General features: G+C 72.9%; 99 protein-coding genes (1 of these 99 cut by a window edge). 42 read left to right on the top strand and 57 right to left on the bottom strand.

From position 1 onward, the window contains the following. Positions 1 to 431 carry the 5' portion of a TetR/AcrR family transcriptional regulator gene (locus AB0F77_RS29995; protein ID WP_361954812.1) on the bottom strand. It extends 142 nt beyond the left edge of the window, so only the first 431 of its 573 coding nucleotides appear in the window; the start codon lies at positions 429 to 431; the stop codon falls past the left edge of the window. A 143-nt stretch (positions 432 to 574) separates the two neighbouring features. Between AB0F77_RS29995 and AB0F77_RS29990 the strand changes: the two genes are divergently transcribed. The 4 genes from AB0F77_RS29990 (at position 575) to AB0F77_RS29975 (ending at position 4,916) form a co-directional block, all read left to right on the top strand. After that, entirely contained in the window at positions 575 to 1,432 is an 858-nt protein-coding gene (locus AB0F77_RS29990; RefSeq protein ID WP_361954811.1) for a MoxR family ATPase, read from the top strand. Further along, on the top strand, positions 1,429 to 2,787 hold the full coding sequence (locus tag AB0F77_RS29985; RefSeq protein WP_361954810.1) for a VWA domain-containing protein: 1,359 nt from the start codon (positions 1,429 to 1,431) through the stop codon (positions 2,785 to 2,787). The genes AB0F77_RS29990 and AB0F77_RS29985 overlap by 4 nt, the downstream gene beginning before the upstream one ends. A 61-nt stretch (positions 2,788 to 2,848) precedes the next feature. Continuing rightward, entirely contained in the window at positions 2,849 to 3,823 is a 975-nt protein-coding gene (locus tag AB0F77_RS29980) for a pyridoxal-phosphate dependent enzyme (RefSeq protein ID WP_361954809.1), read from the top strand. Between the two features lie 121 nt (positions 3,824 to 3,944). Next, on the top strand, positions 3,945 to 4,916 hold the full coding sequence (locus tag AB0F77_RS29975) for an NAD(P)-dependent alcohol dehydrogenase (protein ID WP_361954808.1): 972 nt from the start codon (positions 3,945 to 3,947) through the stop codon (positions 4,914 to 4,916). 69 nt (positions 4,917 to 4,985) lie between these two features. Here the strand turns inward: AB0F77_RS29975 and AB0F77_RS29970 are convergent, their stop codons facing one another. Next, entirely contained in the window at positions 4,986 to 5,351 is a 366-nt protein-coding gene (locus AB0F77_RS29970) for a cupin domain-containing protein (protein ID WP_361954807.1), read from the bottom strand. Between the two features lie 179 nt (positions 5,352 to 5,530). After that, a complete protein-coding gene (locus tag AB0F77_RS29965; protein WP_361954806.1) occupies positions 5,531 to 7,837 on the bottom strand; it encodes an MFS transporter in 2,307 nt (768 codons plus the stop codon). A 208-nt stretch (positions 7,838 to 8,045) separates the two neighbouring features. Here AB0F77_RS29965 and AB0F77_RS29960 point away from each other — a divergent pair, with 208 nt between their 5' ends. Both AB0F77_RS29960 and AB0F77_RS29955 read left to right on the top strand, forming a co-directional pair. Next, on the top strand, positions 8,046 to 9,011 hold the full coding sequence (locus AB0F77_RS29960) for a pirin family protein (protein WP_361954805.1): 966 nt from the start codon (positions 8,046 to 8,048) through the stop codon (positions 9,009 to 9,011). A 100-nt stretch (positions 9,012 to 9,111) separates the two neighbouring features. Then, positions 9,112 to 9,459, top strand: a complete 348-nt coding sequence (locus tag AB0F77_RS29955; protein ID WP_361954804.1) for a tetratricopeptide repeat protein — start codon at positions 9,112 to 9,114, stop codon at positions 9,457 to 9,459. Between the two features lie 72 nt (positions 9,460 to 9,531). Here AB0F77_RS29955 and AB0F77_RS29950 read toward each other — a convergent pair whose 3' ends face one another. Next, positions 9,532 to 10,461, bottom strand: a complete 930-nt coding sequence (locus AB0F77_RS29950) for a M56 family metallopeptidase (protein ID WP_361954803.1) — start codon at positions 10,459 to 10,461, stop codon at positions 9,532 to 9,534. Positions 10,462 to 10,467: 6 nt separating this feature from the next. Next, positions 10,468 to 10,908, bottom strand: coding sequence for a BlaI/MecI/CopY family transcriptional regulator (locus AB0F77_RS29945; RefSeq protein WP_361954802.1), 441 nt, complete (start codon positions 10,906 to 10,908; stop codon positions 10,468 to 10,470). A 133-nt stretch (positions 10,909 to 11,041) separates the two neighbouring features. Here AB0F77_RS29945 and AB0F77_RS29940 point away from each other — a divergent pair, with 133 nt between their 5' ends. After that, positions 11,042 to 11,686: a peptide deformylase gene (locus tag AB0F77_RS29940; protein ID WP_361954801.1), complete on the top strand. Its 645-nt coding sequence runs from the start codon at positions 11,042 to 11,044 to the stop codon at positions 11,684 to 11,686. Between the two features lie 79 nt (positions 11,687 to 11,765). On the opposite strand, the gene AB0F77_RS29935 is transcribed toward AB0F77_RS29940, so the two are convergent. Beyond that, positions 11,766 to 13,199, bottom strand: coding sequence for an NAD(P)/FAD-dependent oxidoreductase (locus tag AB0F77_RS29935; protein ID WP_361954800.1), 1,434 nt, complete (start codon positions 13,197 to 13,199; stop codon positions 11,766 to 11,768). A 120-nt stretch (positions 13,200 to 13,319) separates the two neighbouring features. On the opposite strand from AB0F77_RS29935, the gene trxA reads away from it, so the two are divergent. Next, positions 13,320 to 13,709 (top strand): thioredoxin, encoded by a 390-nt coding sequence (gene trxA, locus AB0F77_RS29930; RefSeq protein WP_361954799.1) that lies wholly within the window; start codon positions 13,320 to 13,322, stop codon positions 13,707 to 13,709. Between the two features lie 155 nt (positions 13,710 to 13,864). Here trxA and AB0F77_RS29925 read toward each other — a convergent pair whose 3' ends face one another. Beyond that, positions 13,865 to 14,911 carry a LacI family DNA-binding transcriptional regulator gene (locus AB0F77_RS29925; RefSeq protein WP_361954798.1) on the bottom strand — a complete coding sequence of 349 codons (1,047 nt, stop codon included), beginning with the start codon at positions 14,909 to 14,911 and terminating at the stop codon, positions 13,865 to 13,867. 151 nt (positions 14,912 to 15,062) lie between these two features. After that, the gene (locus AB0F77_RS29920) at positions 15,063 to 15,725 is read right to left on the bottom strand and encodes a helix-turn-helix domain-containing protein (RefSeq protein ID WP_361954797.1); all 663 of its coding nucleotides are present in this window, start codon (positions 15,723 to 15,725) and stop codon (positions 15,063 to 15,065) included. A gap of 118 nt (positions 15,726 to 15,843) precedes the next feature. Between AB0F77_RS29920 and AB0F77_RS29915 the strand changes: the two genes are divergently transcribed. Continuing rightward, positions 15,844 to 16,401, top strand: coding sequence for an NAD(P)H-dependent oxidoreductase (locus AB0F77_RS29915; protein WP_361954796.1), 558 nt, complete (start codon positions 15,844 to 15,846; stop codon positions 16,399 to 16,401). Positions 16,402 to 16,512: 111 nt separating this feature from the next. Here AB0F77_RS29915 and AB0F77_RS29910 read toward each other — a convergent pair whose 3' ends face one another. Next, positions 16,513 to 17,394: an LLM class F420-dependent oxidoreductase gene (locus tag AB0F77_RS29910; RefSeq protein WP_361954795.1), complete on the bottom strand. Its 882-nt coding sequence runs from the start codon at positions 17,392 to 17,394 to the stop codon at positions 16,513 to 16,515. A gap of 321 nt (positions 17,395 to 17,715) precedes the next feature. Between AB0F77_RS29910 and AB0F77_RS29905 the strand changes: the two genes are divergently transcribed. Continuing rightward, on the top strand, positions 17,716 to 18,690 hold the full coding sequence (locus tag AB0F77_RS29905) for an alpha/beta hydrolase (RefSeq protein WP_361954794.1): 975 nt from the start codon (positions 17,716 to 17,718) through the stop codon (positions 18,688 to 18,690). Positions 18,691 to 18,765: 75 nt separating this feature from the next. On the opposite strand, the gene AB0F77_RS29900 is transcribed toward AB0F77_RS29905, so the two are convergent. Then, a complete protein-coding gene (locus tag AB0F77_RS29900) occupies positions 18,766 to 20,898 on the bottom strand; it encodes a TerD family protein (RefSeq protein WP_361954793.1) in 2,133 nt (710 codons plus the stop codon). An 811-nt stretch (positions 20,899 to 21,709) separates the two neighbouring features. Here AB0F77_RS29900 and AB0F77_RS29895 point away from each other — a divergent pair. After that, positions 21,710 to 22,690 carry a helix-turn-helix domain-containing protein gene (locus AB0F77_RS29895; protein ID WP_361954817.1) on the top strand — a complete coding sequence of 327 codons (981 nt, stop codon included), beginning with the start codon at positions 21,710 to 21,712 and terminating at the stop codon, positions 22,688 to 22,690. Between the two features lie 273 nt (positions 22,691 to 22,963). Here AB0F77_RS29895 and AB0F77_RS29890 read toward each other — a convergent pair whose 3' ends face one another. From AB0F77_RS29890 to AB0F77_RS29870, 5 genes are read right to left on the bottom strand one after another with little or no spacing between them, the layout of a single operon-like run. Then, positions 22,964 to 23,881 (bottom strand): ROK family protein, encoded by a 918-nt coding sequence (locus AB0F77_RS29890; protein WP_361954792.1) that lies wholly within the window; start codon positions 23,879 to 23,881, stop codon positions 22,964 to 22,966. Continuing rightward, entirely contained in the window at positions 23,878 to 25,821 is a 1,944-nt protein-coding gene (locus tag AB0F77_RS29885; RefSeq protein WP_361954791.1) for an ABC transporter ATP-binding protein, read from the bottom strand. The genes AB0F77_RS29890 and AB0F77_RS29885 overlap by 4 nt, the downstream gene beginning before the upstream one ends. Further along, complete coding sequence (locus AB0F77_RS29880; protein WP_361954790.1) at positions 25,818 to 26,696, bottom strand: ABC transporter permease; 879 nt, start codon at positions 26,694 to 26,696, stop codon at positions 25,818 to 25,820. Before AB0F77_RS29880 ends, AB0F77_RS29885 begins: the two co-directional genes overlap by 4 nt. Beyond that, positions 26,693 to 27,652 carry an ABC transporter permease gene (locus AB0F77_RS29875; protein WP_361954789.1) on the bottom strand — a complete coding sequence of 320 codons (960 nt, stop codon included), beginning with the start codon at positions 27,650 to 27,652 and terminating at the stop codon, positions 26,693 to 26,695. The genes AB0F77_RS29880 and AB0F77_RS29875 overlap by 4 nt, the downstream gene beginning before the upstream one ends. 3 nt (positions 27,653 to 27,655) lie before the next feature. Next, complete coding sequence (locus tag AB0F77_RS29870; protein WP_361954788.1) at positions 27,656 to 29,398, bottom strand: peptide ABC transporter substrate-binding protein; 1,743 nt, start codon at positions 29,396 to 29,398, stop codon at positions 27,656 to 27,658. Positions 29,399 to 29,581: 183 nt separating this feature from the next. On the opposite strand from AB0F77_RS29870, the gene AB0F77_RS29865 reads away from it, so the two are divergent. From AB0F77_RS29865 to AB0F77_RS29845, 5 genes are all read left to right on the top strand, one after another. Then, positions 29,582 to 30,775 (top strand): ROK family transcriptional regulator, encoded by a 1,194-nt coding sequence (locus AB0F77_RS29865; protein ID WP_361954787.1) that lies wholly within the window; start codon positions 29,582 to 29,584, stop codon positions 30,773 to 30,775. A gap of 47 nt (positions 30,776 to 30,822) precedes the next feature. Then, positions 30,823 to 32,325 (top strand): M81 family metallopeptidase, encoded by a 1,503-nt coding sequence (locus tag AB0F77_RS29860; RefSeq protein ID WP_361954786.1) that lies wholly within the window; start codon positions 30,823 to 30,825, stop codon positions 32,323 to 32,325. 36 nt (positions 32,326 to 32,361) lie between these two features. Beyond that, a complete protein-coding gene (locus tag AB0F77_RS29855) occupies positions 32,362 to 32,580 on the top strand; it encodes a hypothetical protein (protein WP_361954785.1) in 219 nt (72 codons plus the stop codon). Positions 32,581 to 32,713: 133 nt separating this feature from the next. Beyond that, positions 32,714 to 34,204 (top strand): SPFH domain-containing protein, encoded by a 1,491-nt coding sequence (locus AB0F77_RS29850; protein ID WP_361954784.1) that lies wholly within the window; start codon positions 32,714 to 32,716, stop codon positions 34,202 to 34,204. A gap of 208 nt (positions 34,205 to 34,412) precedes the next feature. Further along, positions 34,413 to 34,868: a type II toxin-antitoxin system PemK/MazF family toxin gene (locus AB0F77_RS29845; protein WP_361954783.1), complete on the top strand. Its 456-nt coding sequence runs from the start codon at positions 34,413 to 34,415 to the stop codon at positions 34,866 to 34,868. Here the strand turns inward: AB0F77_RS29845 and AB0F77_RS29840 are convergent. Further along, positions 34,853 to 35,716 (bottom strand): TIGR02452 family protein, encoded by an 864-nt coding sequence (locus tag AB0F77_RS29840; RefSeq protein WP_361954782.1) that lies wholly within the window; start codon positions 35,714 to 35,716, stop codon positions 34,853 to 34,855. The genes AB0F77_RS29845 and AB0F77_RS29840 overlap by 16 nt on opposite strands. 275 nt (positions 35,717 to 35,991) lie before the next feature. On the opposite strand from AB0F77_RS29840, the gene egtA reads away from it, so the two are divergent. From egtA to AB0F77_RS29815, 5 genes are read left to right on the top strand one after another with little or no spacing between them, the layout of a single operon-like run. Then, on the top strand, positions 35,992 to 37,329 hold the full coding sequence (gene egtA, locus AB0F77_RS29835) for an ergothioneine biosynthesis glutamate--cysteine ligase EgtA (RefSeq protein WP_361954781.1): 1,338 nt from the start codon (positions 35,992 to 35,994) through the stop codon (positions 37,327 to 37,329). Beyond that, positions 37,326 to 38,642, top strand: a complete 1,317-nt coding sequence (gene egtB / locus AB0F77_RS29830; protein WP_361954780.1) for an ergothioneine biosynthesis protein EgtB — start codon at positions 37,326 to 37,328, stop codon at positions 38,640 to 38,642. Before egtA ends, egtB begins: the two co-directional genes overlap by 4 nt. Further along, complete coding sequence (egtC, locus tag AB0F77_RS29825) at positions 38,642 to 39,418, top strand: ergothioneine biosynthesis protein EgtC (RefSeq protein ID WP_361954779.1); 777 nt, start codon at positions 38,642 to 38,644, stop codon at positions 39,416 to 39,418. Before egtB ends, egtC begins: the two co-directional genes overlap by 1 nt. Further along, positions 39,415 to 40,377, top strand: coding sequence for an L-histidine N(alpha)-methyltransferase (egtD, locus tag AB0F77_RS29820; RefSeq protein WP_361954816.1), 963 nt, complete (start codon positions 39,415 to 39,417; stop codon positions 40,375 to 40,377). Before egtC ends, egtD begins: the two co-directional genes overlap by 4 nt. Positions 40,378 to 40,425: 48 nt before the next feature. Continuing rightward, the gene (locus tag AB0F77_RS29815) at positions 40,426 to 40,641 is read left to right on the top strand and encodes a dodecin (protein ID WP_361954778.1); all 216 of its coding nucleotides are present in this window, start codon (positions 40,426 to 40,428) and stop codon (positions 40,639 to 40,641) included. Between the two features lie 60 nt (positions 40,642 to 40,701). On the opposite strand, the gene AB0F77_RS29810 is transcribed toward AB0F77_RS29815, so the two are convergent. Beyond that, positions 40,702 to 41,760 (bottom strand): glycoside hydrolase family 25 protein, encoded by a 1,059-nt coding sequence (locus AB0F77_RS29810; protein WP_361954777.1) that lies wholly within the window; start codon positions 41,758 to 41,760, stop codon positions 40,702 to 40,704. A 180-nt stretch (positions 41,761 to 41,940) separates the two neighbouring features. On the opposite strand from AB0F77_RS29810, the gene AB0F77_RS29805 reads away from it, so the two are divergent. Next, positions 41,941 to 42,978 (top strand): LLM class flavin-dependent oxidoreductase, encoded by a 1,038-nt coding sequence (locus AB0F77_RS29805; RefSeq protein ID WP_361954776.1) that lies wholly within the window; start codon positions 41,941 to 41,943, stop codon positions 42,976 to 42,978. Here the strand turns inward: AB0F77_RS29805 and AB0F77_RS29800 are convergent. Next, a complete protein-coding gene (locus AB0F77_RS29800; RefSeq protein ID WP_361954775.1) occupies positions 42,941 to 45,415 on the bottom strand; it encodes an ATP-dependent Clp protease ATP-binding subunit in 2,475 nt (824 codons plus the stop codon). The genes AB0F77_RS29805 and AB0F77_RS29800 overlap by 38 nt on opposite strands. Before the next feature lie 184 nt (positions 45,416 to 45,599). On the opposite strand from AB0F77_RS29800, the gene AB0F77_RS29795 reads away from it, so the two are divergent. Then, a complete protein-coding gene (locus tag AB0F77_RS29795; RefSeq protein WP_361954774.1) occupies positions 45,600 to 45,791 on the top strand; it encodes an antitoxin in 192 nt (63 codons plus the stop codon). A 219-nt stretch (positions 45,792 to 46,010) separates the two neighbouring features. Here the strand turns inward: AB0F77_RS29795 and AB0F77_RS29790 are convergent, their stop codons facing one another. The 5 genes from AB0F77_RS29790 to AB0F77_RS29770 all read right to left on the bottom strand — a co-directional run bounded on the left by AB0F77_RS29790 (position 46,011) and on the right by AB0F77_RS29770 (position 51,269). Then, complete coding sequence (locus AB0F77_RS29790) at positions 46,011 to 46,880, bottom strand: lysophospholipid acyltransferase family protein (RefSeq protein ID WP_361954773.1); 870 nt, start codon at positions 46,878 to 46,880, stop codon at positions 46,011 to 46,013. After that, positions 46,880 to 47,653 carry a GNAT family N-acyltransferase gene (locus AB0F77_RS29785; protein ID WP_361954772.1) on the bottom strand — a complete coding sequence of 258 codons (774 nt, stop codon included), beginning with the start codon at positions 47,651 to 47,653 and terminating at the stop codon, positions 46,880 to 46,882. Before AB0F77_RS29785 ends, AB0F77_RS29790 begins: the two co-directional genes overlap by 1 nt. 246 nt (positions 47,654 to 47,899) lie before the next feature. Continuing rightward, a complete protein-coding gene (locus AB0F77_RS29780) occupies positions 47,900 to 48,649 on the bottom strand; it encodes a succinate dehydrogenase/fumarate reductase iron-sulfur subunit (RefSeq protein ID WP_361954771.1) in 750 nt (249 codons plus the stop codon). Next, positions 48,646 to 50,595, bottom strand: a complete 1,950-nt coding sequence (locus AB0F77_RS29775; protein ID WP_361954770.1) for a fumarate reductase/succinate dehydrogenase flavoprotein subunit — start codon at positions 50,593 to 50,595, stop codon at positions 48,646 to 48,648. The genes AB0F77_RS29780 and AB0F77_RS29775 overlap by 4 nt, the downstream gene beginning before the upstream one ends. A gap of 2 nt (positions 50,596 to 50,597) precedes the next feature. Beyond that, positions 50,598 to 51,269, bottom strand: a complete 672-nt coding sequence (locus AB0F77_RS29770; RefSeq protein WP_361954815.1) for a succinate dehydrogenase — start codon at positions 51,267 to 51,269, stop codon at positions 50,598 to 50,600. A gap of 120 nt (positions 51,270 to 51,389) precedes the next feature. On the opposite strand from AB0F77_RS29770, the gene AB0F77_RS29765 reads away from it, so the two are divergent. Continuing rightward, positions 51,390 to 52,274, top strand: a complete 885-nt coding sequence (locus tag AB0F77_RS29765; RefSeq protein WP_361954769.1) for a LysR substrate-binding domain-containing protein — start codon at positions 51,390 to 51,392, stop codon at positions 52,272 to 52,274. 192 nt (positions 52,275 to 52,466) lie between these two features. Here the strand turns inward: AB0F77_RS29765 and AB0F77_RS29760 are convergent, their stop codons facing one another. The 4 genes from AB0F77_RS29760 to AB0F77_RS29745 form a co-directional block, all read right to left on the bottom strand. Continuing rightward, complete coding sequence (locus AB0F77_RS29760; protein WP_361954768.1) at positions 52,467 to 54,611, bottom strand: EAL domain-containing protein; 2,145 nt, start codon at positions 54,609 to 54,611, stop codon at positions 52,467 to 52,469. Then, on the bottom strand, positions 54,608 to 55,420 hold the full coding sequence (locus AB0F77_RS29755) for an SAM-dependent methyltransferase (RefSeq protein WP_361954767.1): 813 nt from the start codon (positions 55,418 to 55,420) through the stop codon (positions 54,608 to 54,610). Before AB0F77_RS29755 ends, AB0F77_RS29760 begins: the two co-directional genes overlap by 4 nt. A 284-nt stretch (positions 55,421 to 55,704) precedes the next feature. Continuing rightward, the gene (locus AB0F77_RS29750) at positions 55,705 to 56,637 is read right to left on the bottom strand and encodes an SCO0930 family lipoprotein (protein ID WP_361954814.1); all 933 of its coding nucleotides are present in this window, start codon (positions 56,635 to 56,637) and stop codon (positions 55,705 to 55,707) included. A gap of 222 nt (positions 56,638 to 56,859) precedes the next feature. Continuing rightward, complete coding sequence (locus AB0F77_RS29745) at positions 56,860 to 57,141, bottom strand: hypothetical protein (RefSeq protein WP_361954766.1); 282 nt, start codon at positions 57,139 to 57,141, stop codon at positions 56,860 to 56,862. Between the two features lie 265 nt (positions 57,142 to 57,406). Between AB0F77_RS29745 and AB0F77_RS29740 the strand changes: the two genes are divergently transcribed. The 3 genes from AB0F77_RS29740 to AB0F77_RS29730 all read left to right on the top strand — a co-directional run bounded on the left by AB0F77_RS29740 (position 57,407) and on the right by AB0F77_RS29730 (position 59,122). Beyond that, positions 57,407 to 57,535 (top strand): hypothetical protein, encoded by a 129-nt coding sequence (locus AB0F77_RS29740; protein ID WP_361954765.1) that lies wholly within the window; start codon positions 57,407 to 57,409, stop codon positions 57,533 to 57,535. A 99-nt stretch (positions 57,536 to 57,634) separates the two neighbouring features. Continuing rightward, a complete protein-coding gene (locus tag AB0F77_RS29735; protein WP_361954764.1) occupies positions 57,635 to 58,399 on the top strand; it encodes a hypothetical protein in 765 nt (254 codons plus the stop codon). A gap of 174 nt (positions 58,400 to 58,573) precedes the next feature. Next, a complete protein-coding gene (locus AB0F77_RS29730) occupies positions 58,574 to 59,122 on the top strand; it encodes a hypothetical protein (RefSeq protein ID WP_361954763.1) in 549 nt (182 codons plus the stop codon). Between the two features lie 109 nt (positions 59,123 to 59,231). On the opposite strand, the gene AB0F77_RS29725 is transcribed toward AB0F77_RS29730, so the two are convergent. Then, the gene (locus AB0F77_RS29725) at positions 59,232 to 60,029 is read right to left on the bottom strand and encodes a hypothetical protein (protein ID WP_361954762.1); all 798 of its coding nucleotides are present in this window, start codon (positions 60,027 to 60,029) and stop codon (positions 59,232 to 59,234) included. A gap of 333 nt (positions 60,030 to 60,362) precedes the next feature. Here AB0F77_RS29725 and AB0F77_RS29720 point away from each other — a divergent pair, with 333 nt between their 5' ends. Continuing rightward, on the top strand, positions 60,363 to 61,034 hold the full coding sequence (locus AB0F77_RS29720) for a class F sortase (RefSeq protein WP_361954761.1): 672 nt from the start codon (positions 60,363 to 60,365) through the stop codon (positions 61,032 to 61,034). A gap of 30 nt (positions 61,035 to 61,064) precedes the next feature. Here the strand turns inward: AB0F77_RS29720 and AB0F77_RS29715 are convergent, their stop codons facing one another. Continuing rightward, a complete protein-coding gene (locus AB0F77_RS29715) occupies positions 61,065 to 61,904 on the bottom strand; it encodes a polysaccharide deacetylase family protein (protein ID WP_361954760.1) in 840 nt (279 codons plus the stop codon). Positions 61,905 to 62,058: 154 nt separating this feature from the next. On the opposite strand from AB0F77_RS29715, the gene AB0F77_RS29710 reads away from it, so the two are divergent. Beyond that, entirely contained in the window at positions 62,059 to 62,529 is a 471-nt protein-coding gene (locus tag AB0F77_RS29710) for a universal stress protein (protein ID WP_361954759.1), read from the top strand. A gap of 103 nt (positions 62,530 to 62,632) precedes the next feature. Next, positions 62,633 to 64,045, top strand: coding sequence for an amino acid permease (locus AB0F77_RS29705; protein ID WP_361954758.1), 1,413 nt, complete (start codon positions 62,633 to 62,635; stop codon positions 64,043 to 64,045). A gap of 58 nt (positions 64,046 to 64,103) precedes the next feature. On the opposite strand, the gene AB0F77_RS29700 is transcribed toward AB0F77_RS29705, so the two are convergent. Beyond that, on the bottom strand, positions 64,104 to 65,249 hold the full coding sequence (locus AB0F77_RS29700) for a CapA family protein (RefSeq protein WP_361954757.1): 1,146 nt from the start codon (positions 65,247 to 65,249) through the stop codon (positions 64,104 to 64,106). A 228-nt stretch (positions 65,250 to 65,477) separates the two neighbouring features. Between AB0F77_RS29700 and AB0F77_RS29695 the strand changes: the two genes are divergently transcribed. The 3 genes from AB0F77_RS29695 (at position 65,478) to AB0F77_RS29685 (ending at position 67,488) form a co-directional block, all read left to right on the top strand. Further along, a complete protein-coding gene (locus tag AB0F77_RS29695) occupies positions 65,478 to 66,026 on the top strand; it encodes a sigma-70 family RNA polymerase sigma factor (RefSeq protein ID WP_361954756.1) in 549 nt (182 codons plus the stop codon). Positions 66,027 to 66,162: 136 nt separating this feature from the next. Next, the gene (locus AB0F77_RS29690; RefSeq protein ID WP_361954755.1) at positions 66,163 to 66,675 is read left to right on the top strand and encodes a hypothetical protein; all 513 of its coding nucleotides are present in this window, start codon (positions 66,163 to 66,165) and stop codon (positions 66,673 to 66,675) included. A gap of 153 nt (positions 66,676 to 66,828) precedes the next feature. Further along, the gene (locus tag AB0F77_RS29685; RefSeq protein WP_361954754.1) at positions 66,829 to 67,488 is read left to right on the top strand and encodes a zf-HC2 domain-containing protein; all 660 of its coding nucleotides are present in this window, start codon (positions 66,829 to 66,831) and stop codon (positions 67,486 to 67,488) included. 21 nt (positions 67,489 to 67,509) lie between these two features. On the opposite strand, the gene AB0F77_RS29680 is transcribed toward AB0F77_RS29685, so the two are convergent. Both AB0F77_RS29680 and AB0F77_RS29675 read right to left on the bottom strand, forming a co-directional pair. Further along, complete coding sequence (locus tag AB0F77_RS29680; protein ID WP_361954753.1) at positions 67,510 to 68,373, bottom strand: DNA-formamidopyrimidine glycosylase family protein; 864 nt, start codon at positions 68,371 to 68,373, stop codon at positions 67,510 to 67,512. An 83-nt stretch (positions 68,374 to 68,456) separates the two neighbouring features. Beyond that, positions 68,457 to 70,544: a SpoIIE family protein phosphatase gene (locus AB0F77_RS29675; RefSeq protein ID WP_361954752.1), complete on the bottom strand. Its 2,088-nt coding sequence runs from the start codon at positions 70,542 to 70,544 to the stop codon at positions 68,457 to 68,459. An 89-nt stretch (positions 70,545 to 70,633) separates the two neighbouring features. On the opposite strand from AB0F77_RS29675, the gene AB0F77_RS29670 reads away from it, so the two are divergent. Next, the gene (locus AB0F77_RS29670; protein WP_361954751.1) at positions 70,634 to 72,043 is read left to right on the top strand and encodes a lipase maturation factor family protein; all 1,410 of its coding nucleotides are present in this window, start codon (positions 70,634 to 70,636) and stop codon (positions 72,041 to 72,043) included. A gap of 10 nt (positions 72,044 to 72,053) precedes the next feature. On the opposite strand, the gene AB0F77_RS29665 is transcribed toward AB0F77_RS29670, so the two are convergent. Genes AB0F77_RS29665 through AB0F77_RS29635 form a run of 7 tightly spaced genes read right to left on the bottom strand, consistent with a single transcriptional unit; the run spans position 72,054 to position 79,634 of the window. After that, positions 72,054 to 72,896: an amidohydrolase family protein gene (locus AB0F77_RS29665; RefSeq protein WP_361954750.1), complete on the bottom strand. Its 843-nt coding sequence runs from the start codon at positions 72,894 to 72,896 to the stop codon at positions 72,054 to 72,056. Between the two features lie 46 nt (positions 72,897 to 72,942). After that, entirely contained in the window at positions 72,943 to 73,911 is a 969-nt protein-coding gene (locus AB0F77_RS29660) for an aldo/keto reductase (protein WP_361954749.1), read from the bottom strand. Further along, positions 73,908 to 74,663 (bottom strand): SDR family oxidoreductase, encoded by a 756-nt coding sequence (locus AB0F77_RS29655; RefSeq protein WP_361954748.1) that lies wholly within the window; start codon positions 74,661 to 74,663, stop codon positions 73,908 to 73,910. Before AB0F77_RS29655 ends, AB0F77_RS29660 begins: the two co-directional genes overlap by 4 nt. Beyond that, on the bottom strand, positions 74,660 to 76,000 hold the full coding sequence (locus AB0F77_RS29650; RefSeq protein ID WP_361954747.1) for an L-fuconate dehydratase: 1,341 nt from the start codon (positions 75,998 to 76,000) through the stop codon (positions 74,660 to 74,662). The genes AB0F77_RS29655 and AB0F77_RS29650 overlap by 4 nt, the downstream gene beginning before the upstream one ends. 43 nt (positions 76,001 to 76,043) lie before the next feature. Next, on the bottom strand, positions 76,044 to 77,069 hold the full coding sequence (locus AB0F77_RS29645; protein ID WP_361954746.1) for an ABC transporter permease: 1,026 nt from the start codon (positions 77,067 to 77,069) through the stop codon (positions 76,044 to 76,046). Further along, positions 77,062 to 78,552, bottom strand: coding sequence for a sugar ABC transporter ATP-binding protein (locus tag AB0F77_RS29640; RefSeq protein ID WP_361954745.1), 1,491 nt, complete (start codon positions 78,550 to 78,552; stop codon positions 77,062 to 77,064). The genes AB0F77_RS29645 and AB0F77_RS29640 overlap by 8 nt, the downstream gene beginning before the upstream one ends. After that, entirely contained in the window at positions 78,549 to 79,634 is a 1,086-nt protein-coding gene (locus AB0F77_RS29635; RefSeq protein WP_361954744.1) for a sugar ABC transporter substrate-binding protein, read from the bottom strand. Before AB0F77_RS29635 ends, AB0F77_RS29640 begins: the two co-directional genes overlap by 4 nt. Positions 79,635 to 79,798: 164 nt before the next feature. Here AB0F77_RS29635 and AB0F77_RS29630 point away from each other — a divergent pair, with 164 nt between their 5' ends. Beyond that, complete coding sequence (locus AB0F77_RS29630; RefSeq protein ID WP_361954743.1) at positions 79,799 to 80,521, top strand: FadR/GntR family transcriptional regulator; 723 nt, start codon at positions 79,799 to 79,801, stop codon at positions 80,519 to 80,521. A gap of 60 nt (positions 80,522 to 80,581) precedes the next feature. On the opposite strand, the gene AB0F77_RS29625 is transcribed toward AB0F77_RS29630, so the two are convergent. Genes AB0F77_RS29625 through AB0F77_RS29600 form a run of 6 tightly spaced genes read right to left on the bottom strand, consistent with a single transcriptional unit; the run spans position 80,582 to position 90,081 of the window. Then, complete coding sequence (locus tag AB0F77_RS29625; protein ID WP_361954742.1) at positions 80,582 to 83,599, bottom strand: glycoside hydrolase family 38 C-terminal domain-containing protein; 3,018 nt, start codon at positions 83,597 to 83,599, stop codon at positions 80,582 to 80,584. Between the two features lie 30 nt (positions 83,600 to 83,629). Next, the gene (locus AB0F77_RS29620; RefSeq protein ID WP_361954741.1) at positions 83,630 to 85,693 is read right to left on the bottom strand and encodes an endo-beta-N-acetylglucosaminidase; all 2,064 of its coding nucleotides are present in this window, start codon (positions 85,691 to 85,693) and stop codon (positions 83,630 to 83,632) included. Then, on the bottom strand, positions 85,690 to 86,946 hold the full coding sequence (locus AB0F77_RS29615; protein ID WP_361954740.1) for a glycosyl hydrolase: 1,257 nt from the start codon (positions 86,944 to 86,946) through the stop codon (positions 85,690 to 85,692). The genes AB0F77_RS29620 and AB0F77_RS29615 overlap by 4 nt, the downstream gene beginning before the upstream one ends. Positions 86,947 to 86,981: 35 nt before the next feature. Continuing rightward, the gene (locus AB0F77_RS29610) at positions 86,982 to 87,890 is read right to left on the bottom strand and encodes a carbohydrate ABC transporter permease (RefSeq protein WP_361954739.1); all 909 of its coding nucleotides are present in this window, start codon (positions 87,888 to 87,890) and stop codon (positions 86,982 to 86,984) included. Further along, positions 87,887 to 88,783 (bottom strand): sugar ABC transporter permease, encoded by an 897-nt coding sequence (locus AB0F77_RS29605; RefSeq protein WP_361954738.1) that lies wholly within the window; start codon positions 88,781 to 88,783, stop codon positions 87,887 to 87,889. The genes AB0F77_RS29610 and AB0F77_RS29605 overlap by 4 nt, the downstream gene beginning before the upstream one ends. A 5-nt stretch (positions 88,784 to 88,788) precedes the next feature. Beyond that, complete coding sequence (locus tag AB0F77_RS29600; protein ID WP_361954737.1) at positions 88,789 to 90,081, bottom strand: extracellular solute-binding protein; 1,293 nt, start codon at positions 90,079 to 90,081, stop codon at positions 88,789 to 88,791. 262 nt (positions 90,082 to 90,343) lie between these two features. Between AB0F77_RS29600 and AB0F77_RS29595 the strand changes: the two genes are divergently transcribed. Further along, complete coding sequence (locus AB0F77_RS29595; protein WP_361954813.1) at positions 90,344 to 91,354, top strand: LacI family DNA-binding transcriptional regulator; 1,011 nt, start codon at positions 90,344 to 90,346, stop codon at positions 91,352 to 91,354. 53 nt (positions 91,355 to 91,407) lie between these two features. Here AB0F77_RS29595 and AB0F77_RS29590 read toward each other — a convergent pair whose 3' ends face one another. After that, positions 91,408 to 91,581 (bottom strand): hypothetical protein, encoded by a 174-nt coding sequence (locus AB0F77_RS29590; RefSeq protein WP_361954736.1) that lies wholly within the window; start codon positions 91,579 to 91,581, stop codon positions 91,408 to 91,410. A gap of 460 nt (positions 91,582 to 92,041) precedes the next feature. Here AB0F77_RS29590 and AB0F77_RS29585 point away from each other — a divergent pair, with 460 nt between their 5' ends. Further along, the gene (locus tag AB0F77_RS29585) at positions 92,042 to 92,437 is read left to right on the top strand and encodes a hypothetical protein (RefSeq protein ID WP_361954735.1); all 396 of its coding nucleotides are present in this window, start codon (positions 92,042 to 92,044) and stop codon (positions 92,435 to 92,437) included. A 21-nt stretch (positions 92,438 to 92,458) separates the two neighbouring features. On the opposite strand, the gene AB0F77_RS29580 is transcribed toward AB0F77_RS29585, so the two are convergent. The 6 genes from AB0F77_RS29580 to AB0F77_RS29555 all read right to left on the bottom strand — a co-directional run bounded on the left by AB0F77_RS29580 (position 92,459) and on the right by AB0F77_RS29555 (position 101,389). Beyond that, complete coding sequence (locus AB0F77_RS29580) at positions 92,459 to 93,931, bottom strand: SDR family NAD(P)-dependent oxidoreductase (RefSeq protein WP_361954734.1); 1,473 nt, start codon at positions 93,929 to 93,931, stop codon at positions 92,459 to 92,461. Positions 93,932 to 94,115: 184 nt separating this feature from the next. Next, complete coding sequence (locus tag AB0F77_RS29575) at positions 94,116 to 95,459, bottom strand: wax ester/triacylglycerol synthase family O-acyltransferase (protein ID WP_361954733.1); 1,344 nt, start codon at positions 95,457 to 95,459, stop codon at positions 94,116 to 94,118. Positions 95,460 to 95,604: 145 nt separating this feature from the next. Further along, positions 95,605 to 97,926: a GH92 family glycosyl hydrolase gene (locus tag AB0F77_RS29570; RefSeq protein WP_361954732.1), complete on the bottom strand. Its 2,322-nt coding sequence runs from the start codon at positions 97,924 to 97,926 to the stop codon at positions 95,605 to 95,607. Positions 97,927 to 98,033: 107 nt separating this feature from the next. Then, entirely contained in the window at positions 98,034 to 99,254 is a 1,221-nt protein-coding gene (gene glgC / locus AB0F77_RS29565; RefSeq protein ID WP_361954731.1) for a glucose-1-phosphate adenylyltransferase, read from the bottom strand. Positions 99,255 to 99,302: 48 nt separating this feature from the next. After that, a complete protein-coding gene (gene glgA / locus AB0F77_RS29560) occupies positions 99,303 to 100,454 on the bottom strand; it encodes a glycogen synthase (protein ID WP_361954730.1) in 1,152 nt (383 codons plus the stop codon). Positions 100,455 to 100,492: 38 nt separating this feature from the next. After that, entirely contained in the window at positions 100,493 to 101,389 is an 897-nt protein-coding gene (locus AB0F77_RS29555) for a (2Fe-2S)-binding protein (RefSeq protein ID WP_361954729.1), read from the bottom strand. A gap of 228 nt (positions 101,390 to 101,617) precedes the next feature. Here AB0F77_RS29555 and AB0F77_RS29550 point away from each other — a divergent pair, with 228 nt between their 5' ends. Next, positions 101,618 to 102,781 (top strand): DMT family transporter, encoded by a 1,164-nt coding sequence (locus tag AB0F77_RS29550; RefSeq protein WP_361954728.1) that lies wholly within the window; start codon positions 101,618 to 101,620, stop codon positions 102,779 to 102,781. On the opposite strand, the gene AB0F77_RS29545 is transcribed toward AB0F77_RS29550, so the two are convergent. After that, positions 102,771 to 104,066, bottom strand: a complete 1,296-nt coding sequence (locus tag AB0F77_RS29545) for a transglycosylase family protein (protein ID WP_361954727.1) — start codon at positions 104,064 to 104,066, stop codon at positions 102,771 to 102,773. The two genes, AB0F77_RS29550 and AB0F77_RS29545, sit on opposite strands and share 11 nt — an antisense overlap. Positions 104,067 to 104,355: 289 nt before the next feature. Between AB0F77_RS29545 and gndA the strand changes: the two genes are divergently transcribed. Then, a complete protein-coding gene (gene gndA / locus AB0F77_RS29540) occupies positions 104,356 to 105,795 on the top strand; it encodes an NADP-dependent phosphogluconate dehydrogenase (RefSeq protein WP_361954726.1) in 1,440 nt (479 codons plus the stop codon). Between the two features lie 496 nt (positions 105,796 to 106,291). Here gndA and AB0F77_RS29535 read toward each other — a convergent pair whose 3' ends face one another. From AB0F77_RS29535 to panD, 3 genes are read right to left on the bottom strand one after another with little or no spacing between them, the layout of a single operon-like run. Next, positions 106,292 to 106,963: an aspartate/glutamate racemase family protein gene (locus AB0F77_RS29535; protein WP_361954725.1), complete on the bottom strand. Its 672-nt coding sequence runs from the start codon at positions 106,961 to 106,963 to the stop codon at positions 106,292 to 106,294. 8 nt (positions 106,964 to 106,971) lie between these two features. Further along, complete coding sequence (locus AB0F77_RS29530; RefSeq protein WP_361954724.1) at positions 106,972 to 107,316, bottom strand: GNAT family N-acetyltransferase; 345 nt, start codon at positions 107,314 to 107,316, stop codon at positions 106,972 to 106,974. 33 nt (positions 107,317 to 107,349) lie between these two features. Beyond that, positions 107,350 to 107,769: an aspartate 1-decarboxylase gene (panD, locus tag AB0F77_RS29525; protein ID WP_361954723.1), complete on the bottom strand. Its 420-nt coding sequence runs from the start codon at positions 107,767 to 107,769 to the stop codon at positions 107,350 to 107,352. An 821-nt stretch (positions 107,770 to 108,590) separates the two neighbouring features. Here panD and AB0F77_RS29520 point away from each other — a divergent pair. The 3 genes from AB0F77_RS29520 (at position 108,591) to AB0F77_RS29510 (ending at position 111,531) form a co-directional block, all read left to right on the top strand. Further along, positions 108,591 to 108,827 carry a GntR family transcriptional regulator gene (locus AB0F77_RS29520; RefSeq protein ID WP_361954722.1) on the top strand — a complete coding sequence of 79 codons (237 nt, stop codon included), beginning with the start codon at positions 108,591 to 108,593 and terminating at the stop codon, positions 108,825 to 108,827. A gap of 314 nt (positions 108,828 to 109,141) precedes the next feature. Beyond that, on the top strand, positions 109,142 to 109,507 hold the full coding sequence (locus tag AB0F77_RS29515; RefSeq protein ID WP_361954721.1) for a hypothetical protein: 366 nt from the start codon (positions 109,142 to 109,144) through the stop codon (positions 109,505 to 109,507). After that, a complete protein-coding gene (locus tag AB0F77_RS29510) occupies positions 109,504 to 111,531 on the top strand; it encodes a family 16 glycosylhydrolase (RefSeq protein ID WP_361954720.1) in 2,028 nt (675 codons plus the stop codon). The genes AB0F77_RS29515 and AB0F77_RS29510 overlap by 4 nt, the downstream gene beginning before the upstream one ends. 82 nt (positions 111,532 to 111,613) lie before the next feature. Here the strand turns inward: AB0F77_RS29510 and AB0F77_RS29505 are convergent, their stop codons facing one another. Further along, a complete protein-coding gene (locus tag AB0F77_RS29505) occupies positions 111,614 to 112,969 on the bottom strand; it encodes a tetratricopeptide repeat protein (RefSeq protein ID WP_361954719.1) in 1,356 nt (451 codons plus the stop codon). Positions 112,970 to 113,170: the final 201 nt, after the last annotated feature.

The following is a 113,170-nucleotide window of genomic DNA, read 5'->3' as shown; positions in this document are numbered from 1 at the left end:
CGGACACCGCCCCGCTCGGCCTCGGCACGGAACATCGTCCCCATCCGTGCCTTCAGCTCGCGGGCGACCACGCCGGCCGGATGGCCGGGGTCCTTGATCTCGACCAGCACCGAGAGGTACGGGCAGCCGTGGTACCGCGGCTCCACGGACAGCTTCTCCAGCCGCTCGAAGACGTACATGATCCGCTCGCGCGGCGTCAGCGACTCCGGGTCGGCCGGCTCGAACTCCGCGGTGATCGACGGCGCCTGCCGGAGCAGGCTCTCGGCCAGCACCTCGTCCTTGCTCTCGAACTGCTGGTACATCGAGCGCTTGGACACCCCCGCCGCCCTGCACAGCGCCTCGACGCCGACGAAGACGCCTTCGCGGTAGAACAGCTGGGCGGCCGCGTCGAGCAGCCGGTCCCTGGGGGACGCCTTGTCAGTGGTGGCCATACCCCCGAGGGTACCGCGGCCCGATCGGGAGGAAACCGACCGTTGTGCACGGCCGCGGGCCGGTGGAACGAGGGTGACAGCAGCGCTGACCAAGCGCTTAGATAGACCTCTGGACGCCGTTCCCGACCCAGCCGGAGGTCCCGTTGTTCACGTCCGTCGACGACGTCTCCGCGCGCCTCGCCGCGACCGGCTACCTCGCCTCGCGCGCGGTCGCCACCACCGTCTTCCTCGCCGCGCGCCTCGGCAAGCCGCTGCTGGTGGAGGGCCCCGCGGGCGTCGGCAAGACCGAACTGGCCAAGGCCGTCGCCGAGGTCACCGGCGCCCGGCTGATCCGGCTCCAGTGCTACGAGGGCGTCGACGAGTCCCGCGCCCTGTACGAGTGGAACCACGCCAAGCAGCTGCTGCGCATCAGCGCGGGCCGCGACGAGAGCTGGGACGAGACGCGCACCGACGTCTTCGGCGAGGAGTTCCTGCTGCCCCGCCCGCTGCTGACCGCCATCCGGGGCGACGACCCCAAGGTGCTGCTGATCGACGAGACCGACAAGGCCGACGTCGAGATGGAGGGCCTGCTCCTGGAGGTGCTCAGCGACTTCCAGGTGACGGTGCCCGAGCTGGGCACGATCACCGCCACCCGCCGGCCCTTCGTCGTGCTCACCTCCAACGCCGGCCGCGAGCTCTCCGAGGCGCTGCGCCGCCGCTGCCTGTTCCTGCACATCGGCTTCCCCGACGAGGAGCTGGAGCGGCGGATCGTCCGGCTCAAGGTGCCCGGACTGCCCGAGGCGCTGGCCGAGTCGGTGGTCCGGGTGATCGGCGCGCTGCGCGCGATGGACCTGCGCAAGGTGCCCTCCGTCGCGGAGACGGTCGACTGGGCGCACACCCTGCTGGAGCTCGGCGCCGACACCCTGGACGAGACGGTCGTGCGCGACAGCCTGGGCGTGATCCTCAAGCACCAGGACGACGTCCAGAAGGCGGCGGCCAAGCTCGACCTGGACGCCCTGTGAGTTCCCCGCCGGGTGTCGACGGGCGGCTGACCGGCCTGGTCGGCGCCCTGCGCGCGCACGGTGTGCGGATCGGCACCGGCGAGAGCGTCGACGCGGCCCGCGCGATGGAGGCGCTCGGCCTCGCGGACCGGGAGCTGCTGCGCGAGGGGCTGGCCGCGACACTGCTGCGCGCCGCCGCGCAGCGGGCCGTGTTCGACCCGGTCTTCGACCTGTACTTCCCGCGCGGTGTCGGCGGACCCGGCGGCCGGACGGCCGGACGGGAGGAACTGCGCGACCGGCTCGCGGCGGCGCTGGCCGACGACGACGGCCCCGCGCTGGCGGCGCTGGCGGCCGAGGCCGTCGACGGCCTCGGCGGGTACGGGAGTTCACCGGGGTCGCAGGGCTGGTCGTCGTACCAGGCCCTGGACCGGCTGCGCCCGCAGACGCTGCTGGCCCGGGTGCGTACGACGGTCCGCGAGCGGGACGGCGCCACCGGGTTCGCGGACCGGCTGCTCGACGACGAGATCCGGCGGCGCATCGAGGCGTTCCGCGCGCTGGTGGCGGCCGACGCGCGGCGACGGGTCGCCGAGCGGCGCGGGCGCGACGAGATCGCGCGGCGGGCGGTCGCCCCGACGCCCGACCGGGTGGACTTCCTCTCCGCGAGCCGGACGCAGCTGGCCGAGCTGCGCCGGACGGTCCAGCCGCTCGCCCGCAAGCTGGCGACCCGGCTCGCCGCGCGCCGCAGACGGGCCGCACGCGGCACGATCGACCTGCGCCGCACCCTGCGCGGCTCGCTGTCCACGGGCGGGGTGCCGATGCGGCCGGTGCTGCGCAGACGCCGTCCGGTGCGGCCCGAGCTGGTGCTGCTGTGCGACGTGTCGGGGTCGGTGTCCGGCTTCTCGGACTTCACGATGCTGCTGGTGCAGGCGCTGCACGACCAGTTCGGCAAGGTGCGGGTGTTCGCCTTCGTCAACCGGATCGACGAGGTGACCGGCCTGATCGGCCACGGCCGTGCCGACCCGGAGGGGCTGAGCGCCCGCATCCGCTCCGGGGCCACGCTGACGGGCTGGCACGGCAGCAGCGACTACGGCGTGGCACTGGGCGAGTTCGCGGAGCGGTACGGCGCGGCGGTCGGCCCGCGCACGACGGTGTTCGTGCTCGGGGACGCCCGGACCAACCAGAGCGACCCCAATCTTTCGGCGGTGCGCGAACTCGCCCGCCGCTCCCGCCGGCTGTACTGGCTCAACCCCGAGCAGCGGTCGCTGTGGGGCACGGGCGACTCGGTGGCGCCCGCCTACGCGGAGCTGGTCGAGATGCACGAGTGCCGGACGGCCCGGCAGCTGGGCGCACTGGTGGGACGACTGCTGCCGGTGTGACCCGCGGGGCGTCCCCGTGGTCGACTGGCCGTCCATCCGCGCGCACAGGAGGACGTACGACATGAGCGAGCCGACCGTGGACCTCGGCACCTTCCCGACCCCCGTGGAACCGGCGCCCCGGCTGGCCGCGGCGCTCGGGCTCGGGCCGGACGACCTGTGGGTCAAGCGCGACGACCTGACGGGGCTCGCCGGCGGCGGCAACAAGATCCGCAAGCTGGAGTGGACGGTCGGCGCGGCGCTGGCCGAGGGCGCGGACACGCTGGTCACCACGGGAGCGCCGCAGAGCAACCACGCCCGGCTGACGGCCGCCGCGGCGGCCCGCGCCGGGCTGGCCGCCGTCCTGGTGCTGCGCGGCACCCCGGGCTCGTCGCGCTCCGGGAACCTCGCCCTGGACGGACTGCTCGGGGCGCGGCTCGTCTGGGCGGGCGACGTGGACCGGGCGGGTCTCGACGCGGCGGCGGCCGGGGTGTGCGCGGCGTTGCGCGCGGACGGCGCGTGTCCCGCGCTCATCCCCTTCGGCGGGTCCAGCACGCTCGGGGCACGCGGGTACGTGCGGTGCGGCGAGGAGCTGCGCGCGCAGGTGCCGGGGCTGCGGACGGCGGTCGTCGCGCTGGGTTCCGGCGGGACGATGGCGGGGCTCGTCGCGTCGCTCGGCCCGGCCGCGGTGCTGGGTGTGGACGTGGGCGCGCTGGCCGAACCGGCGGCGGCCGCGGCCGGGTTCGCGGCGCCGCTGACGGACGGGGCGCTCGACGCGGGCCGGCTGCGGGTGCGCCACGACCAGGTCGGCGCGGGGTACGCGGCGCTCACCGGCCCGGTCCGCGAGGCGCTGCGCCTTGCCGCGCGCACCGAGGGCCTGATCCTCGACCCCACCTACACGGGCCGGGCGCTGGCCGGGCTGGCCGCGGCCGTCCGGGACGGCGACGTACGGCCGGGCGAGCGGACCGTGTTCGTGCACACGGGCGGTCTGCCGGGCCTGTTCGGACACCCGGAGGCCGTGGCGTACGCCGAGGAGGGCACCGGCGTCTACGGCGCCTGACGGCGTCCGACCGGTCGGCACCGGGCCGCCGCTCCTCCCCCGGGACTACGTCCTCTCCCCGATGCCGCTCCGCCGTGCCGCGCCCTACCCTGCGAGTACGCCACGGGGGGGGGAGGGCCCGATGAAGGCAGTCGTCCAGGACCGGTACGGCGGGCCGGAGACGCTGAGGGTCGACGAGGTGGAGCGGCCCGCGGAGGCCGACGGGCGGGTGCTCGTGCGGGTGCGGGCGGCCGGGGTCAACGCCTACGACTGGCATCTGATGCGCGGCGACCCCTATGTGGCCCGGCTGGCCCTCGGCCCGCGCCGGCCGCGGCAGCGGATCAGGGGCCGGGACTTCGCGGGAGAGGTGGTGGCCGTCGGCGCGGGCGGTTCGGACCTGCGGCCGGGCGACGAGGTGTTCGGCGAGGTCGACGGCACGTTCGCGCAGTACGTCTCGGTGCCGGAGGGCTGGGTGGAGCGCAAGCCGGCCAATCTGTCCTTCGTACAGGCGGCGACCCTGCCACTGGCCGGGAACACGGCCCTGCGCGCGCTGCGGGACACGGCGGGTGTGCGGCCGGGGCAGCGGGTGCTGGTCAACGGGGCCTCGGGCGGGGTGGGCACGTTCGCCGTGCAGATCGCCAAGGTGCTGGGCGCCGAGGTGACGGCCGTGTGCGGCGCGCGCAACGCGGGCATGGTCCGCTCGCTGGGCGCGGACCACGTCGTCGACTACACCCGGGAGGACTTCACCCGGTCGGGGCGCCGCCACGACGTGGTGCTCGACCTGGTGGGCGAGCGCGGGATCGGCGCGCTGCGGCGGGCGGTGACCCCGGACGGGACGCTGGTCCTGGCGGGCGGGGGCCGCCCCGGCCGGGTCCTCGGGGCGGCCGGACTGACGCTCAGGGGGACGCTCGTCGCCCCGTTCGTACGACAGCGGGTGCGTCCCCTGATGGGTCCGGCACCGAGCCGGGAGGTGCTGGCGCGGGTGCGGGAGCTGGCCGAGTCGGGGCGCCTGGTACCGGTGATCGACCGGACGTTCGCCCTGGCGGAGGCGGCGGAGGCCATCCGCCACCTGGAGGTCGAACACGCCCGCGGCAAGGTGGTCGTCACGATGTGAACCGGGCCCGGCGGGCGAGTGCCCCACGGCGACGCGCACGCCGCGGGGCACTCCTCGGACCGGCTCTCGCTACGTGTCCTGCGCCTTCGCGTAGTCCTGCGCCATCGCGCCCGCGAAGTCGTAGAGCACGACCTGTTCGTCGCCCACGACCCAGGCGTCGTGCCCGGGCGGGCACACGAAGACGTCGCCGGGGCCCACCTCGCCCTCGCCGCCGTCGTCCATGCTCAGGTGCAGCCGTCCCTGGACCACGAAGCCGTTGTGGTGGATCATGCAGGTCTCGGTGCCCGCGATCGGTGCCACGGACTCGGTCCAGCGCCAGCCGGGTTCGAAGGTGGCCACGGCGAAGTCGAGCCCGGTCATGTGCACGGCTTCGAGGTGGCCGCGGGGGAAGTCGCGCCGCTCGTCCGGCTTGTCGACCGTCTTCACTTCCAGCATCACGGAGTCCTCCCTTCCGGCCGCTCACCACGGCCGGGGACCGGCTCCCGCCACCCGGTGACCACCGCCGGCCCCGACGCTCCGACGACAACCGACCCCACCAATCCATCGTCCGCCCGCCACTCCGGTACCGCCATTCGGGTGAACGGTCGCGGTCGGTGGCGGGCGAAGGGCCCGGACTACGCCTCGGGGTGGGCGAGTTGGATGTCGTGGTCGTCCGTGCCGCCGCCGGTGACGGTCAGCGCGGTGGCCTGCGGAGGGTAGCCGGCGGCGATCACCGTGTACGGGCCGGAGTCCAGGTCGGTGAAGGCGTACGCCCCGTCCGCGCCGGTGGTCGTCGTGGCGACGACGTTGCCCGCGGCGTCCACCAGGGTCACCCGCGCGTCCGCGAGCGGCTCGCCGGACCCCCGTACGGTGCCGCGCACCTGGGCCCCCGGCCGCAGTTCGACCTCCACGCGGGTGGTCCCGGCCGCGCCCATCTCCACGGGCAGCGCGACGGGGCGGTGCTTGGGCGAGTTGACGGCGAGGGTCACGGGGCCCGGCACCAGGTCGTCGATCCGGAACTCCCCGAGCGTGTCGGTGCGCCCGCCGGCGAGCACGTCCCCGCGCACGTCCGCCACGACGACCACGGCCCCGGCGACCGGCGCCCCGCTGTCGGCGGAGCGCACCGTGCCGACGAGCCCGCTGCCGCCGCCGAGCAGCAGGTCGTACGTCACCGGCGCGGCCCCGACCAGGAGCGTGGTCGCCTGCGGCCGGCAGCCGTCGGCGGAGGCGATGAGGACGTACGTCCCCTCCCCCGGCGCCTCGACGGTGTACGACCCGTCGGGCCGGGCGAGCGAACGGCCCGACGGCCGCCCCTCCACGGTGATCAGGGTCACCGCGGCCCCCGGCGCGGGCGCCCCGTCGGCACCGCGCACCAGACCGCTGACGGGGACACCACCACGGGCCGCGCCCCCGGCCACGGCCTCCGGCACCGACGGGGCCGGGGCCTGCTCGACGCCGACGGCCCGCTCCGCCGCGCCGGCCGGAACCGGCTCCCGCGCGGCCGACTCCGGCTCCCCGGCCTCGGCCGGCCGCCGTCGCGGAATGAACGCGGCGACCAGCAGCGCCAGCACGGCCGCTCCCGAACCCACCCCCAGAACCACCTTGAAGCCGTTCTCCGAGGGCAGCGCGACCCCCGCGAACGGGGTCGTCAGCTGGGCCAGGATCACCCCGGCGACCGCGCTCGCGGTGGACGTGCCGATGGACCGCATCAGGGTGTTGAGGCTGTTCGCCGCGGCCGTCTCGTGCGCGTCGACCGCGCCCATGATGAGCGCGGGCATCGCACCGTAGGCGAACCCGATGCCCGCGCCGATCACGCAGGACACCACGACGAGCTGCCACACGGCGTGCATGAACGGGATGCCGAGCCCGTAGCCGACGGCCACGATCACCGCGCCGCACATCAGGGTCACCTTCGGCCCCCGGGTCCGGGAGACGAAGGCGGAGACGGGCGCCGTCGCCATCATCACCAGTCCGGTGGGCGCCATGACCAGACCGGCGTTCAGCAGCGACTGCCCCAGACCGTAGCCGGTCGCCCTGGGCAACTGGAGGAGCTGCGGAAGCACCAGGGACATCGCGAACATCGAGAACCCGAAGGCGACCGAGGCGAGGTTGGTGACCAGGACCTGGCGGCGGGCGGTCGTGCGCAGGTCCACCAGCGGCTGCCGGGTGCGCAGTTCGTAGCGGCCCCAGGCCACGAGGACGACGACGGCCGCCCCGAACAGGCCGAGCGTGGTGCCGCTGTCCCAGCCCCAGTCGGCGCCCTTGGAGATCCCGAGCAGCAGACAGACCAGCCCGGCCGCCATGCCGAGCGCGCCCACCAGGTCGAAGCGCCCGCCGGCGCGCACCTTCGACTCCGGCACGCACCCGCGGACGAGCACGGCGGCGACCGCGCCCAGCCCGGCCGAGGTCCAGAACAGCATGTGCCAGTCGAAGTGGTCGGCGATAAGCGCGGCGGCGGGCAGGCCGAGGGCACCGCCGACGCCGAGGGAGGCGCTCATCAGGGCGGTGGCGGAGCCGAGCCGCTCGGCGGGCAGTTCGTCGCGCATGATGCTGATGCCGAGCGGGATCACCCCGGCGGCGAGCCCCTGGAGCGCCCGGCCGGTGATCATCGGGACGAGCGTGTCGCTGAGGGCCGCCGTGACCGAGCCCGCGACCAGCATGACGAGGCTGGTCAGCAGCATCAGCCGCTTGCCGTACATGTCGCCGAGCCGTCCCATGACGGGTGTGGCGACGGCCGCCGCGAGGAGCGTGGCGGTGACGGCCCACGCCGCGTCCGAGGCCGACGCGTCCAGCAGCCGGGGCAGTTCGGGCACGATCGGGATGATCAGGGTCTGCATCAGCGAGACCACGATCCCGCCGAAGGCCAGCACCGCGACGACGAGGTGGGCGCGCGGTGCGACCGACTCCCCGGGTTGCGCGGTCCGGGGGTGTGCGTGGGACATGGTCCAGCCTCCGTGGGGGGGCGCTCGGATCGGCGATCCCCCGAATGTAAGTCAGTTGATTGACTTAAGCAAGGAGCGTCGGATTCCATGGCCACGGGGTGAAGGACACGCACATGCGCGACCCCATCCGCCCACGGGGCGGGGGCAGTTGGGGTGCCCCTCCGGTGTTCTGGGCGGGTCGGCGCCGGTGACCGCTAAGTTGGGCCGCATGAGCAACCTTGACCGGGCTCCCGTACCGAGCGTGTGCGGCGGCCGCGGATTCGTCGTCGCCGAACCCGTCCGCGAGCTGCTGAGCCCCCGCCACGTGAGACTCGGCGGCTCGACCGAGGTGCGCCGGCTGCTGCCGAATCTCGGACGCCGCATGATCGGCGCGTGGGCGTTCGTCGACCACTACGGGCCCGACGACATCGCCGACGAGCCCGGCATGCAGGTCCCGCCGCATCCGCACATGGGGCTCCAGACGGTCAGCTGGCTGCACGAGGGCGAGGTGCTGCACCGCGACTCGACCGGCAGCCTCCGGACCATCCGCCCCCGGGAGCTCGGGCTGATGACCTCGGGCCGGGCGATCAGCCACTCCGAGGAGAGCCCGCGCCCGCACGCCCGCCTCCTGCACGGGGCGCAGCTGTGGGTCGCCCTCCCCGACGCGCACCGGCACACCGAGCCGAGGTTCGAGCACCACGCCGAGCTGCCGCTGGTCACCGCGCCCGGACTGCGGGCGACCCTGGTCCTGGGCACCCTGGACGGCGCGACCTCGCCCGGCACGGCGTACACCCCGATCGTGGGCGCGGACCTGGCGCTGGAGGGCGGGGCGGACGTACGGCTGCCGCTCGAACCGGACTTCGAGTACGGGGTGCTGTCGATGTCCGGCGAGGTGCACGTCGACGGTGTGCCGGTGCTGCCGGGTTCCCTCCTCTACCTCGGCTGCGGCCGGACCGAACTTCCCCTGCGGGCCGAGTCGGACGCGGGCCTGATGCTCCTCGGCGGCGAGCCCTTCGAGGAGGAGCTGATCATGTGGTGGAACTTCGTCGGACGCACCCGGGCAGAGATCGAGCAGGCCCGGGAGGACTGGACGAAGGGCACCCGCTTCGGCGAGGTCCACGGTTACGCCGGCGCCCCGCTCCCGGCCCCGGACCTCCCGGCGACCCCCCTGAAGCCCCGCGGCCGAACCCGCTGACCGGGGAGGTCGCCCGGCCCGCCGACCCCGGCCCGCCACCCGGCCAGGTAGTGGAATATTCAACCAGCGTGCTCCGTTGTGGCGGTCGAAGGAGGTCGGTGTGGACACGACGTACTACGAGCACGGAACCGCGGCGGAGCGCTGGGAGCGGGCGCGGCAGTTCTTCGACGCCAAGGACTACACGGGCGCGGCACGCGTCCTGGTGAGCCTGGTCGAGGAGGTGCCGGAGCTGACCGGCCCCCGGCTGCTGCTCGCCCGCGCCTACTACCACTCCGCCCAACTGCGCCGCGCCGAGGCCGAGTTGCGGGTGGTCGTCGAGCGCGACCCGGTGGAGCACTATGCCCGGCTGATGCTGGGCCGCACCCTCCAGCGGCAGTCGCGGCACGAGGAGGCCGAGTCCCATCTGAGGATCGCCTCGGCGCTCGCCGGGGAGTTCCCGGAGGACTGACACGGCGGCGGACAGGACGGCGGTGCGGTGCGCGGGGCCCGGTTCCGGAAGGACCGGGCCCTCGCCGTGCGGTCACAGCGGTGTCGCCGCGTGCAGGATCAGGACCAGGGTGATCGCCGAGTTCGCCGAGGACATCGCCGACATCAGCGTGCCGGCGGCGGCACCCCACACGGCGAGGCCGACCGCCGTGAACGTGGACGGCCAGCTCCGGGCGGCCGGCGCGGGCCGGAGCAGCGCGGCGACCCGGCGCGGCACCGGACCGGCCGCGGCGAGCGCGGCCAGGGTCGGTACCGGGGTGGCGGCGGACAGCAGGGCCGCCCGGCCGATCGCGCGGGCGACCGTGCGCCGGTCGCCCACCGCCCGCGCCGCCTCCTCGTCCGCCCAGCGCTCGGCCGTGTAGAGGACGGCGGTGCGCAGCGGCCGCAGGAACGGGTTGGCGCGGGCCGCCAGGTGCACGGCGAGCAGATGGCGGTGGTGCCGGGCGGCGAGATGGGCGCGCTCGTGGGCGAACAGGGCGCGGCGCTCGGCCGGCTCCAGCCCGGCGAGCAGCCCGGTGGTGACGACGACCCGGCCGGGGGTGCCGGGCAGGGCGTAGGCGTAGGGCGCGGTGTCGGGCAGGACGGCCACGGTGGAACCGGGCAGCCCGGTCAGCGCGCGGTGCGCTCCGTTCGTGACGCGCCGGTGCCGCGCCAGGGTGCGCGCGCAGGCGGCGGCGACCAGGGCGAGGGCGGGGATGGCGGCGCGGCCCGCCACCTCGTCGTGCGGGACGGCCGCGCGTACCTCCGGGTCGGACCAGCCGTCCGGGAGCGGGTTGCCGGGCAGTTGGGCCGTGCCGACGACCATGAGCAGGCCGAGGCAGAGCGTGCTGCACACGGCCATGACCACGGCGACCGCGGTCAGCAGCCGGGTGGCCGTGCGCGGATGGAGGTGCACCTCGGCGAGCCGGGCCACCGGCCAGGCGGACAGCGGCAGCACCAGCGGCAGGAAGACGAAGACGCCCATGGGACGTCAGTCTTCCGTACCGCCGGGCTCGTCGTGTGCGGCGCCCCGGCCGTTCGTACGGCCCGGCCGCGTCCCGCCGGCCGTCTCCAGCAGGTCCCTCAGCACCTGTTCGTCGCCGGGCGGCAGGGCGGTGACGAAGCTGGCCAGGACGGCCTCGCGGTCGTGTTCGCCGTCCAGCAGCCGGCGCATGCGCAGGGCCGCGAGCCGTGCCACGTCGGCGGTGGGCGTCCACACGAAGGAGCGGCCCCGGCGTTCGCGGGAGACGACGTCCTTGGCGAGCAGCCGGGTCAGGATGGTGACGACGGTGGTGTAGGCGAGGTCGCCGCCGAGCCGCTCCTGCACCCAGGCGGCGGTGACCGGTCCCTCGGCCTCGCGGAGCGCGCCCAGCACCTGCCCCTCCAGCTCGCCCTGGCCGCGCCGGCGGGCCCTGCCGGGTTCCTGCGCCATGTCCCGTGCTCCCTTCCGGCGTCGGCGTGTCGGAACACGCTACTTCACACGACGGCCCGCGGCGCGCCTCGGGGCGTACCGGCGCCCGGGGCGTACCGGCGGCGGACGGCGGGCCGCGTGGCATGCTGGCGCGATGAACTCCCCCAGTGATCGCGCCCCCCTGGCCGAGCGGGTCGAGGAACTCCTCGCCGTCCCGGGCCCGTTGACCGTCGTCGCGGCCGGCGACCCGGTCCTGCGCCGCTCGGGCGTGCCGTACGAGGGCCAGTTGGACCCGGACCTGTTCGCCCGGTTCGTCGAGGCGCTGCGCCGCACGATGCACGCGGCGCCCGGTGTGGGGCTCGCCGCGCCGCAGGTCGGGGTGGAGCTGCGGGTCGCGGTGATCGAGGACCCGGCGCCGGTGCCGGAGGAGGTACGGGTGGCGCGGGGCCGGGTGCCGCAGCCGTTCCGGGTGCTGGTCAATCCGTCGTACGCGGCGGTCGGCGAGGAGCGGGCCGCGTTCTTCGAGGGCTGTCTGAGCGTGCCGGGCTGGCAGGCCGTGGTGGCCCGGCACGCCCGGGTGCGGGTGCGGGCCGAGGACGAGCACGGGCGGCCGGTGGACGACGTGTTCGAGGGCTGGCCCGCGCGGATCGTGCAGCACGAGACGGACCATCTCGACGGCCTGCTCTACCTGGACCGCGCGGAGCTGCGCTCGCTGTCCTCGAACGCGGCCGTGGCGGAGCGCTGGGCCCAGCCGACGCCCGAACGGGCCGCGGCGGCACTGGACTTCGAGCTGCCGTAGCCGCCGCGGGCGCGGGCCCGGCCGGGGCCGTTCCCCGCGCGCCCTCGGGTCGTGTGCGGGGAACGGCGGCGGGCCGGGATCACCGGTCCCGGTAGGCCTCCAGCAGCCGCAGCCAGATCTCGCTGATCGTCGGGTACGACGGCACCGCGTGCCACAGCCGGCTGATCGGGACCTGCCCGGCCACGGCGACGGTCGCGGAGTGGATCAGCTCCCCGACGCCCGGTCCGACGAAGGTGACCCCGCGCAGGATCTCCTCCTCCACGTCGACGACCATGCGGGCACGGCCCTTGTAGCCCTCGGCGTAGAGCCCCGCGCCCGCGACGGACGCGAACTCGACGTCGACGGCGCGCACCCGGTGGCCGGCCTGTTCGGCCTCGGCCAGGGAGAGGCCGACGGCGCCCGCCTCCGGGTCGGTGAAGACGACCTGGGGCACGGCGTGGTGGTCGGCGGTGGCGGCGTGCGCGCCCCAGGGGTCCGTCTCCAGGAGGGGGACGCCGGAGGCACGGGCGGCGATGGCGGCGCCCGCGATGCGCGCCTGGTACTTGCCCTGGTGGGTGAGCAGGGCGCGGTGGTTGACGTCGCCGACGGCGTAGAGCCATTCGCTGCCGGTGACCCGCAGGCTGTCGTCGACGGTCAGCCAGGAGCCCGGCTCCAGGCCGACGGTCTCCAGGCCGATGTCCTCGGTGCGCGGGACGCGGCCGGTGGCGAAGAGGATCTCGTCGGCCTCGACGCGGTCCCCGGCGTCCGTGGTGACCACGACGGTGCCGTCCTCCCGGGTCACCGAGCGCACGGAGGTGCCGAGGCGGACGTCGACGCCGGCCTCGGTGAGGGAGTCGGCGACCAGTTCGCCGGCGAAGGGCTCCATCCGCGACAGCAGGCCCTTGCCGCGGACCAGCAGGGTGACCCGGGAGCCCAGGGCCTGCCAGGCGGTGGCCATCTCGGTGGCGACCACACCGCCGCCGACCACGACGAGCCGTCCGGGTGCGCTCTGGGCGCTGGTGGCCTCCCGGCTGGTCCAGGGCTTCACCTCGGCGAGGCCGGGCAGGTCGGGGAGTTGGGCGGAGGTGCCGGTGGCCACGGCGACGGCGCGCCGGGCGGTGAGGGTGGTGACCGCGCCGTCGGTGCCGGTCACGGTGACCGTGCGGGGGCCGGCGAGGCGGCCCTGGCCGCGGTACAGGTCGGCGCCGACGCCGTCGAGCCACCGGACCTGGCCGTCGTCCTTCCAGTGCGAGGTGTAGTCGTTCCTGCGGGCGAGCACCGCGGCGACGTCGAGGGGGCCCTGAACGGCCCGGTCGAGACCGGGCAGCCGGCGGGCGTCGGCGCGGGCGATGACCGGGCGCAGCAGTGCCTTGCTGGGCATGCACGCCCAGTAGGAACACTCGCCGCCGACCAGTTCGCTCTCCACGATCGCGGTGGAGAGGCCGGCCGCGCGGGTGCGGTCGGCGACGTTCTCCCCCACGGGCCCGGCCCCGAGCACCACGACGTCGTACGCGATGGATTCCGTTTCCGTCATGGGATCAGTCTGGTGGGTGGTGTGCCGGGTGGCCACACGGGTACGTGCGCGGAATACCCGCCCGGGCGACCGTGTTGTGCCCACGGCTTCGCTCCCCACCCCAGGAAGAGGGATTCACCCATGAGCAGCACCGTGGAGCTCACCAAGGAGAACTTCGACCAGACGGTCACCGAGAACGGGTTCGTCCTGATCGACTTCTGGGCGTCCTGGTGCGGGCCGTGCCGGAGTTTCGCGCCGGTGTATGAGAAGGCCGCGCAGGACAACCCGGATCTGGTGTTCGGCAAGGTGGACACGGAGGCGCAGCCGGAGCTCGCGGCGGCCTTCGGCATCCAGTCGATCCCGACGCTCATGATCGTCCGTGACCAGGTGGCCGTGTTCGCGCAGCCGGGCGCGCTGCCGGAGGCGGCGCTCAGCGATGTGATCGGCCAGGCCCGCAAGCTGGACATGGACGAGGTCCGCAAGGCGGTCGCCGCGCAGCAGGCGCAGGGCGACGGCGCGGGCGAGGAGTAGAGGAGCGGCGGCCGGCCGCGGCACAGCCGGCCGGCGCGGTGCTCGGGGCCGGTCCACCGTTCCTGGCGTCCCCTCGGGGGGCGGCGCCGGGGCGGCGGACCGGCCCCTGTGCGTACGGTGACCGTCTCCCACGCGGGCGGGCCGGCACGGGCGGGTCAGCCGGAGTCGCGGCTCACCATGGACGCGCCGAGGACCTTGCGGACCTCCGGCGGGGCCTCCGGGTCGCGGACGGCGTGGTCGACCAGTTCGGCGAGTTCGCGGCCGGAGGGCAGTTCGACGTGGACGGTGCTGAGGCGCGGGCGCAGCAGCCTGCCGAGCATCAGGTTGTCGGCGCCGACGACGGCGGTGTCCTCGGGGACGCGCAGTCCCTCGTCCTGGAGGGCACGCATCAGGAGCATGGCGTACTCGTCGTTGTACGCGAACACCGCGTCGAGGCCCGACGCGCGCCAGCGGGCGGCGAGTCGCGCGGCGTCCCCTTCCTCGTAGGCGAGGGGCAGTTCGGTCACCGCGGCGTCGGTGCCGTGCACGGCCCGGCGCACACCGTCGAGGCGGGGGCGGGAGTACGCCTCCAGACCCGGCTCGCGCGGCACGACGACGCCGATGCGGCGGCGGCCACGGGCGAGCAGGTGGGTGCCCGCGCAGTGGCCGACGCTCTCGTGGTCCATCAGCAGGGCGTGGGCGCCCTCGACGCGTCCGGGACCGAGGGTGACGACGGCGCGGGCTCCGGCGCGCCGGAGGACGGTGACACCCTGGGGGCCGAGTCCGTCACCGGGGACGAGGACGGCGACGGGGCGCAGCTCGGCCCAGGCGCGGGCGGCCTCGTCGCCGCGCAGGGCGACGCTGCCGTACTGCACCACCGTGTAGTCGAGGCGGCCGAGCGCCCATTGGAGTTCGTTGACGAACCGGCTGTAGAGGGGGCCCACCGGGACGGCGGGCGCGGGCATGAGGACCATGCGGCTGTGGCCGGCGCGCAGGCTGCGCGCGGCGGCGTGGGGGACGTACCCGAGTTCCCTGGCGGCTTCGTGGACACGGCGGCGCGTGGGCTCGCTGATCCGTACCGCGCTGGTGTTGTTCAGGACGTACGAGACGGTCGCGCGCGAGACGCCGGCCAGCCGGGCCACATCGGCGCTCGTGGGCACGGAGCGCGGTGCGGGCGACGCGGACGGGGTCGTGTTCGGTATCTGCACCATGACGTACCGCATCTTGGCAGAAGCCGAGAGCGACGGGACGACCGGGGGATCCCGGTTCAGGATCGGACGAATCCGGCCCTGGTGGGAGGGGTCGCGGGCGAGGGCCGGGCGGTCCCGGCGGTCGATCGGGCGAGCCCGGCCGACGGGCGAAGGGTCCCGGCCGTCAGATGAGGGGGTCCGGGCGGGTCACGCGGGTGACCAGGTCGAGCCAGCCGGACTCCAGGCGCTCCAGGGACATCCCGCACTGCCGGGTCAGATGGTGGACGAGGACCGGGCTGAGGTAGCCCATCAGCGTCTGGGCCAGCAGTTCGTCGTCGGCGCCGGGCACCGCCTCCCGCAGCAGCAGCGCCACATGGCTGTGCATGACGCGGCGGGGCGGGGACGAGAAGCGGCGACTGGCCTCGGGCTCGGCGGCCAGCTGGAGGTCCAGTTCGTCCACGAGGCGGCGCAGGATCGCGACGCCGAACGCGCGGAGCCGGTCCACGGGCGGGGCGCCGGGCCCGAGCGGCGGGGGGCCGGTCATGAACGCGGCCTGGAAGTTGCGCTCGGCGTGGTCGAGCAGCGCCATCAGCAGGCCGTTGCGGTCGCCGAAGCGGCGGAAGACGGTGCCCTTGCCGACGGAGGCCGCGGCGGCGACGGCCTCCATCGTCAGCTGCGCGGCCCCGTGCTCCCGGACCAGGCGGGCCGCGGCCTCCAGCAGCCGGGCGCGGTTGCGCGCGGCGTCGGCGCGCAGGCAGGGCTCGTCCTCGGCGGCGCCCACTTCGAGCAACTCGGGCGCGTCCGCGGGCTCCTGAGGCTTCGGGAAGGGCGGCAGGACGCTGGGCATGAAGACAGCGTAAAGCATCGGGAACAAAACTGGACCGTGGTCCGGTTAGGCTGGTAGAACATTAAACGGACCTTGGTCCGGATCGTAACGGCTATGTTTCAGCACTTTGGGAGTCCACATGTCTGTTCGTATCCTGGCGCTCGTCGGCAGCCTGCGCGCCGGCTCGCACAACCGCCAGCTCGCGGAGGCGGCCGTCAAGCTCGCTCCCGAGGGCGCCGAGGTCGAGCTCTTCGAGGGCCTGGCCGACATCCCGTTCTACAACGAGGACATCGACGTCGAGGGCAACGTGCCCGAGGCCGCCGCCAAGCTGCGTGCCGCCGCCAAGGCCTCCGACGCGTTCCTGTTCTTCTCCCCCGAGTACAACGGCACCATCCCGGCCGTCCTCAAGAACGCCATCGACTGGCTGTCCCGCCCCTACGGCGACGGCGCCTTCGGCGGCAAGCCGGTCGCCGTCGTCGGCACCGCCTTCGGCCAGTTCGGCGGCGTGTGGGCGCAGGACGAGACCCGCAAGGCCGTCGGCATCGCGGGCGGCAAGGTGCTGGAGGACGTCAAGCTGTCGATCCCCGGCTCCGTGACCCGCTTCGCCGACACGCACCCGTCCGACGACGCCGAGGTCGCCGCGCAGCTGACCGAGGTCGTGGCGCTCGTGCACGGCAACGTCGGCCAGGCCGCCTGACCCTCCGGGTACCGACAGGTCCCGACCGGGGGTCCGGCCCCGCACCCGCCGGACCCCGAAGGGGCCGGAGCCCCACCGGGCTCCGGCCCCTTCGGCGTGCGCGGGCCCGGTTCACTCCAGCCCGGCGAGGCGCTCCACGGCCGGGGCGGCGAAGCTCTCGATCCAGCCGGACGTCTCGCCCAGGCGCGGGCTGATGATCACGGTGTCGACGCCGAGCCCGGCGTAGCCCTCGACGTCCCGGAGGAAGGTGTCGAGGTCGCCCCGGGTCGCCGCGTCGCCGCCGTAGGCGATGGTCCTGCGGATCGTGTCGTAGTCACGGCCCACGGTGTCGCAGTGCCCGCGCAGCACGTCGAGCTTGTGGCGCAGTTCGTCGCGGGAGGACGGGATCAGGTTGCAGGCGTCGGCGTACTGCGCGACCAGGCGCAGCGTCTTCTTCTCGCCCCCGCCGCCGATCATGATCTCGGGGTGCGGGGTGCTCACCGGGCGGGGTGCGCACAGGGTCTCGGCGAGCCGGAAGTGCCGGCCCTCGAAGGGGCCGTCGTCGTCCGGGTCCCACATCTGGAGGCAGATCCGAAGGGCTTCCTCCAGCCGCTCGAACCGCTCGGCCAGCGGCGGGTAGGGGACGCCGAGGCCGTGGTGCTCGCGCTCGTACCAGGCCGCGCCGATGCCCAGGGTGGCACGGCCGCCGGAGACCACGTCGAGCGTGGTGGCGATCTTGGCGAGCAGTCCCGGATGGCGGTACGTCACTCCGGTCACCAGCGCGCCGAGCCGGACGGTGGAGGTGTGGCCGGCCAGGTAGCCGAGGGTGGTGTACGCCTCCAGCATGGCGTCCTCGGCGCCGCCGTTCCCCTCCATCTGGAAGTAGTGGTCCATCACCGAGAGCCAGCTGACGCCCGCCGCCTCGGCCGCGGCGCCCGCGGCGGCGAGCTCCGCGCCGAGGGCGGGAGCGCCCTCCGAATGGTTGAACCGGTTGATGTGCACGCCGACGCGCATGGCCGTCTCCGTTCCGCCCGGGTCCTCGTCCGTCGCGGTGACGCTAGTTCTTGGAGCGCTCTTGAAGTCAAGGACGGGCCGGGGCCCCGGGTGCGGGTCACCCGGGTGAGGTGCGGCGCCGGGCCACCCGCCGTACGGCGGGCAGCTTCCGCCGTACGGCGGCGGCCCGGGAGGGGGCCGGGCACCGACGATGTCCGTACGGGCCGGGGGACGGCGTGGGACGTACGACCGCACGACACGCGGGCACCTTTCCACCCGACCGGGCCACCGCCTGGCCACCCGAACCGCCCGAGCCGCAGCAGAGCCTCACGAGGAGACACGATGACGTCGACCCCGCCGCCGTTCGACCCCGAACTGGCCGCCGCCCTGGACCTGTTCAAGGACGTGGTCAAGCCGGGCATGGCCATGGACGAGATCGAGGCGTTCCGGCGGGGCGTGGGCACCGAGGTCATGGGGAACGTGGACACGACCCTGGGCGGGACGTTCGAGGCCGAGGACCGCACGGTCCCGGGACTCTGGGGAGCCCCCGACATCACGCTCCTGATCTGCCGCCCGGTCTCCCGCGCGGCGGACTCCGCCCTGCCCGTGATCTACCACGTGCACGGCGGCGGCATGGTCATGGGCGACCGCCGCGCCGGGGTGGACGTCGCGCTGGAGTGGGCCCGGGAGGTGGGCGCGGTGGTGGTGTCGGTGGAGTACCGGCTCGCGCCGGAGCACCCCCACCCGGCGCCGATCGACGACGTGTACGCGGGTCTGCTGTGGACGGCGGAGCACGCGGCGGAGATCGGCGGCGACCCCGAGCGCGTCGTCATCGCCGGCGGGAGCGCGGGCGCGGGGCTGACCGCGGCGCTGGCGCTGCGGCTGCGGGACCAGGCGGGGCCCCGGGTGATCGGGCAGCTCCTGATGTGCCCGATGCTCGACGACCGCAACGACACCCCGTCGGCGCACCAGATGACGGGCCTCGGCGTGTGGGACCGCACGGCCAACGAGACCGGCTGGACCGCGCTGCTCGGCGAGCACCGGGGCGGGCCCGACGTGTCCCCGTACGCCTCGCCGGCCCGCGCGAGCGACCTGTCCGGCCTGCCCCCGGCGTTCCTGGACTGCGGCTCCGCGGAGACCTTCCGCGACGAGATCCTCGCCTACGCCGCCCGCATCTGGCAGGCGGGCGGCGTGGCCGAACTCCACGTCTGGCCCGGCGGCTTCCACGGCTTCGACAACGTGGCCCCCCAGACCCCGCTCGCCCGCGCCGCGAGGTCGTCCCGAGTGAACTGGCTGAAGCGCCTGCTGACGGAGTGAGCCGAACGGGGGGCCTCCCGGCCGGGTCGACCGGCCGCCGGCCGCAGGGGGCCGGGGGCCGGGGGCCGCAGAGGATCACGCCTTGGCGGGCTCCTTCGGCGTGGGGCGGCGGGGCGGGGTGCGGTCGAGGTGGAGCAGGACCGTGGTGTGGAAGCGCTGCACGGCGTCGTCCACACTGCGGATGAACCCCGTCTCGGCGTTACCGCGCCCGCTGCCCATGCCCTTGAGCAGGGAGAGCCGGAAACCGGTGATGCGGGCGCCGTCCGCCTTCGGCAGCAGGTCACCCGGCTCGGGCCGCAGCCGCTCCAGCGTGCCGCGCGGCCCGCCCGTCTCCCCCTCCACCAGGGTCTCGATGTGGAGGTCGGCCGGCGCCTCGGCGAGCCGCCGCACGAGCCGTTTGGCCCAGGTCAGCGGGTAGCCCTGCTCGGGCGCGGGGACGTCCACGGACGTACGGAGCCTGCCGGTGCGCAGGTCCGCGGCCACCGAGAGCACACCGGGCGTCCCCTCGATGCGCAGCCCGGCCTCCAGGCGCCCCTGCCGGCACAGCCGGTCGGCGAGCAGACCGCGCCGCTCGCGCGGGTCGCCGCCGCGCCGGGTCCGCTGCACGGGCAGCACCTTCTGTCCGAGTTCGCCGCCAAGGCCCAGGCACACCTGCCGGATGAGCCGTTCCCAGCTCTCGACGACTTCGAGGGCGCGCGGGTCGCCCTCGCACAGGGTCTCGTCGTCGATGCCGTTGCGCACCGGCACCCAGGCGGGGCCCATGTTCTGGAAGCCGTGGCAGCCGGAGTTCTCGTGCTGGAGGTAGTGCAGGAGCTCCTGGAGCAGCCAGGCGTGCGCCGCGTTGCCGACACCCTCGTGGCGAATCAGCATCTGCGCCTGGTGGGCGACCTCCGCCCACGACAGGTGCCACAGCGCCACCTTGTGCTTGCGGCGCCCGTCCGTCTTGACCTCGACGAGCGGACTGCCGTCCAGGGCCACGTCGTTGGAGAGCGTGATCACCGCCTCGTACCCCCGGCGCGCGGCGATGTCCGTGTACGCCTGCACCTGCTCCTGCCGGAGCGCGTTGCCGTTGGTCTTGGTCTCGACGAGGGCCGTCCAGAGCTTGCCCGCGCGTTCGACGCGGATCACTCCGTCCGGGCGGCGCGGCGACTCGCCGTGCGGCAGGGACACCTCGGCGAACGTCTCCATACGGCCGGCCGGGGCGCCGAACCCGGCGGTGAGCCCCCTGCCGAACTCCGGGACCTGGGCCATCACCGACAGCAGGACCGAGGTGGCGCGGGTCTCGCGGTCGCGGTCGCTCTTGAGCGCCGACACCGGGAACAGCCGGGCCGTGCGCCAGGTGTCGTTCTCCGCGAGGGACTTCCGGGGCGCCTTCGGCAGGGTGACCTTCTTCTTCGCCGTACGGGGGCGGGGCGCGGGCCCGTCCGGCACCGCCTCGCCCTCCGGTCGGCGCTGGGTCGGCAGGGCGTCCAGGGACGGACGGTCGGCCGGGAGGACGGCGGCCGGGTCGGGACCGGCATCCGCGCCGACGTCCGCGAGCCCTTCGCCCGGCCGGCCTCCCCCTGCCCGGCCGGCCTCCGCCCGGGGGACGGCCTCCTCCGGGCCGATGTCGGCCGGGTCGTCGGCGGACGCGTCGTCGAGGACGCTCTCCGGGGTGGCGTCGTCGGCGTCGATGTCGACGCCGAAGTCCGTGGCCAGACCGGCGAGTCCGGCGTCGTAGCCCTGGCCGACGGCCCGGAACTTCCAGGCGCCCGCCCGGCGGTACAGCTCGCCGAAGATGACCGCGCTCACCGCGTCGGCGTCGTCGATCGCGAACCGTACGAGGCGCTCCCCCGCCCCGTCGGCCAACGTGACCGTCACACCCTCCAGTTCGCCGAAGCGGGCGCCGCCGTAGCGGCTGGCGGCGACGACCATCCGCGCCACGTCCGGCGGGACCGCGGTCAGGTCGAAGCCGATGCGGTCCTCCTCGCCGGTCTCCGCCGGCGCCTTGCCGAGCAGTTGGACACTGCCGTCGGCCGCGACCGGGTTGTTGTAGAAGTAGAAGTCGCCGTCGTCGCGGACCTTGCCGTCCTCCGACAGCAGCAGGACGGAGACGTCCGCGTCGCCCTCGCCGCTCGGGCTCGCCCATCCCAGGCTGACGATCACCGAGTCGGTGTGGTCGCTCAGGTCGGCCAGGGTCACGTTGGACCCCTTTGTCATGTCGCGCATTGAACCCCCCCAGGTCTTCCGCGCGGGGAGCGGGCTCCTCGGTCCGCACCCCGGGCGCACGCCTTGTCACACCCTGTGACGCGTCGCGCAGGAGATGACTGTAGCCCCCATGGACCCCTACTGCGGGACAAGCCGGAAAGGACCCGTTTCGGTACGGGGCCCTGGGCGCTCGGGCATGCGCACGGGCCCTCGGCAGAGGGTGGCGATGGCGCATCATGGACGCATGAGAGAGCTGGCCGGGCGTCTGGCGGCAGTCGATCCCGATGCCGGGGCCGCGGTGCGGGTCATCGGCTACTTCGACCGGCTCGTCGAGGAGCGGGCGGGGCTGGAGGCGCTGGTACGGGCCGCCGCGGTGCTGGCCGGGTGCCCGGCGCGGCTCGTGGAGGCGGAGCGACGGGTCGCGCTGCGAGTGGAACCGGACGGCAGCCGCACGGACGTGACGGGTCCCCCCGCCCCCGACTGGCCCTCGGCCCCACTGACCCCTGGCGGCGCGCCCGCACTGTGGCTGGAGCGGACAGGGGCGGCGGTGGCCGGGGCGGGGACAGGGACCGCCGGTTCCTCGGCAGGCGCCGGGGCCTGGGCCGGAGTAGCCGGGGGAGAGTCCCGGGCACCGGCGGAGGCAATCTCTGTGACCGGGGCCGGGTCCGAGGCAGGAGCCGGGACCAGGACCGGGACAGTAGCCGGGTCCGGGACCGGGGTCGGGACAGTAGCCGGGACCGGGTCGGCGGCCGGGAACGGCTCTGCGGCCGGGGCCGGGGCCGGTGCAGGAGTCGAGGTGGATGCCGGGGTCGGGGTCGGGGTGGTTGATGCGATGGTTCTGGAGCGGGCCGCCGGGGCGGTGCGGGCCGTGCTCGATCGCACCCGGGGCCGCGCCCCGCTGCCGTCCTCCGACGACCCCGCGCTGATCGAAACGCTCCTGGACGCCACGGCACCGCCCCCGACCCGCCTGTACGCGGCCCGTCGCCTCGGGCTGGACACGACCGACACGACGCTGCGGTTCCGGGCCGTCGCCCCGGCCGAGGGCCCACCGGCCATCGTGCCGGACGACGGCACCGCGACGTCCGGCCACCCCGCGCGCCGCCCCGGCCGGGCCGTCGCCGCCGCCTCCACGCACGCCGACCGGCCGGGTGACCGATCCGGCGGCACCGCCGAGCACGGAGATCGTCCGGTCACCCCCGGGACCGCGGGACGCACCGGAGATCACCCGGGCGGCGAACGCTCCCCCGCCCCCCGGTCCTCGCGGCGAACCGTTGATCAACCCGGCGCGACCGCCAACCGCGCGGAGCGTTCGCCCGGGTGGGCGGGTGAGGGCCGCGCCGGTGCCGACGGGCACCCCCACAGTCGTATCGGCGCAGACACCCGTCGTACGGGGGTCGGCCCCGCCGTCGCCGTGCTCGATCTGCCCCGGTCCTGGGACGCCGCCCGGGTCGCGTTGCGGTTCACGGCCGACGGCGGGGCGCAGGACCCGGGGCCGCGTGTCGTCCACGCCGACGAACTGGGCGGTCTCGCGCGGCTGGCCGAGCTGGTGGTGCCCGGCGCCGAGCCGCCCGCCGACGTGCTGGCCGTCGAGGCCGCCGCGGCGGACGCGCCCTGGATGCTGCGCACGCTGCACGCCGTGGCGTGCACGGCGAGTCTGCGGGCCGCGGCCGCGGAGGTCACCGTGCACCACTCCACGCTCCAGGACCGGCTGGCCCACGCCGAACATCTGCTGGGCTGGTCGGTACGCACCCCGCAGGGCCGCTTCCGCCTCCAACTGGCCCTGACGATGCGCCAACTGACCCGCGGAACCTGACCACCGACCACCACCGACCACCCCGCGGGAGCGGGCCCCGCCGATCGGCCGCGGCCGACGGGCTGGCCTGCAGACCATGCCCGACGACCAAGGCCACGCGTCAACGCCGGTAGTCGAGGCCGACCTTCAGGCCGGTCGTCAACGCCGGTCGCCAGGACCGACCGTCGGATCGGGCCGCCAGGCCGGGCCCGACGCCCAAGGTCAGCCGTCGAGCCGACCGCCGACGCCTGCCGTCAGCCCCTGTCGTCAACGCCCGCGAGGCACTGCCCGCTGTCAGGGCACCGCCCTCCGGGCCTGGGACGCTGCGCCCAGGGCCACCGCGTCGCCGCCCAGGCGGGACGGCAGGGCCCGTAGGGGGCGGCCGCTGACCGGGGGCTCGTCGGCCAGGGCCTTGTGGAGGGCGGGTTCGAGCAGGGCCCAGGCGCCGCTGACACCACCGCCGATCACGAAGTCGGTGACGTCGAGCAGACCGGCCGTCAGGAGCAGCGCACGCGCCACGGCGGCGCCCGCGGCGTCGTACACGGCCAGCGCGTCCGCGTCACCGCGCCCGGCGCACCCCGCGATCTCACGGGCGGTGAGCCTCCGTCCGGTGCGCTCGGCGTAGCGGGCGGTGAGCGCGCGGCCGGAGGCCAGGGTCTCCAGATGACCCCGGCCGCCGCAGGTGCAGGGCAGGTCGCCGAAGCCGGGCACGTGCCCGATCTCGCCGGCCGCGCCGTGCGGCCCGTCGTACAGCCTCCCGTCGAGCCAGAGGGCACCGCCCACACCGGTGCCGAGCGTCATGCCGAGGACGTGGTCCGCGCCGACCGCGGCGCCCCGGGCGACCTCGCCGCGCAGGAACGCGTTCACGTCGTTGTCGAGGAACGCCGGGACGCCCAGGGCCCGCCCGACGGTCGCCGTGACGGGGAAGCCGGCCCAGTCGCGGAAGGAGTCGCTGGCCACGAGGACCCGTCCGGCCCGCGCGTCCACCACACCGGCCGCGCCGACTCCGACGCCGAGCAGGGTGGCGGGCGTACGGTCCAGCAGGCCCCGCAGGGCGGTGAGCGCGGCGGCGACCATGGCCGCGCCGCCCTCGGCGGCCGGGGTCGGCACCTCCGCGCGGTCGACGACGTCCAGGTCCGGTGTGCACAGGAGGGCCTGGGTGGTGGTGCCGCCGATGTCGATGCCCGCCAGCGCCTCGGGTGCGTGCGTCACGCGCCGGCCTCCTGTCCGCCCACGGTGACGGACGTACGGCGCTCGGCGCGGCGGCGTCTCTGGAGCACGGGATCGGGTACCGGCACGGCGGCGATGAGGTCGCGCGTGTACGCCGTCTCGGGCCGCAGCAGGGTCGTCGCGGTGGGTCCCTGTTCCTCGACGCGTCCCGCGCGCAGGACGACGACCCGGCGGGCGAACCGCTGGACGACGGCCAGGTCGTGGGAGACGAACAGACAGGCGAAGCCGAGTTCGCGCTGCAATTCCTCGATCACCTCCAGTACGGTCTGCTGCACGCTCACGTCGAGCGCGCTGGTGGGTTCGTCGGCGACCAGCAGCCGGGGCTCCAGCACCAGCGCGCGGGCGAGGCTGACGCGCTGGCGCTGGCCGCCGGAGAGTTCGCGCGGTCCGCGGCCCGCCGTGTTCGCGGGCAGCCGGACGAGGTCGAGGACCTCGGCGACGCGGGCGCGGCGCCCGGCCGCGGTCATCTCCCGGCGGTGGACGCGCAGCGGTTCGGCGACGCACTCGGCGACGCTCATCCGGGCGTCCAGGGAGGCGACGGGGTCCTGGAGGACCACGCCGATCCCGGCCAGCAGCCGGCGTCTGGCCCGGCCGCGGGAGCGGCGCAGATCGCTGCCGAAGAGGGAGACGGTGCCGGTGGAGGGGGCGACGAGCCCCAGGGCGACGCGGGCGGCGGTGGACTTCCCGGACCCGGACTCACCGACCAGCCCGAGGGTCTCCCCGGGACGGACGGTGAACGAGACACCTCGCAGTGCCTGGACACGCCCGAACGCCACCGACACGTCCACGAGCCGAACGACGGAACCGACGCCTCCGTCCTCCTCGGCCCGCTCCGCACCCTCGGCCCGTTCGACGGCCCTGGCGTCTCCCACCGCCCCGGCGGACCCGACGCTCCGGGCCTTCTCCCCGTCGCCGGCACCTCCCGCCGACTCGGCGGACCCGACGCCTCCGGCACCCTCAGCCCGTTCCGTGCCCTCGGTACGCTCCCCGGTGCCGGCCTCTCCCGGCGCCCCGGCGGACCCGACGCTCCGGGCCTCTGCCGCGGCACCACCGGCAGCCCCCACCGTCCCCGCACCCCGGTCCGCCCCCGAAGGCTCGGCGCCCACCGCAGGTTCCGGCGGCTCCCCCTCCCCCGTGGTGACCGTCAGGCGGGGTACCGCCGCCAGGAGGCGGCGGGTGTAGGGGTGTTCGGGGCGGAGCAGGACGTCCTCCACGGGGCCGGTCTCCACGATCTCGCCGTCGAGCATGACGGCGACCCGGTCGGCGAAGTCGGCGACGACGCCCATGTTGTGGGTGACGAGCAGGACGCCGGTGTCGGAGTCGGCCGCGAGCCCCCGCAGCAGGTCGAGGATCTCGGCCTGGACGGTGACGTCGAGCGCGGTGGTGGGTTCGTCGGCGACCAGCAGCCGGGGCGAGTTGGCGATCGCCATGGCGATGACGACCCGCTGGCGCTGTCCGCCGGAGAGCTGGAACGGGAAGGCGGAGGCACGTCGTTCGGGTTCGGGGATGCCGACGCGCCGCAGCAGCCGTACGGCCTCCTCCGCGGCCTCCCGCCGGGTGACGCGGCGGTGGTTGCGGATGACCTCGGCGATCTGCGCGCCGACGCGGGTGAGCGGATCGAGGGCGGTGGCCGGTTCCTGGAACACCATCGACGCCGTACGGCCGCGCAGGCGCGACAGCTCCGCCTCGCCCGTGCCGGTGACGTCGGTGCCGTCGACCGTGACCCGCCCGCCGACACGGGAGTTGCCCGGCAGGAGCCCCAACGCGGCCAGCGCCACGGTGGACTTGCCGGAGCCGGACTCGCCGACGAGCGCCAGGGTCTCGCCGGGCCGTACGGCCAGGGACACCCCGCGGACGGCGGTGACGTCCCCCGTGTCGGTCGGGAAGGTGACCGAAAGGCCCTCCGTCTCCAGGATGTTCATGCGCGTCCCCTCACGTCGAAGGCGTCGCGCAGCCCGTCGCCGACGGCGTTGAACGCGCACACGACGAGGATGATCGCGAGGCCGGGCGGAACGATCAGCCACCAGCGTCCGGAGTAGGCGGCCGTGAGTCCGGCCGAGAGCATGCCGCCCCAGTCGGTCGACGGCGGCTGGACACCGAGGCCGAGGTAGGAGACGTAGGCGACGAGCAGGATCGCGTCGGCGACCTGGAACGTCGCCGCGACCACGATCGTCGACACCGAGTTGGGCAGGATGTGCCGCAGGATCGCCCGGCCGTGGGTGCCGCCGATGGCGCGCAGGGTGAGGACGTAGTCGCGGTTCTTCAGCGTGAGCGTCTCGGCCCGCACCAGACGGGAGGGCACCAGCCAGGACACCAGTCCGAGAATGAGGATCAGGCCGGGGATGCCCGGGGTGGCGATCGCGGAGACGACGAGCAGGATGAACAGGGCGGGGATCGCGATGCCCGCGTCGACCACGCGCATCATCACCGCGTCCACCCAGCCGCCCGTGTATCCGGCGAGCGAGCCCCAGAGGGTGCCGATGACGGTGGCCAGGACGCCGGCCGCGAGCCCCACCAGCAGCGAGACCCGGCCGCCGTACATGAGCCGCCCGAGTTCGTCGTGGCCGACGGCGTCGGTGCCGAGCCAGTGGGCCGCGCTCGGCGCGAGGTTGACCTGGCCGAGGTCGGTGTGGGTCTGGTCGGTGGAGTACAGCAGGGGGCCGACGAAGCAGAACAGCAGGAAGAGGACCACGACCACGAGTCCGGCCAGCGCCAGCCGGTTGCGGGCGAAGCGGCGCACCGAGAGCCGGTAGCCGGGCACGGGTTCCAGGCCGGCCGCCTGGACGACTGCGCTCATGTCCGGTCCGCCTTCACCCTCGGGTCGACGATCCGCTGGACGATGTCGGCGAGCAGGGTGCCCACGACGGTCGCGACGGAGATGACGAGGACGCAGCCGAGCAGCACCGGATAGTCGGAGGACTGCGCGGCGCTCCAGAACAGCAGCCCCATGCCCGGGTAGTTGAACAGCTGCTCCACGACGAGCGCGCCGCCGAAGAGGACGGGCACGTAGTAGCCGAGCATGGCGACCACCGGGGTCAGGGAGTTGCGGAACACGTGCCGCCACAGCACGGCGCTCTGCCGTGAGCCGCCGGCGCGGGCGGTGCGGACGTAGTCCTCGGCGAGGTTCTCCAGGGTGGCGGCGCGCATGTAGCGGCTGAACACGGCGACCATGGAGGCAGCGCCGGTCACGACGGGCAGCACGAGGGCGGCCGGGTCGGCGAACACCTGGGCCAGGGTGTCCCCCTGGGGTGCCTGGGAGGGGAACCAGCTGAGGGTCTGGGTGAACACCAGGACCAGGACGAGGCCGAGGAAGTACACCGGGGTCGAGTACGCGACGAAGCTCAGCGTGGTGACGGCGTAGTCCACCGGCTTGTTGCGGCGCACCGCCTGCCACATGCCGAGCGGGACCGCCAGCACCAGGCCGACCAGGGCGGAGAGCAGGGTGAGCACCAGGGTCTTGGGCAGCCGCTGCTCGATGAGCCGGGACACGGCCTCGTTCAGGGTGTACGAGGTGCCGAGGTCGCCCTGGAGCAGGGTGCGCAGGTAGTAGACGTACTGGACGGGCAGGGGCCGGTCCAGGCCCTGGTCGTGGTTGAACGCGGCGATCTGCTGCGCGGTGGCCTGGGGGCCGAGGATCCCGCGCGCGGGACCCCCGGGCAGGGCGTGCAGCAGGCAGAACACCACGACGGTGACGATGAGCACCACGGCCAGGGCCTGGAGCAGGCGCCGGGCGAGATAGGCGAGGGTGTCCATGCCTCAGCTGGTCCACTTCCACTGCGCGGGGTGGAAGTTGGCGAGCGAGTCCTGGGAGAAGCCGCCGAGTCCGTTCTTCATGACGGAGATCTGGTAGACGGGTTCGGGCAGCCAGATCACCGGCAGGTCCTTGGCGAGGGCCGCGCTGTAGTCCTGGATGGCCTGGTCCGAGGTGGACGTGGTGGAGGCGGTGATGAGCCGGTCGACGTCCGGGTTGGAGTAGTTGCCGAAGTTCGAGCCGCCCTTGGACTGGAAGAGGGAGTCACCGGTCGGGAAGGCGTTGAAGTACCAGCTGCCCGCGGTGCCGAAGAAGGACAGCTGCCACTTGCAGACCGGCTGTCCGGAGGTGCACTGCGGGGTCTGCGCCAGCACGGAGTTGACCGGGGCGGTGCGGATGGAGAACTTGATGCCGGTCTTGGCGAGCGAGGACTGGATCGCGCTCATCATGTTGTCGGTGACGGTCGAGCCGGACTGGGAGAGCACCTGCATCTGGAACCTGGTGCCCGCGGCGACGCCCTGACCGCACTGGTCCGCGCCGGTGCCGGGGCTGGTGCAGGTCATCACGCCGCCCTGTTCGGTCCAGCCGTGGGAGGTGAGCAACTCCCGCGCGGCGGAGGTGGAGAAGGGGTAGGGGTCGGCCTTCTGCTCGGGCGACAGGAAGGACGACGACTGGCCCTGCGGGATCGGGCCGTAGCCGGGCACCGCGGTCCCGTTGAAGATGACCTTCGTCAGGCCGGCCTGGTCGATGGAGCGCTGCACCGCCTGGCGGGCGTAGAGCTGCTTGAACACGGCCCCCATCGCCGGGTTGTTGAAGTTGTACGGCATGTAGGTGACGGCCCAGCCGGACCAGGGTTTGACGGTGTAGCCCTGGGCGGTGAAGCGGTCCTTCTGGTCGAGGTCGGTGGCCTCGATGTAGCCGTAGTCGACGGTGCCGGAGCGCAGGGCGTTCTTCTCGGCGTCGGCGGTGGTGAAGGGCAGCAGGTTCACGGTCGGGATGGCGGGCTTCTCACCGCCGTCGTACTTCGTGTTGGCGGCCAGGACGACCTTGCCGGCCGTGGAGAAGGACTTCACGGCGTAGGGGCCGCTGATGGTCTTCCACAGGGGGTCCTTCTCGTAGCCGGCGATGTTCTTCGCGGCGTCGTTGAGGGACTTCCAGACGGCCTTGGGGTCGCCGCCCTTGTCCCAGGTGTGCTGCGGCAGGGGGGTGATCTGGCTCAGTTCGTTGGCCAGCATCCACTGGGGGTTGTAGGCGCGGTCGAAGGTGAGCGTGAAGTGGCGGTCGTCGTCGGCCTTGAAGGACGTCCAGTTGTCGGGCGCCTTGCCGGGGTTGTAGCCCGCCCACTGGTCCTTGTTCGCCTTGATGAGGTCGTACCAGAACTTGACGTCGGCCGTGGTGATCGGCTTGCCGTCGCTCCAGTGCCGGTCGCCGAGGGTGACCCGGACGCTCTTGCCGTCGGGGGCGAAGTCGGCGGCGGTGGCGACCGAACCGGCCTTGTTCCAGCCGATCCTGCCCGTGGAGCCGTCGTAGGCGACCAACGGCTCCCACAGCGTGTTGGCGATGGAGATGTTGTTGGTGTTGAGGTGGGCCGCGGTGCCGACCGGAAGGATCCAGTTCGGCGTGAAGTTCGCGGGCAGCGCGTAGTTGATCGCGTCGTGGGACGCGGACGCCTTGCCGCTGGTCCCGGAGCAGCCGGCGAGCAGCAACGCGCACGCGGGCAGGGCGATCAGGGTTCTCCTCGGGGACATGGGCTCTCCTCGCACAAAGGGGTAACGGGAGCGGGGTGAAGGACAGTCAACGGCCCGAAAGTTCGAAGAAACAGGCGTGCCGCTGTAAAAAGCCTGTTACTGCCGATCTGGAAAAAGCGATCCGCCCCCTTCGCGGGCTTACGCTCGACGCCTCGATCTCCGAAGCCGGAAGTAACTTCCTCCATGACGGAAAAAAGCCCTCCGCGGCGGAAGAACACCGCGGGTTTCTCCTCGTTGACCGAGCGGGTCCTCGAACTGCTCGCCTCCGGGCAGGCGGCGACGCGCACGGAGATCGCCGGGCTGCTCGGCGCGGCGCCGTCGACCGTGTCGTTCACGGTGAGCCAGTTGATGGAGCACGGTCTGGTCGCCGAGGAGGGCACGGTGTCCTCGGCCGGCGGACGGCCGCGCAAGGTGCTGCGGCTCGGCGGCAGCGACGGGTTCGCGGTGGCGGCCGAACTCGGCGGCCGGCACGCCCGGGTGGGCGTCGTGCTGCCCGGTGGCGGTCTCACGGACGTCTCCACGGTGCCGTTCGCGACCGGCGAGGGCCCCGAGGCCGCGCTGCCCGGTCTTGCCGCGACGCTGGAGGCGCTGGCCGAGCAGCACGGCCGTCCGCTCCTGCGCGGGGTGGGCCTCTCCCTGCCCGGTCCCGTCGACACGGCCTCCGGTGTCGTCACGCTGCCGTCGCGGATGCCCGGCTGGAACCGGTTCCCGGTGCGGACCTGGCTGGAGGACAGGTTCGGGGTGCCGGCGGCGATCGAGAACGACGCCAACTGCATGGCGGTGGGCGAGCACACCGTGCAGCCGCCGGAGCGCCGGCAGTCGATCATGGTCAAGACCGGTACGGCGATCGGGGCGGGCGTCATCGCCGACGGGCGCCTCTACCGGGGCGGCACGGGCGCGGCGGGCGAGATCACCCATGTGCGGGTGGAGGCGGCCCACGACATCCCCTGCTCGTGCGGCAACACCGGCTGTCTGGAGACGGTGGCCTCCGGTGCCGCGCTGGTGCGCACCCTGCGCGAGCGCGGGCTCGACGTGGCGTCCACCGAGGACGTCGTACGGCTCGCGACCGACGCCGATCCCGAGGCCACGCGCGCGGTCCGACAGGCGGGCCGCTACCTGGGCCAGGTGCTGGCCGCCAACGTCAACTTCTTCAATCCGGACGCCGTGTACCTCGGCGGCATCCTCTCCACGCTCGAACCCTTCGTCGCGGCGGTGCGCAGCCAGCTCTACGAGGACTGCCATCCGCTGGTCACCGGCCACCTGGTCATCGAACGCGCCAGCCTGGGCGCCGACGCGGGGCTGGTCGGCGCCGGGCAGTTCGCCCTCCAGCGCGCCCTGAGCCGGGCCCTGCACGCGCTCACCGGCCGGCCCGTCTGACGCTCCCCGCACGCGCGAGAACCGTTCCTCTTCCCCCGGAGGTGTCCATGTCCCGTCCCGTGATCGCCGTGGCCGGTCTCGGCATCGAGTCGTCCACGTTCTCCCCGGCCCGCACCGAGGCGCCGGCGTTCCATCCGCTGCGCGGGGACGAGGTCCTCGACCGGTACGCGTTCCTCGCGCCGGGCACCCCGCTGCGCGAGGCCGCCGAGTGGCGCGGCGCGCTGGTCGGCAAGGCGCTGCCGGGAGGGACGGTGACGGCGGCGGCCTTCGCCGAGCTGTCCGGTGAACTCCTCGACCGGCTGCGCGCGCTGGGCCCGGTCGACGGTCTCTGGTACGACATCCACGGCGCGATGACGGTCGAGGGCCTGGACGACGCCGAGGCGGTGCTGCTGGCCCGCGTCCGGGAGGTGGTCGGGCCGCGGGCGCGGGTGTCGACGTCGATGGACCTGCACGGCAACGTCTCGCGCGAACTGGTCCACCGCAGCGATCTCATCACCTGCTACCGGACGGCCCCGCACGAGGACGTGGTGGAGACCAAGGAGCGCGCCGCGCGCCGTCTGGTCGACCTTCTGGCGAGCGGGGCGCCCCGCCCGGTCAAGGCGTGGGTGCCGGTGCCGGTGCTGCTGGCCGGGGAGCAGACGTCGACCCGGATCGAGCCCGCGAGGAGCGTGTACGCGGCCGTCGAGGAGGTCGAGGCGCTGCCCGGTGTCACCGACGCCGCGATCTGGGTGGGCTACGCGTGGGCGGACGAGCCGCGCAACCGGGCCGCGGTGGTCGTCACCGGCCAGGACGCCGACGCGGTGGACCGGGGTGCCGAGCGGCTGGCGCGGGGCTTCTGGGAGGCCCGGCACGACTTCGGGTTCGTCGCACCGACCGGCACGCTCGACGAGTGCCTGGACGAGGCGCTGGCCTCGGCCGCACGCCCGTACTTCATCAGCGACACCGGCGACAACCCGACGGCGGGCGGGGCGGGCGACGTCACCTGGGGACTCGAACAGGTGCTGGCCCGGCCGGAGTTCGCGGACCCGTCGGGACCGGTGGTCATCTATGCGTCCGTGCCCGGTCCGGCCGCCGTCGACACCGCTGTCGCGGCGGGCGTCGGCGCGACGGTGACCGTGACGGCGGGCGCCGAGGTGGACGACCGGCACGCGGGACCGCTGACCCTGACGGGCGTGGTGCACTCCGTGCGGGAGGGCGACCGGGACGCGGTGACGGAGGTCGTGCTGCGGGTGGGCGGCGTGTACGTGGTCCTGACCCGGCTGCGCAAGCCGTACCACTACGAACACGACTTCACGCGGCTCGGGCTGGAACCGCGCAAGGCGGACGTCGTGCTCGTCAAGATCGGCTATCTGGAGCCGGAGCTGTACGCGATGGCCGCCGACTGGAAGATGGCGCTGACCCCGGGCGGCGTCGACCAGGACCTGGTGCGGCTCGGTCATCACCGCATCCGCCGCCCGATGTTCCCCTTCGACCCCGGCATGCCCGACCCGGACCTGACGGCCCGTCGGATCGCCCCTTCCGACGAAGCGCTGACCGGCGAGGACGAGTAGCGGCCCCGGCGCCCGTCGTGCCCGTACGCTGGGGACATGGACGATGCGTCGATGGTGGGGCTCATGGGGCGGGTCACCGGAACGGTCGGACCGGGGCTGGTCGGCGAGGTGATCGTCCGGGTGCGCGGCGGCGCCGAGCACTTCCTCGCGTACGCGGCCGACGGCACCGCCCGGATCACCCCGGGGACGGTGGTGATGGTGGTGGAGTACCTGCCGCCCAGGACGGTCTACGTACAGCCCGCGTACGACAGTTGAGCACGCTTCGTCCCAGGTGAGGAACGTTCGCGTCAAGATTGCAACAAGGATCCGCCGACTTCTTCATCCCCGCCCCGCGCGGGAGCACACTCCCTTCGTTCGGTGCCGAGAGGGCACCATCCAAAGGGGGCGAATGCCGATGGTCGTCGGCGTCGTTGCGGGTGCGGCGGTTGTCGCCGTCGCCGTGTTGATCGGTCTGTTCAAGCTGATGTGGCGGGTCGCCGAGCCGAACGAGGCACTCATCATCTCCGGTTCGAAGCACCGGATGGAGGGCCTGGAGGAGGGCATGGGCTTCCGCATCGTCACCGGGCGGGGCACGCTGGTGCTGCCCGGTGTGCAGGCGGTGCGCAAGCTGTCCCTCGACCTGAACGAGACCGAGTTGTCGGTGGACTGCGTGACCCACCAGGGCATTCCGCTGAAGGTGCGGGGCGTGGTCATCTTCAAGGTGGGCGACGACTTCGTGTCGATCGCCAACGCGGGCCGCCGGTTCCTGGACCAGCAGCGGATGATGTCGGAGCGCGTGCACAACGTGTTCGCGGGTCATCTGCGCTCCATCGTGGGCGGATTGACGGTCGAGGACATGATCCGCGACCGCGACAAGCTCACCGGTCAGACCCGTGCCGCCTGCGGTACGGAGATGGAGAAGCTCGGCCTGATCGTCGACTCGCTGCAGATCCACGAGATCGAGGACCCGACGGGGTACATCCAGAACCTGGCGATGCCGCACGCGGCGGCCGTCCAGCGGGACGCGCGCATCGCGCAGGCCGAGGCGAACCGTCTCGCCACCGAGGCGGAGCAGCAGGCGTTCGCGCGGATGGCCGAGGCCACCCGGGACAGCGAGATCCTCCAGGCCGGCTACCAGGCCGAGCGGGACAAGGCCGGGGCCGCGGCCCGCCAGGCGGGCCCGCTGGCCGACGCGGCGGCCCGGCAGGAGGTCGTCGTCCAGGAGACCCGGGTCGCCGAGTTGGAGGCCCACCGGCGCGAGCAGCAGCTCCAGGCCGACGTGCGCAAGCCGGCCGACGCCAAGGCGTACGAGAAGCGGACGCTGGCCGAGGCCGAGCGTGACGCGCGCATCTCCGCGGCACAGGCCAAGGCCAAGGAGACGGAGCTGGCGGCGGCGGCCGAGGCGACGCGGGTCAAGACGGCCGCGGGCGCCGAGGCGGAGGCGACGAAGACCCGGGGCACTGCCACGGCGGCGGCGACCCGCGCCACCGGTGAGGCGGAGGCGGCGGCCGCCCAGGCCAGGGGTCTCGCGGGCGCCGAGGCGACACGGGCCCAGGGTCTCGCCGAGGCGGAGGCCATCAAGGCGCGGGCCGCGGCCCTCGCCCAGAACCAGGAGGCCGTGGTCGCGCAGCAACTCGCCGAGAACTGGCCGGAGATCGTGAAGGCCGGGGCGTCCGCGTTCGGCAACGTCGACAACATGGTGGTGCTCAACGGCGCCGACGGCATGGCCGACATGTTCGCCAAGGCGCTCACGATGGGCGGTACGGGCCTCGGCCTGGCCCGCCGGCTGCTCTCCTCGATGGAGCAGAACGGCCAGGAGCACGGCGGGACTTCGGCGCCGCTGAACGGGTTCACGCCGCCCGCGACGCAGAAGGTGCCGGTCGAGCCGGACGCCGGCTGACCGACCGGGAGCAGGGGCACCGGGAGCCACCGCCGCGCGGCCCCGGTGCCCACGGCCGTCCCCGCCCCCCGGCGGCGCCCCGCAGGGGCGCGGGGCTGTGTCGCTGTGCGGCTCCGCCGCGCGGGCGCGACCGGCCACGACGGCGCCACGGACGGCACCGTACGGACCCCCGTCACGGCGTTCCCGACGGAGCCGTAGGGTGCCCCTCGTGACTGCCTTCACCGATGAGACCGACGCAGACGTCCCCGGCCGTTACGGCCCCACCGCCACCACCGAGGCCGACCCGCGCGAGGTGGGCCGGGTGCGCACCGAGTACTCCCCCGCGCACGACGGCGACCCGGACCCCGGGGAGATCGTGTGGACCTGGGTGCCCTTCGAGGAGAACGACGGGCGGGGCAAGGACCGGCCGGTGCTGGTCGTCGCCCGGGAGGCGGCCGGCACGTTCCTCGCCGTGCAGCTGTCCAGCAAGCGGCACGACGGCGACCGGGAGTGGGTGGCCATGGGCAGCGGGCCGTGGGACCGCTCCGGACGGGACTCCTGGGTGGACGTGGACCGGGTGCTGCGGCTGCACGAGGAGGGCATGCGGCGCGAGGCGTGCGCGCTGGACCGGATGCGGTTCAACTCGGTCGTGCACCGGCTCCGGGAGCGTTACGGCTGGCGCTGAGCCGGAGCGAACGTCCGGGTGAAGGAGGCCCGGACCACGGCGCCGGGCGTGCGGTCCAGGATCGCGAACACCACGTGCTCGAAGGACCGCGCGAACCGGCCGCCGGGGCCGACCAGGCCCGCGAACGCCTCCGCGACCCGGTCCGGGTCGTTGCGGAAGACCCCGCAGCCCCAGGCGCCGAGGACCAGCCGCCGGTACCCGTGTGCCACGGCGGTCTCCAGGACCCGCTCCGCCCGCACGGCCAGGGCGCCAGGCAGCGCGGCGGCGCGGTCCGGGGCCGTGCGCAGCACGACGCCCGCGTTCGGCGCCGCCGCCGTGAGGAATCCGGCCGTGTACGGCTCGTCGAGGAGCCGGCCGTGGTCGTCGCGGAAGACGGGCACGGACGGTGAGTGGACGACCCGATCGGTGTAGAACGGGTCGCGGTGGGCGCGGTGGTGGTCGTAGAACTCCGGGGCCCGCAGCAGACAGGTGTACAGCGCGGAGCCCCGGCACAGGGCCTCCTCCTGGGCCTGCGCGCCGTTGAGGTAGCCGCCGCCCGGGTTGCGCGCCGACGCGAAGTTCAGCACGGCGGGGTTGGCCGGATCCGCCGGGCCGGCGAGACGGCGGGCGGCCTGGAGGCTGCTCTCGCCCGTGACCTCGACGAACGTGTCCGCGGGCGGGGTCGTGGACAGAGCCGTGGACAGGGCCGCGGAGACGTCCGTCGGCGCCGGGCCGTACATCCGGGTGCCGGCCCGCGCGGCCTCGATCGCCGCCGCGAGCGGCACCTCGTGACCGCCGGGTGCGCGATAGGACCCGGCCGCGACGATCCGCTCCGTCTCCCGCGCGATGCCGCGCAGGCGCGCGCTCACGGCATCACCCCCGTGGACGCCGTACGCACGCGCCGCGCGCTCTCCCCCGTCGTGCCCATACCAGCATCCTGAGCGATGCTGAGGGAGCGGTGCAACGGAGTTTCCCGGCCCCGGAACGTCCCGGAAACACGTACGGAAACGGAGATTGCGGATCCAGGACGTCCCCTGGCGCACCCTTGTGCGAATCAGCCCGAGGGTTTTGGGTGGGACGAGTGCCTGCCCGGCCCACCCACATCCGGGCCGGTGACATGGTGGAATCTCAGGAGGATACCGACATGTCCGATTCGTCAAGCGGCTGTACGAACCCGCGTACCGCCGTCGCCGAAGCAGAGGTCGAGGCGCTGGTGCGCGGCATCTGCTTCAAGACCGGACCGCCCCGCACACTGGGCGTCGAGGTGGAATGGCTCGTCCAGGAGACGGCGCACCCCGAGGCGCCCGTCTCACCCGAACGACTCGAAGCGGCCTACGCCGCGCTGCGCACCGTCCCCCTGGAGTCGGCGCTCACCGTCGAGCCCGGCGGTCAGCTGGAGCTCAGCTCGCCGCCCGCCGCCTCCCTGATGGAGTGCGTCGGTACCGTCTCCGCCGACCTGGACGCCGTCCGCGCCGTCCTGGCCGACGACGGCCTCGGCCTCGCCGGCATCGGCCACGACCCCTGGCATCCGCCGCGGCGCTTCCTGCACCAGCCGCGCTACGACGCCATGGAGGCCTGTCTCGACCGCACCGGCACGGCCGGCCGCCACATGATGTGCGCCTCGGCCTCCGTCCAGGTGTGCCTGGACGCCGGGTACGAGGAGCCCGGCCCGCTGGGGCACGGCCGCCGCTGGTGGCTCGCCCACCAGCTGGGCCCGGTCCTGGTCGCCGCGTTCGCCAACTCCCCGCTGGTCGCGCGGCGGCCCACGGGATGGCTGTCCACCCGGCAGCTGCTGTGGATGGAGATCGGCCCCGGCCGGGCGGGGGCGCCCGCGCTGGACGGCGACCCACGCGCCGCCTGGGCCCGGCACGTCATGGACTCCCCCGTGATGTGCGTACGCCGCGACGGCGGACCGTGGGAGGTGCCCGACGGGCTCACCTTCCGCTCCTGGACCCGTTCGGGAGCGCCCCGGCCGCCCACCCGCGAGGACCTCGACTACCACCTCACGACCCTGTTCCCGCCGGTCCGGCCGCGCGGCCACCTCGAACTGCGCATGATCGACGCCCAGCCGGGCGAGGACGGCTGGATCGTGCCGCTCGCGGTGACGGCCGCGCTGTTCGACGACCCGGAGGCCGCCGAGACGGCCTACCGCGCCGTGAAGCCGCTGGCCGAACGGGCGCTCGCACGGCCCGCGCCGCACAACCCGCTGTGGCTCGACGCCGCCCGCACCGGACTGGGCGACCCCGAGCTGCGCGAGGCGGCCGTCCTGTGCTTCGGCGCGGCCCTGCGGGCGCTGCCCCGGATCGGCGCCACCACCGAGGTCACGGACGCCGTCGCGGCGTTCCTCGACCGCTACGTCATCCAAGGCCGTTGCCCCGCCGACGACCTGCTCGACCGCATGCGCGGCCCGGTACCCGCCCGGCCCCGGCTCCACCCGGCCGACGGGACCGCCCGCGCCCACGGGAAGGACATCCCTACATGACCGCCCCCGAGACCGACGTCGAGACCGTCCGCGAGCGGGTCCTGTCCTCGCTGCTCACCGCGCGGGCCCGCACCACCCTGCTGACCAGCTGCGTCGAGGACCCCGACCTCACCGCGCAGCACTCGCCGCTGATGTCCCCGCTGGTGTGGGACCTCGCGCACATCGGCAACCAGGAGGAGCTGTGGCTCCTGCGGGCGGTCGGCGGGCGCGAGGCGATGCGGCCCGAGATCGACACCCTGTACGACGCGTTCGAGCACCCGCGCGCCGAGCGGCCCACCCTGCCGCTGCTGCCGCCCGAGGAGGCCCGCGGATACGCGGCGGAGGTGCGCGGACGCGTCCTCGACCTGCTGGAGGGCCACTCGCTGCACGGGGAGCGGCTCACCGAGGCCGGCTTCGCCTTCGGAATGATCGCGCAGCACGAACAGCAGCACGACGAGACCATGCTGATCACCCATCAGCTGCGTACCGGACCCCGGGCGCTGACCGCCCCGGACCCCGCCCCGGCCCCGCCGTTCACCGGCCCGGCCGAGGTCCTCGTCCCCGGCGGCCCGTTCACCATGGGCACCTCCACCGAGCCCTGGGCGCTGGACAACGAACGCCCGGCGCACCGGCGGGAGGTGGCGGCCTTCCACATCGACACCACCCCGGTCGCCAACCGCGCGTACCAGGCGTTCATCGAGGACGGCGGCTACGACGACGAGCGCTGGTGGACGCCCGAGGGCTGGGACCACGTCCGGCGGCACTCCCTCGTCGCACCGCTGTTCTGGCACCGCGAGGGCGGGCAGTGGCTCAGGCGGCGCTTCGGCGTCACCGAGGTCGTCCCGCCCGACGAGCCGGTGCTGCACGTGTGCTGGTACGAGGCGGACGCCTACGCCCGCTGGGCCGGGCGCCGGCTGCCGACCGAGGAGGAGTGGGAGAAGGCGGCCCGGCACGATCCCGTCGCGGGCCGCTCGACGCGCTACCCGTGGGGCGACGCCGATCCGACGCCCGACCGGGCCAACCTCGGCCAGCGGCATCTGCGCCCGGCGCCGGCCGGCAGCTATCCGGCCGGCGCGTCCCCGCTGGGCGTGCGGCAGTTGATCGGGGACGTGTGGGAGTGGACGGCGAGCGACTTCCTGCCGTACCCGGGGTTCACCGCGTTCCCGTACAAGGAGTACTCGGAGGTGTTCTTCGGCTCCGAGCACAAGGTGCTGCGCGGCGGTTCGTTCGCCGTGGACCAGGTGGCCTGCCGGGGCACGTTCCGCAACTGGGACTACCCGGTCAGGCGGCAGATCTTCGCCGGCTTCCGCACCGCGCGGTCGGCGGACGCCTGATGTGCCGGCACCTGGCCTGGCTGGGCCACGAGGAGCCGCTCGGCCGGCTCCTCGTGGACCCGCCGCACGGCCTGTACCGCCAGTCGTGGGCACCCCGGCGGCAGCGGTACGGCACGGTCAACGCCGACGGCTTCGGGGTCGGCTGGTACGCCCCGGACGACCCGGCGCCCGCCCGCTACCGGCGGACCGGGCCCATCTGGGCGGACCCGTCCTTCGCCGACCTCGCCCGGGTGGTGCGCACCCGTGCGCTGCTCGCCGCGGTGCGCGACGCGACGCTGCCGGGCGCGGACGGCGAGGCCGCGGCGGCGCCGTTCGCCGCGGGCCGCTGGCTGTTCAGCCACAACGGCGCGGTGGCGGGCTGGCCGCAGTCCGCGGCGCCGCTCGTGCCCACGCTGCCGCCCGTCGACCTGCTGTCCCTGGAGGCCCGCACCGACTCGGCACTGGTGTGGGCGCTCGCCCTGCGCCGGCTGCGCGCCGGCCTGGACCCGGGGCGGGCGCTCGGCGAGACGGTCCGCGAGGTGGCCGAGGCCGCGCCCGCGTCCCGGCTGAACCTGCTGCTCACCGACGGTGAGACCGTCGCCGCCACCGCCTGGGGCGACACCCTCTGGTACCTGGCGGACCCCGGCCGCGGCACCGTCGTGGCCTCCGAGCCGTACGACGACGATCCGCGCTGGCGGGAGGTCCCGGACCGCACCCTGCTCACCGCGGACCGCGCCGGCGTACGGCTGGCACCGCTGAAGGACCTGGCACCCGCACCGAAGGAGCCATGTACGTGAGTCCCCTGCACGTCACCCGCACCCTCCCCGAGGACGCCACGGAGGCCGCGCTGCGCGCGGACGTCCTGGACGGCCTGACCGCCAACCCCAAGACTCTGCCGCCCAAGTGGTTCTACGACGCGCGCGGCAGCGAGCTGTTCGAGAAGATCACCGAACTGCCCGAGTACTACCCGACCCGGGCCGAGCGGGAGATCCTCGCCGCGCACGCCGATGGGATCGCCGCCGCGTCCGGCGCCCGCACCCTGGTGGAGCTGGGCTCCGGCTCGTCCGAGAAGACGCGCCTTCTGATCGACGCGCTCACCGGGCTGGACACCTACGTCCCGGTCGACGTCAGCGAGAGCGCGCTCACCGGGGCCGGACGGGCGCTGATCGAGGAGCGCCCGGGGCTGTCGGTGCACGCCCTGATCGCCGACTTCACCGCGCGGCTGACGCTGCCGGCGACGCCCGGGCCCCGGCTGGTGGCGTTCCTCGGCGGCACGATCGGCAATCTGCTGCCGGCGGAGCGCGCCGTGTTCCTCTCCTCCGTGCGGGCACTGCTGTCGCCGGGCGACACGCTGCTGCTCGGCACGGACCTGGTCAAGGACGAAGGGGTCCTGGTCCGGGCGTACGACGACGCGGCGGGCGTGACGGCCGAGTTCAACAAGAACGTGCTGGCCGTCGTCAACCGCGAGCTGGGCGCCGACTTCGATCCCGGCGCCTTCGACCACGTGGCGCTGTGGGACGCCGGGAACGAGTGGATCGAGATGCGGCTGCGCTCCCGCACGGCCCAGACCGTGAAGGTGCCCGCGCTCGACCTCGCCGTGCACTTCGCGCCCGGTGAGGAGCTGCGCACCGAGGTGTCGGCGAAGTTCCGCGAGGAGGGGGTGGGGAGGGAACTGGCGGCCGCGGGGCTGGAGCTGACCCACTGGTGGACGGACTCCCGGTCCCGCTTCGCCCTGTCCCTGAGCACCCCGGCCTGAGCGCCCCGAAGGGGCGCGGAGAACTGCGCGAAGAAAAGGAGCAGTCCCATGACCGACCACACCTACCGGGTCACGGAGATCGTCGGCACCTCGCACGAGGGCGTCGACCAGGCCATCCGCAACGGCATCACCCGTGCCGGGCAGACGCTGCGCAACCTCGACTGGTTCGAGGTGACACAGGTCAGGGGCCAGATCGAGGACGGGCGGATCGAGCACTACCAGGTGGGTCTGAAGGTGGGCTTCCGCATCGAGGACGAGACCTGACACGTACGCGGTCCCACGGGCCGGCCGGTCGCCCCGGCCGGCCCGTGTCACGCGGACGGGTCAGCTCTCCTTCCAGACCAGGGCGGTCAGGACGGCGCTGGTGACGGTGACGGGTGCGCTGTGCTGGTTGAGCAGCCGCACCCGCATGCGCCGCCCCTGGCCGATCCGCTTGGTCAGCGGGACCACGGCGTAGGAGCCGCCGGGGGTGCCGACGATCTCGTGGATCGGGTGGTCGGAGTGGAACGTGTCGCCCTCGTACTCGGACATCCGCGCCTGGACGACCGAGCCGACCGGCAGTCCGGTGAGGGCCAGGCTGAGGCTGCCGCTGAAGCGGGCCGCGCCCCGGGCGAACACCGAGCCGTCGCTGGCGTGGTCGCCGGTCTCGTCCGTCCACTCCTGGGTGTATTCGATGGAGTCCCACACACCGGGCCGGAGGGTGTAGGGCTTGTCCAGCCCGAGGTTCACGTACTGCGGCATCTCGTCCTCTTCGGTGTCGCCCGCGGCCCAGGCGCGGAGCCCGGCGGCGGACAGGTAGGCGATGGATCGGTCCAGCGGCTCACTGGTGAACTGCCAGATCAGCGGGGACACTCCGCTGGGATTCGGCCGGGCGGCGCCCTCGGCCCGGCCGTAGTCGGCGGGACCCCAGGGATAGGCCGGGTACCACAGCGGCACTCCGGAGGGCAGGTGTCCGGCCGAGATGTCCGAGGCCGAGGTGTAGACGCCGACGCGCTGCCCCGGGAACGCCCTGCGCACGGCGGCGATCCAGGAGGTCGCCCACGCCTTGATCTGGGCGGCGCTGCGGCCCGCGTAGTTGCGGCCGTCGCTGTAGCGCTCCAGGTCCAGCCAGTGGGTGAACCCCGCCCGGGCGTACGGCCGTACGGCCCCGACGTAGTTCGCGGCCTCGGCCGCGACGTCCTGGTTGGGCCAGGCGAAGTGGTAGGCGCCCGGCACCATTCCGGCGTCGATGATGCCCTTGATGTGGGTGGTGAACTTCGCGTCTCTGCTGTGCTCGCCCTCGGACGCCTTGGCGAAGGCGAACACGACACCGTCGGCCTTGTGTGCGGCCCAGTTCTGGGTGCCCTGAAAGGTGGACACGTCCATGCCGCGGCAGGTGGCCATCGGCACCTCCTTCTGTTCTGGCGCACCGCGGATACTACGCAGCCTCGTACGTCGCCCGTGCCCCGGCCGGGAGGTTCGACACCTCCGGGACGGCACGTTCGAACAAACGCCTCTTCGTGTCCGATCGGTTACGATGCGTCACCACGGGAATCCCCGCTCCGCACGGGTGTTGAAACCCCTGTGAGCCCGCTGATCGAAGAGATTCCGTTTTCCGTCCTGGACCGCTCGCGCACCCGGGAGGGACACACTCCGGCCGAGGCGCTGCGCGACACCGTCGCGCTGGCCCGGGAGTTGGAGGCGCTCGGCTACCACCGGGTGTGGGTGTCCGAGCACCACGGCGTGCCCGGGGTCGCCGGGTCGGCGCCGACCGTGCTCGCGGCGGCGGTCGCGGGCGCGACCCGCACGATCCGGGTGGGCACCGGCGGTGTGATGCTGCCCAACCACCGGCCGCTGGTCGTCGCCGAGCAGTTCGGGGTCCTGGAGTCGCTGTTCCCGGGCCGGATCGACATGGGGCTCGGCCGCTCGGTGGGCTTCACCGGCGGCGTGCGCAGGGCGCTCGGCCGCGACAAGGACGACGCGGACGACTTCGGGGCCCAACTCGACGAACTCCTCGGCTGGTTCACCGGTACTTCGCCGACCGGTGTGCACGCGCGCCCGCCGGAGGGGCAACGCGTCCCGACGTTCGTGCTGGCCATGGGCGAGGGCGCCGAGATCGCGGCGCGCGCGGGGCTGCCCATGGTCATCGGCGATCTGCGCGACCGCGAGCGGATGCTGCTCGGCATCGACCGCTACCGCGCCCGCTTCCGCCCCTCCCCATGGGCCGCGGAGCCGTACGTGGTGATCTCCGGGACGGTCGCCGTGGCCGGCACCCCCGAGGAGGCCCGCCGTCTGCTGGTGCCGGAGGCGTGGTCCATGGCGTACGCGCGCACGCACGGCACGTTCCCGCCGCTGCCCGCCGCCGAGGACGCCGAGCGGCGGGCCATGACGGCCAAGGAGCGCGAGCTCTACGAGTCGGGGCTCACGGGCCAGCTCGCCGGCACCGAGGAGCAGGTGGCCGACGCGCTGGAGACGGTGCTGGAGGAGTCGGGCGCGCAGGAGGTGCTCGTCACGACCAGCACCCACGACCGCGCGGCGCTGCTCGACTCCTACCGGCGGCTGGCCCGTCTCGCGGGCCGGGGGCTCAGCCGACCGCGCTCGGCTTCTGTGCCCGCACCGTGATCGATCCGTCCTGCGCGTCCACCACCGCCCGGTCCCCGGCGGCGAGTTCACCGGAGAGCAGCAGGTCGGCGAGCCGGTCGTCGATCTCGCGCTGGATCGTGCGGCGCAGCGGCCGGGCCCCGAACTCGGGCTGGTGACCGATCTCCGCGATCGCCGCCGCGGCCGTGTCGGTGACCTCCAGGCCGACGTCCTGGGCGTGCAGCCGGCGCCGGGTGTGCTCCAGCAACAGGTCGACGATCTGCCGCAGTTGGGCGCGGTCCAGGCCGCGGAAGACGATGATCTCGTCGATGCGGTTGAGGAACTCGGGCCGGAAGTGGGCGTTCAGGGCGGGCAGCACGGTCTCGCGGATCGTGGTGTAGTCCTCGACCCCGGCGGTCAGGATGTGGTCGGCGCCGATGTTCGACGTCATGATGACGACGGTGTTCTTGAAGTCGACGGTGCGTCCCTGGGAGTCGGTCAGCCGTCCGTCGTCCAGGAGTTGGAGCAGGGTGTTGAAGACGTCGGGGTGCGCCTTCTCCACCTCGTCGAGGAGCAGGACGGCGTACGGCTGCCTGCGCACCGCCTCCGTGAGCTGGCCGGCCTCCTCGTGGCCGACGTATCCGGGCGGGGCGCCGATGAGGCGGGAGACGGTGTGCCGCTCCTGGAACTCGCTCATGTCCAGCCGGATCATGCGGCTCTCGTCGCCGAACAGGGCGGCGGCGAGCGCGCGGGCGAGTTCGGTCTTGCCGACGCCGGTGGGGCCGAGGAACAGGAAGCTGCCGACGGGCCGGTTCGGGTCGCTCATGCCGGCGCGGGCGCGGCGGACGGCGCGGGCGACGGCGGTGATCGCCTCGTCCTGGCCGACGACCCGCTCGTGCAGGTGCTCCTCCAGCTTGATCAGCCGCTCGCGCTCCTCCTCGGTGAGCTGGGCGACGGGGATGCCGGTGGTGCGGGCGACGATCTCGGCGATGTCCTCGGCGGTGACCTTCGGGGTCTGCTCGCCGGCCCGGCCCGCCCCGGCGAGCTCCGCCTCGGCCTCACGGATGCGGTCGCGCAGGTCGCGGGCGCGTTCGTACTCCTCGTCGGCGACCGCCTGGTCCTTCTCCCGGTTGAGCGCGGCGGCCCTCGCCTCGATCTCGCGCAGGTCGGCCTCGGGGGTCCCGGCGCGCAGCCGGACGCGGGCGGCGGCCTGGTCCATCAGGTCGATCGCCTTGTCGGGCAGGAAGCGGGAGGTGATGTAGCGGTCGGACAGCTCGGCCGCGGCGACGACCGCCTCGTCGGTGATGCGGACCTGGTGGTGGGCCTCGTAGCGGTCGCGCAGCCCGCGCAGGATCGCGACGGTGTCGTCGACGTCCGGCTCGCCGACGAGGATGGGCGCGAAGCGGCGTTCGAGGGCGGCGTCCTTCTCGATGTGCCGGCGGTACTCGTCGACGGTGGTGGCGCCGATGAGGTGCAGGTCGCCGCGGGCCAGCGCCGGCTTGAGCATGTTGCCGGCGTCCAGGGCGCCGTCGCCGCCCCCGCCCGCGCCGACGACGGTGTGCAGTTCGTCGAGGAAGAGCACCAGGTCGTCGGCGTGTTCCCGGACCTCGTCGAGGAGGGTCTTGAGCCGTTCCTCGAACTCGCCGCGGTACTTGGTGCCGGCCACCATCCCGCCGAGGTCGAGCGAGACCAGCCGCTTGCCCGCGAGGGTCTGGGGGACGTCCCCGGCGGCGATGCGCTGGGCGATGCCCTCGACGATGGCGGTCTTGCCGACGCCGGGGTCGCCGATCAGGACGGGGTTGTTCTTGCTGCGCCGGGAGAGGACCTCGATGGTCTGCTCGACCTCGTCGTCCCGTCCGATGACCGGGTCGAGCCGGCCGGCCGTGGCGTCCTCGGTGAGGTCGCGGCCGTACTCGTCGATCGTCGGGGTGGTGCTCGGGCCGCGGTGCTCGGCCGCGGTCTCCGTGGGCATCCGGGTCTGCTCCCAGCCGTTCTCGGCGAGCGCCCGGCCGGCCGCCGACTCGTGGTTGGCGGCCAGCGCGCGCAGCAGGTGCTCGGGTCCGATGTAGGAGTCGTCCTCGGCGCGGGAGATCTGGTAAGCGTCCAGGAGGGCGCGCTTGGCGGCCGGGGTGAGCGTGGCGGGCTCGCTGCGGGGGCCGCCGCCCGCGCCGACGCCGAGCCGGGCCCGCAGCCGGTCGGGGTCGGCGCCCGCCTCGGTGAGCAGCCGGCGGGTGGAGTCGTGCTCGGTGGCGGCGGCCAGCAGATGGCGGGCGTCGAGTTCCTCGCCGCCCTCGGCGGCGGCGATGTCGCGGGCCTGGGCCACCAGCTCGCGGGCCCGCTCCGACAGCAGGCTGCCGATGTCGACGCTCTGCACACGCCGGGCGGAGGACGGCTGACCCGGCCCGCCGAAGAACCGGGACATCAGCGCGTCGAAGTCCTCGAAGGGGCTGCGTCCGAATCCGAAACCGGGTGTAGTCATGGGCCGGGCCCTTCTGTGGCATGCGATGTCGGCGGGGATGTCTCGGCAGGGGTGTCGGCGAGGGGTCTCGCAAACCACCAAACTGTCATATGACCGACATACCCGCATGCGCGCCGCCGAGATGCGAACGGCACGCGGTCCGGTGACCCTGGAGACGGAGCCCCTATCGACGAGGAGGGTTGCCATGTCCTTCATGGACAAGATCAAGGGCATGCTCAAGGGCCACGAGGACCAGGCCTCGAAGGGCATCGACAAGGGCGGCGACTACGTCGACGGCAGGACCCAGGGCAAGTACGGCTCACAGGTCGACTCCGCCCAGCAGCGGCTCAAGGACGAACTGGGCGGCCAGGAGAGGGACACCCCTCCGCATCCGTGACCGCCCGTTCGGCGGTCCCGTGGGCATGGGCGGGGCCGGGGGCCGGGATCACGGGGTCCGCCCCGCCCGGCCCCCGGCGCGTAGGGACGTCCCCGCGGCGGGGCCGGGACCGGGACGCCCATCGCGGCTCCCACGCGCGCGCAAGGGGCCGGAAGGCCGATCGCGGGCCTTCGCGACCGCGTCGGGATCAAGGGCGGGCGGGATCAGGGGCGGGCGGGATCAGGGGCGGGCCGGGCTCGTGCCGGGGAGGCGCTGGGCCGGCAGGCGGGGGGTGTGGGGGTGGTCGGTGACCGGGGCCGAACGGGTCCACTGCGCATCGGGCGTCGTCGGCTGCGCCGCGCGGGCGAGGGCCCGGCGGTCGGCGTGGGCGCCCGGGTCGATCTGCGGCAGGACCTCCACCTCCGCCACCAGGCCCCGCGCCGTGACGACCCGCCACATCGACGCGAACAGCGTGTCCTCCCCGACGAACGCGGGCGCGGTCGTGGCCGCTCCCCCGTCGACCCGGTAGTGCAGCCGCACCGGCTGCACCGGCGCCCCGGCGTCCAGCGCGGCCTGGAACACGGCCCGGTGGAAGCGGCCCTGCGCCCGTCCGCACCAGGTGCTGCCCTCGGGGAAGGCGACGACCGCCGCCCCGCCCCGCAGCGCCTCGGCGATCCGGGCGACCGTCTCCGGCAGCGACCGCAGCCGGTCCCGCTCGATGAACAGGACACCGCTGCGGGCGACCAGCGCGCCGGCGACGGGCCACTGCCGGATCTCCGTCTTGGCGAGCATCCGCGCGGGCCGCACCGAGGCGAGCAGCGGGATGTCCAGCCACGAGATGTGGTTGGCCACCAGCAGCAGTCCCCCGGTCAGCGCGGCGGAGCCGCTGACGCGGACCCGTACCCCGGCCGCCCGGACGACGCCGCGGCTCCAGCGCCCGACCAGCCCGGCGGGAATCCTCCCGCCGAGCGGGGTGAGCACGACCCCGGCGAGGACGAGGAGCACGACCGCGGTGAGCCGCAGCACGGCGCGCGGCAGGGCTGCCGCGCGCCCCGTCCCTTCGACGCACGCCCCCGGGGTGCAGGGCGCGCTGGGCAGCCAGACGCTCATCAGGCCGAGGGCACGAGCGAGAGGAAGTGCTTCAGATAGCGCTGGTTGACCCGGCGCATCGACAGCAGCACGTACAGGTCGGCGACCCCGAAGTCCGGGTCGTGGGCGGGCTCGCCGCACACCCAGGCGCCGAGCCGCAGATAACCGCGCAGCAGGGCGGGGAGCTCGGTGCGGCCGGCCGGTGCCTCGGCGTTCGGCACCCAGGGCAGCAGCGGGCGCACCCGGTACTCCTCGGGCGCCAGGTGCTTGTCGCGGACGCGGTCCCAGGTGCCGGTGGCGAGCGCGCCGCCGTCGGCGAGCGGGACGGAGCAGCAGCCGGCCAGCCACTCGTGGCCGCGGTCGACCATGTAGCGGGCGATACCGGCCCAGATCAGTCCGATGACGGCGCCGTCGCGGTGGTCGGGGTGCACACAGGACCGGCCGACTTCGACCAGACCCGGCCGGATTCCGTCGAGCGCGCCGAGATCGAACTCGCCCTCGGAGTAGAGTCGTCCCGCGACGGCGGCACGGTCCGGCGGAAGCAGCCGGTAGGTGCCGACGACCTGCCCGGTGAGGGTGTCGTTGACCAGCAGGTGGTCGCAGTACGCGTCGAAGGGGTCGATGTCGTGCCCCGGCTGCGGCGTGGACAGCAGGGCGCCCATCTCACCGGCGAAGACGTCGTGCCGCAGGCGCTGCGCGGCGCGCACGTCGGCCTCGTCACGGGCGAGCGTGACGGTGTAGCGGGCGGGCGCCGCGGGCTGTGGCGGACGGTCGAGCGTGGATACGCCGGTCATGGCTCTCTCCTGGTCACGGGCCGGGGTCGGCGAGACGGTCGGCACACCGGTCCGGTCTGCCGCTCCAGTTCTTCCGACGCCGGTTGACCGGCGCGTTACCTGTGCCGGGAGCGCGGATGTGGGGATGTTGAACGACGCCCCCCGCGCCGCCCCGCCCGGCCGGGCGAGGGAGACGGGGCCGGGGAGCACCCTCCCGGCCCCGCCCGTCCACCCTCGCGGCGAACGTCCTCGTGGTGCCGGCCGGCGCTATCTCCTGGCGGCCTTGCGGGTGGCCCGCAGCCACTCCTTGTTCATGCTCGTGATGGACATGAGCGGAATGCCCTTGGGGCAGGCGGTCGCGCACTCCCCCGCGAGGGTGCAGCCGCCGAAGCCCTCCTCGTCCATCTGCGCCACCATGTCGAGCACCCGGGTCTCCCGCTCGGGGGCGCCCTGCGGCAGGACGTTGAGGTGGTTGACCTTGGCGGAGGTGAACAGCATCGCCGCCCCGTTGGGGCACGCGGCCACGCACGCCCCGCACCCGATGCACTCGGCGTGCTCGAACGCGAGGTCGGCGTCCGGCTTGGGCACCGGTGTGGCGTGGGCCTCCGGCGCGGAGCCGGTCGGCGCGGTGATGTAGCCGCCGGCCTGGATGATCCGGTCGAACGCGGACCGGTCCACGACCAGGTCCTTGACCACGGGGAAGGCCGCCGCCCGCCACGGCTCGACGTCGATCGTGTCGCCGTCCCGGAACGACCTCATGTGCAGCTGGCAGGTGGTGGTGCGCTCGGGGCCGTGCGCGTCGCCGTTGATGACGAGGGAGCAGGCGCCGCAGATGCCCTCGCGGCAGTCGTGGTCGAAGGCGACCGGTTCCTCGCCCTTGAGGATGAGGTCCTCGTTGAGCGTGTCGAGCATCTCCAGGAAGGACATGTCGGAGGAGATGCCGTCCACCTCGTAGGTGGACATGGCGCCTTCGGCGTCGGCGTCGCGCTGCCGCCAGACGCGCAGGGTGAGCTTCATGCGTAGCTCCGCTGAGTGGGGTGGACGTACTCGAAGACCAGGTCTTCCTTGTGCAGGGTGGGTGCCTCGCCGGTGCCCGCGAACTCCCAGGCGGCCGCGTACGTGAACCCGTCGTCGTCGCGGGCGGCCTCGCCGTCGGGGGTCTGCGACTCCTCGCGGAAGTGGCCGCCGCAGGACTCGGCGCGGTGCAGCGCGTCGAGGCACATCAGTTCGGCCAGTTCCAGGTAGTCGACGATCCTGTTGGCCTTCTCCAGCGACTGGTTGAGCTCCTCGCCGGTGCCGGGGACCTTGATGCGCCGCCAGAACTCCTCGCGGATCTGCGGGATGCGTTCGAGGGCCTTGCGCAGCCCGGCGTCGGTGCGCGCCATGCCGCAGAACTCCCACATGAGTTCGCCGAGTTCGCGGTGGAACGAGTCGGGGGTGCGGTCGCCGTCGACGGCGAGCAGCAGCCTGAGCCGGTCCTCGGTCTCGGCCAGCACCTCCTGGACGGCGGGGTGTTCGACGGTGACCGGCTCCTGGTGGGGGTTGCGGGCCAGGTAGTCGTTGACGGTGGCCGGGAGCACGAAGTAGCCGTCGGCGAGGCCCTGCATGAGGGCGGAGGCACCGAGGCGGTTGGCGCCGTGGTCCGAGAAGTTGGCCTCGCCGATCGCGAACAGGCCGGGGACGGTGGTCTGGAGGTCGTAGTCGACCCACAGGCCGCCCATCGTGTAGTGCACGGCGGGGTAGATGCGCATGGGCACCTCGTACGGATCCTCGTCGGTGATCCGCTGGTACATGTCGAAGAGGTTGCCGTACCTGGCCTCCACGGCCCCCCGGCCCATCCGTCCGATGGCGTCCGCGAAGTCCAGGTAGACGCCCTGGCCGCCGGGGCCCACTCCGCGGCCCTCGTCGCAGACGTTCTTGGCGGCGCGGGAGGCGATGTCGCGCGGGACGAGGTTGCCGAAGGACGGGTAGATGCGCTCCAGGTAGTAGTCGCGCTCGTCCTCGGGGATGCGGTGGGGCGGGCGGGTGTCGCCCTTGGCCTTCGGTACCCAGATGCGGCCGTCGTTGCGCAGCGACTCGCTCATCAGCGTCAGCTTGGACTGGTGGTCGCCGGTGCGCGGGATGCAGGTGGGGTGGATCTGGGTGAAGCAGGGGTTGGCGAAGTAGGCGCCGCGCCGGTGCGCCCGCCAGATCGCGGTGGCGTTGGAGTTCATGGCGTTCGTCGACAGGTAGAAGACGTTGCCGTAGCCGCCGCTGGCGAGGACGACCGCGTCCGCGAAGTAGGTGTCGATCTTGCCCGTGATCAGGTCCCGGGCCACGATGCCGCGGGCCCGGCCGTCGACCACGAGGAGGTCGAGCATCTCGGTGCGCGGGTGCATCTCCACGTTGCCCGCGGCGATCTGCCGGGACAGCGCCTGGTAGGCGCCGAGCAGCAGTTGCTGGCCCGTCTGGCCGCGGGCGTAGAAGGTCCGGGAGACCTGGACGCCGCCGAAGGAGCGGGTGTCGAGCAGGCCGCCGTACTCGCGGGCGAAGGGCACGCCCTGCGCCACGCACTGGTCGATGATCTCGACGGAGATCTGCGCCAGGCGGTGCACGTTGGACTCGCGGGCACGGAAGTCGCCGCCCTTGACGGTGTCGTAGAACAGCCGGTGCACGGAGTCGCCGTCGTTGCGGTAGTTCTTGGCGGCGTTGATGCCGCCCTGCGCGGCGATCGAGTGGGCGCGGCGCGGGGAGTCCTGGTAGCAGAACTGGACGACGTGGTAGCCCTGTTCGGCGAGGGTGGCACCCGCGGAGCCGCCCGCGAGGCCGGTGCCGACGATGATCACCGTGTGCTTGCGGCGGTTGGCGGGGTTGACCAGCCTGGCCTCGAAGCGGCGCTTGTCCCAGCGCTCGGCGACGGGTCCGGAGGGCGCCTTGGCGTCGGCGAGGGGCGCACCGGTCGGGTAGTCCGTGAAGGAAGTCATGTCTAGCTCACCACTCCGGTCATGACGCCCACGGGTACGGCGATGAAACCGGCCGTGAGCAGCAGCGCGAGGACGTCGGCGACGGTCTTCAGGGCGCGGTCGCGGGTGCGGCTGCCGACGCCGAGCGTCTGGGCGGCGCTCCAGAAGCCGTGCCGCACGTGCAGGCCGAGGGCCAGCATCGCGACGATGTAGATGACGTTGCCGTACCAGGTGGAGAAGGTGTCCACGACGTTCTGGTACGGGTGGCCCTCCTGGAAGCCGCCGGAGTGCACGGTGCCGGTGGTGAGGTCCAGGATGTGCCAGACGACGAACAGGCCGAGGATGATCCCGCCCCAGCGCATGGTGCGCGTGGCGTAGGTGGCCCGCGCCTTGCGGTGCACGTACTTGCTGGGCCGTGCCCGCAGGTCGCGGCGGCTGAGCTGGTAGGCGGAGGTCGCGTGGGCGACCACGGCGACGACCAGGACGACGCGGATGATCCACAGCGTCCACTCGTAGTGCATGAACGGTTCGCCGATGGTGCGCAGCCAGTGGGCGTAGTGGTTGAACTCGCCCGCGCCGAAGTAGATCTTCAGATTGCCGATCATGTGGACGACCAGGTACGCCAGCATGATCAGCCCGCTGACCGCCATCACGGTCTTCTTGCCGACGGAGCTGTCCCACATCGTGCGCGCCATGGACGGCCGCCGGTCCGTCCGCGTTGCCAGTGCCATGGGTCAGCACGCTAGGGCCGAACGGCCCTATCGGTCCAAGACATGGTCTGCCTGGTTTCGATAGGCGGGGGCTATGCTGGCCGGGTGCAGTTCCAGCAGCTCCAGTACTTCGTGGCGGTCGCCGAGACCCGGCACTTCACCCGGGCCGCGGACCTGGTCCATGTCGCGCAACCGTCGCTGTCCCAGCAGATCAAGGCCCTGGAGCGGGAACTGGGGGCGGACCTGTTCCTGCGCGCCCGGGGCAACATCACGCTGACCGACGCGGGCGAGGCGCTGCTGCCGCTGGCCCGGCGGATCCTCGCCGACGCGGACACGGCACGGCACGAGGTGCAGGAGCTGGCGCAGCTGCGCAGCGGGCGGGTCCGGCTGGGCGCGACCCCGAGCCTGTGCACGGGGCTGCTGCCGGACGTGCTGCGCGCCTTCCACGACCGCTATCCCGGCATCCGGCTGCTGGTCGAGGAGGGCGGCTCGCACGATCTCGTACGGGAACTCGCGCGCGGCGCGCTCGACCTGGCGCTGATCGTGCTGCCCCTGCCGACGCCGGCGCCCGCGCTGACCACGGTGGAGCTGCTGCGCGAGGACCTGGTGGTGGTGTCGTCGCCGGAGGCGCCGCCGCCGGGCCGGGGCGGCCGCGAGGTGCGGGTCGCCGATCTGGAGGGCGAGCGCCTGGTGATGTTCCGGCACGGCTACGACCTGCGGGAGCTGACCGTGGCCGCGTGCCGGGCGGAGGGCTTCGAGCCGGCGTTCGCGGTGGAGGGCGGCGAGATGGACGCGGTGCTGGGGTTCGTGCGGGCGGGGCTCGGCATCGCGGTGGTGCCGCGCATGGTCGCGACGCGCTCGGGCCGGGGCCTGCGGGTCACTCCGCTGGCCCGCCCGGGTCTCGAGCGCACGATCGCGCTGGCCCACCGCAGCGATGTGGCTCCGCCGAGGGCCGCGAGGGAACTCCAGCACATGCTCCTGACCAGCTGACCCTTGCGCCGGGGGCCCACGACGTCCGACGTGCCACGTCATGCCGTCCGTCGGATGCGGCTTCGTCGTGGCTTGTCGCGCAGTTCCCCGCGCCCCTTCGGGGGCGTTCGGCTCGGGGGCGCCCCGAAGGGGCGCGGGGAACTGCGCGAGCGACCACAGCGCACCCGCGGACGAAGACGGCTGAACCGGCGGTCAGCCTATGGCGTCGATCAGGGCCAGGTCGTGGAGGCGGTCCGGGGGGCCCGGGCGGGCGTAGTACCAGCCCTGGGCCGTGTCGCAGCCCAGGATGCGCAGTTGCTCGGCCTGGGCGCCGGTCTCGACGCCCTCGACCGTGACCGCGAGGTCCAGGCTGTGGGCAAGAGAAACGATACCTTCCACGATCTTGAGGTCGACCGGGTCCGCCGGGAAGCGCTGCATGCTCTGGGTGAAGGAACGGTCCAGCTTGAGGACGCTCACCGGCAGCCGACGGAGATTGGCCAGGTTGGAGTAGCCCGTGCCGAAGTCGTCGAGGGCGATGTCGACACCCATCTCCGCGAGCCGCCGCAGCGGCTTGAGGAGGTCGTCGTCGGCACCGATCAGCGCGGACTCGGTGACCTCCAGGCACAGCGCGTCCGGCGAGAGCCCCGCCCGCTCCAGGATCTCCACCGTGTCCTGCACCAGCCCGGGGTGGGTGAGCTGGCACGGCGACAGATTGACGTTGATGCGCAGCGGAGCGCCGGCCACCCGCTCGCCGTGACGTTCCCGCCACTCCCGCGCCTGGCGCACCGACTGCTCCAGCACCCAGCGCCCCAACGGCACGATGAGACCGGTGTGTTCGGCCAGCGGGATGAAACGGTCCGGCCCGAGCACCCCGTGCTGCGGATGCAGCCACCGCACCAGTGCCTCCGCGCCCCGCACGCTCCCGTCGCCGAGGTGCACGAGCGGCTGGTACTCGATGAAGAACTCCCCCCGGTCCAGGGCCGCGGGCAGCGCCGTGGTCAGTCCGTGCCGGGTGATCGCGCGGGCGTCGGCCTCCGGGTCGGCCAGCTCCGAGCGGTTGCCGCCCGCCGACTTGGCCCGGTACATCGTGATGTCGGCGCTGCGCAGCACCTCGGCCGCGGTGCGCTCGCCCGCCGGCCCCTCGACGATGCCGATGCTGCCGCGAACCAGGAGTTCCCGGCCGTCGATGCTGACGGGCGTGACGAGGGAGTTCATGATGCGCTCGGCGAGTTCGTCGACCGCGCGCTCGGTGCCGGGCCCCGTGGTCAGCGCCACGAACTCGTCACCGCCGAGCCGGGCGACCATCTCGCCGGGCGCCGTCGTGCAGGACTGGAGCCGGTCGGCGACCTCCACCAGCAGCCGGTCGCCGGCCGAGTGGCCGAGGCTGTCGTTGACGGTCTTGAACCCGTCCAGGTCGAGGTAGCACAGCCCGAACCGCTGGCCCTCGCCCGCGGCCAGCACCTTCTCCAGGCGTTCGAAGAACAGCGTGCGGTTGGGCAGTCCGGTGAGCGCGTCGTGCGTGGCCTCGTAGCGCAGCCGCAGATTGAGCAGCCGCCGCTCGGTGGTGTCCTCCATCAGCGCCAGCTGGTACTGCGGGTCGCCGTCCGCGTCACGCAGCAGGGAGACCGTCAGATTGGTCCACAGAACCGTTCCGTCGGTGCGGTTGAACGCCTTCTCCACGTGGTAGTGCTCGCGGTCGCCGCGCACCAGTTCGTCGTAGAGCCGCCAGGTGTGCGGCGAGTCGTCCGGGTGCCGCCAGTCCGTGACGCGGCGGCCCCGGAACGCCTGCTCGGAGAGGCCGAACATGCGCAGCAGCGCCCCGTTGACCTGGAGCACGTTGCCGTCGAGGTCGGCGATGCCGATCCCTATCGCCGCGCCCTCGAACACCGCGCGGAAGCGGGCCTCGCTCGCGTGCAGCGCCTGCGCGACCACGCCCTGCGCCCGCAGCGCGGCCTGCGCGACGGCCTCCTGCTCGACCAGGGTCCGCGCCCGCAGCGACTGCGCGAACCCGGCGGCCATGGCGTGCTGGAGCCGCGAGGCACGCACCCGCAGTTCGTCCTGCGGGCCCTCCCCTCCGCAGTAGAGCACCAGATAGGCGTCCACGCAGTCCAGGGTGCGGCTGAGCGCCTCGGGGTCGGTGCAGTGCGCGTCGACCAGGGCCGCGCCGACCGCCTTCGCCCCGTCGGGGTCGAGGACGCGCCGGTGCAGGGCCTCGTTCAGCCGCTGCGCGAGCGGCAGGAGCCGCTCCTCGAACTCGGCACGTGTCAGCGCCGTCGAGGCCACCGGGTACACGGCCCGGCTCCAGATCGTGGCGAACCGGCGCACTCTGTCCTGGGGCCCGTCCGCTTCCGCGCTCACGCCGCCCGTCCCACGCCGGCGAACCCGGAGAAGGCATACGGGTCCTCGTCCTCCGGCGCCGTCTGCGGCCGCCAGTGCGGCATCGGCACCAGCCCGGGTTCCACCATGTCGTACCCCTCGAAGAACCGCGCGATCTCCTCGCGCGAGCGCATGATCAGCGGGTTGCGGATGTCCTTGTACACGTCGACCGCGCCCTCGGCCCGCTCCGGCGGCACGGGAATCCCCTCGTACGAGGCGTGCGTGAGGACCAGCAGGCTGCCGGGCGCGAGTGCCTCGCCCAGTTCCGCCACCGCTCCGTACGGGTCGTCCGCGTCTTCCACGAAGTGCAGTATGGCAACGAGAAGCAGCGCCACTGGCCGATTCAGGTCGATGAGACGTGCGACCTCGGGGCTGGAGAGGATCTCGTGCGGCTTGCGGAGGTCGGCGGCGACCACGTCCGTGTCCTCGTCGCCCTCCAGCACCGCCTGGCCGTGGGCGACCGCCACCGGGTCGTGGTCGACGTACACCACGCGGGTGCCGGGCAGTTCGGCCCGCGCGACCTCGTGGACGTTGCCGAACGTCGGGATGCCGGAGCCGATGTCGAGGAACTGCGTGACGCCCTCGGCCACCGCGAAGCGCACCGCCCGGCTGAGGAAGGCGCGGTTCGCCCGCATGATCCTCGGCAGCCCCGGCATGAACTCCATGGCCCTGCGGGCCGCTTCGCGGTCGACCTCGAAGTTGTGCGAACCGCCCAGGTAGAAGTCGTAGATGCGCGAGACGCTCGGCACCGAGATGTCGATGCTCCGTGGAGCCCAGGCGGGACGCTCCATGTACCTCTCCAAGCCGTAGGCGACAGCGTCAGGCGATCCGGTGTTCGAGCAGAGGCTACTGATCGTCCGCCAATGGAGCGACCCGAAACGGAAATTGACCGTCCGTTCCCGGTCGCAACCGGTCTCCGTCGGCCGTGCGGTGGGGCGAACAGAAGGGCATCGCCCCTGGTCGCGACCCCGGCCCTGCGGGCGGACGACGTCATGGGTCCGCCCCCTCCGTACGCTACGGAGGGGGCGGACCCATGAGGGGGGGGGAGGCAGGCGGTCGAACCGCGGGCCGGGGCCTACTTCTTGGGGGCGCCGACCGGCTTGCCGTCGGGGGCCACGGCGTACCAGGTGCCGCCGACGCCCTGGCCGTTGGTGTCACCGGGGGCCGAGTCGCCGGAGAAGGTGTAGATCGGCCAGCAGTCCACCGTCATCTGCTTGGTGCCGTCGGGGCGGGTGAAGCCCATCAGGCCCTTCTTCTCCACGCCCTTGGTGTCGTTCGCGTCCACCGGGGCGACGGCCGGCCACTTCACCAGGCAGTCCCCGAGGCAGTTCGAGACCGGGTCGGGCCACGCCTTGTCCTTGAGGAAGCGGTAGACCGTCATGCCGTTCTTGTCGATGACGATCTCGCCGAGCTTGGGGTCGTTGCGGGTGGACAGGCCCGGCAGGTCAGCCTTGAGGGCCTTCTTGCCGTCGGGTGCCGCCGCGAACCACTTGCCGCCCACGCCCTGGCCGTTGACGTCACCGGCGTTGAGGTCCTTGGCGTACCGGTAGACGGGCCAGTCGCCGACGGTCAGCTGCTTGGTGCCGTCGGAACGGGTGACCTCGCCCAGCAGGGACTTGTCGATGCCGGCGCCGGCCGAGGCGTCGTCCGCGGGCACCGGCGGCCAGGCGGTCTTGCAGTCGCCGTCGCAGTTGGACTTGGGCGGGTTGGCGGTGTCCGCGTCGAAGCGGTAGAGGGTGAGACCGGCCTCGTCGGTCAGCACCTTGCCCAACTGGGCGTTCGTGGCCACGGTCAGCTTGCCCGCCGGGCTCGCGTCGGTCGGCGCCGCCGCCTGGCCGGTGCCGCCGTACCCGTCCGCCGAACCGTAGTCGCCGGCCGCGGCGGGCGCGCCGACGTTCTGGGCCGCCGACGACTGGGTGGCGGCGTTCTCCTGACCGCATGCGGTGGTCAGGGCCAGCACCGAAGCGGCCGTCACCACCAATGAGGCGGTCCGCCAGGAGGTCTTCATCGTCAACTCCCCATTATCGCCTGGATGTTGCAGCCGCCTGCTCGCCGCCGCACGACACTGGGTACGACCGGGCGGGGCAGCGTGTTCAACGGTGCCGGAAGTTTTTTTCCGGCCCATGTGCCGCCGACGTCCCACAAGGCACTCCCGGCACGTCCGTTCACCGCCGTCACTTCCCGCACACCGCGGGTCAAGTCGGCGCGCGCAGGACGTCACCCCATGGGGTCAATCCCGCACCTGTCCGGCGTGGCGTGCGTCCGGGCGCTCCAGGATCTCCGTCGTGCATGGACCCGCATCGACCCGATTCCCGCCGGTCACACGGGTGCTGGCCCTGGCCGCACTGACGTGGGCCCTGGTGGGCTGCCCGGTGGGCACGGCGACCGCCGACGCCTGCGCGTACGCCTCGACGGGACCCGGCGGCATCACCGCGGTGGCCGTCGCCGGCGGCTCCTGGCCGACCCCGCCGATCTGCCCGAGACCCACGCCGACGCCCACACCGAAACCCACTCCCCCACCGCCGCCTCCCCCACCACCTCCACCGTCGCCTCCCCCGACACCCACTCCCCCACCTCCCCCGCCGCCGAGGCCCACCCCCGAACCGCCCCCTCCACCGCCGCCACCGCCGCGGCCCGCGCCCCCGCGCGAGGCGGTCCCACCGCCTCCGCCACCCCCTGCACCCACCCCGCCCCCGAAGCCGGCACCCGCACCGGCACCCGAACGGCCACGCCCCGCGCCCCGTCCCGAAGCCGACCCCACCCCCACGCCCACCCGGGTGCACTACCCGCGTCACCAGCCGAAACCGGCCAGCGCCCCGGTCCATGAGCGCACCTCCCCGGTGACCTACGTCCTGCTCGTCGCCGTACCCGCGATCGTCGCCGTGGCCGCACTGCGCCCACGCTGACGCCGCCCCGGTCCACCGTTCTCCCCCCTTCCAGCGTTTTCCAGCGTTTCCGGCGCTTTCCGCCGTTTCCACCGACCCGTTCGCCCACGGAGGTACCTGTTGTCGAATTGGCTTGTTCTCGTCCTCGCGGTGCTCGCCACCTGCGCCATGGTGGTGGGCCTCGCCTTCCTGCGCCACCGCTCCGCGTCGGAGGACGACGACCCCAGCGAGACCCCGGACGTCATCGAGTACATGACGATGTGGATCGGCGTCGTCTACGCGATCGTCCTGGGCCTGGCGATCGCCGGGGTGTGGGAGGCGCGCAGCGCCGCCCAGGACCAGGTGCAGGCGGAGGCCCAGGCGCTGCACGAGATCTCGGAGCGGGTCCGGGTCTATCCGCCGGCCGTCCGCGACACGATCCGCGCCGACGTCGACGCCTACGTCGGACACGTGGTGGGCACGGAGTGGCGGACGATGACCCGCGAGGACCGGCTGACCCCGGCCGGCGCCCGGCTGCTCGGCCGCCTCCGCCAGGACGTCACCGACTACGAGCCCCGCTCGGACTTCGAGGCGCAGGCGTACCAGCCGCTGGTGGACCAGGTGGCCGCGGTGGACCAGGCGCGCAGCGCCCGCGCCGACTCGACCGGGGCGACCATGCCGACCGTGGTGTGGTTCGGGCTGGTCGGCGGGGCCGTCATCACCGTGGGCATGGTGTTCGCGCTCCAGATCCGGCGCACCCGGCGGGAGTTGGTCCTCGCCGGGCTGTTCGCCACGACGATCGTGTTCATGCTGTTCCTGATCTGGGACTTCGACGCCCCCTACAGCCGGGGCATCGCGGCCACGCCTGAGCCGTTCCTCCTGCTCTTCCCGCACGCGGGAGGCTGACCGCCGCCGACCACCGCGGGGGCGGCGTCACCCGGGCGGCCCCGCGGATTGACCCGTTCGCGCTACAGGGATCGCGCCGCTCGGCGTGTCTTCCTACGTTCGGAACACCGAGGTGCATTCCGGCACTGGCGGAAGAGGTCCGCGGCCGCTCCTCGGGGACCGGAGGGAAAGTCCATGCGCGCGATACGCGTCGCCCCGGCCGTACTGCTCGGCGCCACCGCCCTCGTCCTGTCCGCGCCCGCCGCCGTCGCGGACGACAGCGACGCCGGTCACGACGTGACCCCGTTCGGCTTCCGGGTGGAGCCCGCGACCGTGGCCGCGGGCGGCAGGGTGACCCTGCGTCTGGACCGCGACGGCGGCTGCGCGGGCGGTGCGACGGTCACCTCCGGCGTCTTCGACACGGTCCGCATCCCGCCGGGGGGCACGTCCACGACGGTGACCGTCGACGGGGACGTACGGGCGGGCACCACGGACCGGGTGACGTTCAGCTGCGACGGGGCCAGCGGTTCGACGGACCTCAGGATCGCCGACGGCCCCCTGCCGAGCGGCGCCCCGGCGACCGCGCGGATCCAGCAGGTCCCCGGGGCGGTGCAGGCCGGCGAGGGCGGCGGCAGCACCGGGGACTTCGACCTGAAGGAGATCGGCCTCGGGACGGGGCTGGTGGCGGGGTCGGTGGCGGTCGCGTACCACATCGCCCGCCGCCGCGCGGGCGACGACGCGTAGCCGTGGCGACCGGCGTGGGACAGCCCTTCGCCCCGTTCCCTCAGGGGCCGGGGCGAAGGACGGTCGGGGACGGTACGGGGACGCAAGGAGCGGTGCCGGAGCCGTCGGCTCAGATCCGCTTCTCGTGGCGGCGGCGCAACAGGAACACACCGCCGCCGACCACCGCGGAGGCGACGAGTCCGCCGCCGATGGCCACGTCGGTCGGGGTCGCGCCAGAGATCGTGCTGCCGCCGAGGCCGCCGTGGACGCCACCGAGCACCGTGAAGGCGTTGGGCCGGGTCAGGGTGCGGCCGTCGCAGTTGACGGTGATGTCGTACTGGCCGGGCCTGGCGTCGTTGTCGATGATCGCCACTCCGCGCGCGGTGTCGTCGTTGTCGCGGAGCGGGGTGAGGGAGATGGTCTCGAAGGCGCGGGAGGACGCGGTGCCGCCGCCCCGGCAGCCGTCCACGGTCACGGTCAGCCGGCCGCCGGCGGCGAGCACACCGGGCTCGGCCGAGATGTTCCGCGGGAAGTTTCCGTTGTTGTTCCCGTTGTTGTTCCCGTTCCCGTTGTTGTTGCCCGGGTGGAAACCGTTGTTGTTGTTCCCGAACCCGTTGTTGTTGTTGAAGCCGTTGTTGTTGCCCTGGTTGAAGCCGTTGTTGAACCCGTTGTTGAAGCCGTTGTTGTTGAACCCGCCGATGCCACCGATGCCGATGCCTCCCACACCACCGACACCACCGACACCACCGATGCCCCCGACACCGCCGACACCACCGACACCGCCCCCCGGGGCGACGGCGACGCCGCCCAGATCGGTGCTGCTCGGACCGCCCCCGTTGCCCATGCCGTCGGCCGCGGCCACCGGTGCGGTGAGCCCGAGGGCGGTGACCGCGAGGGCCGCGGCCGCCAGGGCGCGTGTGTTTCCCATGTGATCCTCCGCGGGAGGCACCCCGGGTCCGGTCCCGGTCTATCGGCGAGAAAGCACCTCCCGGGACGACCCTCGGGTGCCCGGAACACGCCCGCATGTCGAGAATGGTCCGTCCTGGTGAGCGGACACACGGTGCGACGACCGCACAATCGGATATTGCCGCAGGTCACGGACCGTCAGAAAAATTCCTCTCGGCGGCAACTCGGATGGCGCACCAAAAGCGCCGCGGGCCACCCGTTCGCCCCCTCCCCCGTCGCCGAGGACGGGACGGGGACTTAGCGTTCTCGTATGCGCGAAGGACGCGGCTGCGGCCGTGTCGAGAAGGGATGGCGAATGGTTGCGTCCGTGCTGCCCGAGCTCGCCGAGGCGGAGGAGCGGCGGCGCAAGCGCGCCCCGTGGGGCGTGATAGCGCTGGTCCTGCTGACCGGTCTCGCGCTCATCCGCAATGGTTCCGGGGAGTTCGACATGGGGCCCCCGCAGCCGGCGCAGGCCGCCGCCGCGGAGAGCACCGTACCGGGTTCGACGTTCGCCGGATCGCCGCAGTCGCTGCCGTTCTCGGCGGCCGAGCGGGTCACGATCCCGTCGATCCAGGTGGACGCGCCCGTGATGCCCGTCGGTCTGGACACGGACGGCTGGGTCGCCGCGCCGCCGCCGGAGGACCCGAACCTGGCGGGCTGGTTCACCGGCGCGGTCTCGCCCGGTGAGAAGGGCACGGCGGTGGTCGTCGGACACGTCGACAACCAGTCGGGCCCGGCGGTGTTCTACGGCCTCGGCTCCCTCAAGAAGGGCAACAAGGTCGAGGTCCGGCGCAAGGACGGGAGGACCGCCGTGTTCGAGATCTACGGCATCGAGGTCTTCTCGAAGGAGAACTTCCCCGGCGACCGCGTCTACGGCTCCAAGGGCACGCCCGAGCTGCGGGTCATCACCTGCGGCGGGGGCTTCTCCAAGCAGAACGGCTACGACGGGAACGTCGTCGTCTTCGCCCGGCTGGCCGGGGTCCGCTGAGCGTGCCCCGGCCGGCCGGGAGGGCGGCGGTCAGGCGAGCCGGCGCCGGGGGACGGTGAGGTGGTAGCCGTCGTCGAGGAGCCGGGGCAGATAGCGGCGCAGCGCGCTGACGGTCTGGGAGCGGTCGCCCCCGGCGTCGTGGGAGAGCACCACGACACCGGGGGCGGCGCCGTCCTCGATCCGGTCGATGATGGTGCGGGTGCCGGGCACGGTCCAGTCGAGGCTGTCGACCGTCCAGGCCAGCGGCTCCATCCCCATCTCCGCGCCGAGCTGGAAGACCGCGCGGTTCCAGGCGCCGTAGGGGGCGCGGAACCACTGGGGGCGGTCGCCGTACGCCTTCTCGACGACGTCGCTGGTGCGTTCCATCTCGTCGCGGATGCGGCCGCGCTTCAGCAGGTTGAGCTGGGGGTGGGACCAGGTGTGGTTGCCGACGACGTGGCCCTCGTCGGCCATCCGGGCGAGCAGGTCCCGGTTCCAGTCGGCCATCTCTCCGCACACGAAGAAGGTGGCGCGGACGTCGTGGCGGGCGAGGGTGTCCAGGACGTGCGGGGTGAAGTCCGGGTCGGGGCCGTCGTCGAAGGTGAGCAGCATGTGGCGGCCGGCGCCGGACATCCGCAGGATCGGCTCGCGCCGTACGGGCGTGCGTCCGGGCAGGGCGCGCGCCGGGACGTCACCGGCCACGGGCCGCAGCCGGTAGGCGTTGGCGTCGAGCGGGGGCCGCGCCGGCGCTCCCGCGGCCGGTACGGCCGGCCGGGCGGGGGCGCGCTTCTCGGTGTCCGCCAGGAGAAGTCCGGCGGTGCTCGCCGCCCCCGCCGCGGCGGCGCCGGCGAACAGCACCCGGCGCCGCGTGAACAACTGATCCTTCTGCATGACCCATCAGTCGCCCCCTGAGGCACCGGCGCACCACTCAGACACCGGTGCGCCGACCGGAATGCACCCACTCGGCCCAGCGCGGGGCACGACCGGCCCGGTCGGCCTTTCCCGGGCGGGAGCAGGAACGACGGATTCCGATAGCCTCACCGCCGTGACGGATCAGCAGGGACAGCACGCGCAGGGGTTCGAGCGGGGCACGGACGGCCCCAAGGTCGTCCTGGTGGGGGTGGACGGCTCGGATTCGTCGCTGCGGGCCGCGTCGTACGCCGGGGGGCTCGCGCGGCGGCAGCACGCGCTGCTGGCGATCGTGTACGTGCAGCCGGTGCTCGCGGCCGGGGCGGCGCTCGGGGCGCCGGTGGCGGAGACGACGGACGAGATCGCCGAGGAGCTGATCGGTCACATCCGGGAGGCGACCGAGCGGGTCAAGGGGATATTCGACGTGCGCTGGGAGTTCCACACGTTCCGCGGCGACCCCTACAACGGGCTGGTGCGGGCGGCGGACGAGCTGAAGGCGGACGCGGTCGTGGTGGGCGCGTCCGAGCAGGCCGGGCACCGCATCATCGGCTCGGTGGCGATCCGCCTGGTCAAGGCGGGCCGCTGGCCGGTGACGGTGGTGCCGTAGCGGGGCGCCGCGCCGGTCCGTGCGTGGCGTCTTCCCTCCCGCACGGGGCTGAGCCATCATGATCCGCCGTCAGCCGTTTGCCGATGGCGAAGAGGTGAGGCGTATGGCCGGGCTCCGTATGGGTGAGGGTGTTCTCCGCCGCAAACCCCTCGCACACATCGAGGACACCGAGGTCGGTGAGGGGCCCCGGCTCGAACGGTCGCTCGGGCTGTGGCAGCTGACGGCGATCGGCGTGGGCGGCATCATCGGCGCGGGCATCTTCACGCTGGCGGGCACGGTCGCCAACGGGACGGCGGGGCCGGCGGTGCTCGTCTCGTTCCTGATCGCCGGTGTCGCGAGCGCGGCGGCCGCCCTGTCGTACGCGGAGTTCGCGGGCCTCATCCCGAAGGCGGGCTCGGCCTACACCTACGGCTACGCGGTGCTCGGCGAGTTCGCGGGCTGGTTCATCGGCTGGGACCTGCTCCTCGAGTACACGGCGATCGTGGCGGTGGTCGCCATCGGCATCTCCGGGTACTTCGGCTTCCTGGTCGAGGAGGCGGGCGCGGACCTGCCGGCGTGGATGCTGGGTGCCCCGGGCACCGGCGGCGGGCACCGGGTGGACCTGTTCGCGGCGCTCCTGTGCCTGCTGATCGCCTGGCTGCTCAACCTGGGCATCCGCACCGCGGCCCGCTTCGAGACGACCGTCGTCGTACTGAAGGTCCTGGTGGTGCTGCTGGTGATCGGGGTCGGCGTCTTCCACATCACCACGGCGAACTACCACCCCTTCTTCCCGTTCGGTGTCGGCGGGGCGTTCACGGGCGCGGCGACGGTGTTCTTCGCGGTCTTCGGGTACGACGCCATGTCGACGGCGGCCGAGGAGTCGCGGGACGCCCAGCGGCACATGCCGAGGGCGATCATCTACTCGCTGGCGATCTCGATGGTGCTGTACGTGGCGGCCTGCCTGGTGCTGACCGGCATGCAGAACTACCGGGACATCGACCCGGAGAGCGGCTTCTCCACCGCGTTCAAGTCGGTGGGCCTGAGCGGGCTGGCGGACGTGATCGCGGTGGGCGCGATCATCGGCATCCTCACGGTGATGTTCACGTTCATGCTGGGTGTGACCCGGGTGTGGTTCTCCATGTCGCGGGACGGGCTGCTGCCCCGCTGGTTCGCGAAGACGCACCCGACCCGGCACGTGCCGACCCGGGTGACGTGGATCGTGGGGGTGGCGTCGGCCGCCATCGCCGGGTTCCTGCCGATCGGCGAAGCGGCCGAGCTGACCAACATCGGCATCCTGCTGGCGTTCGTGGTGGTGTGCGCGGCGGTGATCGTGCTGCGCTACCGGCAGCCCGACCTGCCGCGCGCCTTCCGCACCCCGTGGATGCCGTTCGTGCCGGCGCTGGGGATCGTCTTCTCGATCTGGCTGATCACGTTCCTCCAGTGGCAGACGTGGGTGCGGTTCGCGGTGTGGTTCGTGGTCGGGTGCGTCGTCTACTTCGGCTACTCGTACCGCAGGTCGGCGCTGGCCGGGCGCTGACGGTCCGCGCCCGGCCGGCGCCCGCCGCGCCCTTGCGCGCCCGTCGGTGCCCGTCCCGTCAGCGGCCCATGACCAGGCCGTCCTTGGCACCTCCCCGGCTGAGGGCCATGTCCCGGATGCGGTTGCGGACCCCGGTCAGCTCGGCGCCGTTCGCCATCGCCGCGTTGACGTCGACGACCCGGCCGGCGTCGAGGTCGTAGAGCTGCGGGACGAACTCGGCGCGGGTGACCTCCCAGCGGGCGCCGGGCCGGGCGGGCGGGGCGAAGGTGAAGCGGCCGAGGGTGGACTGGTTGCCGCGCGGGTCCTGGACGCCGGGGGCGCTGAACATCTGGCCGGCGATCTGGTCGCCCATGCCGTAGACGACCCAGGTGCCGTTGACCTTCTCGTACGCCTGCGGGACGTGGGCGTGGGTGCCGAGGATCAGGTCGATGTCGGGGCGGTCGCCGGTGCGGGAGGCGGTGAGCCGCTGGGCGAGGGTGAGCTGCCCCTGGTTGGGGGCGTCCTGCCAGGCGGTGCCCCAGTGCAGGGAGACCACGACGACGTCGGCGCCGGCCCGGCGGGCGGCGCGGGCGTCGGCGACGATGCGGCTCTCCTCGATCGCGTTGACGGCCCAGGGCTGTCCGGGCGGCAGCGGGTTGCCGTCGGTGCTGTAGCTGTAGGCGAGGTGCGCGACCTTCGCGGGGCCGGCCTGGAGGAGGGTGACGGTGCCGGCCTCCTGCTCGGTGCGGGCGCTGCCCGCGTGCCGTACGCCGGCCCGGTCCAGGGCGTCCAGGGTGCGTCCGATGCCGTTCGCGCCGTCGTCCAGGGTGTGCTCGGAGGCGGTGGAGCAGCCGTCGTAGCCGGTGGCGGCGAGGGCCGCGGCGATCTGCGGTGGGGACTTGTAGAGGGGGTAGCCGCTGTAGGCGCCGTCCGTGCCGTACGGGGTCTCCATGTGGCACAGGGCCACGTCGGCGGCGCGGACGACGGGTGCGACGCCGGCGAGCATGGGGCGGAAGTCGTAGCCGCCGCCGGCCGCGTCGAACCTCGCGCGTTCCAGCACGGAGGTGTCGGGCAGGACGTCGCCGGAGGCGACGAGGGTGAAGCCGTGGGCCGCGGGGGCGGCGGGTGCGGGGGCGGTTCCCCCGCGGTTGTCGGCCTGGCAGGCGGCGGCCGCCGCGAGGAGGGCGGTGAGGGCCAGGGCCACCTGTCGTCTGCGTGCGATCATCAACTCACCCCAGAGTTGTCGTATATACGGACGGCCACTTTTATGACCACATGGGTACGAATCTGGCCGCCGTCGCAAACAGTCACAGCCCGCTCATTAACCCGTCCGGTGTCGTCGACGGGACCTGACGGACCGTTCGTCGTACCGTTCGCCGACGCGATCGACCGTCCGCCGCAGATCCCTGTGCGCGCCCTGTCCCACCGGCGCGCCCTGCGATGCCATACGGCCATGACGGCCGGAACCACCCTCGCCCGCGGGACGACGACCGCCGAGCACGAGCTCGCCGCACTCCAGCGCGAGCACGGACGCCCCCTCTTCGCGCTGCTGCTGCGCCTGTGCGACGGGGACCGCCAGCGCGCCGAGGACCTCGTGCAGGAGACCCTCGTACGCGCCTGGCAGCACCCCGAGGCGCTGCGCGCCGACGACTTCGCCTCCGTACGGCCCTGGCTGATGACCGTGGGCCGGCGGCTCGCCATCGACGCGCGGCGGGCCCGGCAGGCACGGCCGCCGGAGGTCGGGGACGCGATCCTGGAGAGCGCCCGGGTCTGCGCCGACCACGCCGAGCGCTCGGCCGCCACCCTCGACGTCCGCGAGGCTGTGAAGACTCTCACTCCGGAGCACCGCGAAGTCCTGGTGCTCGTGTACTTCCAGGGGGCGAGTGTGGCGGAGGCCGCCGAGGCGCTGGGGATTCCGCCCGGTACGGTGAAGTCCCGCGCGTACTACGCGCTGCGTGCGCTGCGCCGGGTGCTTCCGGGCTATGCGGCCGACCTGCGGTGAAACCGAAGGCCGGGTCAAGGCTTCGCAAAGCGCCTTGCTGACGACCATGGTTGGGCCATCAGCTGTCTTCATCCGTGTTCCGCACCGGCGGCTCGGGTACGGGCGACGCGCACGCACCGGAGGAAGGCAGGAAGGGATGCTGCACACAGGTCGAGAGAGCACGGACGGCACCGGCGGCGGTGAACTCACCGTCCCCATGGCCTGGCTCTACGCCGAGTACATCGCCGACGAACTGCTGCGGACCGGCGACCTGATGCCGCCCACGTCCTTCGAGTTCCGGGCCGGCCGGGACGCGCTGGCCCTCACCATCTTCCTCTCCGACACCGACGGCGAGCTGTCCGGCATCCGGGTCGTCTCACAGCTGGAGACCTGGCTGTCGCTGACGGCGTACGACCAGCCCTGGCAGGACTGGGTGCGCGAGCGGATGGCCGAACTCGCCGCGGGCGTCCCGGCCGACGCCCCCTCGCCCGACCTGGATCTGGCCGCGAGGACCTGGCGCTGGCTGCGCGAGACCGAGCTGCTCGCCCCCGACCTGGACGCCGTGCCGGGCGGTGCCGCGGTGGTCGGCGAGGACGACGGGCCGAAGGTGTGGACCCCCGCCTGGCGGCTCGGACTGCCCCTCGGGCACCTGGCGATCCATCTTTTCTGACACCTTTTCCGGGCCGGGACCAATCCGCCCGGCGGGCCGCTCCGAATCGCCTGGTTGCGATTCTGCGTGTGGCTTGAGTGATTCGGCGGCCTCGTGCGTACCGGTGGGAGCAAGGAGTGATCCCACCCACACCCTACGGCACGAGGATTCGGCATGAGGTCCCAGGAAAGGCATCGCGACGTCGGCGCGTACGCGCTCGGCGTGCTGGACGAGGCGGAGGCGTTCCGCTTCGAGGACCACCTCATGGAGTGCCCCGACTGTTCGGCCCTCGTGACCGAATTCGGCCCCACGGCACGGCAGTTGCTGCTGTACCGGCGGGCCACGCCGCGCTCCGTCCACCCCATGCCCCAGCCCGGTCCCCGGCTCCTGGACCGGCTGCTCGGCGAGGTGACCGCCCGCCACCGGGCACGCAGACGCCGGCTGCTGTACGGGCTCGCGGCCTCCGTGGTGTTCGCCGTGGCGGGCCCCGGGATCGCCGTGTACGCCGCGTCCGGGCACGCCGCCCCGCAGGCGCGGGTCACCGCGGCGACCGACCCGGGATCGGGGGTGTGGGCGCAGGTCAGGACGCAGGACGAGCACTACGGCACCGATGTGGAGCTGACCGTGAAGGACGCGGCGGGTCCCCGCTCGTGCCGGCTCGTCGCCGTCGGACGGGACGGGTCGGAGCAGGTCGTCACCAGCTGGACCGTGCGCACCGGAGCGGGCGGGACCAACACCATGACGGGCGGCTCGGCGATGCATCCCGAGGAGATCGCGCGCTACGAGGTGCGCAGTTCCGACGGCGAGCGCCTGGTCACGATCCCCGCCCGCTGACCCGGCGCCGCCGGGCGGCCGTCACTTCAGCAGCCGGGACATCCTGCGGTCCGCCAGCGGCCTGCCGCCCGTCTGGCAGGTCGGGCAGTACTGGAGCGAGGAGTCGCTGAAGGACACCTCGCGGATCGTGTCCCCGCACACCGGGCAGGGCTCTCCGGTGCGGCCGTGCACCCGCAGGCCGCCCTTCTTCTCCGCCTTCAGCCGCCCGGCGGCCACGCCCCGGGAGCGCTCCACGGCCTCCGTGAGCGTGTCGCGCAGCGCCCGGTGGAGGGTGCGGACCTCCTCGGGGTCGAGGGAACCGGCGATCTTGAACGGGGACATCTTCGCCGCGTGCAGGATCTCGTCGCTGTACGCGTTGCCCACCCCGGCGATCAGGCTCTGGTCGCGCAGGGCGCCCTTCAGCCGGCGGCGCTCGTCCTTCAGCAGGGCGGCCAGGCGGTCCGCGTCGAAGTCGGCGGCGAGCGGGTCGGGGCCCAGTCGGGCGACGCCGGGGACCTCCAGCGGGTCGTGCACGACGTACACCGCGAGGCGTTTCTGCGTGCCGGCCTCGGTGAGGTCGAAGCCCGCGCCGGTCTCCAGGGCGACCCGGAGGGCGAGGGGGCCCTTGCCGGGTCGGGGCGGGCCGTCCGGGAGCCGGTCGCGCCAGTGCAGCCAGCCCGCGCGGGCCAGATGGGCGACGAGGTGCGGCCCGCCGCCGGTCTCCAGGTCCAGGAACTTGCCGTGCCGGTGCACGGCCGTGACCTCGTGGCCCTCGACCGCGGTGACCGGCGGGTCGTACGTCTTCAGGACGCTGATCGCCACGGGCAGCACCCGGACGACCTCGTGACCGACCAGGTTCTCGGTCAGGAAGTCCCTGAGCGCCGCCACCTCGGGCAGTTCCGGCATGTCCCCAGAGTGCCACCCGCCGCGGTCGGACGGCGTCCCGGAGGGGCGCGGGGCCGTATCGATCCGCGGCACCGCGGACGGCGTCAGGGCCGCCGCGGGAGGAGGAACTCGCACCAGACGCACTTGCCGCCGCCGCGCGCCTCCACGCCCCAGCCGTCGGCGAGCCGGTCGACCAGCAGCAGACCGCGCCCGGAGACCCCGGACTCCCCCGCGTCGCGGCGGCGCGGCAGGGCGCTGGAGGAGTCCTCGACCTCGACGCGCAGCCGGGAGTCGCCGCCGCCGAGCGCCCGGAGCGTGACGACGGCGGAGCCCTCCGTGTGCATCAGCGCGTTGGTGATCAGTTCGTCGGCGGCCAGCTCGATCTCGTCGGCCCGGCTTCGGGCGCCCCACGCGCGGACGGTGGCGCGGACCATGTGCCGGGCCAGGGTGAGCGCCTCGGGGTCGCCGGGCGCCACGTGCTGCTGGAGCCGGCCGCCGGCCCGGACCGAGTCCGGGCCGCGCCGGCGCAGCAGGAGCAGGGCCACGTCGTCGTCCCCGCCGCGCGCCTCGGCCACGTCGATCAGCCGGTCGGCGAGGTCACGGACGTCGTCCGGGCCCCCGGCGATGAGCGAGGCCAGGGTGCGCATGCCGTCGTCGAGGTCGGCGCCCGGCTGCTCGACGAGGCCGTCGGTGCACAGCAGCAGGGTCTGGCCGGGATCGAGTTCGAGCGTGCCGACGGGGTATTCGAGCCGTCCGAACTCGGCGGACAGACCGAGCGGCAGCCCGCCCTCGACCGGGACGCGGTGGCAGCCCCCGCCGGCGTGCCGGACCATCGGGTCGATGTGTCCGGCCCGGACCACCTGCACCACTCCGGTGGCGAGGTCGGCCTCCGCGTACAGGCAGGTCGCGAAGCGGTCGGTGTCGAGTTCGTGCAGGAAGACGGAGGCGCGGGCCATCACGGTGGCCGGGGTGTGGCCCTCGGCGGCGTAGGCGCGCAGCACGATGCGCAGCTGGCCCATGACGGCGGCCGCGTGGGTGTCGTGCCCCTGGACGTCGCCGATCACCGCGCCGACCCGGCCCCCGGGCAGCGGGATGAGGTCGTACCAGTCGCCGCCGATGTCCCGGCCGAGGGAGCCCGCGGCGGAGCCGGCGCGGTAGCGGACGGCGACGTCGGCGCCGCGCACGCTGGGGATGGTGCGCGGCAGCATCGCCTGCTGGAGCCCCTGGGCGAGGTCCTTCTCCTGCTCGTAGAGCATGGCGCGCTGGAGGCTCTGCGCGATGCTGCTGCCGAGGGCGACGAGCACGGCCCGCTCCTCCGCCGAGAAGCCGCGCCGGTCGCTGTAGAGCAGGCCCATGGCGCCGATGGGCCGGGCCTGCGCGATGAGCGGCAGATAGGCGGCGGAGGTGATGTCCAGGCCGGTGATGTGCGGCCACAGGATCGGATAGCCCCCGGCGAACTCCTCCGGTGACTCGATGAAGCGCGGGCTGAGGGTGCGCACGACCTCGCTCATGGGGTACGGCTCGTCGATGCGGGTGACGCGGGTGCCGGGCACGAAGCTGCCCTCGGGCCCCTCGGCGACCAGCCGGATGCGGCCGGCCTCGACCAGGCCCATCACCAGGCTGGCGGCGCCGAGGTGGCGCACGCCGTGGGTGTCCTTGAGGACGTCGATGACGTCCTGGACACTGCGGGCGTGCGAGAGGGCCGCCGTGATGATCTGCACGACGTTGGTCTGCTGGCGGAACGCCTCGTCCTGGGCGGCCCGCAGGCTGCGGGCGTCGCTGTCGGCGAGCTCCTGGGTGGCGTCGCGGAGGATGCCGATGATCCGGCGCGGCCGGCCGGTCGCGTCCCGGCGGATGTAGCCCTGGGCGTGGGTCCAGCGGGGGCTGCCGTCGCGGCGGCGGATGCGGAAGTAGGCGCCGTAGTTCTCGCTGCCGTCCTTGATGGCCCGGGAGACGACGGCGTCGAGGCGGCTGCCCTCCAGCGGGGGTACCCGGATCGCGAGGCTCTCGGGGCGGCCGTCGTACTCCTCGGGGAGGAGGTCGAACACCTCGTACGCGCGGGCGTCCATGTGGAACAGTCCGGCGTCCAGGTCCCAGTCGAAGGTGCCCATGCGGTTGAGCGCCAGGATCGGGTCCGGGTGGGCGGGCCAGTCGTCCGGGACTGCCAAGGCGGTCGCTCCCCGATCAGCCATGGGGCCACCTTGCCAGCATTCGCCGGATTCTTCGACCGCTGCGGGGGCCGTACGGGTGACAGCACAATGGAGACGGGAGCACGACGATCGTGGACTGGTTCACCGCACCCGAGTACTGGTGGAGCCGGCTGGTCTTCCAGCGGGCGCTGGCCGGGGTGTACCTCGTGGCGTTCCTGACGGCGGCCCTCCAGTTCCGCGCGCTGCTCGGGGAGCGGGGCATGCTGCCGGTGCCCCGGTTCGTGGCACGGGTGCCGTTCCGCCGGGCGCCGAGCCTGTTCCAGGTCCACTACTCGGACCGCTTCTTCGCGCTGTGCGCCTGGGCGGGCTGCGCGGTGTCGGCGGCGCTGCTCGCGGGCGCGGACGGGTGGCTGCCGCTGTGGGGCGGGATGCTGCTGTGGCTGGTGCCCTGGGCGCTGTACCTGTCGGTCGTCAACGTCGGGCAGACCTGGTACGCGTTCGGCTGGGAGTCGCTGCTGCTGGAGGTGGGCTTCCTCGCGGTCTTCCTGGGCAACGACGAGGTGGCGCCGCCGGTGCTCGTGCTGTTCCTGCTGCGCTGGATCCTGTTCCGGGTCGAGTTCGGCGCCGGTCTGATCAAGCTGCGCGGGGACGACTGCTGGCGGCGGCTGACCTGTCTGTACTACCACCACGAGACCCAGCCGATGCCGGGCCCGCTGAGCTGGTTCTTCCACCGGCTGCCCCGGCCCCTGCACCGGGTGGAGGTCGCCGCGAACCACGTCACCCAACTCGTGGTGCCGGTGCTGCTGTTCACCCCGCAACCGGTGGCGTCGGCCGCCGCGGCCCTGATGATCGTCACCCAGCTGTGGCTGGTGCTGTCCGGCAACTTCTCCTGGCTGAACTGGATCACGATCGTGCTGGCCCTGTCGGCGCTGGAGCTGCCGGGGCACGCGCCGCCGGTGCCGGCCGCCCCGCTCTGGTACGAGGTCGTGGTCCTCGCCGTGGCCGCGCTGCTGCTGGGCCTGAGCCGGCACCCGGTGGTGAACATGATCTCCCGGCGGCAGGTGATGAACCGGTCCTTCGACCCGCTGCACCTCGTCAACACCTACGGCGCGTTCGGCACCGTCGGCCGGGTGCGCTACGAGGTGGTGATCGAGGGCACGGCGGACGAGGTGCCGCGGGAGGACTCCGACTGGCGGGCGTACGAGTTCCGGGGCAAGCCCGGTGATCCGCGCCGCTGGCCGCGCCAGTTCGCGCCCTACCACCTGCGGCTGGACTGGCTGATGTGGTTCGCCGCGCTGTCGCCCGCGTACGCCGGGGACTGGTTCGGGGCGCTGGTGGAGCGGCTGCTCGCGGGCGACCGGGACACCCTGCGGCTGCTGCGGCGCTCCCCGTTCCCTCCGGAGCGCCCGCCCCGCCACGTCCGCGCCCGCCTCTTCCGCTACCGGTACACGACGTGGCGGGAGTTGCGGGAGACGGGCGCGTGCTGGGAGCGGACGTTCGTGCGGGAGTACCTGCCCCCGACGCGCCTGGCGCAGCGCTGAGCCGGCCCGTTCAGCCGGACAGGTAGACGCGGGTGGCGGTGCCCTCGAACAGCTGGGCGCGCTCGGACGCGCTCAGGTCCGCCGTGAGCTCCCGGGCCGCGTCCAGCACCCGGCCGTAGCCGGCGGCCAGGGTGCACACCGGCCAGTCGGAGCCCACCATCAGCCGGTCGGGGCCGAAGGCGCCCAGGGCTGCGTCGGTGTACGGGCGCAGGTCGGCCGTCGTCCAGGCGTCGGGGTCGGCCTCGGTGACCAGGCCGGAGAGCTTGGCGACCGTGTTCGGGAGGGCGGCGAGGGCGCGCAGGGCGGTGGCCCAGGGTTCGGTCCGCCCCGTGACGACGGGCGGTTTGCCCAAGTGGTCGAGGACGAAGAGGAGTTCCTCGTGCTCGGCGGCCGCCTTGACGCAGACGGGCAGTTGGTGGGGCAGGACGACGAGGTCGTAGACCAGGCCGGCGTCCGCGACCGCGGCGAGGCCCCGGCGGACGTCGGGGCGCAGCAGCCACTCCGGCTCGGGTTCGCCCTGGACCTGGTGGCGGATGCCCTTGAGGTGGGCACCGCCGGGCAGTTCGCGCAGCCGGGCGAGTTCGTCGGCGACGTCGGGGCGGGTGAGGTCCACCCAGCCGACGACGCCGGCGATCAGGTCGTGCGTGTCGGCCAGGGCCAGGAACTCGGGGGTCTCCTCGGCGACGGTGACCGTCTGGACGAGGACCGTGCGGTCGACGCCCGCGGCCCGCGCCTCGGGTTCGAGGTCGGCGACCGTGAAGTTGCGCCGCAGGGGCCGCAGTTCGGGTCCGGTGATCCAGTCCTGGTCGCGGACGGAGAGGTCCCAGACGTGGTGGTGGGCGTCGACGGTCACGGCAGCTCCCGTCCGACGGGCGCGGGGCGCGGGGGCGGGGTCGTCCTCATGACGTCTCCCTCGGGGGCAGCAGTCCGGTGTCGCGCAGTTCCCGCCAGAAGGCGTCGGGCACCTCGGTGGCGAACTGCTCGGCGCAGTCGCGCACTTCGGCGGCCGAGCGGGCGCCGACCAGGACGGAGGCGACGGCCGGGTGGGAGGCGCAGAAGGCGAGGGCGGCGGCGCGCAGGGTGATGCCGTGGCGGTCCGCGGTCTCCTTCATGCGCAGGGCGCGGTCGAGGAGACCGGCCGGCGCCGCGGCGTAGTCGTACGTCGCTCCGGGTCTCGGGTCGGCCAGCAGGCCGGAGTTGAACGCGCCGCCGACGACGACCCGGACCCCGCGTTCGAGGGCGGCGGGCAGCAGTTCGGCGTCCGCGCTCTGGTCGAGCAGGGTGAAGCGCCCCGCGCACAGCACCACGTCCACGTCGGTGTCGCGCACGAAGCGGGTGAGCATCCCGGCCTGGTTCATGCCCGCGCCGATCGCGCCGACCACGCCCTCGGCGCGCAGCTTCTCCAGGGCCGGGTAGCCCTCGCGGAAGGCCTGTTCGGCGTGGTCGTCGGGGTCGTGCAGATAGACGACGTCCACCCGGTCGAGGCCGAGGCGCTCCAGGCTGGCGTCGAGGGTGCGGCGGATGCCGTCGGCGCTGAAGTCCCAGACGCGGCGGTGGGCGGCGGGCACGGCGAAGCCGTTGTCGAGGTCGTCGCCGGTGCCGTCCGCGGGTTCGAGCCGCCGTCCCACCTTGGTGGAGACGGTGTAGTCGGCGCGCGGGAACGCGCGCAGGGCGGCGCCGAGCCGGCGTTCGGACAGGCCGAGGCCGTAGTGGGGGGCGGTGTCGAAGTAGCGGACGCCCGACTGCCAGGCGGCCCGTACGGTCTCGTGCGCCTGCTCGTCGCCGACCTCGGTGTAGAGGTTGCCGAGCGGGGCGGCGCCGAGGGCGAGGGGCCCGGCCTCGGCACCGCCGTGGACGAGGGCGCTCACCGGCCGGCCGGGCGCAGCCTGAGACCCTGCATGCCGCCGTCGACGGCGAGGGCGGTGCCGGTGGTGGCGCCGGACAGGGGGCTCGCGAGGTAGGCGACGGCGCCCGCGACCTCGTCGGCGGAGACGAGCCGGCCGGTGGGCTGGCGGGCCTCCAGGGCGGTGCGTTCGGCGGCCGGGTCGCCCGCGGCGTCGAGCAGGCGGCCGACCCACGGGGTGTCGACCGTGCCGGGGTTGACGCAGTTGACGCGGATGCCCTCGCGGACGTGGTCGGCGGCCATGGCGAGGGTCAGCGAGTACACGGCTCCCTTGGTGGCGCTGTAGAGCGCGCGCTGGGGAAGTCCGGCGGTGGCGGCGATGGAGCAGGTGTTGACGACCGCGGCGTGCGCGGAGGCGCGCAGGTGCGACAGGGCGGCGCGGGCGACGCGGACCATGCCGACCACGTTGACGTCGAGGACGCGGTGCCACTCCTCGTCGGCGTTGTCCTCGACGGTGCCCTGGGCGCCGATGCCGGCGTTGTTGACGAGGACGTCGAGTCCGCCGAGGTCGGCGACGGCGGCGGTCACGGCCTCGCGTACGGAGGTGTCGTCGGTGACGTCGGCGCGGTAGCCGAGCAGCGGCTTGTCGACGGAGGAGGGGTCCAGGTCGAGGACGGCGACCTGGGCCCCGCGCGCGGCGAGGAGTTCGGCGGTGGCCCGGCCGATCCCTGACGCGCCGCCGGTCACCAGGGCCCTCAGCCCCTCGAAGTCGTTCATGCCGCCTGTCCCTTCCGGGTCTCGGGGTCGGCGGCCCAGAAGGCGCCGCCGGGGAATGTGTACCGTGCGATGGACTCGGGCCGCATGGCGGCGGAGAAGCCGGGCGCGGTGGGTGTCGCGTAGTGGCCCTCGTGAATCACCACCGGGTCGAGGAAGTGCTCGTGCAGGTGGTCGACGTACTCGATGACACGCTCGTCGGTGGTGCCGGAGACGGCGAGGTAGTCGAACATCGAGAGGTGCTGGACGAGTTCGCACAGTCCGACGCCGCCGGCGTGCGGGCAGACGGGCACGTCGAACTTGGCGGCGAGGAGCAGGATGGCGAGGTTCTCGTTGACGCCGCCGACGCGGGCGGCGTCGATCTGCACCACGTCAAGGGCGCCGGCCTGGAGCATCTGCTTGAACACGATGCGGTTCTGGACGTGTTCGCCGGTGGCGACCTTGACGGGGGCGACCGCGCGGCGGACGGCGGCGTGGCCGAGGACGTCGTCGGGGCTGGTGGGCTCCTCGATCCAGTACGGGTCGAACTCGGCGAGGGCCTTGGTCCAGCGGATCGCCTCGTCGACGTCCCAGCGCTGGTTGGCGTCCACGGCGAGGCGGATGTCCGGGCCGACGACGGCGCGAGCGACGCGGCAGCGCCGGATGTCGTCCTCCAGGTCGGCGCCGACCTTGAGCTTGATCTGCTTGAAGCCGGCCTGGACGGCCTCGGTGGCGCGGCGGGTGAGCTTCTCGTCGTCGTAGCCGAGCCAGCCGGCCGAGGTGGTGTAGGCGGGGTAGCCGCGCTTGAGGAGCAGGGCGCGGCGTTCCTCGGCGCCCTCGCGGCCCCGGACGAGGATGTCCAGGGCCTCCGCGGGGGTGAGGGCGTCGGTGAGGTAGCGGAAGTCGATCTGGCGGACGAGCCATTCGGGTTCGGCGTCGGCGAGCAGTTGCCACAGGGGTTTGCGGGCGCGCTTGGCGGCGAGGTCCCACACGGCGTTGACAAGTGCGCCGATCGCCATGTGCATCACGCCCTTCTCGGGCCCGAGCCAGCGCAGTTGGCTGTCGCCGATCAGGTCACGGTTCAGCGTGCCCGGGTCCGCGCAGAGCTCGTCGACGGACCGTCCCACCACATGGTGCCGCAGGGCGTGGATCGCGGCGACCTGGACCTCGTTGCCCCGCCCGATGGTGAAGGTGAAGCCGTGCCCCTCGGGTCCGTCCGGCGCGTCGGTGCGCAGCACGACGTAGGCGGCGGAGTAGTCGGGGTCCGGGTTCATCGCGTCGGAGCCGTCGAGCTCGCGCGAGGTGGGGAAGCGCACGTCGTAGGTGTCGACGGCGGTGATGCGGACGGGAGCAGGGGACACAGAGGTCCTTTCGGTCGGTGGCGGAAGCCGCGGGGCCGCGGCGTCAGTCCTGGGCGCGGCCCGTGGTCACCCGGGCGATCATGAGGGCGAGCAGGATGATTCCGCCGTAGATGGCGTCGATCCAGAACGGCTGCACTTGGGCCATGTTGAGCATGGTCTTGACCACGCCGAGCAGGAGAACACCGGTGAGGGCACCGAACATGGTGCCTCGGCCTCCGTCGAGGCTGATGCCTCCGATAACGGCGGCGGCGAACACCGTGAAGATCATGTTCTGGCCCTGATTGGCACCGATCGCGCCGACGTAGCCGGTCTGCATAAGGCCACCGATCGAGGCGAGGACACCGGCGGTGATGTAGACGCCCATCCGTACACGGTCGACACGGATGCCGGCCGCGCGTGCCGCTTCCAGATTGCCGCCGATCGCGTACAACGACCTGCCCACACGGTGGTACTTGAGCACCGCCCCGGTGATGGCGAAGGCAGCGGCGGCGACCCAGACCGACATCGGAATGTGCAGGAACGTGGTGGTGGCGACCGAGAAGAAGACATCCGGCATGCCGAACAGCGTCTTGCCCTTCGTGGCCCCGACGAGGAGTCCACGCAGGATGATCAGCATGGCGAGGGTGACGATGAACGCGTTGAGCTTCACCTTCACCACCAGCAGGCCGTTGAAGGCGCCGATGGCCGCGCCCACCAGGGGGATGGCCAGCAGAGCGAGCGCAGGCGGCAGCTCCGTACCCCATCCGGCGGTGGCTGCCGGCAGCACCAGGAGCGCGGCCACCGCCGGCGCGATACCGACCACCGATTCGAGCGACAGGTCGAACTTGCCGGTGATGAGCACCAGCGACTCCGCGAGCACCACCATCGCGAGCGCCGCCGACGAGGCGAGAATCGAGATGAAGGTGGCCTCGGTGAAGAAGGAGTCGTTGAGCAGGGATCCGAGTATGAGCAGCAGCAACAACGCAGGGACCAGGGCGAGTTCCCGGGCCCGGCGCAGCAGCACGGTTCTCGGCGACCGGGCGCCGGTCACGCTGACCGGCGTCACCGGCGGCGCCTTGGTGTCAGCCATGGTCCACTCCTTCGATGGAGGCGATGAGCTCGTGGTCGCGCCAGCCGGCCGGATGCTCGGCGACGACGCGGCCGTGGAAGAGGACGAGGACGCGGTCGCAGCGGCGCAGGTCGTCCAGTTCGTCGGAGACGACGAGCACGGCGGTGCCGTCGTCGCGGGCGTTGTCGACGCGGGAGAGAAGGGACTCCTTGGACTTCACGTCGACGCCCGCGGTGGGGTTGATGAGGACGAGGAGACGGGGGTCGGAGGCGAGGGCGCGGGCCATGACGACCTTCTGCGCGTTGCCGCCGGACAGGTCGGAGACGGGCTGGTCGGGGCCCTGGGTGTGGATGTCGAGGCGGCCGATCAGCTCGGTGGCGACCTCGCGCCGGCGGTCGGTGCCGACGAAGCCGAAGCGGCCGAGCCGGCCCAGCACGCTCATGGTGGCGTTGTCGCCGATGGTCATGCCGGCGACCATGCCCTGTTCGTGCCGGTCGCGGGGCACCCAGCCGACGCCCGCGTCCAGTGCGGCGCGCACGTCGCCGAAGGGGAGTTCGCGGCCGTCGAGCCGGGCCGTGCCCCCGGTCGGGCTGTGCAGCCCGGCGAGGGTCTCGGCCAGCTCGATCTTGCCGCTTCCGCTGGTGCCGGCGAGGCCGACGACCTCGCCGCGCCGGACGGTGAGGTCGACGTCCTCGTAGGCGGCGGCGGTCAGGCCCCGGACGTCGAGGACGACCGGGGCACCGGCGTCCACCGAGGGGCGCTCGGCCCCCTGGTCGGCGACGGTCTCCCCCGCCATGGCCTCCACCAGCGCGCCCCTGGGCAGGTCGGCCACGGGGGCGGTGGTGATCCAGCGGGCGTCGCGCAGGACCGTCACCGTCTGGCAGACCTCGTACACCTCCTGGAGGTGGTGCGAGATGAACAGGAAGGTGACGCCGGACTCCTGGAGGGAGCGCATCCGGGCGAACAGCCGCTCGATCTCCCGGTTGTCGAGCTGGGCGGTCGGTTCGTCGAGGATGATGAACCGGGCCCCGAAGCTCAACGAGCGGGCGATCTCCACCATTTGGCGGTCCTCGACCTTGAGGTCGGCGGTGCGCGCCTCCGGGTCGACGCGCACGTCCCAGGTGTCGAGGAGTTCGGCGGCCTCGCTCCTGAGCCTGCGCCAGGTGATGAGACCGCGCCGCAGCGGCTGACGGTTGATGAAGAGGTTCTCGGCGACCGTCAGTTCGGGGACGACGGTGGGCTTCTGGTACACGCAGGCGACCTTGCTCCGCCAGGCGTCCCGGTCGGCGAGCGCCGGTGCGGGCTCGCCGTCGAAGCTGACCGTGCCCTCGTCCGGCGCCTGGAGTCCGGTGAGGACGTTGACCAGGGTGGACTTGCCCGCACCGTTGCGGCCGACGAGGGCGTGGGACTCGCCGGGCAGCACGGTCAGCCGGCCGTCGGCGAGGGCGACGGTGGGACCGTACCGCTTGACGATGCCGTGTGCTCGGACCAGTGGTGTCGTCATTTGACCGTGTTGCCCCACAGCTTCGGGTCGTCGACGTTGTCCTTGGTGACCAGCGGGGCGGGCAGCTGGTCCTCCAGGATGCCGCTGGGCAGCTTGACGATCGTGGAGTCGTGGTCGGTCGGGCCCGGCTGGAAGGTCTTCCCCTCCATCGCGGCCTTGATGTAGTACATGCCGTACTTGGCGTAGGCGTCGGCGGGCTGGGAGACGGTGGCGTCGATCTCGCCCTTGCGGATCGCGTCGAACTCCTGCGGGATGCCGTCGTTGGAGACGATGGCGATGTGGCCCTTCTGGCCCGCCGGCTTCAGCATGTTCTTGGACTTCAGGGTCTGCAGGGTCGGCGCGAGGTAGACACCGCCGGCCTGCATGTAGATGCCCTTGATGTCGGGGTTGGCGTTGAGCAGGGTGTCGAGCTTGGAGGCGGCCGTGTCGGACTCCCACTTGGCGGGGATCTCCAGGACCTTGAGGTTCGGGTACTTCTTCTTCACACAGGCGCGGAACGCCTCGGAGCGGTCACGGCCGTTGACCGAGGCGAGGTCGCCCATGATCTGTACGACCTTGCCGCTGCTGACCTTCTGGCCGAGGAAGTCGCACGCCTTCTCGCCGTAGGCGACGTTGTTGGCGCGCACCACCATGGCGACCTTGCCCTTGTCGGGGGCGACGTCCACGGCGACGACGGGGACGCCCTTGCGTTCCGCCTGGTCGAGGCCGGCCTCGATGGCCGCACTGTCGAGCGGGGCGACGACGAGGCCCTTGACGCCCTGGTTCAGCTCGTTGTTGATGTCGGTGATCTGCTGCGAGGGGTCGCTGTTGGAGTTGACGGTCTTCAGGGCGTCGACGCCCTCGGACTCCGCCATCTTCGGCACGTAGTCGTTGTACGACTGCCAGAAGGGCGAGGTCAGCAGGGGCAGGATCACCCCGACCTTGCCGGTTCCACCGCCGCCCCCGGCGGCGTCGGCCGGGCCGTCGTCCTTGGTGCTGCCGCACGCGGCGAGCACGAGCGAGGCGCCGACGGCCAGGGCCGCCGCGCCGATGTTCCGGGACCGGGTCCGCTTCCTCGGTGCACTCAGTGTTCCGCCGGGCATCTGGCAGCTCCTCATCGAGCGTGTTTCGAGCAGGTGACCGCATACTTATCAGACCACTTGGCGTCCACAACACCCCTGTGCCGCGGTTTTCCCCGGACTTTGGACGTAGTGGTCCGACCACATGGGTGGTTAGACTGCGGCGCACCGGTGACAGGAGGAACGGCGTGGACGAGACAGCCCCCCACAAGGGCACCGTGACCGAGCGCGCCATCGAGCGGATCAAGGCGATGATCGCCGAGGGCCGTCTGGAGCCGGGGCAGCGACTGCCGACCGAGCGTGATCTGGCGGCCCAGCTGGGCATGTCCCGCAGCTCGATGCGGGAGGCGATCCGGGCGCTCACGGTGCTCGGCGTGCTGGAGGCACGGCACGGGTCCGGGATCTACGTCACCCAGCTGGAGGCGGGTGACCTGCTGGAGACGTTCGGGGTGGTCGCCGACCTGTCGCGCGGGCCGCGGCTGGTGGAGCTGCTGGAGGTGCGGCGGATCCTGGAGTCGACGGCGACGGCACTGGCCGCGGCGCGGATCACGCCGGACCAGCTGGCGGAGGTGGAGAAGCACCTCGCGGCGATGAACGCGACCGAGGACCCCGAGGAGATCCTCGCCCACGACCTGGCGTTCCACCGCGAGATCGCGGGCGCCGCGGGCAACGAGACCATGGCGGCCATCCTGGAGGGCCTGTCCTCCCGCACCTTCCGCGCCCGCGTGTGGCGCGGCTACCAGGAGGAGGGCGCCTTCACCCGCACCCGCCGCGAACACGCCGCCATCCACCGCGCGTTGGCCGCCCACGACCCGGAGGCGGCACGGGCCGCCGCCGCGGCCCACGTCGGCGAGGTGGAGGAGTGGCTCAGGGCCCAGATCGGTGAGGTCGAACCGCCCCGGGGCCTGTGAACGGCCGACGGGGGCCGGGGTTCCGTGCGGAACCCCGGCCCCCGTCCGGCGCGGTGCGGGTCAGGCCCGGCGCAGACGGAGGGTGACCAGCTCGAAGGGGCGCAGCCGGACCTCGACGCGGCGCCCGTCGTGCCGGGGGGCCGGCCCCTCCAGCGGGCGTTCCAGGAGGTCGGTCGCCGTGACCTCGGTGAGCTCGAAGGCCGTGGTGAGCGTCGCCCGCGCACGGCCGCCGTGGGCCTCGTGGAAGCGGACCACCACGTCGCCGCTGCCGTCGTCGGCGAGCTTGACCGCGGTGACGACCACCGCCTCCTGATCGACCGTGACCAGCGGCTCCACCGCCCCCGCCCCGGTCAGCCGCCGCTCGGGCAGGTTGACGCGCCAGCCCTCGCGGACCGCGTCGCCGATGCCCGCGCCGGGGACGAGGGCGTGCCGGAAGCGGTGGACGCCCTGGTCGGTCTCCGGGTCGGGGAAGCGCGGGGCGCGCAGCAGCGAGACCCGCACCGTGGTCGTCGTACCCCCGTCGCCGTCGGTGCGGACACCGCGGGTGACGTCGTGCCCGTACGTCGAGTCGTTGACGACCGCGACGCCCCAGCCGGGCTCCTCCAGATGGACGAAGCGGTGGTTGCACGCCTCGAACTTGGCCGCCTCCCACGAGGTGTTGGTGTGCGTGGGCCGGTGGAAGTGCCCGAACTGCGTCTCGGACGCGTAGCGTTCGGCGTGCACGTCGAGCGGGAAGGCGAGCTTGAGGAACTTCTCCGTCTCGTGCCAGTCGACCTCCGTGTCCAGCACCAGCCGCCGCTCCCCCGGCGCGAGGGACAGCACCTGGGTGACCCGGGAGTCGCCGAAGGACCGGACGATCCGCACCGACGTCCCGTCCTCCCCCGCCCTCACCTCGTCGGCGTCCGTGAGGTCGGTAACGGTGTTGCGGTAGAAGGCGTCCACGTCCCAGGCGTCCCACATGTTCGGGAAGTCCGGGTGCAGTTGGAGCAGGTTGGCCGCCGTGCCGGGCGCGATCGTCTCCCGATCGGCCGCCACGTCGTACACCGAGACGACCAGCCCGGCCGCGTCGACCTGGACGCGCAGCAGCCCGTTGTCGAGGACGTGTCCGCCACCGGGCCGGGGGTCCAGGGACGTGGCGCCGTCCGTCACCGCCGTCCCCGCGCCGCCGGCGGGGACGCCGGCCCGGGTGTGCGGGGCCGCGTTGAACACCAGCGGGACCGAACCCTCGCCGGCCAGCGCGCGCTGCGCCGCGTCGACGATCCCCTCCAGTTCGGCGGCCACCCGCTCGTAGGTGGCCCTGGCCTCGCGGTGCACCCAGGCGATCGAGGAGCCGGGCAGGATGTCGTGGAACTGGTGCAGCAGCACCGTCTTCCAGATCCGGTCCAGCTCCTCGTAGGGGTAGGGGAATCCGGCGCGCACCGCGGCCGTCGCCGCCCACAGCTCCGCCTCGCGCAGCAGGTGTTCGCTGCGCCGGTTGCCCTGCTTGGTCCGCGCCTGGCTGGTCAGGGTCGCGCGGTGCAGTTCGAGGTACAGCTCGCCGGCCCAGACCGGCGGGTGGGCGTACTCGGCCTCGGCCTTCTCGAAGAACGCCCGCGGGGTCTCCCAGACGACGGTGGCCGAACCCTCCAGGTCGCGCAGCCGGGCCGCCTTGCCGACCATCTCCCGGGTGGTGCCGCCTCCCCCGTCGCCCCAGCCGGTGGGGGCGAGGGAGTGGCGGGCGCGGCCCTTGTCCTTGAAGTTGCGCGCGGCGTGGGCGATCTCGCTGCCGCGCATGGAGCAGTTGTAGGTGTCGACGGGCGGGAAGTGGGTGAAGATCCGGGTGCCATCGATGCCCTCCCACCAGAAGGTGTGGTGAGGGAACGTGTTCGTCTGCGACCAGGAGATCTTCTGCGTCAGCAGCCACTTGGACCCGGCCGCCTTGATGATCTGCGGCAGTCCGGCGGCGAACCCGAAGGTGTCGGGCAGCCACGCCTCCTCGTTCTCGATGCCGAACTCGTCGAGGAAGAACCGCTTGCCGTGCACGAACTGCCGTGCCATCGCCTCGGATCCGGGCATGTTGGTGTCGGACTCCACCCACATGCCGCCGGCCGGCACGAACCGGCCCTCGGCGACGGCCTTCTTGACCCGGGCCCACACGCCGGGCCGGTGTTCCTTGACCCACGCCCACTGCTGCGCCTGGGACATGGCGAAGACGAAGTCGGGCTCGTCCTCGATGAGCGCGGTCATGTTGGAGGTGGTCCGGGCGACCTTGCGGACGGTCTCGCGCAGCGGCCACAGCCACGCCGAGTCGATGTGCGCGTGCCCGACGGCGCTGATGCGGTGCGCGGACGGCGCGGCGGGCACGGCGAGCACCTCGGTGAGCCGTGAACGGGCCTCGGCGGCGGTGCCGTTGACGTCCTGGAGGTCGATGGCGTCGAGCGCCCGGTCCAGGGCGCGCAGGATGTCCCACCGGCGGGCCGAGTCCTCCGGCAGTTCGGCCATCAGCTCGCCGAGCACCTCGAGGTCGAGGACGAGCTGCCACACGGTCTCGTCGAACACGGCGAGGTCCATGCGGGTCAGCGTGTACTGGGGTTCGCTGCCCGCGGTCTCCTTGTCGCCGAGCGCCGTGGGCCGGAAGGGGTGGTAGTCGAGGATGACGGGGTTGGAGGCGGCCTCGATGCGCAGGTCGACCTCCTCGCCGCCCTCGACGGGGGCTCCGACGCGCACCCACTGGTTGCGCGGGTTGAGGCCCTTGACCGGTGTGCCGTCGGGCCGGTGCACCAGGCCCTCGCACTGGAAGCCCGGCATGTTCTCGTCGAAGCCCAGGTCGAGGACGGCCTCGACGGTCTCGCCCGCCCACTCCCGGGGCACGGTCCCGGTCACCCGGAACCAGCTCGTGCCCCAGGGAGCACCCCACCGGGCGCCCACCTCGATCGGCTCCGGCTCGGCCGCGAGCCCCTCCTCGACGGGGACGGGTTCGCCCGGCGCGTGCCACACCTCGACCCGGAGGGGCACGGACCGCGGATACACGGCGGGGCGGACCCTCTCGTCGAGGACGCGCTTGAGGCGGGCTTCGACCAGACGGCGGTCGTCATGCATGTGGGGTGCTCCGTTGCTGGGTGCGGGTGGTTACCAGGTGTGCGTGACGGTCACGGGGGCCGACGAGGTGTACAGCTCCCCCACGGAACGCAGTTCGAACCGCGCCGTCGTCTCGCCCTGTTCCGGCTTCAGGCCGGTGACGAAGAAGGCCCGCTGGCAGGTGCCGCCGAGGAAGCGGCGGGTGCCGTCGGGCAGCAGCCGGTGCAGTTCGTGGTGCCGGACGTCACCGGGCGCGGCGTCCCAGGCGAAGCGCAGGTCACCGCCGGTGGCCGCGGTGACCCGGAGCTCCGAGGGCGCGGCGGGGGTGCGGGCGGCGTCACGGACGGCGATGCCGCCCAGCCGCCAGCGCACGGGTCCGGAGGCCGCGGTGAGCCGGACGCCGAGCGCGTGGACGGTGCCGGACAGCCCCTTCAGCCGTACGGTCGTGGTGGTCCACCCGTTGACGACCTTCACTCTCTTCCTGGTGGTGACCGCGCTCACCGGCAGATACGTGTACGGCGGTGTCGCGCCGGCGGCGTCCGGTTCGGCGGTGGCGACGGCGAGTTCGACGTCCACGGTGCCGGCGTCGGTGCGGTGCGTCAGCTCGACCACCGTGTCCTCGGTGATCGGCAGCCGCGTCGCGTACAGGTCCACTACGGCGGGCTGGTCGAGCGCGCCGTCCACCAGGACGCTGCTGCCGCCGCGCCAGGCGTCGGCGAAGTCGAAGGTGACGGCGGGCCGGGTGCCCGAGGTGTGCACGGCCCAGCGCCGGGAGGGCAGCCGGTCCTGGAGCCCGAGGTGGTTCCACTGCGCGTCCGAGGTGACCGCGCCGCAGTCGTACCAGCGCAGCCCGTGCCCGGTGTTGAAGACGCTCGCGAACGGCACCGAGGTGACGGTGGAGCGGTCGGCGACGGTGACGGCCGGCGCCCGCCAGCTGTCGCCTGCGTCGGGCCGGGACGGGTCGAGCGAACGGCCGGTCCAGAAGCGGTCGTCGGCGGCGTGGAAGTCGCCGGGGGTGCGGTTCGCGGGCAGGTGGTTGCGGGTCCACTCGGGCCGGTAGAAGCCGAACGAGGTGATGTGCGCCGCGCCGGTCGGCACGAACGCGTCCCAGTTCACGAAGGAGTTGGAGCCGTTGGACTCCACGTCCACGCCCGCGTACAGCTGGTAGCGGCTGCGGCCGAGCTGGTCGGCCCTCGTGCCGGAGGAGGCGAGGGTGCCCGCGCTCCAGCGGAAGTCGACGAACATGTCGTCGGAGGTCTCGAAGAACGCCTGGTTCTGGGCGTTGAGCGCACCCTGCCAGCTGACGGCGCCGTTCACGGTCATGGCGTCGTACCAGGTCACCCGCTGTCCGCGGGCGCCGGAGAGGGATTTCAGCTCGCGCACGAAGCCCAGCATGTCCGCGCCGAGGGCGCTGTTGCCGCCGCCGGTCTCGGCGTTGACGAACCAGCCGTCGAAGCCGTACGCGGCGGCGACCTCGACGAGTTGGCCGGCCAGCGGGTAGTGGCCCGCGGCGTCCTTCTGGACGAGGTCGCGGGTCCACTGGAGCTGTCCGCCGAAGGCGGTGGGCGGCAGGAAGATGTTGCCGAGGACGGGGACGCCGTGCCGGTGGGCCGCGTCCACGATCGGCGCGTTCGGGGCGAGGATCAGGCCCTCTCCGGCCGAGCCGCCCCAGAAGACCAGTTCGTCGATGTACGCCCAGTGGGTGAGGGCGTAGTAGTCGGCGGTGGCCGAGCCCTGGGAGGGGTTGCTGGAGGTGGGTCCGAAGGACACGAGCGACTGGACGCGGGCCTGGTCCGAGCGGGCGGTGGTGTTGGCCGCGGTGGGGGTGAAACGCGGGGCGAGCGGCACGGTGGAGGCGTTGAGGGCGAGGTCGGTGTCGTCGGCCGCGCGCCAGGACTTCAGGCTGTGCCAGGTGATGCCGGAGCCGGGGCTGCCGGAGGGGAAGGTGTCCGGGTACCAGTAGGCGGCGTAGGGCGGGGTGGCCGCGGCGGCGGTGCCGGGCTCGGCGGCGGCGCGGGCGGTGCCGGTGCCGGGTGCGGCGACGGCGGGCAGGGCCGGGGTCAGCGCGGCCGCGGTGGCGGCGAGCAGGACCGTCCGTCTGGTGGGGTGGTTCACGAGCGGGTGCCTCCTTGGGGGGTGGGGAGTACCTGGTCGGGAGCGACCACTTCGGTGATGCCGCGCGCGGCGAGGTGTTCCTTGTCGTCCGCGCGCGTGTCCAGGACGGTCGTGGGGCGGGCCCCGTCGGCGGCCAGCCGGAAGTAGGCGTCGAAGACGGGTCCGCCGGGGGCGCAGCGGGAGCGGGCGGCGGGGTCCGCGGGCACGACGAGGGCCGTGCCGCGGGGTGCGGGGGTGCCGCGGGGCGCGCGGGCGGCCTCCGCCAGCACGCGCGCGAGCTCCTTGGGTCGCCGGTCGTTGGTCAACAGCCCCAGACCGTATTCCAGTTCGGGGAAGTCGGCGAGGGTGCGCGAGACGTCGTGGGAGCACCACCAGGTGACGCCCCACAGGTCGGGGCAGTCCAGGGCGTGGGCGACGGTCGCCTCGGTGAAGGCGGCGGCGTGCTCGGGCGGGACCAGGGGGGCGGGGGCGCCGACCTCCTGGAGCCAGACGGGGCGGTGGGGGTCGTCGGCCCACGCCTTGCTCAGTTCGACGAGGTAGGCGGCGTGCTGTTCGCTGGGCACGGAGGCGCGACCGTGGCGCTGGGCGGTGCCGTTGAACACCCAGGAGTGCACGGCGGTGACGTCGCCGAGGCGGGCGGAGTGCTCCGGGGTGAAGGGCTGGTCGTCCTGGTACCAGGCGGCGTCGTAGGAGGCGTGCAGGTGGAGCCGACCGGGGGCGCCCTCGGCGCAGGCGGCGAGCATCCGGGTGAGCCAGGCCGCGGCCCGGTCGGGGGTGACGCGGTCGGGGTCGGGGTGGGGTCCGGCGGCGAACTGGTTGACCTCGTTGCCGACGGTCATCCCGATGAAGTTGGGCCGGTCGGCGAGGGCGGCGGCGAGGGTGCGCAGATAGGCGGCCTGGCCGTCGACGACGTCGGGGTCGGTGAAGATGTTGCGCCGGTGCCAGGTGCGTGTCCAGGCGGGCAGGAAGTCGAAGCTGCTGAGGTGGCCCTGGAGGCCGTCCACGTCGACGTCGAGGCCGCGTTCGGCGGCGGCGTCGGCGAGGGCGACGAGCTGCTCGACGGCGCGGGGCCTGATCAGGGTGCGGTTGGGCTGGAAGTAGGGCCACAGCGGGAAGACCCGGATGTGGTCGAGGCCCAGCGCGGCGACGGAGTCGAGGTCGGCGCGCACGGAGTCCAGGTCGAAGTCGAGCCAGTGGTGGAACCACCCTTCGCTGGGGGTGTAGTTGACGCCGAAGCGCACGGCAGAAGGCATGGAGTTCCTGGTTCTGTAGTGCGTACGTGGGGAGTTCAGCCCTTGACGGCGCCCTCGCCGACTCCGCGGAAGAAGTACCGCTGGAGGCAGGCGAACAGGACGATCAGGGGGGCCACGGCGATGACGGTGCCTGCCGCGACGAGGCGTTCGTCCTGGGCGAAGGTGCCGTGCAGGTAGTTGAGTCCGATGGTGAGGGTGAACCGGGACGGGTCGCTGAGGACGATCAGCGGCCACAGGAAGTCGTCCCAGGCGCCCATGAAGGCGAAGATCGCGACGACGGCGAGGGTGCCCCTGACGGAGGGCAGGGCGATCCGCAGGAAGCGCTGCCAGGCGTTGGCGCCGTCGACGAAGGCGGCCTCCTCGATCTCGTAGGGCAGGTTGCGGAAGGCGTTCCGCATCAGCAGGACGTTCAGCGAGCTGATGGAGGCGGGCAGCAGGACGCCGACGAGCGTGTTGTTCAGGCCGAGTTCGCGCATGGTGGTGAACTGGGCGATGACGATGCCCTCGACGGGCACGAGCATCGCGAGCACGAAGACCAGGCCGGCCGCGGTGCGGCCCCGGTAGCGCAGCCGGGCCAGGGCATATCCGGCGAGGGCCGAACCGACGCAGTTGGTCACGACGTTGGCGGTGGCGACCTTCAGCGAGTTGAGGGCGTAGTCCCAGACGGGGATGGTGACGGCGACCCGCTGGTAGTTGTGCAGGGTGGGGTGGCCGGGCAGGAACGTCGGCGGGGAGCTGAAGATGTCCTCGGTGGGGCCCTTGAGCGAGGTGGACAGCTGCCAGAGGAACGGTCCGACGGTGAGCGCGAGGACCAGCAGCAGGAGCAGGTAGCGCAGCAGGAGTTCCCACGCCCGCACACGGCGGCCGTGCTCGTCCCGCACCCGGGTCCGCCGGTGCGGCGCGGCCGGCGCGGTGGCGGGCGGCGCCTGTTCGGTGACGGTCATGACTCGTCCCTCCGGTCGGCCCGCAGGACCAGCAGCATCAGGGCGACCGTCACCGCGAACACCACGACGGACAGGGCGGAGGCGTAGCCGACGCGGCCGGTGAGGCCGGTGCCGGTGCGCTGGACCAGCATGACGAGGGTGGTGTCCTCGCCGGCCGGTCCGCCGCTGGGGCCGGCCATCAGGTACACCTCGGAGAACACCTTGAACGCGGCGACCGAGGAGAGCGCGGCGACGAGGACCATGGTGGGGCGTACGGCGGGCACGGTGACGGTGAGGAAGCGGCGCACCGCGCCCGCGCCGTCGACGGCGGCGGCCTCGTGCAGTTCGCGGGGGACGTTGCCCAGCGCCGCCAGGTAAATGATCATGTAGTAGCCGAGGCCCTTCCAGACCGTGACGGCCATGGCGCTGAGCAGGAGCAGCCACTGGTCGCTGAGGAAGCCGACCCGGCCGATCCCGACGGTCTCCAGCAGGGAGTTGACGAGTCCGCGTTCGTCGAGCAGCCAGACCCAGATGAGGCCGACGACGACGATGGAGGCGACGACGGGGGTGTAGAAGGCGGACCGGAAGAAGGTGATGCCGGGGATGTTCTTCTGGACGAGCAGGGCGAGCAGCAGGGGCAGCACGACCAGCGCGGGGACGACGCCGAGGACGTAGAGCGTGCTGTTGCGCAGGCCGGTCCAGAACATGTCGTCGTGGAGCAGCTCGCGGTAGTTGGCGAGGCCCACGAAGCGGCCCGGGATCAGGGTCCGCCGGTCGGTGAAGGAGTTGACCACCGTGGAGACGAACGGCCAGAGCACGAAGGCGCCCGTGACCAGCAGCCCCGGCGCGGCGAACAGCCAGGGGCTGTGGGGGAGCTGGCGCCGCACCCGGGTCCGTACCGTGGGATTCGCCATGCGGGTCAGCCCTGCTGCTTCAGGAGCTGGTCACAGGCCTTGACAGCGTTGTCGAGGGCCGCCTTCGGGCTCTCCTTGCCCTGGAGGGCCTTGGCGACCTCGTTGCGCAGCGCGGTCTTCATCTGCTCGCTGAACAGGACGGGCGTGTAGTTGACGGCCGTCTTCAGGGACTTGGCGGCGGCGATCCGCACCCGGGTCTCGTCGGTGCCGTCCTCCTTGGTGAAGTAGGGGTCGTCGAGGGTGCCGGCGGTGCTGGGGAAGATGGCGACCTGCTTGGCGAACGCCATCTGGTTCTGCGCGTCGGTCACGTAGTGGGCGAAGGCGACGGCGGCCGGGGTGTGCTTGGTGCGGGAGTTGACCATCAGGCCCATCACGTACATGTTGGCGTGGCCGGTGCTGGTGATCTGGTCGGTGATGCCGATGTTCTTGTACAGGCCGGGCGCGTTCTTCTTGAAGTTGCCGAGGTCGAGGGCGCTGCCCGGGTTCATGGCGACGGCCCCGGTGAGGAACTTCTTGCCGGTGGACTCAGGGGTCGCGGTCAGCGCCTGCGGGTCGAGGGCCTTGGCGTCGTACAACTCCTTGTACTTGGTGAGGAGTTGTACGCCCTTCGCGTCGTTGAAGGCGAAGCCGGTGCCCTCTTTGTTCATCAGCTGGACGCCGTAGCGGCCGAAGTCCTCGACGGTGGGCACGTTGGCGAGGGTGGCGACCTCGCCGTCGCTCTTCTTCGCCATCTGGAGGGCGTCGGTGAAGAGTTCGTCGTACGTCCTCGGGGGCTGCTCGGGGTCGAGTCCGGCCGTCCTGAAGAGCGCCTTGTTGTAGAACATCGGTCCGGTGTTGAGGTACCAGGGGAAGGCGTACGTCCCTTGCAGGCCCGGTACCTGGTGGCCGGCCCAGGCGCCGTCCAGGTACTCGGAGCGGTACTCGGCGGCGGCCTTGTCCAGGTCGAGGGCGAGGCCGGCCTTGGCGAGCGGGGCGACCAGGTCGGGCGAGACGTTGACGACGTCGGGGAGGGTGCCGCCGCCCGCGTCCGCGCTGATCTTGTCGGCGTAGCCCTCGGCGGGCTGGTCGATCCACTTGACGTGGGTGCCCGGGTACTTCTTCTCGAAGCCCGAGACCAGGCCGTCGAAGTACGGCTTGAAATTGGCGCGCAGGTTCCACGTCTGGAAGGTGATGTCGCCCTCGATCTTGCCCGAGGCGTCGGTCGAGCCGCCCCCGTCGTCCCCGGAGCCGCAAGCGCTCAGCGGCAGGAGGAGGGCGGCGGCCAGGGTGGCGGCGAAGGTTCTGCGGGAGATGCGCACGACTCTGTGGCTCCTTTTGCGGGGGGACGGGCCGAACGTGCCGGGCCCAGAGATTGCCCCTGTCCCGCGGGGCCGTCAATGGATTCGGCCGAGCTAAATTCATTAGTGGCCGAACATGCAGGTCAGAGGCGTTGTTCAACAGGTATTGCCATATGCCACTAATGCGCTTTAGAGTGTCCGAACTCAAGCGCATTAGTGGATCGCCGGGAAGGAATGGGGAACAGGGGTGTCAGGCAAGCGGTCACCCGCGCGCCGGCCGACGATGAAGGACATCGCGCGGCGGGCCGGGGTCTCCGAGAGCGCGGTGTCCTTCGCGCTCAACGGCAGGCCGGGGGTCTCCGAGGTGACGCGGGACCGGGTGCGCCGGGTGGCCGAGCAACTGGGCTGGCGGCCGAGCACCGCGGCCCGCGCGCTGTCCGGGGAGGGCGCGGCCACGGTCGGCTTCGTGCTGGCCCGGCCCGCGCACACGCTGGGCGTGGACTCGTTCTTCCTTCAGCTCGTCTCGGGCATCCAGGAGGTGCTGGCGGAGCGTCATCTGGGCCTGTTGTTCCAGGTCGCCCAGCACGTGGAGGACGAGTGCGCGGTGTACCGGCGGTGGTGGGCGGAGCACCGGGTGGACGGCGTCCTGGTCGTGGACCCGCGCGCCGACGATCCGCGCCCCGACCTGCTGGACGGACTCGGGCTGCCGGCCGTGGTGATCGGCGGCGCCCCCGACGAGCGTCATCCGGGGCTGTCCACGGTGTGGGCGGACGACGCGGGCGCGATGGCCTCCGTGGTCGACGAGTTGACCGCGCTGGGCCACCGCCGGATCGTGCACGTCGCGGGCCTGCCGGGGCTCGCGCACACCCAGCGCCGTATCCGCACCCTGCGGGCGGAGGCCGAGCGGCGCGGTCTCACCGAGGTGCAGTCGGTGACGACGGACTACTCGGACAGCGAGGCCGCCGCCGTGACCCGTCGGCTGCTGAGCGGCCCGACTCCCCCGACCGCGCTGGTCTACGACAACGACGTGATGGCCGTCGCCGGTGTGGCCGCCGCGTCGGAGCTGGGCTTCTCCGTGCCGGCCGAGCTGTCGGTGGTGGCCTGGGAGGACTCGGCGCTGTGCCGGATCGTCAAGCCGTGGCTGTCGGCCCTGTCCCGGGACAGCGTGGAGTTCGGCTCGACGGCGGCACGCGAACTCCTGACCCTGCTGGACGGCGGCCCGGCCCGCACCGTACGGGTGCCGGTGCCCCGTCTGATCGAACGGGACAGTACGGGACCCGTCCGGGCGGACTGACGTCCGACCGGGCCGGCGCGGTCACCTGCCGACCCGCGGCCCGGTCACGGGGGTCAGTCCACGCTGGGCAGGATGTGGGGCTCGGCGAGGTCGTCCTCGTACCCGGCGAGCCGGATCGGGGCCGACCGGGCCCACACGTCCAGGCTGCCGAGCTGTCCGGGCCGCCGGCCCACGCGCTCCGTGCGTTCCTTGGGGCGCTGTTCGCTGTTCGTCTTCTCCGGTGTCACCGCGCACTCCTTATGTGTCGGGTCACCCTCGGGGCATACCGGACAGTCTGACGTCCGGTTCTGGAGGCCCGCTCGGGTCTTGATAGAAGGCCAGTTCGGACGCGGTGGCGCCGGTGGTTCGGTCGGAGGCACGCCGTTGTGCACCGGCGAGCCTCGGGACGGACCGTGGGTGTGGGTGGAACCCGTCTGGCTGTCCGCCATACCCAAGGTTAACCAAATGAGCGGGGTGCCGCTCGATCGGGAGTGCAAACAAGCTGTAACTTTCCCGTGTCACTCTGCGTTCCGTCAGCCCAGTTTGCTCCTGCTTGTCATCCGATGCCCTGTCTCAGGTCACCCGTTCGGCCCATGCGTCGCACACAGGGTCATGGGCGCTGCGCAGTTCAGGTGCCGTTGGCCGGGCCGTCAGCTCCCCATGATCTGGTGGGGGCAGAGAACGGCTGTCTCGCGGGAGGACTGACGCATGGAGCTGCGCAGCGTCGAGGAGCTGATGGACCTGCTGTACGCCTGCGGCCACGAGCACGCGCTGCGCACCGCCGCGCTGCTGCGCCGCACCCGCCCCGCCGACAAGGAGCTCCAGATCGCGGGGCTGGTGCACGGCATCGGGGAGCTGCTGGGCCCGGACGACGAGACCGCGCGGGCCGACCGCGCGGCCGACGCCGTGCGCACGCTGCTGGGCGAGCGTGTGCACCGTCTGGTACGGCGCCGGGGCGGCCCGGCCGACGAGGACGTGACGCGGTTGCGGCACGCGGTCGAGGAGGGCCGCTCCGCGCGGTTCGACGCGGGTGTGCTGGAGGACTGGCGCACGGTCCTGGAGCTGGTGGCGGCCCGCAACTCCCCCCTGGGGGCCGTGGACTGACACGGTGTCAGACAGGGCGGGTCACCACTTGCCCGGCGCGTAGTCCTTGAGGAACACGCCGTACAGGTCCTCGCCCTGCTCACCGCGCACGATCGGGTCGTAGACGCGGGCCGCGCCGTCGACGAGGTCGAGGGGGGCGTGGAAGCCGGCCTCGGCGAGGCGGACCTTGTCCGGGTGCGGGCGCTCGTCGGTGATCCAGCCGGTGTCGACGGCCGTCATCAGGATGCGGTCCTTCTCGAACATCTCCTCGGCGCTGGTGCGGGTGAGCATGTTCAGGGCGGCCTTGGCCATGTTGGTGTGCGGGTGGCCCGCCCCCTTGTAGCCGCGGCTGAACACGCCCTCCATGGCGGAGACGTTGACGACGTACGTCCGCCGGGCCGCCGCCGCGGCCATCGCCGGGCGCAACCTGCTGATCAGGATGAACGGTGCCGTGGAGTTGCAGAGCTGGACCTCCAGCAGCTCGACGGGCGTGACCTCGTCGACCGACTGGATCCAGCTGTTGGTGTCGTGCAGGTCGGGCACCAGGCCACCGGCGTCGATCGCCGTGCCGGCCGCGATGCGCTCCAGGGACGCCGAGCCGGAGACCAGCGCGAGGCCGGTGACGTCCTCGGCGGTCAGCGCGCCGCCGCCGGACGCGGGCAGGGCCGCGACCGCGCCCGAGCCGAAGGTGCCGATCACCTCGGCGGCGGGCAGCTCGCCCGCGGGCAGCGGGGCGGACTCGGCGGTGACCAGTTCGCTGTACGCCTGCGGGGAGCGCCGTACGGTCTGGGCCGCGTTGTTGATCAGGATGTCCAGGGGGCCCGCGGCGGCGACCGAGTCGGCGAGGGCCACGACCTGGGCGGGGTCGCGCAGGTCGATGCCGACGATCTTCAGCCGGTGGATCCAGTCGGCGCTGTCGGGCTGGGCCTTGAAGCGGCGGATCGCGTCGTTCGGGAACCGGGTGGTGATCGTGGTGTGGGCGCCGTCGCGCAGCAGCCTGAGCGCGATGTACATGCCGATCTTGGCGCGGCCGCCGGTGAGCAGGGCGCGCTTGCCGGTGAGGTCGGCGCGGGCGTCGCGGCGGGCGCGGTTCTCGGCGGCGCAGCTCGGGCAGAGCTGGTGGTAGAAGTAGTCGACCTCGACGTAGCGCGACTTGCAGACGTAGCAGGAGCGCGGGCGCCGGAGTATGCCCGCGACCGTGCCCTCGTCGGTCGCCGAGGACGGCAGGATGCCCTCGGTCTCGTCGTCGACGCGCTGGGCGGAGCCGGTCGCGGTGGCCTCGGTGACCGCCTTGTCGTGCGCGGTCTTGGCGGCGCGGCGCTCCTGGCGGCGGCGCTGCTTGACCGTGCGGTAGACGTGCGAGGTGGCCCGCCGCACCATGACCGCGTCGGGGTGGTCCACGTCCAGGGTGTCCAGCTCGGCGAGCACGGCGAGGCACACGGCGAGGCGCTCGGGGTCGATGCCGGGACCGTACGCCTCGCCGACGGCCGCCGGGCCGTCCTCTGTCACCGTCATCGCGCTGCCGTTTCCCTGATCGCTCCCGCGGGCACGCCGCTCGCACCCACCACCGACCGACGAATCTTACGAACCCGGCGCCCGCACACCAAACCGCTCGTTCCCCCGGCCCCCTGCGCCCCGGAGCCCGAAAGGGGGCCGGGACGCCGGTGGCGGGCGGACCGGGACGCAGTCCGTGAGGGCGTCAGGGATCGCAGGCTGTGATCAGGGTCTCCAGTTCGGCCGTCATCGCGGCGGCGAGGGCGTCGAGGTCCGGGATCGCGCGGGCGTCGGCGACCAGGCCGTAGTGCACACGGCCGCGGTACGTCGAGACGGCGACCGCGAGGGACTGGCCGGGGGCGAGCGGCGCGAAGGGGAAGACCTCGGTGAGCGGGTGGCCGCCGAGCCGGAGGCCGAGCCCGGGCAGGGGCACGCTGGTGACGAGGATGTCGAACCAGAGCCGGGCGGCCTGGCCCACCAGCGGTCCGCCGAGCCGGTGCCCGAGCGCGGGCACGTGGTCGGCGAGCAGGGCGACGGCGCCGGCGCCCCGGTCGGGACCGGCGTCCTTGTTGCGGCCCATCGCCGTGCGGACGACGTCGAGCCGGTGCCGTGGGTCGGGGTCGCCGACGGGAAGCCGTATCAGGTACCCGGAGAGCCGGTTGCCGGGTGGCTGGGCGGTGCGCGGCCGGCGCCGGGAGACGGGGATGAGGGCGCGCGGCGCCACTCCCTCGCTGCCGTCGCCGCGCTCGTCGAGCCAGCGGCGCAGGGCGCCCGCGACGACGGCGATCAGCACGTCGTTGACGGTGCCGCCCGCGGCCTTGCGGACGCGGTGGACGTCGTCGATGTCCAGGACCACCCCGGCGGTGCGCCGGGTGCCGCTGGGCTCGGAGGTGAGCGCCGAGGAGGAGCGCACACCGAGGGCGGACAGGGCGACGGACGCGCCGATGTCGAGCGCGCGGCCCACGTCGGAGAGCGCGCCCCGCAGCAGTCCGGGCAGTCTGCGCACGTCGGGCAGGCGCGTCCGGGGCGGCTCGACGGCTCGCGGGCCGCGCTCGGGCAGGTCGACCGGGTCGAGGACGCCGGCGGCCAGCTTGAGGGCCCGCAGCCCGTCGGCGAGGGCGTGGTGGAACTTGAACAGGACGGCGAAGGAGACCCCGTCCTCGCCGGGCAGCACGTGCGCCTCCCACGGCGGCCGGCCGCGTTCCAGGGGGCGTTCCATGAGCATTCCGGCGACGGCCTGGAAGTCGTCGGTGGGGGCGTGCAGCCGGACGTGGTCCATGGGGTCGAAGTCCGGGTCGGGCTCCCGGGTGGCGCCGCCGAAGGCGAGCGGCAGCGCGAGCGGGGAGCCGACCGGCTGCCAGACGTCGCGGATGCGCATGCGCAGTCCGGGCACGGCGGCGGCGCGGGCGGCGAGCAGGTCGGCGGCGTGGGCGCCGGCGGTGGGCGAGTGGGCGGAGAAGACGCCGAGCGCGCCGAGGTGCATCGGGTGCCGGTCGGACTCGATGTGCCAGAACGCCAGGTCGAGGGGGGCGAGCAGATCTGAAGTCACGTGCGTGCCTCGCGTCGGCGGTGGGTGGAGCAGCAGTCAACCCCCGCGGAGAGATTACGGTCAAGTACGATCAAGCTACGCACAGTTAACAAACGGTGAAACCCCACCTCCGCCGAAAGAGGTGGGGCTCAGGAAACACTTGAGGTCACGTCAGTGCAGGGGGCGCCGATCCGGGTGACGTACCCCACTCAGACGGGCGCGGGCCGACCGTGAAGGCGAGCGAGCGCAGGGAGCGCAGCGCACCGGTCGTCAGATAGGTGCGGCCGTAGGGCCGTCCGTCCACGCGCACCGACCGGACGTAGCGGTCGGTGTCCGAGGTGCCGGGCGCGGTGACGGTGAGTCCGCCGCTCGGCCAGTAGGTCCGGTCGAGGGTGAGGTCGACCCGGTCGAAGACGGGCGTGGACAGGCCCCAGGTGCCGTGTCCGGGCTGGACGGGGAAGATCCCGAGGGAGGTCAGCACGTTCCAGGCGGACATGGTGCCGAGGTCGTCGTTGCCGGTCATGCCGGTCGGCGCGTCGGTGAAGAGGGTCAGCGCCGCGTGCACCACGTCGGTGGTCTTCCAGGGCCGGCCGACCGCCAGATAGGTGTAGGGGGCGATGAGGTCGGGTTCGTTCTGCGGGTTGTAGGTGGCGGCGTCGTAGTACGCGTAGGGGTCGCCGTGCACCCACACCTCGCGGGCGGTGCGCGCGGGGTCGGCGAGCAGCCGGTCGTAGGCGAAGAACGCGTCGAGCCGGGCCTCGGTGGCGCGGGCGCCGCCGAGCAGGGCGACGAGGCCGGGCGGGTCCTGGGGCACGAGCCACTGGTACTGCCAGGCGGTGCCCTCGTGGAAGCCGACGCTGTGGGCCGGGTCGGCCGGCCCGGTGAAGGCACCGTTCCCGTCGCGGGCGCGGAAGAAGCCGGTGGCGGGGTCGAAGACGTTGCGGTAGTTGCGGGAGCGGGCCGCGTAGCGGTCGGCGTCGGCGGTGTGGCCGAGGGCGCGGGCCAGCTGCGCGAGCATCGCGTCGGACAGCGCGTACTCCAGGGTGACCGAGCCGCCCTGGTGGTGGTCCGAGTCGCCGAGCTTGGTCTGCGGGCGGCCCTTGACGTAGGGCGCGTACCCCCGGGCGACGTACTCGGCGTTGGCCTCCCGGCCCGCGGTGGGCACGTCGGCCGGCGGGACGCCGTCGGCGTTGCGGCGCAGCAGCCGGTACGCCCGCTCCTCGTACCCGTCGAGCAGGCCGCTCGCGTGGGCGGTGGTGAGGAAGGGGGTGACGGGGTCGCCGGTCATGATGTTGGTCTCGACGGTGCCGTACCCCCACTTGGGCAGCCAGCCGCCCTCCTCGCCGACCCGGATCACCGAGATCGCCATGTCGCGGGCCTCGCGGGGTGCGAGCAGGGCGAGGAGCTGGCACTGGGTGCGGTAGGTGTCCCACAGGGACCAGTTCTGGTAGTAGGTGAAGCCCTCGGCGCGGTGCACACGTCCGTCCCAGCCCCGGTAGCGGCCGTCGGCGTCGCTGCCGGTGCTGGGGGCGAGGAACGAGCGGTACAGGGACGAGTAGAAGGTGCGGCGCAGGGTGGTGGTGCCCCCGCGCACGCGGACGTCGTCGAGGCGGTCCTCCCAGGCCCGGCGGGCGGCCTCGCGGACGGTGTCGAAGGACCGGCCGCCCTCCGCGCGCAGGTTGGTGAGGGCGCCGCGGGCGTCGGTGTAGGACAGGGCGGTGGTCGCGGTGACGGTGCGGTCGCGCGTGGTGTCGAAGCGGACGTAGGCGCCGCCGGGTCCGGTGCGCGAGCCGGGGGTGACGGCCCCGCCGTCCCAGGTGCCGTACGCGGTGAAGGGCCGGTCGAAGCGGGTGACCGTGTACACGGTGTAGGGCAGGGTGTCGCGGCAGAAGCCCCGGCCGGTGATCTCGGTGCGGACGGTCCGGTCGTCGAGGATCTCGACCCGGCTGCCGACCGCCCGGTGCAGCGACTGGGCGGCGTTGAGCAGGACGTTGGCCCGGTCGGTGGCGGGGAAGGTGTAGCGCTGGACGCCGGTGCGGGCGGTGGCGGTGAGCTCGGCCGTGATGCCGGAGTCGAGGCCGACCCGGTAGTGGCCGGGGCTCGCCGTCTCGTCCTCGTGGCGGAAGCCCGCCGCGTACCGGGCGTTGTCGGTCGCGGTGACCTCGCCGGTGGTCGGCAGGACGGGCAGGTCGCCGCCGATGCGGCAGCCGACGCCCGAGAGGTGGACCAGGGAGAAGCCGCGGACGCGGGTGTGGGTGTGGTCGTAGCCGGTGCGGTGCCCGGTGTCGGGGGAGAGCTGCACCATGCCGAAGGGCACGGCCGCGCCGGGGAAGGTGTTGCCCTCGTTCCGGGTGCCGATGAACGGGTTGACCAGGTCGGTGAGGCGACCGCCGGTCGGCTCCGCGGCGTGCGCGGACGGGGCGGCGCTCAGCGCGGACGCTGTCAGCACCCCGGCCAGGCAGAGCCGCGGTCGCCGGGTCCATCTCATCTGGGGTGACCTCCGGAGCTCGACGTCAGTGTCTGCATCCTGAGGTCGCGGGGCCGCCCGGCCCGGGAACCCGGCCGGTGCGCGCGGCGCGCGTCACGCGTGGGGCGTCAGGAGACCAGCTGCCCCTTGCCGAGGGCGATCACTCCGGCGGGCGAGACGGTGTACAGCTCGGCGTCCCGTTCCGGGTTGACGCCGATGGTCGCGCCGGGCGGCACCTCGACGTTCTTGTCGAGGACGGCACCACGCACGACGGCACCCCGCCCGACGTGGACGTTGTCGTGCAGCACCGAGCCCTGGACGACGGCCCCCGGGTCGACGACGACGCCCGGGGAGAGCACGGACCGGGTGACCTGGCCGCGGATCAGACAGCCCGCGCTGATGATGGACTCGCTCGCCATGCCGCCGGCGTTGAAGCGGGCCGGCGAGAGCTGGTACGAGTGCGTGTAGATGGGCCAGCTGCGGTTGAACAGGTTGAACGCGGGACGCTCGGCGATGAGGTCCATGTGGGCGTCGTAGTAGGCGTCCAGGGTGCCCACGTCCCGCCAGTAGCCCTGGTCGCGGCTGGTCTCGCCGGGGACGTGGTTGCCGCTGAAGTCGTACAGCTGGGCCTCTCCGCGGCCGGTCAGCTGCGGCAGAATCGATCCTCCCATGTCGTGCACGGACTGTTCGTCCTCGGCGTCGCGCTGCAGGGCCTCGACGAGGACCTTGGTCGTGAAGAGGTAGTTGCCCATCGAGGCGAACACCCGGTCCGGCTCGCCCGGCAGGCCCGGCGGGTCGGCGGGCTTCTCCAGGAAGCGCTCGACGGTCTGCCCGTCCGAGCCCGGGGTGATCACCCCGAACGAGGAGGACTCCACACGCGGGACGCGGATGCCCGCGACCGTGACGCCCGCGCCGCCCTCGATGTGCTGGGCGAGCATCTGCCGCGGGTCCATGCGGTAGACGTGGTCGGCGCCGAACACCGCGACGTAGTCGGGCTGTTCGTCGTGGATCAGGTTCAGGGACTGCAGGATCGCGTCCGCGCTGCCCAGGTACCAGCGGGGGCCGAGCCGCTGCTGCGCCGGGACCGGGGTGACGTAGTTGCCCAGCAGGCTCGACATCCGCCAGGTGGTGGTGATGTGCCGGTCCAGCGAGTGCGACTTGTACTGCGTCAGCACGCAGATGCGCAGGATGTCGGCGTTGACGAGGTTGGAGAGTACGAAGTCGACGAGGCGGTACGTGCCGCCGAAGGTGACCGCGGGCTTGGCGCGGTCCGCGGTCAGCGGCATCAGCCGCTTCCCCTCGCCGCCCGCCAGCACGATCCCGAGTACCGAAGGCCCTCCACGACGCATGGCCGCTCCCCTCCTTGGATGCTCCATGGATGCCCTGCGCACCACGGGCTAAGCCTGCTTGAGAATCCCCTCGTAGAGCCGGACGGTGCGGCGGGCCACGGCGTCCCAGCCGAACTCGCCGACCGCGCGCTCCCGTCCGGCCCGGCCCATGCCGCGGGCCGTGTCCGGGTCGGCCAGGACGGTGTCGAGGGCGTGGGCGAGCGAGGTCTCGAAGTCGTCGTCCAGGGTGACCAGCAGGCCCGTCTCGCCGTCCGCGACGACCTCCGGGATGCCGCCGACCCGGGAGGCGACCACGGGCGTGCCGCAGGCCATGGCCTCCAGATTGACGATGCCCAGCGGCTCGTACACCGAGGGGCAGACGAACACGGCGGCGTGTGTGAGGAGTTGGATGACGTCTGCGCGCGGCAGCATCTGCGGGATCCAGCGCACACCCTCGCGGACCCGGCTCAGCTCCTGGAACAGGTCGCGGAACTCCCGGTCGATCTCCGGGGTGTCGGGTGCGCCCGCGCACAGCACGACCTGGGCGGCGGGGTCGATGTCCCGTACGGCGCGCAGCAGATGGGGGACGCCCTTCTGGCGGGTGATGCGGCCGACGAACAGGACGTAGGGGCGGGCCGCGTCGAGGCCCAGCCGGTCGAGGACCTCGGTGCGGGGGTCGGGCCGGTAGAGGGCGGTGTCGATGCCGTTGTGCACGACGTGCACCTTGGCCGGGTCGAGGCCCGGGTAGCAGCCGAGGATGTCGTCGCGCATGGCGCCGGACACCGCGACCACCCCGTCGGCGGCCTCGATCGCGGTGCGCTCGGACCAGCCGGACAGGGCGTATCCGCCGCCGAGCTGCTCGGCCTTCCAGGGGCGCAGCGGCTCCAGCGAGTGGGCGGTCATCACGTGCGGGACGCCGTACAGCAGCTTGGCGAGATGGCCGGCGAGGTTGGCGTACCAGGTGTGGGAGTGGACGAGTTCGCGGCCTTCGAGGGCGGCGGCGATGGACAGGTCCACGGAGAAGGTGCGCAGCGCGTCGTTGGCGGTGTCGAGCGCGGACCAGGGGCGGTGGCGTACGACACCGACGCCGCGGCCCTCGCCCCAGCAGTGCACCTCCAGGTCGACCAGCGAGCTCAACTCCCGTGCCAGGAACTCGACATGGACGCCCGCTCCGCCGTACACGTCCGGGGGGTACTCCCGGCTCAGCAGTCCCACTCGCACCCGTGACCCCCTGGTCTTTCGCGCCGGTCCCCACATGGTCACCCAGACGCGGCCCGTGGGGAAGACCGCGGCGGCCGTGTGAAGCAGCAGTCGCCGCAGACCCCGCCGCCCGGTACGCGGTAGTAGAGGCAGCAGCTGCGGCGGCGGAAGACACTCCCGGTGAAGGTTCCGGTGCCGGCCAGCAGGGGGTGGGTGAACAGGTCGGCGGTCAGGACGCGGGCGCGGCGCGCGACGTCTTCGCGGCCGTCGCCGCCCGTCCTGCGGGCGAGTTCGCCGGCCGCCGCGGCGAGCGCCGAGGCGGCGTTGCCGCGCAGCAGGCCGGGGGCGACGCCGTGGCGCTCGTGCAGCAGCCTGCCGAGGGGTTCCAGATGGGCGTGCAGGACGATGTCCGCGAGCGTGGCCGCGTCGCCCGGCAGCGGACGGACCTCGGTGAGCCACAGGTCGTCCGGGGTGGCGGCCGAGGCGTCCCAGCGCAGCAGGCGGGGGTCGAGGTCGGGGACGCCGCCGTAGATGGCGGCGCAACCGAGCGCCACCGACCAGAGCCGGGCCGCGAGCGCCTGCTGGGCCACGGAGGCGGCGACCCTCGGCTCGGTGGTGCGCAGGCGCCGCCCGACGGTCTCGACGCGGAGCGTCAGCGACGTGTCGGGGACGTCCGGCGCGGGGTGATGGCCGTAGACCTCCGCGAACGCGGGCGGCGGCATGGGCGGGAGCGCGTCCCGGGACCCGGCCGGGGCGGCGGTGGTGCGCGGGACGACGGTGGTGTGCGGGACCGGGGCGGTGTGCGGGACGGCGGTGGCGTCCGGGGCGAAGGCGGGGTTCGGGGCGAAGGTGGTCTGCGGGGCGGGGGCGGTGTGCGGGACGGGGGCTCCGCCGGTCCGCAGGACGAAGAAGCCGCCGAGCGCGCGCAGCGCGGCGAGATCGGGGTCGAGGTCCACGGAGGCGAGTAGTACCAGAGCCGCCGGCCCCTCGCGCGGCCGGGCCTCCACCCTCTGTCGCCCACCCTGGGGATGAAGGGGGGGTGGGTGTACTCCATCGGCAGTAGGACGCATTGCCTGCTCAGGTACGACGACGGGAACAGCCCGGGACGGCAGAGTGTTGCCCATGAGAGCCGACCGTTCGCCGCGCCGGGCCCAGCGCCCCCGCCTCACGCAGAGGAGCAGCTCATGAGTGCCCTCGCGTTGTCCGTGGTGCTGTCGATCGTCTCCGCCGTGGCGTACGCGGGCGGGGCGATCGTGCAGGAGCGCGTCGCGGACACGTCCTCCCCCGACGAGCAGTACGCGCCGTTGCGCCGGGGCGACTGGTGGGCGGCGCTGGCGCTCAACGGGCTCGGTGGACTGCTGCACGTGGTGGCGCTGGCGTACGGCCCGCTCAGCCTGGTGCAGCCGCTGGGCGCCCTGACCATCGTGTTCGCGCTGCCCATGGCCGCGCTGTTCGTCGGTCGCCGGGCGGGCTCGACGGCCTGGCGGGGCGCGATCATGGCGACCGTGGGGCTCGCGGGTCTGCTCTCCCTGGTCGGTGCCTCCGACAGCCACTCCCTGGACGGCACCCAGCGCGCGGCCGTGGCGCTGGTGACGGGCGGGGCGGTCGTCGCGCTGATGGTCGCGGGCCGTGCCGCGCACCGGCACCCGGCGGTGCGCAGCGTGCTGCTCGCCACGGCGTCCGGCATAGCCTTCGGCATGTCGTCGGTGTTCACCAAGACGGTCACCGTCGACTGGAGCGGCGGTGTCGCGCTCTCCGACCTGCCGTCCCTGGCCGCCATCGGCGTGTTCGCCGTCGGCGGTGTGCTGCTGTCGCAGGCGTCCTACCGCGGCGGCGGTCTGGCCGCGCCGCTGGCCACGCTGACCGTGGTGAACCCGGTGCTGGCGGCGGTCGTCGGCATCACGATGTTCGGCGAGACGTTCCGCCACGGCACCGCGGGCACGGCGCTGGCGCTGAGCTGCGGTGTGGTGGCGGCGGGCGGGCTGATCCTGCTGACGACGGAGCGGATCGAGCACACGCCCCACCTTCCCGAGACCGCCGGGCCGCTGCCCCAGGTCGGGGCAGGCGAGGCCCGGGACGGCAGCGTCCCACGGCAGCTCGTCACGGCGCGGGACGCCGAGTCGCCGGTGCGGGCGGGTGCAGAGGGGCCGGCCGCGGGGTCTGCCACAGGGGCTGCCGCGGGGCACACGAGGCCGGAGCCGGAGGGGCCGGAGCCGACAGGACCGGTGGGAGGGGTGCCGGAGCCCTATCCGCTGGCCGCCGCGGCCGCGTTCAGCCCGTTCTGCCCCGGTGTCCCCCTTCCGCTGCCGGTCGTGGACCGGCAGCGGCGGGTGCGGGTCAGATCCTGACGCCGCCGGCCCGGAGATAGGCGACCGGGTCGATGTCCGTGCCGAATCCGGGCCCCGTCCGCACCTCGAAGTGCAGATGCGGGCCCGTGACGTTGCCGGTGGAGCCCGACCGGCCGATGCGCCGGCCCTCGGTGACCGACTGCCCGGCCCGCACCGAGATCGCCGAGAGGTGGGCGTACTGGGAGTAGCGGCCGTCGGAGTGCCGGATCACCACCTGGTAGCCGAACGAGCCGCCCCAGCCCGCCTCGACGACCTGCCCGTCGGCGATCGCCCGGACGGAGGTGCCGGTGGGCACGGGGAAGTCGACGCCCGTGTGGTAGCCCTTCGACCAGTGGCCGCCCGCCTGGTGGTAGGCGGTGCCGGTGGCGGCGTCGACGGGGGCCACGCGGGAACGGCCGGGCGCGGAGGCGTGGTTGCCGTGCGAGACCGCCTTCTCGGCCTCGGTCTTCCGGGACTCCGTCCTGGGCGACTCGGCCTTCTTCGGCGCGGTCCTCTTCTGCTCGGCCTTCCGCTCCGTCCTCTTCTCGGTCTTCTTCTCGGTCTTCTTCTTCGGCTGGGCCTTGCGTTCGGGGGCCTTCTCCCGCGGCTCCGCCGTGGTCCGTCCGTCGGCGCGCAGGTCGAGCCGCTGTCCGGGCAGGATCAGGTCGGGGTCGTCGCCGATCGTGGTGCGGTTGGCGGTGTAGAGCCGGTGCCAGCCGCCGCGGACGCGGCGCTCCTCGGCGATCTGGGAGAGCGTGTCGCCGTGCACGACGGTGTACATCTCCGCCCGCCCGGCCCTCGACTGCGGTGTGGTCTGCGGCTGTACGTCCCGCACGGTCCGCCCGGCCGGCCGGGTCGTCGCGCTCTCGGTGCGCACGGCCGGTTTCCCGGTGCGCGTGTCCCCGGTGTGCGTGTCCGGGGCTGCGTCGCCGCGGGTGAGCCCGGCCCGTACCGAGCACACCGGCCAGGCGCCGGGGCCCTGTCCGTCGAGGACCTTCTCGGCGACGGCGATCTGCTCGCCCCGGGTGGCCAGATCCGCGCGCGGCGCGTACGTGGCGCCGCCGTACGCCTCCCAGGTGGAGCGGGTGAACTGGAGCCCGCCGTAGAACCCGTTGCCGGTGTTGATGCTCCAGTCGCCGCCGGACTCGCACGCGGCGACCTTGTTCCAGACGGCGGAGTCGGCGGCCTGGGCGGCTCCGGCGCCGATCAGCGGGATCGCGAGGCCCGCGCCGCCCGCCGTGACGGTGAGCGAGGCGCGGTTGATCCTGTTCGGCTGGTACCGGCGGTGCCGGCCGCGTACGGCCATGAAAGCCCCCTCGACATGCGTCAGGAGGGGCAAAAGTACGGGCTGCGAACAGGCCATGACAAGGCGGCAATCGGCCGCGTCGACGGACAAGTGATCTGGAATACACCGGCGGTTGGCATACGTCTGAGGTGATGGTGGTTGTCGATGCGTATGTGCCTGCACAGCCCTTCGCCGTCCGGGACGATCAGGACGTGCGGCCGGCTCACCGGCACGTCAGGATGGTCAGGGACGATACTGGCGGGCAGGACCGGCACCACCGTTTTTTCCAGGATCCTTAGGAGCCAACCGAATGAGCACTACAGCCCAGATCGGCGTCACGGGTCTCGCGGTCATGGGCCGCAACCTCGCCCGCAACTTCGCGCGCAACGGCTACACGGTCGCGGTGCACAACCGGACGTCGTCGCGGACGCACGCCCTGGTGGAGGAGTTCGGGAACGAGGGCAGCTTCGTCGCGGCCGAGACCGCGAAGGAGTTCGTGGCGGCGCTGGAGCGGCCTCGTCGTCTGGTCGTCATGGTGAAGGCCGGTGAGCCGACGGACGCGGTCATCCGCGAGTTCGCTCCGCTGCTGGAGCCGGGCGACATGATCATCGACGGTGGCAACGCGCACTTCGCGGACACCCGGCGCCGGGAGCGCGAGCTGCGCGAGCAGGGCATCCACTTCGTCGGCACGGGCATCTCCGGCGGTGAGGAGGGCGCGCTGCACGGGCCGAGCATCATGCCGGGCGGTTCGAAGGAGTCGTACGCCTCCCTCGGCCCGATGCTGGAGAAGATCTCCGCGAAGGCGGCGGACGGGGCGCCCTGTGTGACGCACGTGGGCGCGGACGGCGCCGGCCACTTCGTGAAGATGGTCCACAACGGCATCGAGTACGCCGACATGCAGCTCATCGGTGAGGCGTACCAGCTGCTGCGCGACGTCGCCGGGTACACCCCCGCGCAGATCGCGGACATCTTCCGCACCTGGAACACGGGCCGCCTCGACTCGTACCTCATCGAGATCACGGCCGAGGTGCTCTCCCACGTGGACGCGGCCACCGGGAAGCCGTTCGTGGACGTGGTCGTGGACCAGGCGGAGCAGAAGGGCACCGGACGCTGGACGGTGCAGATCGCGCTGGACCTGGGCGTGCCGGTGTCGGGCATCGCGGAGGCGGTGTTCGCGCGCTCGCTGTCCGGGCACGCGGCGCTGCGGGACGCGTCCCGCGGGCTCGCGGGACCGAAGCCGTCCCCGCTGCCGGAGGCGGAGGCCGCGGCCTTCGCGGACCGGGTGGAGCAGGCGCTGTACGCGTCGAAGATCGTGTCGTACACGCAGGGCTTCCACGAGATCGCGGCGGCGCGCGACGAGTACGGCTGGGACATCGACCTGGGTGCCGTCTCCTCCATCTGGCGGGGCGGCTGCATCATCCGCGCGGCGTTCCTGGACCGCATCCGGGAGGCGTACGACGCCCGTGCCGACCTGCCGAGCCTGCTGTCCGACGACACGTTCGCGCAGGAGATCGCGGCGGCGCAGGACGACTGGCGCGAGGTGGTCGTCGCGGCGACCCGGCAGGGCGTGGCCGTGCCCGGTTTCTCGGCGGCGCTGGCCTACTACGACGCGCTGCGTGCCGAGCGGCTGCCCGCGGCGCTCACGCAGGGGCAGCGGGACTTCTTCGGTGCGCACACCTACCGGCGGGTGGACCAGGAGGGGTCGTTCCACACGCTGTGGGGCGGGGACCGCGCGGAAGTGACCGCGTGAGGTCCTGACCCCCTGGGTCGAGTCCTGACCCCCTGGGTCGATCGCCTGTTCGAAGCTCATCGGGGCGCCTCGGGCGTCTCAGGGCTCGGGGGCCCGGGTGGTGAGGCGGGTGCGGGGAACTCGTGGCTGGTCGCGCGGTTCCCCGCGCCCCTTCGGGGGTGGTGGTTCCCGGGTCAGGTGAGGGGTGGCCCCGGTTCGGGGGTGGGGGTGGGTTCCGGACCCGGGGGAATGGGCTCAGGGGTCGGGGGGATCGGGCCCGGTGTCGGGTTCGGTGGGGGCGTGGGGTTCGGTGGAGGTGTGGGGCTGGGAGGTTCCGGGGTGGGGACCGGGCTGGGGTAGGGGTCCGGGGTCGGTGTGGGGCCGGGGCCCGGGACGGGGGGAGGCGTGGTCATGATGACCTCCGCGATCGATGATCGATGGTCGTCGCCCGGCAGTCGGGCGGCCGGGCGGTCCGGTGGCCGGCCGGGGCCGGTGCTCCTACTCCCCCGCCTACCCGTCACCGGCGCGGCGACTCACCCGGCGGGGCCCATGTGCTGTGCGCCGTCACCCGCGCGGCGGCGGCGAGCCCCGGGCGCGGGCTGGACAGCACCGGGACCGGGGCCGTCGTCAGGGACTCGGCGGGTGTCATCGACGCCTGGGCGAGGACGACCACGTCGACGTCGGTGAGGGCGTCCACCGCCGTGGCGATCCGCCGGGCGCAGCCCTCGGTGTCACCGGCCCGCCAGCGCTCCCAGGCCCCCTCGACCAGCAGTGTGCGGACCGTGACGGCGCGGCCGGCGCGGCGGGCCTCCTCCTCGACCAGGGCCGTCGTCGGCGCGAGCGTGCTCTCCACGGTGGCGACGACCGCGACCCGCGCTCCCGCGGCCACGGCCGCCGCCGCCATCGGACGGTCGACGCGCAGCACCGGCACCGGCGCCGTGGCCCCGGCCGACTCGGCGACCGCCCCGAGGGTGGAGCAGGTGCACAGCACGGCCCGCGCCCCGTCGGCCGCGGCCCGGTCCAGGAGCGCCCGGACCTCACCGGCCACCGCCTCCGGCCCGTCGCGGCGGGCCCGTTCCAGGAGGGGTTCCTCGACGAAGTGCCGCAGTTCCAGCCCGGGGTGGTCGCTGTCGCGCAGGGCGTCGAAGACGGGTACGTGCGCCGGTGAGGTGTGCAGGAGGGCGAGCACGGGGTGCCTCAGAACCGTCCCGGGTGCTCGGCGAGCCACCGCTTCGCCGCGTCGAGCAGCTCGGGGGCGGCGGCCGGGGCCTCCTCGGGGTGGCGGGCGGCCCATTTCACGACGTACGGGCAGAGCGGCGCCACCGGCACTCCCTCGCGGGCGGCGACGGTGTACAGCTCGCGGGCGAGGGAGCCCGCGATGCCCTGTCCCTCGTGGGCCGGTTCGACGATCGTGTGGACCGGGACGAGTGCCCGTCCGGGGGTCTCCAGGACGAAGTACTCGATGTGGCCGACGACTTCACCGTCGGCGACGGCCTCCAGGCGGCCGGCCGCCCGGTCGTCACGGATGTCGATGTCGCTCATGGGCACGCACTCTCCTGGTCGTCCGTGGTTCGGTCAGGCCCGCACGGCCTGCGGGCTGCGCTCCTGCGCCGAGCCCGGCACCGGTTCGGACGGGTCGGCGCCGAGGGCCACGATCCGGTTGTCGTGGCCGACGTGCACGACCCTCGGCTCCAGCGCCCGCGCCTCGGCGTCGGTCATCTGAGCGTAACTGATGATGATCACGAGGTCGCCGGGGTGGACGAGATGGGCGGCGGCCCCGTTGATCCCGACGACCCCGGAGCCCCGCTCCCCCTCGATGACGTACGTCTCCAACCGGGCGCCGTTGGTGATGTCGACGATGTGCACCAGTTCCCCGGGCAGCAGGTCGGCGGCGTCGAGCAGGTCGGCGTCGATGGTCACCGATCCCACGTAGTGCAGGTCGGCCTGGGTGACGGTGGCGCGATGGATCTTCGACTTGAACATGGTGCGCAGCATCGATGTACTCCTACACGTAGGCTCCCTGCCCACGTTCTCGCAGGTCAAGGGCTGTTCCCACACCTTACAACGAGTCGCATGTTCGGGCAGCTGTCCCCAGGTTTCTCAGGACTCATACTGACCACTGGCTGACTTTTCTGACGCCTCGTCAGGCGAACGTAGGAGGGCACCACCGCCCGCCCGGGCCCCATCAAGACAACAGCCCAAGCCTACGCAGCACCCTCCGAAGGGCGCCCGTGATCACGGTCACTCGGGCGTCCCCCGGGCGGCAGTCAGGAGCGAAGGCGGTCGACCGACAGTCGGGCCACGCGCCGCAACGGGCGAGCTGGTCCATGAATCCCAGTGGCCGAAGCAGCGCGGCTGCACAGCACCGAATCGCCGGTTGGCCAAACCGGCGATTCTCATGGCCCGCTACCCCTCTCTGCGCCTGGCCGTCGAACCTGACCAGCTTCACCCACTGCCCAGCTTCATCTCGAACGGGCACACGCGCCTCCCCGTGGTCCTCGGTCCCGCCGCCTGACCCCGCTCGGTCGTAACCGGCTAGCACAGTCCCCGCTTCGTCACCTCACCCGGTGACGGGCGACGAGGCGGGCCCGAAACTCCACCGTGGAGGGCAGGGCGCCCCTCTCCCCCGGGGGACGCCACACCCCTCCGCGTCGGCCTCAGCTCCCGCCCGGCCGCGTGTCGAAGGTCTCCTCGTGACTCCACTCAGCCTCAGCCCACGGCTCGGCCACCGCACCCTTCCCATGTCGCCGGCTCCCCGGGAAGCTGGGCGGTCCCCACTCTGGCCGACGACCATCCAGGCCAGGAGGCGCAGGACCGTGCGCATCCGGTCCATCGTCATGAGCCGGATCGCCGACGGCACGTACACCGTCGGCGACAGGTTTCCCCTCCAGAAACAGCTCGCCGAGGAATTCGGCGTCGCCGAGAGCATTGTGCGTGTGGCCCTCCAACCGCTCAACGACAACAAGGCCATTGTCCGTGTCGGGGCCCCATGGCAGGGATTCCGCGTCGACCCATCAGCCGTCAGCCGCCTGGACCTGCACGGTGATCCGTGACGTCAGATCCGCTCGCGGTGTGCGCCCGCCCTACTCGACAACAACAGTTACCCGGTGCCAGGCACTCCCGGAGACCCAGTCCTGCCCATCCTGGAGGAGATCCCCGATGTGCCCCATCGGACGCACCGCTCATACATCGGACCGGATGGCGTGTGCTGGGTGGGACGACCGACCGGGCGATACAACCGTCAACCGTCCCTCCCTCGTTCTCTTCTCACTACCATTAAGAACGGAACGCAAAAAGCAAGGGGAGGTTCCGTGGCCCGGAGCGATGGATTCAAGATCAACAGGTTGATCTTCCGGCAGGAGACCCGATGACCGTACCCACGCCGCCTGAGCTGCACGGCCAGCCGGTGACGGTCGGGGGGCGCACATTCACTGCGCAGGACATCGAGGAAGACCACGCATGCAGGTCCCAATATCTTCGGCACCTGACCGGCGTGCTGTCCAAGCCCACGACAGCTGCACCGGCCGCGCCCATTCCCCTCGTGATTGTCCAGTTCTGGGACGACTCCGCGCGCATCCCCACCGACGTCCAAGAGTGCATGACGAGTTGGGTGGTGCTGGAAGACCAGGGCTTTCGGCGAGAGGTCTACGACGACAACTCGGCGCGCACGCTCATCAACTTCCTGCGTTCTCGTCCCACCATGCGGCCACGGCGATCGAGCGCATATACGTGATCAACCTCGATCGCGCCCAGGAGCGGTGGACCATGGTCAACCGTGAACTCGGTCGGCTCCGGGATGCGGCAGGCCACCCGCTTCACACCCTTGCCAGACGCTTCCCGGCGGTCGACGCCCGTTACCTGCAGGACTCGCCTCCGGCAGAATTCCTCGAACCCACCTACACACTGGCCGAGCAACTTCTGGTCGACCCGCATCCTCACCTCGACATCGACGGCTCCGCACGCGCCACGCGCATCGACATGACGCCGCAAGAGATCGCAGTGGCCCTCTCACACATCCACGTCTGGCACCTCGTTGCCGCCAGCGATGCTCCCTACACCCTGATAGTCGAAGACGACGCGTACGTCACACGGACATGTATGTCCGTGCTCGAACACGTCTGGAGCGACGTACAGGCAAGCTCCGATGCTGGCCACCCCGTCGATTTCCTGTACCTCTCCTACCAAGAGACCGGTGATGAAGTAGATCCACGACGCCACACACGGCCTCTACTGCGGCGCCCTACTAAGGGAGTGTGGCAGCTTTCCGGCTACGTGCTCTCCCAAGCCGGAGCACGCAAGCTCATTGACCAACTGCCGGCCCACGGCCCCATCGACCTGTGGATCAACCAGCAGTTCGGCCACCTCAACGTACAGATGACACACCGCCCCGTTATTGAGCAGCGACCAGGCATCGCTTCCAGTAACTCCTACTCCGTCATGCCGGTCCTGGCGAAAGTGGGCGCCATCCGGCGCGAAGCGCCCCGATCCCTCCAGCACCGTCCGAGACGAGAACCGATCTTGATCGTCGGCGAGCCCGGAACCGGTCTGTCCACTCTTGCCAAGGCACTCTCCGTCCTCGGATTCCGATGTGTCAGCGATCTGACCACTTTGCCCGCCCAAGAAATCCAAGCGCTCGTCTGCGGTAACCGACGCCGCGTATTCGACGCGTATGTCAATATCGGCTCCCTGACTCCCCATGAGGTCGCACGCATCGTCTCCACGAATCGGGTGCGCCTCATCATGACGACCATGTCCACGACGACGGCGAAACCACCGTCCTCTTTCCAGGAAGCATGGGATCAACAACGACCCGAACGGCGACTCATTCTCCCGGCTGACGATCCCGACCCCTGGCAGACACTCGCCCGATTCCTCGAATGCGACTACCCAACCCACCCCTGGCCACGCCAGCCCGAGCAGGGCCAGCGGCATGTCGCACCCCGGTCGCACAGTGACGTGAGCGTTTCCAGACGCCCTCTGGCCTGGGACACCAGCCCCTGGATCGTTCAACACGCAGGGTGGTCCGGCATCATGCCGAAAATGTCAACCCCCCAGGACAACGCTCTTCAGGTCAGCCAGAATGCGGCCACATGGCACGAAGGCATCCAGCTTGAGGACACCCACTGGTACCTCCGGGAGGACACCTTTCCCAGCAACAGAGCCCTCTTCCGGCCCGGCAATGCGACCCTGCCGCCGCGCGGACCCGCCAGGCTCACGCTCCGAGAAGAGGTGAGTAAAGTCCGCGACCTCACCGGGGCCGCCATAGCCAGCCGCTCATCTTTCACCTACGGCACCTTCGGTGCTCGTCTACGTGTCCCCTCTGGATCAGGCCTGGCGACGGGATTGTTTCTTCACCGGAACGGTCCCCGCCAGGAGATCGACATCGAGATCCTTGGCCAGGACACGACTCGCATGCTCGTCAACGTCTTCTACAATCCAGGCGTCCCCGGCACGAAGCTGGAGTACGGCTATCGGGGTACACCTACGGTCATCGATCTCGGCTTCGATGCGTCGAAGGAATTCCACCACTACGAGATCGACTGGCAGCCCGACTACATCCGGTGGCGGGTGGACGGGGCAAGTGTGTACGAGCGGGTGTTGTGGGACCCGACGCCGGTTCCCGATCAGCCTCTGGAGTTCAACGTAAACCTGTGGAGCAGCGAGTCCACCGAGTTCGCCGGCCCCCTCGACAGTACGGCCCTCCCAGCTGTGCTGGAGATCAATTCACTCGAAGCCCGCGGTCTGCCCCAGGTATGACAGGGCAAGCTGGCTCCCCACAAGAAGTAGATCAGAGCCCATACCACCAGATACAAAGCCACTCGGGTTTGCGCCAGACAGATCAGAAGGGGGGATCTTCGCTCCAAACGGTGGTCGAAGGCTGTGGTGGACGGGGCGTGTCCTGATGCAGGACAGCCACGGCATCTTCGGTGCGGCCCAGGTCCATGAGATACCCGGCCAGGTCGTGGCCGTTTGCGGGGGCGTGGGAGCGGAGGACGGCGACGGCTTCCTCGGCGCGTCCGGTGTTGGCGAGCAGCTCGGCAATGTGTGGTGCCGCGTACGACGTGCCTCCCTCGGGGTGAGTCCGGGCCCGCTCGATCGCTTCGTCAACCCGGTCGCAGGCAGCCATCAGCGAAAGTCGTATCCAGAAAAGGTCCCAGTCCTCCTCGCCCCCGCGGGCGGCAGCGAGGGCGTCGAGGTGCGCCAAGCCGTCCTCGGGGCGGCCCCGTTCGGTGTAAAGGGTGCAGAGCACGTGGAGGATCCAGTCCTCCGCCCCACCAGGACGGTCGGACAAGGCTCGCATTACCTCGATCGCCTCATCCCCGCGGCCGTGCCGCGCCAGGAGATGCGCGAGGTGCACCGTCGTGTTGCCCCGGCGAAGGGATGAGTCGCCGGCCTGCCGGTACACGGCGATCGCGCCCTCCACGTCACCGCGTTCCTCCAGCAGCTCCGCGAGGCGCTGCGCGGCGTACCCCAGTCTCTCGGTTACTGCGTAGGCGCGCAGTTCCCCGGTCCGGCCGTGCCGGGCCAGCAGATCGGCCAATTGGTCCCGGCCGTTGACCGAGGTGCTGTCCCGGGTGCGGAGCAGGGTGATGGCTTCGTCGATGCGGCCCTGGCGTTCGCGGATCGTGGCGAGCAAGCCGATCGCCATGTCGGGATCGAGGCCGCGGCAGCACCATGGAGTGTCGCAACGGTGCTGGTCCGGGATCCGGGCGAGGAGCAACTCGGCGGCCTCCTCTTCACGGTCGGCGCCCTCCGCGACGTCGACCAGGGCCACAGCCAGGAACCAGCCATCGATATGCGGCTTCAGCAGGGTGAACGCCTCGTCGCTCCGGTCATGCCGGGCCAGCAGCCTCGCAAAAAACTCCAGTGCCAGCGGATGCCCGACCTCCATTCGTGATCGGGTCAGCACGATCGCCTCGTCCGCCCGCCCCCAGCTCTCCAGCAGTTCGGCCGCGGTCCTGGTGGCCGTCCACCAGCCCGTAGCGAGATACGGGGCGAGTATCTCCAGCGCCTCGGCCCCGCGGCCCTCTTCACCCAGCAGCCACGCCCGCTCCCGCGCGCAGAACCACTCCCCATGGCCAGCCCAAAGCTCCACCTCGTCGGCATGGCCGAGTTCAAGAAGCCGGGAGACCGAATGCGGCGGGATGCAGCCAGACTGCGTCCGAGCCCGATAGTCAAGATCAGCAGCGTCCACAGCGACGTACCGTAGCCCGCCCCTGACACGACCTCCAGCTCCGAATATCCCGCACTTACTGAGCTTGAACTCGGGTTGTCGTAGGTGCTGACAGAGCTTGATCCTCGCGGTACGTCGTCTTCATGAGGTACGCGCAGGGCGGTGGCCTGAGCGATGAGCGCAGGCAGTTCCGCGAAGGCATCCGGATGAGGGCCGCCGAGC

This window comes from Streptomyces sp. NPDC026672 (assembly GCF_040638185.1).
Lineage (GTDB): Bacteria > Actinomycetota > Actinomycetes > Streptomycetales > Streptomycetaceae > Streptomyces.
The sequence above is the reverse complement of the archived record's forward strand: the minus strand, read 5'-3'. Positions and strand labels throughout refer to the sequence as shown.

Bases quoted from the DNA above. Each gene is read 5' to 3' on its own strand.
- AB0F77_RS29640 (WP_361954745.1), bottom strand. From the start codon at position 78,552: ATGACGACACCACTGGTCCGAGCACACGGCATCGTCAAGCGGTACGGT.
- AB0F77_RS29895 (WP_361954817.1), top strand. From the start codon at position 21,710: ATGGTTCTGGAGCGGGCCGCCGGGGCGGTGCGGGCCGTGCTCGATCGC.
- AB0F77_RS29810 (WP_361954777.1), bottom strand. From the start codon at position 41,760: ATGGCCACCTGCCGCGGCATGGACGTGTCCACCTTTCAGGGCACCCAG.
- AB0F77_RS29580 (WP_361954734.1), bottom strand. From the start codon at position 93,931: ATGACGGTGACAGAGGACGGCCCGGCGGCCGTCGGCGAGGCGTACGGT.
- AB0F77_RS29915 (WP_361954796.1), top strand. From the start codon at position 15,844: ATGTCTGTTCGTATCCTGGCGCTCGTCGGCAGCCTGCGCGCCGGCTCG.
- egtB (WP_361954780.1), top strand. From the start codon at position 37,326: ATGACCGCCCCCGAGACCGACGTCGAGACCGTCCGCGAGCGGGTCCTG.
- AB0F77_RS29515 (WP_361954721.1), top strand. From the start codon at position 109,142: ATGACCGTACCCACGCCGCCTGAGCTGCACGGCCAGCCGGTGACGGTC.
- AB0F77_RS29675 (WP_361954752.1), bottom strand. From the start codon at position 70,544: ATGGCTGATCGGGGAGCGACCGCCTTGGCAGTCCCGGACGACTGGCCC.
- AB0F77_RS29940 (WP_361954801.1), top strand. From the start codon at position 11,042: ATGAACTCCCCCAGTGATCGCGCCCCCCTGGCCGAGCGGGTCGAGGAA.
- AB0F77_RS29605 (WP_361954738.1), bottom strand. From the start codon at position 88,783: ATGGCGAATCCCACGGTACGGACCCGGGTGCGGCGCCAGCTCCCCCAC.
- AB0F77_RS29965 (WP_361954806.1), bottom strand. From the start codon at position 7,837: ATGTCCCACGCACACCCCCGGACCGCGCAACCCGGGGAGTCGGTCGCA.
- AB0F77_RS29730 (WP_361954763.1), top strand. From the start codon at position 58,574: ATGCGCGCGATACGCGTCGCCCCGGCCGTACTGCTCGGCGCCACCGCC.
- AB0F77_RS29635 (WP_361954744.1), bottom strand. From the start codon at position 79,634: ATGCCCGGCGGAACACTGAGTGCACCGAGGAAGCGGACCCGGTCCCGG.
- AB0F77_RS29690 (WP_361954755.1), top strand. From the start codon at position 66,163: ATGCTGCACACAGGTCGAGAGAGCACGGACGGCACCGGCGGCGGTGAA.
- AB0F77_RS29780 (WP_361954771.1), bottom strand. From the start codon at position 48,649: ATGAAGCTCACCCTGCGCGTCTGGCGGCAGCGCGACGCCGACGCCGAA.
- AB0F77_RS29770 (WP_361954815.1), bottom strand. From the start codon at position 51,269: ATGGCGCGCACGATGTGGGACAGCTCCGTCGGCAAGAAGACCGTGATG.
- AB0F77_RS29920 (WP_361954797.1), bottom strand. From the start codon at position 15,725: ATGCCCAGCGTCCTGCCGCCCTTCCCGAAGCCTCAGGAGCCCGCGGAC.
- AB0F77_RS29585 (WP_361954735.1), top strand. From the start codon at position 92,042: ATGGAGCTGCGCAGCGTCGAGGAGCTGATGGACCTGCTGTACGCCTGC.
- AB0F77_RS29860 (WP_361954786.1), top strand. From the start codon at position 30,823: ATGTCCCGTCCCGTGATCGCCGTGGCCGGTCTCGGCATCGAGTCGTCC.
- AB0F77_RS29790 (WP_361954773.1), bottom strand. From the start codon at position 46,880: ATGAGCGTCTGGCTGCCCAGCGCGCCCTGCACCCCGGGGGCGTGCGTC.
- AB0F77_RS29680 (WP_361954753.1), bottom strand. From the start codon at position 68,373: ATGCCGGAACTGCCCGAGGTGGCGGCGCTCAGGGACTTCCTGACCGAG.
- AB0F77_RS29875 (WP_361954789.1), bottom strand. From the start codon at position 27,652: ATGGACACCCTCGCCTATCTCGCCCGGCGCCTGCTCCAGGCCCTGGCC.
- AB0F77_RS29550 (WP_361954728.1), top strand. From the start codon at position 101,618: ATGAGTGCCCTCGCGTTGTCCGTGGTGCTGTCGATCGTCTCCGCCGTG.
- trxA (WP_361954799.1), top strand. From the start codon at position 13,320: ATGAGCAGCACCGTGGAGCTCACCAAGGAGAACTTCGACCAGACGGTC.
- AB0F77_RS29815 (WP_361954778.1), top strand. From the start codon at position 40,426: ATGACCGACCACACCTACCGGGTCACGGAGATCGTCGGCACCTCGCAC.
- AB0F77_RS29595 (WP_361954813.1), top strand. From the start codon at position 90,344: ATGAAGGACATCGCGCGGCGGGCCGGGGTCTCCGAGAGCGCGGTGTCC.
- egtC (WP_361954779.1), top strand. From the start codon at position 38,642: ATGTGCCGGCACCTGGCCTGGCTGGGCCACGAGGAGCCGCTCGGCCGG.
- AB0F77_RS29655 (WP_361954748.1), bottom strand. From the start codon at position 74,663: ATGAACGACTTCGAGGGGCTGAGGGCCCTGGTGACCGGCGGCGCGTCA.
- AB0F77_RS29885 (WP_361954791.1), bottom strand. From the start codon at position 25,821: ATGAACATCCTGGAGACGGAGGGCCTTTCGGTCACCTTCCCGACCGAC.
- AB0F77_RS29910 (WP_361954795.1), bottom strand. From the start codon at position 17,394: ATGCGCGTCGGCGTGCACATCAACCGGTTCAACCATTCGGAGGGCGCT.
- AB0F77_RS29970 (WP_361954807.1), bottom strand. From the start codon at position 5,351: ATGCTGGAAGTGAAGACGGTCGACAAGCCGGACGAGCGGCGCGACTTC.
- AB0F77_RS29725 (WP_361954762.1), bottom strand. From the start codon at position 60,029: ATGGGAAACACACGCGCCCTGGCGGCCGCGGCCCTCGCGGTCACCGCC.
- AB0F77_RS29570 (WP_361954732.1), bottom strand. From the start codon at position 97,926: ATGAGATGGACCCGGCGACCGCGGCTCTGCCTGGCCGGGGTGCTGACA.
- AB0F77_RS29925 (WP_361954798.1), bottom strand. From the start codon at position 14,911: ATGCGGTACGTCATGGTGCAGATACCGAACACGACCCCGTCCGCGTCG.
- AB0F77_RS29645 (WP_361954746.1), bottom strand. From the start codon at position 77,069: ATGGCTGACACCAAGGCGCCGCCGGTGACGCCGGTCAGCGTGACCGGC.
- AB0F77_RS29705 (WP_361954758.1), top strand. From the start codon at position 62,633: ATGGCCGGGCTCCGTATGGGTGAGGGTGTTCTCCGCCGCAAACCCCTC.
- AB0F77_RS29695 (WP_361954756.1), top strand. From the start codon at position 65,478: ATGACGGCCGGAACCACCCTCGCCCGCGGGACGACGACCGCCGAGCAC.
- AB0F77_RS29800 (WP_361954775.1), bottom strand. From the start codon at position 45,415: ATGACTACACCCGGTTTCGGATTCGGACGCAGCCCCTTCGAGGACTTC.
- AB0F77_RS29720 (WP_361954761.1), top strand. From the start codon at position 60,363: ATGGTTGCGTCCGTGCTGCCCGAGCTCGCCGAGGCGGAGGAGCGGCGG.
- AB0F77_RS29880 (WP_361954790.1), bottom strand. From the start codon at position 26,696: ATGAGCGCAGTCGTCCAGGCGGCCGGCCTGGAACCCGTGCCCGGCTAC.
- AB0F77_RS29945 (WP_361954802.1), bottom strand. From the start codon at position 10,908: ATGGCGCAGGAACCCGGCAGGGCCCGCCGGCGCGGCCAGGGCGAGCTG.
- glgC (WP_361954731.1), bottom strand. From the start codon at position 99,254: ATGCGTCGTGGAGGGCCTTCGGTACTCGGGATCGTGCTGGCGGGCGGC.
- egtA (WP_361954781.1), top strand. From the start codon at position 35,992: ATGTCCGATTCGTCAAGCGGCTGTACGAACCCGCGTACCGCCGTCGCC.
- AB0F77_RS29905 (WP_361954794.1), top strand. From the start codon at position 17,716: ATGACGTCGACCCCGCCGCCGTTCGACCCCGAACTGGCCGCCGCCCTG.
- AB0F77_RS29960 (WP_361954805.1), top strand. From the start codon at position 8,046: ATGAGCAACCTTGACCGGGCTCCCGTACCGAGCGTGTGCGGCGGCCGC.
- AB0F77_RS29935 (WP_361954800.1), bottom strand. From the start codon at position 13,199: ATGACGGAAACGGAATCCATCGCGTACGACGTCGTGGTGCTCGGGGCC.
- AB0F77_RS29795 (WP_361954774.1), top strand. From the start codon at position 45,600: ATGTCCTTCATGGACAAGATCAAGGGCATGCTCAAGGGCCACGAGGAC.
- AB0F77_RS29850 (WP_361954784.1), top strand. From the start codon at position 32,714: ATGCCGATGGTCGTCGGCGTCGTTGCGGGTGCGGCGGTTGTCGCCGTC.
- gndA (WP_361954726.1), top strand. From the start codon at position 104,356: ATGAGCACTACAGCCCAGATCGGCGTCACGGGTCTCGCGGTCATGGGC.
- AB0F77_RS29975 (WP_361954808.1), top strand. From the start codon at position 3,945: ATGAAGGCAGTCGTCCAGGACCGGTACGGCGGGCCGGAGACGCTGAGG.
- AB0F77_RS29785 (WP_361954772.1), bottom strand. From the start codon at position 47,653: ATGACCGGCGTATCCACGCTCGACCGTCCGCCACAGCCCGCGGCGCCC.
- AB0F77_RS29530 (WP_361954724.1), bottom strand. From the start codon at position 107,316: ATGAGCGACATCGACATCCGTGACGACCGGGCGGCCGGCCGCCTGGAG.
- AB0F77_RS29750 (WP_361954814.1), bottom strand. From the start codon at position 56,637: ATGAAGACCTCCTGGCGGACCGCCTCATTGGTGGTGACGGCCGCTTCG.
- AB0F77_RS29870 (WP_361954788.1), bottom strand. From the start codon at position 29,398: ATGTCCCCGAGGAGAACCCTGATCGCCCTGCCCGCGTGCGCGTTGCTG.
- AB0F77_RS29700 (WP_361954757.1), bottom strand. From the start codon at position 65,249: ATGATCGCACGCAGACGACAGGTGGCCCTGGCCCTCACCGCCCTCCTC.
- AB0F77_RS29685 (WP_361954754.1), top strand. From the start codon at position 66,829: ATGAGGTCCCAGGAAAGGCATCGCGACGTCGGCGCGTACGCGCTCGGC.
- AB0F77_RS29625 (WP_361954742.1), bottom strand. From the start codon at position 83,599: ATGCATGACGACCGCCGTCTGGTCGAAGCCCGCCTCAAGCGCGTCCTC.
- AB0F77_RS29950 (WP_361954803.1), bottom strand. From the start codon at position 10,461: ATGGGCGTCTTCGTCTTCCTGCCGCTGGTGCTGCCGCTGTCCGCCTGG.
- AB0F77_RS29545 (WP_361954727.1), bottom strand. From the start codon at position 104,066: ATGGCCGTACGCGGCCGGCACCGCCGGTACCAGCCGAACAGGATCAAC.
- AB0F77_RS29855 (WP_361954785.1), top strand. From the start codon at position 32,362: ATGGACGATGCGTCGATGGTGGGGCTCATGGGGCGGGTCACCGGAACG.
- AB0F77_RS29615 (WP_361954740.1), bottom strand. From the start codon at position 86,946: ATGCCTTCTGCCGTGCGCTTCGGCGTCAACTACACCCCCAGCGAAGGG.
- AB0F77_RS29980 (WP_361954809.1), top strand. From the start codon at position 2,849: ATGAGCGAGCCGACCGTGGACCTCGGCACCTTCCCGACCCCCGTGGAA.
- AB0F77_RS29715 (WP_361954760.1), bottom strand. From the start codon at position 61,904: ATGCAGAAGGATCAGTTGTTCACGCGGCGCCGGGTGCTGTTCGCCGGC.
- AB0F77_RS29775 (WP_361954770.1), bottom strand. From the start codon at position 50,595: ATGACTTCCTTCACGGACTACCCGACCGGTGCGCCCCTCGCCGACGCC.
- AB0F77_RS29900 (WP_361954793.1), bottom strand. From the start codon at position 20,898: ATGCGCGACATGACAAAGGGGTCCAACGTGACCCTGGCCGACCTGAGC.
- AB0F77_RS29610 (WP_361954739.1), bottom strand. From the start codon at position 87,890: ATGACCGTCACCGAACAGGCGCCGCCCGCCACCGCGCCGGCCGCGCCG.
- AB0F77_RS29755 (WP_361954767.1), bottom strand. From the start codon at position 55,420: ATGGAGCGTCCCGCCTGGGCTCCACGGAGCATCGACATCTCGGTGCCG.
- panD (WP_361954723.1), bottom strand. From the start codon at position 107,769: ATGCTGCGCACCATGTTCAAGTCGAAGATCCATCGCGCCACCGTCACC.
- AB0F77_RS29865 (WP_361954787.1), top strand. From the start codon at position 29,582: ATGACGGAAAAAAGCCCTCCGCGGCGGAAGAACACCGCGGGTTTCTCC.